Source organism: Actinomadura barringtoniae, assembly GCF_017573505.1.
Taxonomy (GTDB): domain Bacteria; phylum Actinomycetota; class Actinomycetes; order Streptosporangiales; family Streptosporangiaceae; genus Spirillospora; species Spirillospora barringtoniae.
Window position 1 is genome coordinate 173,015 of record NZ_JAGEOJ010000007.1, and the last position, 110,913, is coordinate 283,927.

111 protein-coding genes and 1 tRNA gene (2 of these 112 only partly in view) are annotated in these 110,913 nt (G+C 70.3%); 54 read left to right on the plus strand and 58 right to left on the minus strand.

Annotated elements, in window-relative coordinates:
- Window positions 1-9: the beginning of a helix-turn-helix domain-containing protein gene (locus tag J4573_RS18400; RefSeq protein ID WP_208256903.1), read on the minus strand. Its footprint begins 1,185 nt before the window's first position; 9 of the gene's 1,194 nt are visible here — the first part of the coding sequence; the start codon lies at window positions 7-9; its stop codon lies beyond the left edge, outside the window.
- A gap of 331 nt (window positions 10-340) precedes the next feature.
- Here J4573_RS18400 and J4573_RS18405 point away from each other — a divergent pair, with 331 nt between their 5' ends.
- Together J4573_RS18405 and J4573_RS18410 are read left to right on the plus strand one after the other, a co-directional pair.
- Window positions 341-559 (plus strand): hypothetical protein, encoded by a 219-nt coding sequence (locus tag J4573_RS18405; RefSeq protein WP_208256904.1) that lies wholly within the window; start codon window positions 341-343, stop codon window positions 557-559.
- A gap of 106 nt (window positions 560-665) precedes the next feature.
- The gene (locus J4573_RS18410; RefSeq protein ID WP_208257239.1) at window positions 666-830 is read left to right on the plus strand and encodes a Uma2 family endonuclease; all 165 of its coding nucleotides are present in this window, start codon (window positions 666-668) and stop codon (window positions 828-830) included.
- A 110-nt stretch (window positions 831-940) separates the two neighbouring features.
- On the opposite strand, the gene J4573_RS18415 is transcribed toward J4573_RS18410, so the two are convergent.
- Together J4573_RS18415 and J4573_RS18420 are read right to left on the minus strand one after the other, a co-directional pair.
- Window positions 941-2,263, minus strand: a complete 1,323-nt coding sequence (locus J4573_RS18415) for an MFS transporter (RefSeq protein WP_208256905.1) — start codon at window positions 2,261-2,263, stop codon at window positions 941-943.
- Entirely contained in the window at window positions 2,260-2,697 is a 438-nt protein-coding gene (locus J4573_RS18420; RefSeq protein WP_208256906.1) for a MarR family winged helix-turn-helix transcriptional regulator, read from the minus strand. The genes J4573_RS18415 and J4573_RS18420 overlap by 4 nt, the downstream gene beginning before the upstream one ends.
- Before the next feature lie 110 nt (window positions 2,698-2,807).
- Here J4573_RS18420 and J4573_RS55385 point away from each other — a divergent pair, with 110 nt between their 5' ends.
- Entirely contained in the window at window positions 2,808-2,936 is a 129-nt protein-coding gene (locus J4573_RS55385) for a hypothetical protein (protein ID WP_279575509.1), read from the plus strand.
- A gap of 143 nt (window positions 2,937-3,079) precedes the next feature.
- Window positions 3,080-3,877, plus strand: a complete 798-nt coding sequence (locus J4573_RS18425) for a VOC family protein (protein ID WP_372442853.1) — start codon at window positions 3,080-3,082, stop codon at window positions 3,875-3,877.
- Window positions 3,878-3,905: 28 nt separating this feature from the next.
- On the opposite strand, the gene J4573_RS18430 is transcribed toward J4573_RS18425, so the two are convergent.
- The gene (locus tag J4573_RS18430) at window positions 3,906-4,154 is read right to left on the minus strand and encodes a hypothetical protein (RefSeq protein ID WP_208256908.1); all 249 of its coding nucleotides are present in this window, start codon (window positions 4,152-4,154) and stop codon (window positions 3,906-3,908) included.
- 306 nt (window positions 4,155-4,460) lie between these two features.
- On the opposite strand from J4573_RS18430, the gene J4573_RS18435 reads away from it, so the two are divergent.
- Complete coding sequence (locus J4573_RS18435) at window positions 4,461-5,915, plus strand: CYTH and CHAD domain-containing protein (protein WP_243773266.1); 1,455 nt, start codon at window positions 4,461-4,463, stop codon at window positions 5,913-5,915.
- 15 nt (window positions 5,916-5,930) lie between these two features.
- Here the strand turns inward: J4573_RS18435 and J4573_RS18440 are convergent, their stop codons facing one another.
- Together J4573_RS18440 and J4573_RS18445 are read right to left on the minus strand one after the other, a co-directional pair.
- Window positions 5,931-6,848: an NUDIX hydrolase gene (locus J4573_RS18440; RefSeq protein WP_208256912.1), complete on the minus strand. Its 918-nt coding sequence runs from the start codon at window positions 6,846-6,848 to the stop codon at window positions 5,931-5,933.
- The gene (locus tag J4573_RS18445) at window positions 6,841-8,928 is read right to left on the minus strand and encodes an RNA degradosome polyphosphate kinase (protein WP_208256914.1); all 2,088 of its coding nucleotides are present in this window, start codon (window positions 8,926-8,928) and stop codon (window positions 6,841-6,843) included. Before J4573_RS18445 ends, J4573_RS18440 begins: the two co-directional genes overlap by 8 nt.
- 241 nt (window positions 8,929-9,169) lie before the next feature.
- On the opposite strand from J4573_RS18445, the gene J4573_RS18450 reads away from it, so the two are divergent.
- From J4573_RS18450 to J4573_RS18470, 5 genes are all read left to right on the plus strand, one after another.
- Window positions 9,170-9,655, plus strand: a complete 486-nt coding sequence (locus J4573_RS18450) for a phage holin family protein (protein ID WP_208256916.1) — start codon at window positions 9,170-9,172, stop codon at window positions 9,653-9,655.
- Window positions 9,652-9,942: a DUF3618 domain-containing protein gene (locus J4573_RS18455; RefSeq protein ID WP_208256918.1), complete on the plus strand. Its 291-nt coding sequence runs from the start codon at window positions 9,652-9,654 to the stop codon at window positions 9,940-9,942. The genes J4573_RS18450 and J4573_RS18455 overlap by 4 nt, the downstream gene beginning before the upstream one ends.
- 57 nt (window positions 9,943-9,999) lie before the next feature.
- Window positions 10,000-11,577, plus strand: a complete 1,578-nt coding sequence (locus tag J4573_RS18460; protein ID WP_208256920.1) for a pentapeptide repeat-containing protein — start codon at window positions 10,000-10,002, stop codon at window positions 11,575-11,577.
- 189 nt (window positions 11,578-11,766) lie between these two features.
- Window positions 11,767-12,984 (plus strand): PucR family transcriptional regulator, encoded by a 1,218-nt coding sequence (locus tag J4573_RS18465; RefSeq protein ID WP_307796689.1) that lies wholly within the window; start codon window positions 11,767-11,769, stop codon window positions 12,982-12,984.
- 64 nt (window positions 12,985-13,048) lie between these two features.
- Window positions 13,049-13,357: a hypothetical protein gene (locus tag J4573_RS18470; protein ID WP_208256922.1), complete on the plus strand. Its 309-nt coding sequence runs from the start codon at window positions 13,049-13,051 to the stop codon at window positions 13,355-13,357.
- A gap of 50 nt (window positions 13,358-13,407) precedes the next feature.
- Here the strand turns inward: J4573_RS18470 and J4573_RS18475 are convergent, their stop codons facing one another.
- From J4573_RS18475 to J4573_RS18510, 8 genes are all read right to left on the minus strand, one after another.
- Window positions 13,408-14,703 (minus strand): xylan 1,4-beta-xylosidase, encoded by a 1,296-nt coding sequence (locus J4573_RS18475; protein WP_208256924.1) that lies wholly within the window; start codon window positions 14,701-14,703, stop codon window positions 13,408-13,410.
- Window positions 14,704-14,934: 231 nt separating this feature from the next.
- Window positions 14,935-16,320 carry a sensor histidine kinase gene (locus tag J4573_RS18480; RefSeq protein ID WP_208256926.1) on the minus strand — a complete coding sequence of 462 codons (1,386 nt, stop codon included), beginning with the start codon at window positions 16,318-16,320 and terminating at the stop codon, window positions 14,935-14,937.
- Window positions 16,321-16,402: 82 nt separating this feature from the next.
- Window positions 16,403-17,113, minus strand: coding sequence for a response regulator transcription factor (locus tag J4573_RS18485; RefSeq protein WP_208256927.1), 711 nt, complete (start codon window positions 17,111-17,113; stop codon window positions 16,403-16,405).
- A 101-nt stretch (window positions 17,114-17,214) separates the two neighbouring features.
- Window positions 17,215-17,739: a DUF5666 domain-containing protein gene (locus tag J4573_RS18490; RefSeq protein WP_208256928.1), complete on the minus strand. Its 525-nt coding sequence runs from the start codon at window positions 17,737-17,739 to the stop codon at window positions 17,215-17,217.
- Between the two features lie 84 nt (window positions 17,740-17,823).
- The gene (mltG, locus tag J4573_RS18495; RefSeq protein WP_208256929.1) at window positions 17,824-20,025 is read right to left on the minus strand and encodes an endolytic transglycosylase MltG; all 2,202 of its coding nucleotides are present in this window, start codon (window positions 20,023-20,025) and stop codon (window positions 17,824-17,826) included.
- A gap of 180 nt (window positions 20,026-20,205) precedes the next feature.
- Window positions 20,206-20,445, minus strand: coding sequence for a F0F1 ATP synthase subunit B family protein (locus J4573_RS18500; RefSeq protein WP_208256930.1), 240 nt, complete (start codon window positions 20,443-20,445; stop codon window positions 20,206-20,208).
- A gap of 122 nt (window positions 20,446-20,567) precedes the next feature.
- Entirely contained in the window at window positions 20,568-23,735 is a 3,168-nt protein-coding gene (locus J4573_RS18505; protein ID WP_208256931.1) for a S41 family peptidase, read from the minus strand.
- A 42-nt stretch (window positions 23,736-23,777) separates the two neighbouring features.
- Window positions 23,778-24,653 (minus strand): alpha/beta fold hydrolase, encoded by an 876-nt coding sequence (locus J4573_RS18510; RefSeq protein ID WP_208256932.1) that lies wholly within the window; start codon window positions 24,651-24,653, stop codon window positions 23,778-23,780.
- Window positions 24,654-24,738: 85 nt separating this feature from the next.
- Between J4573_RS18510 and J4573_RS18515 the strand changes: the two genes are divergently transcribed.
- The 3 genes from J4573_RS18515 to J4573_RS18525 are packed head-to-tail and all read left to right on the plus strand — an operon-like array spanning window position 24,739 to window position 27,437.
- Window positions 24,739-25,290, plus strand: coding sequence for a CGNR zinc finger domain-containing protein (locus tag J4573_RS18515; protein WP_208256933.1), 552 nt, complete (start codon window positions 24,739-24,741; stop codon window positions 25,288-25,290).
- Between the two features lie 30 nt (window positions 25,291-25,320).
- Entirely contained in the window at window positions 25,321-25,536 is a 216-nt protein-coding gene (locus J4573_RS18520; protein ID WP_208256935.1) for a cell division protein SepF, read from the plus strand.
- Window positions 25,533-27,437, plus strand: coding sequence for a sensor histidine kinase (locus tag J4573_RS18525; RefSeq protein ID WP_208256936.1), 1,905 nt, complete (start codon window positions 25,533-25,535; stop codon window positions 27,435-27,437). The genes J4573_RS18520 and J4573_RS18525 overlap by 4 nt, the downstream gene beginning before the upstream one ends.
- On the opposite strand, the gene J4573_RS18530 is transcribed toward J4573_RS18525, so the two are convergent.
- Together J4573_RS18530 and J4573_RS18535 are read right to left on the minus strand one after the other, a co-directional pair.
- Window positions 27,363-27,968: a response regulator transcription factor gene (locus tag J4573_RS18530; RefSeq protein WP_208256939.1), complete on the minus strand. Its 606-nt coding sequence runs from the start codon at window positions 27,966-27,968 to the stop codon at window positions 27,363-27,365. The genes J4573_RS18525 and J4573_RS18530 overlap by 75 nt on opposite strands.
- Before the next feature lie 99 nt (window positions 27,969-28,067).
- On the minus strand, window positions 28,068-28,634 hold the full coding sequence (locus J4573_RS18535) for a TetR/AcrR family transcriptional regulator (protein ID WP_208256940.1): 567 nt from the start codon (window positions 28,632-28,634) through the stop codon (window positions 28,068-28,070).
- Window positions 28,635-28,715: 81 nt separating this feature from the next.
- Between J4573_RS18535 and J4573_RS18540 the strand changes: the two genes are divergently transcribed.
- From J4573_RS18540 to J4573_RS18560, 5 genes are all read left to right on the plus strand, one after another.
- Window positions 28,716-29,912: an MFS transporter gene (locus J4573_RS18540; protein ID WP_208256942.1), complete on the plus strand. Its 1,197-nt coding sequence runs from the start codon at window positions 28,716-28,718 to the stop codon at window positions 29,910-29,912.
- 18 nt (window positions 29,913-29,930) lie between these two features.
- Window positions 29,931-30,293 (plus strand): nuclear transport factor 2 family protein, encoded by a 363-nt coding sequence (locus J4573_RS18545; RefSeq protein ID WP_208256944.1) that lies wholly within the window; start codon window positions 29,931-29,933, stop codon window positions 30,291-30,293.
- Between the two features lies 1 nt (window position 30,294).
- A complete protein-coding gene (locus J4573_RS18550) occupies window positions 30,295-31,044 on the plus strand; it encodes an SDR family oxidoreductase (protein WP_208256945.1) in 750 nt (249 codons plus the stop codon).
- The gene (locus J4573_RS18555; RefSeq protein ID WP_208256947.1) at window positions 31,041-31,892 is read left to right on the plus strand and encodes an SDR family NAD(P)-dependent oxidoreductase; all 852 of its coding nucleotides are present in this window, start codon (window positions 31,041-31,043) and stop codon (window positions 31,890-31,892) included. Before J4573_RS18550 ends, J4573_RS18555 begins: the two co-directional genes overlap by 4 nt.
- A gap of 114 nt (window positions 31,893-32,006) precedes the next feature.
- Window positions 32,007-33,131 carry a cytochrome P450 gene (locus J4573_RS18560; RefSeq protein WP_208256949.1) on the plus strand — a complete coding sequence of 375 codons (1,125 nt, stop codon included), beginning with the start codon at window positions 32,007-32,009 and terminating at the stop codon, window positions 33,129-33,131.
- 69 nt (window positions 33,132-33,200) lie between these two features.
- Here J4573_RS18560 and J4573_RS18565 read toward each other — a convergent pair whose 3' ends face one another.
- The 3 genes from J4573_RS18565 to J4573_RS18575 all read right to left on the minus strand — a co-directional run bounded on the left by J4573_RS18565 (window position 33,201) and on the right by J4573_RS18575 (window position 35,575).
- Window positions 33,201-33,905, minus strand: a complete 705-nt coding sequence (locus tag J4573_RS18565; RefSeq protein WP_208256951.1) for a choice-of-anchor P family protein — start codon at window positions 33,903-33,905, stop codon at window positions 33,201-33,203.
- Between the two features lie 36 nt (window positions 33,906-33,941).
- Entirely contained in the window at window positions 33,942-34,712 is a 771-nt protein-coding gene (ldt-CoaP, locus tag J4573_RS18570; RefSeq protein WP_307796690.1) for a L,D-transpeptidase, read from the minus strand.
- Window positions 34,713-35,131: 419 nt separating this feature from the next.
- The gene (locus J4573_RS18575) at window positions 35,132-35,575 is read right to left on the minus strand and encodes a MarR family transcriptional regulator (RefSeq protein WP_307796691.1); all 444 of its coding nucleotides are present in this window, start codon (window positions 35,573-35,575) and stop codon (window positions 35,132-35,134) included.
- Between the two features lie 119 nt (window positions 35,576-35,694).
- Here J4573_RS18575 and J4573_RS18580 point away from each other — a divergent pair, with 119 nt between their 5' ends.
- Window positions 35,695-36,885 (plus strand): PP2C family protein-serine/threonine phosphatase, encoded by a 1,191-nt coding sequence (locus tag J4573_RS18580; RefSeq protein WP_243773208.1) that lies wholly within the window; start codon window positions 35,695-35,697, stop codon window positions 36,883-36,885.
- Here J4573_RS18580 and J4573_RS18585 read toward each other — a convergent pair.
- Genes J4573_RS18585 through J4573_RS18595 form a run of 3 tightly spaced genes read right to left on the minus strand, consistent with a single transcriptional unit; the run spans window position 36,869 to window position 40,126 of the window.
- On the minus strand, window positions 36,869-37,306 hold the full coding sequence (locus J4573_RS18585; RefSeq protein ID WP_208256954.1) for a response regulator: 438 nt from the start codon (window positions 37,304-37,306) through the stop codon (window positions 36,869-36,871). The two genes, J4573_RS18580 and J4573_RS18585, sit on opposite strands and share 17 nt — an antisense overlap.
- Window positions 37,299-38,936 (minus strand): sensor histidine kinase, encoded by a 1,638-nt coding sequence (locus J4573_RS18590; protein ID WP_243773209.1) that lies wholly within the window; start codon window positions 38,934-38,936, stop codon window positions 37,299-37,301. The genes J4573_RS18585 and J4573_RS18590 overlap by 8 nt, the downstream gene beginning before the upstream one ends.
- Window positions 38,933-40,126, minus strand: coding sequence for a PP2C family protein-serine/threonine phosphatase (locus tag J4573_RS18595; protein ID WP_208256955.1), 1,194 nt, complete (start codon window positions 40,124-40,126; stop codon window positions 38,933-38,935). Before J4573_RS18595 ends, J4573_RS18590 begins: the two co-directional genes overlap by 4 nt.
- A 129-nt stretch (window positions 40,127-40,255) precedes the next feature.
- On the opposite strand from J4573_RS18595, the gene J4573_RS18600 reads away from it, so the two are divergent.
- Both J4573_RS18600 and J4573_RS18605 read left to right on the plus strand, forming a co-directional pair.
- On the plus strand, window positions 40,256-40,585 hold the full coding sequence (locus J4573_RS18600; protein WP_208256956.1) for an STAS domain-containing protein: 330 nt from the start codon (window positions 40,256-40,258) through the stop codon (window positions 40,583-40,585).
- Between the two features lie 14 nt (window positions 40,586-40,599).
- Window positions 40,600-40,932, plus strand: coding sequence for a hypothetical protein (locus tag J4573_RS18605; protein ID WP_208256957.1), 333 nt, complete (start codon window positions 40,600-40,602; stop codon window positions 40,930-40,932).
- Between the two features lie 11 nt (window positions 40,933-40,943).
- Here J4573_RS18605 and J4573_RS18610 read toward each other — a convergent pair whose 3' ends face one another.
- Window positions 40,944-41,165, minus strand: a complete 222-nt coding sequence (locus tag J4573_RS18610; RefSeq protein WP_208256958.1) for a hypothetical protein — start codon at window positions 41,163-41,165, stop codon at window positions 40,944-40,946.
- Window positions 41,166-41,214: 49 nt separating this feature from the next.
- Here J4573_RS18610 and J4573_RS18615 point away from each other — a divergent pair, with 49 nt between their 5' ends.
- Window positions 41,215-41,430 carry a hypothetical protein gene (locus J4573_RS18615; RefSeq protein ID WP_208256960.1) on the plus strand — a complete coding sequence of 72 codons (216 nt, stop codon included), beginning with the start codon at window positions 41,215-41,217 and terminating at the stop codon, window positions 41,428-41,430.
- A 125-nt stretch (window positions 41,431-41,555) separates the two neighbouring features.
- Complete coding sequence (locus J4573_RS18620; protein ID WP_208256962.1) at window positions 41,556-45,899, plus strand: tetratricopeptide repeat protein; 4,344 nt, start codon at window positions 41,556-41,558, stop codon at window positions 45,897-45,899.
- Here the strand turns inward: J4573_RS18620 and J4573_RS18625 are convergent.
- Genes J4573_RS18625 through J4573_RS18660 form a run of 8 tightly spaced genes read right to left on the minus strand, consistent with a single transcriptional unit; the run spans window position 45,850 to window position 53,201 of the window.
- The gene (locus tag J4573_RS18625; protein ID WP_208256964.1) at window positions 45,850-46,782 is read right to left on the minus strand and encodes a hypothetical protein; all 933 of its coding nucleotides are present in this window, start codon (window positions 46,780-46,782) and stop codon (window positions 45,850-45,852) included. The two genes, J4573_RS18620 and J4573_RS18625, sit on opposite strands and share 50 nt — an antisense overlap.
- Window positions 46,740-47,588: a potassium channel family protein gene (locus tag J4573_RS18630; RefSeq protein ID WP_208256965.1), complete on the minus strand. Its 849-nt coding sequence runs from the start codon at window positions 47,586-47,588 to the stop codon at window positions 46,740-46,742. Before J4573_RS18630 ends, J4573_RS18625 begins: the two co-directional genes overlap by 43 nt.
- A gap of 57 nt (window positions 47,589-47,645) precedes the next feature.
- Complete coding sequence (locus J4573_RS18635; RefSeq protein WP_208256968.1) at window positions 47,646-48,833, minus strand: tetratricopeptide repeat protein; 1,188 nt, start codon at window positions 48,831-48,833, stop codon at window positions 47,646-47,648.
- Window positions 48,830-50,332 (minus strand): tetratricopeptide repeat protein, encoded by a 1,503-nt coding sequence (locus J4573_RS18640; RefSeq protein WP_208256969.1) that lies wholly within the window; start codon window positions 50,330-50,332, stop codon window positions 48,830-48,832. The genes J4573_RS18635 and J4573_RS18640 overlap by 4 nt, the downstream gene beginning before the upstream one ends.
- Window positions 50,333-50,381: 49 nt before the next feature.
- The gene (hcaB, locus tag J4573_RS18645; RefSeq protein ID WP_243773211.1) at window positions 50,382-51,152 is read right to left on the minus strand and encodes a 3-(cis-5,6-dihydroxycyclohexa-1,3-dien-1-yl)propanoate dehydrogenase; all 771 of its coding nucleotides are present in this window, start codon (window positions 51,150-51,152) and stop codon (window positions 50,382-50,384) included.
- The gene (locus J4573_RS18650) at window positions 51,152-51,349 is read right to left on the minus strand and encodes a hypothetical protein (RefSeq protein WP_208256972.1); all 198 of its coding nucleotides are present in this window, start codon (window positions 51,347-51,349) and stop codon (window positions 51,152-51,154) included. The genes hcaB and J4573_RS18650 overlap by 1 nt, the downstream gene beginning before the upstream one ends.
- Window positions 51,346-51,864 carry a 3-phenylpropionate/cinnamic acid dioxygenase subunit beta gene (locus tag J4573_RS18655; RefSeq protein ID WP_208256973.1) on the minus strand — a complete coding sequence of 173 codons (519 nt, stop codon included), beginning with the start codon at window positions 51,862-51,864 and terminating at the stop codon, window positions 51,346-51,348. Before J4573_RS18655 ends, J4573_RS18650 begins: the two co-directional genes overlap by 4 nt.
- Entirely contained in the window at window positions 51,861-53,201 is a 1,341-nt protein-coding gene (locus J4573_RS18660) for an aromatic ring-hydroxylating dioxygenase subunit alpha (protein WP_243773212.1), read from the minus strand. Before J4573_RS18660 ends, J4573_RS18655 begins: the two co-directional genes overlap by 4 nt.
- A gap of 71 nt (window positions 53,202-53,272) precedes the next feature.
- Here J4573_RS18660 and J4573_RS18665 point away from each other — a divergent pair, with 71 nt between their 5' ends.
- The 7 genes from J4573_RS18665 (at window position 53,273) to J4573_RS18695 (ending at window position 60,950) form a co-directional block, all read left to right on the plus strand.
- Entirely contained in the window at window positions 53,273-54,826 is a 1,554-nt protein-coding gene (locus J4573_RS18665) for a class I adenylate-forming enzyme family protein (RefSeq protein WP_208256974.1), read from the plus strand.
- Complete coding sequence (locus J4573_RS18670) at window positions 54,826-55,797, plus strand: LLM class flavin-dependent oxidoreductase (RefSeq protein ID WP_208256975.1); 972 nt, start codon at window positions 54,826-54,828, stop codon at window positions 55,795-55,797. The genes J4573_RS18665 and J4573_RS18670 overlap by 1 nt, the downstream gene beginning before the upstream one ends.
- A gap of 20 nt (window positions 55,798-55,817) precedes the next feature.
- Window positions 55,818-56,204, plus strand: coding sequence for a nuclear transport factor 2 family protein (locus tag J4573_RS18675; protein WP_208256977.1), 387 nt, complete (start codon window positions 55,818-55,820; stop codon window positions 56,202-56,204).
- A 68-nt stretch (window positions 56,205-56,272) separates the two neighbouring features.
- Complete coding sequence (locus J4573_RS18680; RefSeq protein WP_208256979.1) at window positions 56,273-56,701, plus strand: hypothetical protein; 429 nt, start codon at window positions 56,273-56,275, stop codon at window positions 56,699-56,701.
- 72 nt (window positions 56,702-56,773) lie between these two features.
- Window positions 56,774-57,355, plus strand: coding sequence for an RNA polymerase sigma factor (locus J4573_RS18685; protein ID WP_243773213.1), 582 nt, complete (start codon window positions 56,774-56,776; stop codon window positions 57,353-57,355).
- Window positions 57,352-58,557 (plus strand): CU044_5270 family protein, encoded by a 1,206-nt coding sequence (locus J4573_RS18690; protein WP_208256981.1) that lies wholly within the window; start codon window positions 57,352-57,354, stop codon window positions 58,555-58,557. The genes J4573_RS18685 and J4573_RS18690 overlap by 4 nt, the downstream gene beginning before the upstream one ends.
- A gap of 236 nt (window positions 58,558-58,793) precedes the next feature.
- On the plus strand, window positions 58,794-60,950 hold the full coding sequence (locus J4573_RS18695; protein WP_307796693.1) for a (Fe-S)-binding protein: 2,157 nt from the start codon (window positions 58,794-58,796) through the stop codon (window positions 60,948-60,950).
- Window positions 60,951-61,028: 78 nt separating this feature from the next.
- Here the strand turns inward: J4573_RS18695 and J4573_RS18700 are convergent, their stop codons facing one another.
- Entirely contained in the window at window positions 61,029-62,186 is a 1,158-nt protein-coding gene (locus tag J4573_RS18700) for a glycoside hydrolase family 5 protein (RefSeq protein ID WP_208256983.1), read from the minus strand.
- A gap of 201 nt (window positions 62,187-62,387) precedes the next feature.
- Here J4573_RS18700 and J4573_RS18705 point away from each other — a divergent pair, with 201 nt between their 5' ends.
- On the plus strand, window positions 62,388-63,158 hold the full coding sequence (locus J4573_RS18705; RefSeq protein WP_208256985.1) for a ZIP family metal transporter: 771 nt from the start codon (window positions 62,388-62,390) through the stop codon (window positions 63,156-63,158).
- 152 nt (window positions 63,159-63,310) lie between these two features.
- Here the strand turns inward: J4573_RS18705 and J4573_RS18710 are convergent, their stop codons facing one another.
- The 3 genes from J4573_RS18710 to dcd all read right to left on the minus strand — a co-directional run bounded on the left by J4573_RS18710 (window position 63,311) and on the right by dcd (window position 67,146).
- Entirely contained in the window at window positions 63,311-65,086 is a 1,776-nt protein-coding gene (locus J4573_RS18710; protein ID WP_208256987.1) for an ABC transporter permease/substrate binding protein, read from the minus strand.
- The gene (locus J4573_RS18715) at window positions 65,079-66,311 is read right to left on the minus strand and encodes a quaternary amine ABC transporter ATP-binding protein (RefSeq protein ID WP_307796694.1); all 1,233 of its coding nucleotides are present in this window, start codon (window positions 66,309-66,311) and stop codon (window positions 65,079-65,081) included. The genes J4573_RS18710 and J4573_RS18715 overlap by 8 nt, the downstream gene beginning before the upstream one ends.
- Before the next feature lie 214 nt (window positions 66,312-66,525).
- Window positions 66,526-67,146, minus strand: a complete 621-nt coding sequence (gene dcd, locus J4573_RS18720) for a dCTP deaminase (RefSeq protein WP_307796695.1) — start codon at window positions 67,144-67,146, stop codon at window positions 66,526-66,528.
- A 51-nt stretch (window positions 67,147-67,197) separates the two neighbouring features.
- Here dcd and J4573_RS18725 point away from each other — a divergent pair.
- The 3 genes from J4573_RS18725 (at window position 67,198) to J4573_RS18735 (ending at window position 69,281) form a co-directional block, all read left to right on the plus strand.
- A tRNA-Gly gene (locus J4573_RS18725) sits at window positions 67,198-67,271 on the plus strand.
- 180 nt (window positions 67,272-67,451) lie between these two features.
- A complete protein-coding gene (locus J4573_RS18730) occupies window positions 67,452-67,730 on the plus strand; it encodes a hypothetical protein (RefSeq protein WP_208256992.1) in 279 nt (92 codons plus the stop codon).
- Between the two features lie 993 nt (window positions 67,731-68,723).
- Window positions 68,724-69,281, plus strand: coding sequence for a dihydrofolate reductase family protein (locus J4573_RS18735; RefSeq protein ID WP_208256993.1), 558 nt, complete (start codon window positions 68,724-68,726; stop codon window positions 69,279-69,281).
- Window positions 69,282-69,304: 23 nt separating this feature from the next.
- Here the strand turns inward: J4573_RS18735 and J4573_RS18740 are convergent, their stop codons facing one another.
- Complete coding sequence (locus tag J4573_RS18740; protein ID WP_208256994.1) at window positions 69,305-69,688, minus strand: DUF5997 family protein; 384 nt, start codon at window positions 69,686-69,688, stop codon at window positions 69,305-69,307.
- A gap of 107 nt (window positions 69,689-69,795) precedes the next feature.
- Here J4573_RS18740 and J4573_RS18745 point away from each other — a divergent pair, with 107 nt between their 5' ends.
- Window positions 69,796-70,416, plus strand: a complete 621-nt coding sequence (locus tag J4573_RS18745) for a LysR family transcriptional regulator substrate-binding protein (protein ID WP_307796727.1) — start codon at window positions 69,796-69,798, stop codon at window positions 70,414-70,416.
- A gap of 115 nt (window positions 70,417-70,531) precedes the next feature.
- Window positions 70,532-70,915: a GNAT family N-acetyltransferase gene (locus J4573_RS18750; RefSeq protein ID WP_208256995.1), complete on the plus strand. Its 384-nt coding sequence runs from the start codon at window positions 70,532-70,534 to the stop codon at window positions 70,913-70,915.
- Between the two features lie 19 nt (window positions 70,916-70,934).
- Here J4573_RS18750 and J4573_RS18755 read toward each other — a convergent pair whose 3' ends face one another.
- The 4 genes from J4573_RS18755 to J4573_RS18770 all read right to left on the minus strand — a co-directional run bounded on the left by J4573_RS18755 (window position 70,935) and on the right by J4573_RS18770 (window position 74,648).
- A complete protein-coding gene (locus J4573_RS18755) occupies window positions 70,935-71,477 on the minus strand; it encodes a GNAT family N-acetyltransferase (RefSeq protein WP_208256996.1) in 543 nt (180 codons plus the stop codon).
- Between the two features lie 71 nt (window positions 71,478-71,548).
- Window positions 71,549-72,265: a hypothetical protein gene (locus J4573_RS18760; RefSeq protein ID WP_208256997.1), complete on the minus strand. Its 717-nt coding sequence runs from the start codon at window positions 72,263-72,265 to the stop codon at window positions 71,549-71,551.
- An 89-nt stretch (window positions 72,266-72,354) separates the two neighbouring features.
- Window positions 72,355-73,329 (minus strand): tryptophan--tRNA ligase, encoded by a 975-nt coding sequence (trpS, locus tag J4573_RS18765; RefSeq protein ID WP_208256999.1) that lies wholly within the window; start codon window positions 73,327-73,329, stop codon window positions 72,355-72,357.
- 170 nt (window positions 73,330-73,499) lie between these two features.
- Window positions 73,500-74,648, minus strand: coding sequence for a magnesium and cobalt transport protein CorA (locus J4573_RS18770; RefSeq protein WP_208257001.1), 1,149 nt, complete (start codon window positions 74,646-74,648; stop codon window positions 73,500-73,502).
- Window positions 74,649-74,833: 185 nt separating this feature from the next.
- Between J4573_RS18770 and J4573_RS18775 the strand changes: the two genes are divergently transcribed.
- Window positions 74,834-75,601, plus strand: coding sequence for a class I SAM-dependent methyltransferase (locus J4573_RS18775; protein ID WP_208257003.1), 768 nt, complete (start codon window positions 74,834-74,836; stop codon window positions 75,599-75,601).
- Here the strand turns inward: J4573_RS18775 and J4573_RS18780 are convergent.
- Together J4573_RS18780 and J4573_RS18785 are read right to left on the minus strand one after the other, a co-directional pair.
- The gene (locus J4573_RS18780; RefSeq protein ID WP_208257006.1) at window positions 75,575-76,171 is read right to left on the minus strand and encodes a MarR family winged helix-turn-helix transcriptional regulator; all 597 of its coding nucleotides are present in this window, start codon (window positions 76,169-76,171) and stop codon (window positions 75,575-75,577) included. The two genes, J4573_RS18775 and J4573_RS18780, sit on opposite strands and share 27 nt — an antisense overlap.
- Window positions 76,172-76,264: 93 nt before the next feature.
- Entirely contained in the window at window positions 76,265-77,290 is a 1,026-nt protein-coding gene (locus J4573_RS18785) for a sigma-70 family RNA polymerase sigma factor (protein ID WP_307796698.1), read from the minus strand.
- 117 nt (window positions 77,291-77,407) lie between these two features.
- On the opposite strand from J4573_RS18785, the gene J4573_RS18790 reads away from it, so the two are divergent.
- Genes J4573_RS18790 through J4573_RS18800 form a run of 3 tightly spaced genes read left to right on the plus strand, consistent with a single transcriptional unit; the run spans window position 77,408 to window position 80,579 of the window.
- The gene (locus J4573_RS18790) at window positions 77,408-77,986 is read left to right on the plus strand and encodes a dihydrofolate reductase family protein (protein WP_208257008.1); all 579 of its coding nucleotides are present in this window, start codon (window positions 77,408-77,410) and stop codon (window positions 77,984-77,986) included.
- Window positions 77,987-78,043: 57 nt separating this feature from the next.
- Window positions 78,044-79,243 carry a hypothetical protein gene (locus J4573_RS18795; protein WP_208257010.1) on the plus strand — a complete coding sequence of 400 codons (1,200 nt, stop codon included), beginning with the start codon at window positions 78,044-78,046 and terminating at the stop codon, window positions 79,241-79,243.
- Window positions 79,244-79,247: 4 nt separating this feature from the next.
- Entirely contained in the window at window positions 79,248-80,579 is a 1,332-nt protein-coding gene (locus J4573_RS18800) for a DUF4303 domain-containing protein (protein WP_208257012.1), read from the plus strand.
- On the opposite strand, the gene J4573_RS18805 is transcribed toward J4573_RS18800, so the two are convergent.
- Genes J4573_RS18805 through J4573_RS18815 form a run of 3 tightly spaced genes read right to left on the minus strand, consistent with a single transcriptional unit; the run spans window position 80,576 to window position 81,886 of the window.
- Window positions 80,576-81,325, minus strand: coding sequence for an IclR family transcriptional regulator (locus tag J4573_RS18805; protein ID WP_208257014.1), 750 nt, complete (start codon window positions 81,323-81,325; stop codon window positions 80,576-80,578). The two genes, J4573_RS18800 and J4573_RS18805, sit on opposite strands and share 4 nt — an antisense overlap.
- 49 nt (window positions 81,326-81,374) lie before the next feature.
- Window positions 81,375-81,692 (minus strand): hypothetical protein, encoded by a 318-nt coding sequence (locus tag J4573_RS18810; protein WP_208257016.1) that lies wholly within the window; start codon window positions 81,690-81,692, stop codon window positions 81,375-81,377.
- Window positions 81,689-81,886 (minus strand): hypothetical protein, encoded by a 198-nt coding sequence (locus tag J4573_RS18815; RefSeq protein ID WP_208257018.1) that lies wholly within the window; start codon window positions 81,884-81,886, stop codon window positions 81,689-81,691. Before J4573_RS18815 ends, J4573_RS18810 begins: the two co-directional genes overlap by 4 nt.
- 114 nt (window positions 81,887-82,000) lie before the next feature.
- Here J4573_RS18815 and J4573_RS18820 point away from each other — a divergent pair, with 114 nt between their 5' ends.
- The 4 genes from J4573_RS18820 (at window position 82,001) to J4573_RS18835 (ending at window position 84,636) form a co-directional block, all read left to right on the plus strand.
- A complete protein-coding gene (locus J4573_RS18820) occupies window positions 82,001-82,819 on the plus strand; it encodes a helix-turn-helix domain-containing protein (protein ID WP_208257020.1) in 819 nt (272 codons plus the stop codon).
- The gene (locus tag J4573_RS18825) at window positions 82,816-83,085 is read left to right on the plus strand and encodes a DUF397 domain-containing protein (RefSeq protein ID WP_208257021.1); all 270 of its coding nucleotides are present in this window, start codon (window positions 82,816-82,818) and stop codon (window positions 83,083-83,085) included. The genes J4573_RS18820 and J4573_RS18825 overlap by 4 nt, the downstream gene beginning before the upstream one ends.
- A gap of 59 nt (window positions 83,086-83,144) precedes the next feature.
- Window positions 83,145-83,930 (plus strand): hypothetical protein, encoded by a 786-nt coding sequence (locus J4573_RS18830; RefSeq protein WP_208257022.1) that lies wholly within the window; start codon window positions 83,145-83,147, stop codon window positions 83,928-83,930.
- A gap of 121 nt (window positions 83,931-84,051) precedes the next feature.
- A complete protein-coding gene (locus J4573_RS18835) occupies window positions 84,052-84,636 on the plus strand; it encodes a dihydrofolate reductase family protein (RefSeq protein ID WP_208257023.1) in 585 nt (194 codons plus the stop codon).
- Here the strand turns inward: J4573_RS18835 and J4573_RS18840 are convergent.
- On the minus strand, window positions 84,621-85,280 hold the full coding sequence (locus J4573_RS18840; RefSeq protein WP_208257024.1) for a hypothetical protein: 660 nt from the start codon (window positions 85,278-85,280) through the stop codon (window positions 84,621-84,623). The two genes, J4573_RS18835 and J4573_RS18840, sit on opposite strands and share 16 nt — an antisense overlap.
- 74 nt (window positions 85,281-85,354) lie before the next feature.
- Between J4573_RS18840 and J4573_RS18845 the strand changes: the two genes are divergently transcribed.
- Window positions 85,355-85,753: an ACT domain-containing protein gene (locus tag J4573_RS18845; RefSeq protein ID WP_208257025.1), complete on the plus strand. Its 399-nt coding sequence runs from the start codon at window positions 85,355-85,357 to the stop codon at window positions 85,751-85,753.
- Here the strand turns inward: J4573_RS18845 and J4573_RS18850 are convergent.
- Together J4573_RS18850 and J4573_RS18855 are read right to left on the minus strand one after the other, a co-directional pair.
- The gene (locus J4573_RS18850) at window positions 85,740-86,549 is read right to left on the minus strand and encodes an aminotransferase class IV family protein (protein WP_208257027.1); all 810 of its coding nucleotides are present in this window, start codon (window positions 86,547-86,549) and stop codon (window positions 85,740-85,742) included. The two genes, J4573_RS18845 and J4573_RS18850, sit on opposite strands and share 14 nt — an antisense overlap.
- Window positions 86,550-86,647: 98 nt before the next feature.
- Window positions 86,648-87,862 (minus strand): acetyl-CoA C-acetyltransferase, encoded by a 1,215-nt coding sequence (locus tag J4573_RS18855; protein ID WP_208257248.1) that lies wholly within the window; start codon window positions 87,860-87,862, stop codon window positions 86,648-86,650.
- A 92-nt stretch (window positions 87,863-87,954) separates the two neighbouring features.
- Here J4573_RS18855 and J4573_RS18860 point away from each other — a divergent pair, with 92 nt between their 5' ends.
- Window positions 87,955-89,529 (plus strand): 3-hydroxyacyl-CoA dehydrogenase, encoded by a 1,575-nt coding sequence (locus tag J4573_RS18860; RefSeq protein WP_243773215.1) that lies wholly within the window; start codon window positions 87,955-87,957, stop codon window positions 89,527-89,529.
- 14 nt (window positions 89,530-89,543) lie between these two features.
- A complete protein-coding gene (locus tag J4573_RS18865) occupies window positions 89,544-90,713 on the plus strand; it encodes an acyl-CoA dehydrogenase family protein (protein WP_208257028.1) in 1,170 nt (389 codons plus the stop codon).
- Between the two features lie 7 nt (window positions 90,714-90,720).
- Here J4573_RS18865 and J4573_RS18870 read toward each other — a convergent pair whose 3' ends face one another.
- The 3 genes from J4573_RS18870 to J4573_RS18880 are packed head-to-tail and all read right to left on the minus strand — an operon-like array spanning window position 90,721 to window position 93,973.
- On the minus strand, window positions 90,721-91,809 hold the full coding sequence (locus J4573_RS18870) for a CU044_5270 family protein (RefSeq protein ID WP_208257030.1): 1,089 nt from the start codon (window positions 91,807-91,809) through the stop codon (window positions 90,721-90,723).
- A 3-nt stretch (window positions 91,810-91,812) separates the two neighbouring features.
- Window positions 91,813-92,409 carry an RNA polymerase sigma factor gene (locus tag J4573_RS18875; protein ID WP_208257031.1) on the minus strand — a complete coding sequence of 199 codons (597 nt, stop codon included), beginning with the start codon at window positions 92,407-92,409 and terminating at the stop codon, window positions 91,813-91,815.
- 40 nt (window positions 92,410-92,449) lie between these two features.
- On the minus strand, window positions 92,450-93,973 hold the full coding sequence (locus tag J4573_RS18880; RefSeq protein WP_208257033.1) for an MFS transporter: 1,524 nt from the start codon (window positions 93,971-93,973) through the stop codon (window positions 92,450-92,452).
- A gap of 90 nt (window positions 93,974-94,063) precedes the next feature.
- On the opposite strand from J4573_RS18880, the gene J4573_RS18885 reads away from it, so the two are divergent.
- Window positions 94,064-94,789 (plus strand): TetR/AcrR family transcriptional regulator, encoded by a 726-nt coding sequence (locus tag J4573_RS18885; protein WP_208257035.1) that lies wholly within the window; start codon window positions 94,064-94,066, stop codon window positions 94,787-94,789.
- A 36-nt stretch (window positions 94,790-94,825) separates the two neighbouring features.
- Here the strand turns inward: J4573_RS18885 and J4573_RS18890 are convergent, their stop codons facing one another.
- The 7 genes from J4573_RS18890 to J4573_RS18920 form a co-directional block, all read right to left on the minus strand.
- Window positions 94,826-96,037, minus strand: a complete 1,212-nt coding sequence (locus J4573_RS18890) for a CU044_5270 family protein (protein ID WP_208257037.1) — start codon at window positions 96,035-96,037, stop codon at window positions 94,826-94,828.
- Window positions 96,030-96,635, minus strand: coding sequence for an RNA polymerase sigma factor (locus J4573_RS18895; protein ID WP_208257038.1), 606 nt, complete (start codon window positions 96,633-96,635; stop codon window positions 96,030-96,032). The genes J4573_RS18890 and J4573_RS18895 overlap by 8 nt, the downstream gene beginning before the upstream one ends.
- Window positions 96,636-96,723: 88 nt before the next feature.
- Window positions 96,724-100,032, minus strand: coding sequence for a S8 family serine peptidase (locus tag J4573_RS18900; protein ID WP_208257039.1), 3,309 nt, complete (start codon window positions 100,030-100,032; stop codon window positions 96,724-96,726).
- A 103-nt stretch (window positions 100,033-100,135) separates the two neighbouring features.
- A complete protein-coding gene (locus tag J4573_RS18905; RefSeq protein WP_208257040.1) occupies window positions 100,136-101,089 on the minus strand; it encodes a CU044_5270 family protein in 954 nt (317 codons plus the stop codon).
- The gene (locus J4573_RS18910; RefSeq protein WP_307796699.1) at window positions 101,086-101,679 is read right to left on the minus strand and encodes an RNA polymerase sigma factor; all 594 of its coding nucleotides are present in this window, start codon (window positions 101,677-101,679) and stop codon (window positions 101,086-101,088) included. The genes J4573_RS18905 and J4573_RS18910 overlap by 4 nt, the downstream gene beginning before the upstream one ends.
- Before the next feature lie 88 nt (window positions 101,680-101,767).
- A complete protein-coding gene (locus J4573_RS18915; protein ID WP_208257042.1) occupies window positions 101,768-102,724 on the minus strand; it encodes a CU044_5270 family protein in 957 nt (318 codons plus the stop codon).
- The gene (locus J4573_RS18920; RefSeq protein ID WP_307796701.1) at window positions 102,721-103,260 is read right to left on the minus strand and encodes an RNA polymerase sigma factor; all 540 of its coding nucleotides are present in this window, start codon (window positions 103,258-103,260) and stop codon (window positions 102,721-102,723) included. Before J4573_RS18920 ends, J4573_RS18915 begins: the two co-directional genes overlap by 4 nt.
- Window positions 103,261-103,618: 358 nt before the next feature.
- On the opposite strand from J4573_RS18920, the gene dnaK reads away from it, so the two are divergent.
- The 6 genes from dnaK to J4573_RS18950 form a co-directional block, all read left to right on the plus strand.
- Window positions 103,619-105,487, plus strand: a complete 1,869-nt coding sequence (gene dnaK / locus J4573_RS18925) for a molecular chaperone DnaK (protein ID WP_208257044.1) — start codon at window positions 103,619-103,621, stop codon at window positions 105,485-105,487.
- Window positions 105,484-106,140, plus strand: coding sequence for a nucleotide exchange factor GrpE (grpE, locus tag J4573_RS18930; RefSeq protein WP_208257045.1), 657 nt, complete (start codon window positions 105,484-105,486; stop codon window positions 106,138-106,140). The genes dnaK and grpE overlap by 4 nt, the downstream gene beginning before the upstream one ends.
- A 146-nt stretch (window positions 106,141-106,286) precedes the next feature.
- Window positions 106,287-107,459 carry a molecular chaperone DnaJ gene (gene dnaJ, locus J4573_RS18935; RefSeq protein ID WP_208257046.1) on the plus strand — a complete coding sequence of 391 codons (1,173 nt, stop codon included), beginning with the start codon at window positions 106,287-106,289 and terminating at the stop codon, window positions 107,457-107,459.
- 4 nt (window positions 107,460-107,463) lie between these two features.
- The gene (locus J4573_RS18940; protein WP_208257047.1) at window positions 107,464-107,913 is read left to right on the plus strand and encodes a heat shock protein transcriptional repressor HspR; all 450 of its coding nucleotides are present in this window, start codon (window positions 107,464-107,466) and stop codon (window positions 107,911-107,913) included.
- Between the two features lie 87 nt (window positions 107,914-108,000).
- On the plus strand, window positions 108,001-110,598 hold the full coding sequence (gene clpB / locus J4573_RS18945) for an ATP-dependent chaperone ClpB (protein ID WP_208257048.1): 2,598 nt from the start codon (window positions 108,001-108,003) through the stop codon (window positions 110,596-110,598).
- A 128-nt stretch (window positions 110,599-110,726) separates the two neighbouring features.
- Window positions 110,727-110,913, plus strand: the beginning of a protein-coding gene (locus J4573_RS18950) for an RNA polymerase sigma factor (RefSeq protein ID WP_208257050.1). The gene runs 389 nt beyond the window's last position; the window shows 187 of its 576 coding nt (coding positions 1-187); the start codon lies at window positions 110,727-110,729; its stop codon lies off the right edge, out of view.

Sequence of the window (110,913 nt, forward strand, 5' to 3'; positions counted from 1 at the left end):
GAACGTCATCGCCCACCCACTTCTCCCGGTCTGTCCCGGTCTGAGCGTTGCCCACACCTTGTGGACAACAAGGCAACGCTTCAACCGTAGTCGTCACTGCGCTGGTCTGGAGTTGTCAATGTTTCGACACACATTGGAGGCCACGGGTGCAGACCACCGCGCAGATAAAGGAGGAACTCCGGCGCGAGTTCCCCGGGTGGTCCATCATTCGGAGCGTGCCGGTGGGCAGGTGGTGGGCGACGCGCGGGCCGAAAGGCGACGCGCTTGTGCAGCCCGGCACGTCCTGCCTCGAAGCGGACACCCCCGAAGAGCTGCGAGCCCAGCTACGCCAGGTGGCCGGGTGAACGGTCCCCGCGACTGGCAGATCGACGTCTACGGCGACGGCGACAGCTACATCGCCGTAGACCACGAAAGCGGCGACACGGTCGGCGCCTTCGTCAACGAGGGCGGCGGCTGGTGGCGGGTCCGCATGCCCTCAGGCACCGTCCGAGGAATGTGGGTCCGCCCCGGCACCGACGAGCCCTGGCGCGAAATCGTCCACCGCATGATCGGCGCCTAAGGACCTGGAGCAGGTGCGCGGGCGGCGCCCAATGCCGTCCTCACCGCACGATGCGGTCTGAGCCCATCAGCCCTGAGGAAATGTACCGAACGTAAAGCCGGTCGAGATCGCTCCTGGCATCGTCGTGTACTCCAGCGATCACGACCCCTATGAACGCCCCATCCCCGCTGCCCTGGTCTCTCTGGTCATCGAGGTTGTGTCGCCGTCCACCAAGCGCAAGGACCGCCGAACGCAGCCGGCTCTCTACGCAGATGCCGGAATCCGGCACTAGACGGACCAGTCCGCGCCGGCGTTCGCCGTCCGCGAGCGCTGACAGCCCCGCAGCAAGGGCACGTTTAGAGTCAGGTCCGTGTGCACCGCACGCAACCCGCCTAGCCTCGCTCAGCGCGCTTCCTTCAGCCCATCTTCGACCGCATTGTCGATGGCGCGACCCTGAGAGTTGGGCGTTCGACGATGCCTTGTGGCAGCGAGGAGCGAGCGGCGTAGCCGCCGCTTGGCCAAGGTTCGGAAGCTGCTGCCGAAGTAGCGGTTCTGGCTTCGGGTCATGATCGTGCGGTCGGCTAGGACCAGGAGGAGGCCTAGGGCGCTTAGGGCGGTCATGGCTACTGCGAGCATGTGCAGGTGGTGGTCGGTGACGCGGGTGTGGAACGCGGCGGAGATGAGGGCGGACGAGGCGATCGAGCCTAGGAAGCCGAACGTGCGGAACAGGCCTGACGCGGTGCCTAGCTGGTCGGCCTGGGTGTAGAGCGCGGTCTGGTTCGCGCTGGTGGTGGTGCCCAGCGTGATGCCGAAGACCACGGTGATGGCGACGATCCAGATGGTTGGTGCGCCGGTTGTGAGCATCAGAACGCTGGCTGAGCCGGCCAGGCAGGTGATGGCTGAGATCAGGAGCGGGCCGCGGATCAGGTTGCGCTTGGAGATGGGGCGGGCGATCACGGCTGAGACTGCGCTCATGGGCAGTAGGAGCAGGCCTGCTTCCTTGGCTGACATGCCGCGCGCCACTTGGAGCCACTGGGTGAGGCCGTACAGGACCGTGTAGATGCACACGCAGGCCACGGCGAACCGCAGGTAGGTGCGCATGAGTGGCGGGTTGGTGCGCGGCAGGCGGATCTTGAGTTCCAGGCGTGTTCTTGCGGGGTCGGCTGGGATCCAGCTGTGGACCATGGCCAGGGTCGCGAGGGCGACGGGGACGTTGATGAGGAACGTCGTGCGCCAGCCCCAGGCGTCGACCAGGACGCCGCCGATCGGGAGGCCCAGGGCCGCGGTGGCGGCACCGGCGATCATGAGGCCGCCGAGGACTCCGCCTGGTGGCGCGTCCAGGCCAGCGGTTTTGGCGCGACGGCGGACGAGGAGCATCGCTGAGGGGTAGACCGCCGAGCTTCCCGTTCCGATAAGGACGCGCGCCACGATCAGGGTGGTCAGATTCTGGCTCAGCCCGCCGACGAGGCCGCCGACCAGGACGATCCACAGACCGGTGATGAAGACACGACGGGGCCCGAACGCCTCCGCCAGCTTGCCGGCTGTCGGCTGGGCGATCGCGCAGGCCACGTAAAGGGCCGTCACCAGGATCGCTGCCTGGCCGACTGAGACGTGGACCGCGGCCGCGATCGGCACCAGGGCTGTCGCGATGAGCGAGGTGTTGACCGCGTTGATCGCCGAGCCGGTGAGCAGCGGGATGACGAAGCGCCGGGGGAACGCCTTCACAGGTTCTCGGCCAGCCGTTCCACGAGTGGCACCGCCGCCATCAGGGTCTTCAACTCGGCCGACGTGAACCCGCCGACGACGAGCGCCTTCTCCAGCTGCTCGGCACGGGCGGTACGCCGTTCCGCCAGTGCACGGGCGCCTTCGGCCGTCAGCGACATCACGATCCGGCGGCCGTCGGAAGGGTCAGGGGCACGCTCCACCAGGTCCCGCTTCTCGAGGCTCGCGAGCGTCAGCCCCATCGCCTGCGGCGTGATCTGCTCGGCCCTCGCCAGGTCGCTCGTGGTGGACGAGCCCGCGCGATCAAGACGGGAGAGCGCCGACACCTCGGGCAGCGTGAGCTCGCCCGTGAGCGGCTGCCTGAGCCTCCGTACGAACAGCCCCAGGCTCGCCTGCAGTTGGGATGCGACCGCCCCCACGTCAAGGTCATCAGGCATGATGAGAAAGCTAGCTTTAACAAGTCAGCTTTTCAAGCCAGCTTTCATAGTTGGCCGAGAGATCGGGCTGATCCAGTGGGGAGGCTCTGGCCTCCGACTGGATGCCAGACATGACCGCATTGCAGGTGGCATCCCAACTGCCCGACATCGCCACGCTCCGCGACGTCTGCCGTCCCATGCGCAACGGGTCCGGCGACGAGTACTCGATCGTCTTCTCTAAGGCCAATCGTCTTCTCTAAGGCCAATCGTCTTCTCTAAGGCCAGCGGCATCATCCCGGGGGTGCGAGGCGGGGGCTTGGGCAGAGCTTGAGGGGTTTGTTGCCGGGGCGTGGGGCGGGGCTGCATAGCGTGGGCCGGATGTGGGGGGTCTGCTGTGCCTGAAGTGAATGGACATGCTCCCGGGTGGCCGTCGTGGGCGGAGCTCGCCAGTCCCGACTTTGAGGCGTCCGATAGCTTCTATTGCGGATTGTTCGGGTGGTACGCGTACACGCTGACGGTGGCCGGCATGGGCGACTACAGGGTGTTCACGCTCGGCGATGTTCAGGGCCCCGAGGTGGCCGGGATGCAGGCCCTTGCCGATGATGCCCAGCGGCCCTCATGGGCGTGCTATTTCCGGACGGATGACGTTCAGGGGACCGTTGATCTGATCAAGGCCGAGGGCGGGCACGAGCTCGTTCCGGTCACCGATGTCTCGGATCTGGGTCAGATGGCGTTGTGCGCGGACGCCCAGGGCGCGGAGTTCGCCTTGTGGAAGCCGGGCAACATGGGCGGCGCAGGGGTCGTCGACGAGCCCGCGGCGATGTGCTGGGTCGAGTTGGCCTGCCGCGACGTGGAGGAGGCACGGCGCTTCTACGGGAAGGTCTTCGGGTGGACGGCCGTGGGCCGGAATTACCACTCGTCGCTGTACACGAACTTCAAAGTCGGCGACTGGTCGGTGGCGGGCATGGTCCTCATGGACGAGCGGTGGCCGCCCCACTATCCGGCGCACTGGATCCCCTACTTCTGGGTCGAGGATTGCGATGCCTCGGCCGAAAGGGCCGTTGAGCTCGGGGGCAAGCTTCGGATTCCGCCTACGGACATCCAGCCTGGGCGGTACGCGATGATGACCGACCCGACCGGAGCCCGCCTGGCGATCATTTCTCCGGCTCCGGGTGAGGGCAGGGCCCGGCCTCCGCTGTGAAGGCGCCAATGGTGGTCTGAACCACTGGCTACAGGATGAAGGCGACCAGTAGCCACCAGCGCAGGAAGAACATCCCGATCATCCCGGCCGCGATCAGCAGCCAGGCGCGTAGAGAGACCCGCCTACGGGTCACGAATACTGCGATCACGGCGGCGATCACGCCGAGTTCGGGCATCAGCAGCGTCAGCGACAGCACCAGCAGGGCCACGCTCGCCGTCCGCCGGCGGGCCGAGCCTGCGCCTGAACGGCGCTGGGTCTCGTTCTGCGTGGGATTCAATGGCGTCCTGTCATTGGGACCTCGGGCAGGATCAGGTGCCGTCAGCGTGTGCTTGGAGATGCGGCTGCGGGCATTGATCGTGGCGGCACCGCAGCCAGCAGAGATTAGCCGACATGAAGACATGAACCGGACACCGCCGGATGGGGGCCTTGGAAGTCTCGGGTGGCACGGTCCAGTTGAGGTCCATCTGGGATGACTTCGTTCTGTAAGGACGTCTTTGTCGCGTCTGTTGTTGTTCACCTGGCCGTGCGATGCTGGCCACCAAAGCGTGCTCTCCCCGAGATCTGAGGAGTCCGCATCGTGGCCATGAACCACCTTGAGATCGAGCGCAAATACGATGCCGACGCCGACTTCGCGGTGCCTGAGATGGACGGGCTGCCGGGAGTGGCTGAGACGGAGCCCCCCAAGGTGCATCGGTTGTCGGCTACCTACTTCGACACGGAGGATCAACGGCTGGCCTCGTACGGGATCACGCTGCGACGGAGACGGGGCGGGGAAGACGCCGGGTGGCATCTGAAGATTCCTGCTGGGCCCGACTCGAGGAATGAGCTGCGGGCTCCCTTGGGGCGGGCTCAGGTCGTACCGGCGAAGTTGGCCGGGCTGGTGGCGGCGTATGTGAGGGGTGCGTCTCTGCGGCCTATTGCGGTGCTGGAGACGGTGCGGACCGAGATCCGGCTGCTCGATGATCGCGGGGTGCCGCTGGCCGAGCTGGCGGACGACCTGGTGACCGGGCGGGTCATGGGGCAGGACGGCGAGAGCTCCTGGCGCGAGGTCGAGGTCGAGCTGGGGGAGGCGGGGGGCCTGGATTTTCTTAAGGCTGCCGAGAAGCGGCTTAAGAAGGCCGGGGCTCGGCCTGCCTCATCGGGTTCCAAGCTCGGGCGGCTGCTGGGGCGGGAGCCTGACGAGGTGCGGAAGGGCGGTGACACTGCCGGGGATGCTGTCGTCGGGTATCTGGCTGAGCAGGTGGCCGCGCTTTTGCGGTACGACCCTCGGGCTCGGCTGGCGGAGTTCGATGCCGTCCATCGGATGCGGGTGGCCACGCGGAGGATCCGGAGTGCGCTGCAGAGCTATCGGGCGATCGTCGATCGCAAGCACACCGATGAGGTGCGGGCGGAGCTGAAGTGGCTCGCGGAGGAGCTCGGGGCCGTACGGGACCTTGAGGTCCTGCGGATGCACTTCACGGCTCGCCTGGAGGAAGTTGGGGAGCCAGCGGAGCAGGACTGGCTGAAGAGCATCGGGCGCCATGAGGAGGCCGCTTACCGGCGGCTGAACGTGGTTCTCAAGGAGCCGCGGTACTTCGCCTTGCTGGATGCCCTGGATGCGCTCGTGGCGGAGCCTCCGTTGACTGAGCGGGCGGAGAAGGGGGCGACCGTGGAGTTGCCCAAGCTCGTGAAGCGGTCGTGGAAGCGGCTGGTGAAAGCGCATCGGGCCGTCGCGAACGCCGAGCATGTGGAAGAAGCGCGTCATGAGATGCGCAAGTCGGCCAAGAAGGCTCGGTACGCGGCTGAGCTGGCCGTTCCTGTGCTGGGCCAGGCCGCCAAGGACGTGGCCAAGAATGCCAAGCGGGTGCAGGAGGTCCTGGGGGATTACCAGGACGGGGTGATCGCCATGGATCACCTGCGGGACGCCGCCACGAGGGTGACGGAACGGTCTGAGGCGTTCACGATCGGCGTGCTGTACGGGGTGGAGCGCTGTGAGGCGCTTCGGTCCATCAGCAAGCTGGAGGCGACCTGGGAGGAGACCTCTCCGCCGTCGTTCTAGCGGGCGTGGGTCGTTCTAGCGGGCGTGGGATGAGTGGCGTTCCAGGGCGGCGATCGTAGAGGTGTCCTCGGCTATGTGGGCTACCCAGAAGGCGCCCTTGCGGAGGCTGGGGTCGTCGGGGACCTTTTCGCCCAGGCGGCGGCAGAGGCCGGCTACCAGGTCCGAGACGATCTCGCCGTGGGTGCAGACGACGGCGGGTTCGCCCTCTTCGACCAGGCGCAGCAGGAGGTCGGTGGCGCGCTCGGGGTCGGCGTCGCCGACGGTGATGGAGCGGTCGGTGGTGATGTCGGCGCCGGTGGCTCGGGCGTACGGGAGGAGCGTCTCGATGCAGCGGGCGGTGGCTGAGGCGATCAGGCGGGTCGGGCCGTACGAGCTCAGGAGGCCGGCCAGGAGGGTCGCCTCGTTGCGGCCGCGCTCGTCCAGGGGGCGGAGCTCGTCCGGGTCCTCCCACTGGCGCTTCTCCCCCGCCGAGCCGTGCCGCAGGATGATCAGCGGCCAGGTGCGGAGGGGGCCCGCCTCGAACTCGCGCAGCAGGTCGACGTCGTGGGAGTACGAGAGGCGCCGGGCGGCGGCCGGGACGGTCAGCCACTCCAGGCGGTCGACCTCGTCGTTCGGCTCGAACGGGACGGAGTCGCCGCGGGCCGCCCAGTAGTCGACGCGCTTGGTGCCGCCCTCGCGGGCGGGGTAGGAGCTGGTCGGGAGGCGGCGGCCGAGGCGGGGCAGGACGCCGGTCTCCTCCTCGACCTCGCGTACGGCGGCGCGGAGCACGTGCTCGCCCACCTTCAGCTTGCCCTTGGGGAACGACCAGTCGTCGTACTTGGGCCGGTGGATCAGCGCGACCTGCGGCCCCGCGGTCCCCGGCTCGTCGCCGTCCCGCCACAGGACTGCGCCCGCGGCCCTCACATCGGCGTCGCCCCGCGAGGGGTCAGCCATCGACGGTCCTCCAACGGCGGCTCTTGACCAGGTGGGTCTGGATGTCCAGCAGCGGCTCGTCGGTCATGTGGGAACGGCGCGTCCACAGGCCGTCCTCGCCGGCCAGCCACCAGGCCTGGGTGCCGTCGTCCATGGCCTTGTCCATCAGCTGGATCAGGTCGGCGCGGTGGGCCCGCTCGCGGACCCTGACGAGGGCCTCCACGCGGCGGTCGAGGTTGCGGTGCATGAGGTCGGCGCTGCCGATCCACACCTCGGGCTCGCCGGCGTTCTCGAACGCGAAGACCCGCGAGTGCTCCAGGAAACGGCCGAGGACGCTGCGGACGCGGATCGTCTCGGAGAGGCCGGGAACGCCGGGGCGGAGCGCGCAGATGCCGCGTACCCAGATGTCCACGGGCACACCGGCGCGCGAGGCCTGGTAGAGGGCGTCGATGACGACCTCGTCGACCAGCGAGTTGCACTTGATGCGGATCCGGGCCGGGCGGCCGGCGCGCTGGTTCTCGATCTCGCGCTCGATGCGCAGGACGAGGCCGGAGCGCAGGCTGTGCGGGGCGACCAGAAGACGGCTGTAGGAGTTCTGCCGGGAGTAGCCGGTCAGGTGGTTGAACAGGACGCTGACGTCCTCGCCGACGTCGGGGTCGGCGGTGAAAAGCCCGAAGTCCTCGTACAGGCGCGCGGTCTTCGGGTGGTAGTTGCCGGTGCCGATGTGGCAGTAGCGGCGCAGGGTGCCGTCGCGTTCCTGCCGTACGACCAGGGCGAGCTTGCAGTGCGTCTTCAGGCCCACGAAGCCGTAGACGACGTGGCAGCCGGCCTTCTCCAGCTCGCGCGCCCAGGCGATGTTGGCGCGCTCGTCGAACCTGGCCTTCAGCTCGACCACGACGACGACCTGCTTGCCCTCCTCGGCCGCGTTGATCAGCGCGGTCACGATCGGCGAGTCGCCGCTCGTCCGGTAGAGGGTCTGCTTGATCGCCAGCACGCGCGGGTCGACCGCCGCGTCCTCGATGAAGCGCTGGACGGTCGTGGTGAACGAGTCGTAGGGGTGGTGGACGAGGACGTCCCGCTCACGGATGGCCGCGAAGATGTTCGCGTCCTCCGGGAGCGCCTCCTTGGAGGGAACGAAAGGGGAGTACTTGAGCTCCGGGCGGTCCAGGTCGGCGATGGCCGACAGGCCCGCCAGGTCCAGGGGGCCGTCGACCTTGTAGATCTGGCCCTCGTCGATGTTGAGCTCGGTGGTGAGCAGGTCCAGCACCTCGCCGGAGATCGAGCCCTCGACCTCCAGCCGGACGACCGGGCCGAAGCGGCGGCGCAGCAGCTCGCGTTCCAGCGCCTGCAGCAGGCCCTCGCTGATGTCGTCGTCGATCTCCAGGTCCTGGTTGCGGGTGACCCGGAACGCGTGGTGCTCCACGACCTCCATGCCGACGAACAGCTGGCCGAGGTGGGCGGCGATGACGTCCTCGAGCGGGGTGAAGCGGTTGGGCGAGGCCGGGATGAACCGCGGCAGCACCGGCGGCACCTTGACGCGGGCGAACATCGTGGCGTCGGTCTCGGGGTCGCGCACTATCACCGCGAGGTTGAGCGAGAGCCCCGAGATGTAGGGGAACGGGTGCGCGGAGTCCACGACCAGCGGGGTCAGCACCGGGTAGATCCGGTCGCGGAACAGGCGGCGCATCTCCGCCTGCTCGGTGTCGGCGAGCTGGTCCCAGCGGAGGATCTCGATGCCCTCCTTGTCGAGCGCCGGGAGGACGTCGTCGCGGAAGGAGGCGGCGTGCCTCAGCATGAGCTCGCGGGCGACGGTGGCGGTGCGTTCCAGAACCTCGCGGGGCTGGCGGCCGCTGGCGGACTGAACGGCGAGGCCGGTCGCCATGCGGCGGGTCAGCCCGGCGACCCGCACCATGAAGAACTCGTCGAGGTTGCTCGCGAAGATCGACAGGAACCTGACGCGCTCCAGCAGCGGCAGCTTCGGGTCCTCTGCGAGTTCCAGGACACGCTGGTTGAAACGGAGCCAGCTCTCCTCGCGGTCCAGGAAGCGGTCGTCGGGCAGCGGCTCCTCATTGAGGGGGATATGTCCTGGATTGACGCTCATGGTGGTAATAGTCCCTGGCCAAGATGAACAGCAGTCGAACGGGCATGTTTCGATCTCTGTCAGATGAACCGATCATGCCCAGCAGTGCCGAAGATCATTCGGCGGCCTCGCGCGTCGGAACAGTCCCATTCTCCCCCATCATCCGGGACCTCACTCACCCCCGTCGTTAGGCATCGCGAACAGCGGGCATGGGAGATGTTTCACAAGAAGTCCCACACGACGCAGGGGCGGAGGAGGACCGATGACCGAGCGACTCTCCGGCGATCTCGCCGGCGCGCCGACGTCGGAGCTCGTCAAGCAACTGAGCGAACAGAGCGCACGGCTGGTGCGCGAGGAGATGCGCCTCGCCCAGCTGGAGCTGAAGCAGAAGGGCGGCCGTGCCGCCAAGGGGGCCAAGCTGTACGGCGGGGCCGGAGTGACCGCGCTGTACGGCGGGGGCGCCCTGGTGGCGGCGATCGTCGCCGCGCTGGCCCTGGCCCTGCCCACCTGGGCCGCCGCGATCATCGTGAGCGCCGTGCTCTTCGTGGTGGCGGCCGTACTGGCTCAGCGGGGCAAGAAGGAGATGGCCCTGGCCACGCCGCCCAAGCCCGAGCAGTCGGCCGAGAGCGTGCGCGCCGACGTTCAGGAGATCAAGGAAGAAGTGAAGTCCAAGGGCGGCAGCACCAAGGCCAAGGACGGGGTCAAGGACGAGGCCACAGCGAAGGCCAAGGGCGGGAGCGTGCGGTGACCAGCGAGGACAGGGAGATCCGGGCCCAGGAGGAACGGATCGAGCAGGCGCGCGAGGAACTGGGCGAGACCGTCGCCGAGCTGTCCTCGCGCGCCGACATCAAGGCCCGGGCCAAGGAGAAGACCACCGAGATCGGTGAACGGGCGCGGGACGCGACCCCCGACGTCGCGATCAAGGCGGCTCAGGAGGCGCGCCGGCGGCCGAGAGTGGTCGCCGGGTTCGCGGCCGCCGCGGCGGGACTGATGGCCGGCCGTTACATTCTGCGACGGAAACAAGCCAGAAAGTAACAGTTGTCCGACCGGGAGGGACTCACGACCGGGGCGACACCGGGGTACAACCAGAGCGTGACCCCTCGCCAGCACCTCAGCAGCCAGCATCACAGGCCGACCCTCATCGAAGTGTCGTGGCCGCGCTGCTCGGTCGTGTACGGATGCACGGGCCGGGCGATGGAGCCCTTCAAGGGCTGCGCCGCCCACCTGCGCCCCGAGGAGCTGAGCCGGGTCACCCGGGCCCTGCGGCCGGGCGCCGACCTGGACCTGCGCGGCGTCACCGTCCCGGCCGACCTGCTCGCCGCCCTGCTGGACGCGGTCACCGGCCCCGACCGGCGCCCCCACCTGGGCCGTACGCGCTTCGACGGGGCCGTCCTGCCGCCGAAATCCTCACTGCGCGGGGCATGCTTCGAGGGCGACTCCTCGTTCGACGGAACGTGCTTCATGGGCAGCGTCTCGTTCTTCGACGTGCGGTTCCTCGGCCACGTCTCGTTCCGCGGGGTGCGCTTCGCGGGCAACGCCTCCTTCCACGGGGCGCGCTTCCAGCGGCACGCGTCCCTGGACGAGACCGTCTTCGCGGGTGACGCGCTGTTCAGCGAGGCCCGCTGGGGCGCGGACGCCTCGTTCGCCCGCGCGGTGTTCTTCGGTGCCGCCGCTTTCGATCGTGCCGACTTCGGCCGCGACGCCGAGCTGCAGGCCGCCTGTTTCGGCGGCGCGGTGTCGTTCCGGCGGGTGCGGGTCTCGCGCCATGCCCGGTTCGAACGCGCACGCTTCCGGCACGACCTGTGGCTGGGCCCGATGGCGGTCGGCGGGCGGCTCTGCCTGACCGACGTCGTCGCGCACGGCGGGCTGCGCGTCCACGCGGCGGCGCGCCACGTGACCGCCCGCGGCGCGACCGTACGGGGTGCGGCCGAGTTCCGGCTGCGCCGCGCCGAGCTCGATCTGGAGGGACTCGAGGTCGAGGGGCCGATGACCATCCGCACCCTCGCCCAGCCGATCCCGGGCGTACGCGAGCCCGAGACCACTGACGGCGAGGCCACCACGGTACGGCTGGTGTCGCTCCACCACACGACCGCCGCGTCGCTGGAGCTGGAGGACGTGGACCTCACCCGCTGCCGCTTCCTCGGCCTGGAGCTGCGCCAGGCCGACCGGCTGAGGCTCAGCGGCTGCTGTACGTTCTCCACCTCGGCCGGTAGCCGCTGGCGCCGCGGCGGGCGCGGCGGGCGGGCGATCCTCGCCGAGGACGCCGAGGACGCCGAGGATGTGGCCCCCGGGAGCGACGACCGGGAGCGGGCCCGCGAGCTCGCGGTGCTCTACCAGCGGCTGGCGTTCGCGACCGACGGCGGCCTGAGCAGGGACTTCCGCTACTGCGCGCTGGAGATCCGGCGCCGCACCGAAGAAGACCAGTGGCGTCGCCTGCTCCTCCAGCTCGCCTGGTTGACCTGCGGCTACGGGCAGCGCGCGGGCCGTACGGTCGCCTCGATGGCCGTCCTGGCCGTGATCGTGGGCGGCTTGATCGTCTACGGCGGGGTGTCGCTGCCCGGCCGCATGCACCGGCCGGTGACCGTTCATCCGCACGGCCGCCAGCACCGCGCGGCCAACCGCCATCCCGGCAGCCCGAACCCCACGCCGTCCCACGGCCACGAGCGGTAACGAGCGGCCGCGGTCAGGGATCACCGGCGGTCACCAGGGACCTACGCGTACCGTCGCGTACTTTTGTGACGAAGGTGACAACCGGGTCCCCGGAAACTGTCCGAAGTTCTCTTCAGGGTCACAGGGCGCCGGAGGAATCCTGAACCGTCGCGTCCGGCCGCCGGAGCCGGATGCCACAGGGAGGTCCGCGTGGGCGAGCCGACCGTATCGGCCATCATGAACCGGCCACTCGCCGACGTACCGGCGGAACTGGCCGACCCGCTCCGTCCCCACCTCGAGAAGGTCGCGGCCGAGATGGTCCGCGAGATCAAGGCGCTGGTCCCCGAGTACGCCAGGCCCACCGACAGCCCGTACGGCCAGCGGATGCAGTGGGCGGTCGAGCAGACCGTGACGCACTTCGTGGCGGCGTTCGGGCGCACGGACATGGAGTGGGGCACGGTCACAGAGATCTTCGAGGGCATCGGCAGCTACGAGGCGCGCAAGGGGCGCAGCCTGGACGGGCTGCAGACCGCGATCCGGGTGAGCGGCCAGGTCGCCTGCCGCCGGTTCATCAAGTCGGCCCAGAAAGAAGAATGGTCGCTGCAGACGCTCGGCCAGATCACCGAGTCGCTGTTCGTCTTCCTGGAGAAGATCGCGGGAGCCGCGGCGCGCGGCTTCGCGTCCGCGCAGGAGCGCCTGGCCACCGAGCGCGAACGGTTCCGCTGGCGGCTGCGCGACCTGCTCGTCGAGGACCCGCCCGCCAGCCACGAGGCGATCGTCGACCTGGCCCGTTCGGCCCGCTGGGAGCCGCCGCGCACGATGGCGGTCGTCGCCGTGCGGCCGCCCGAGGACCACGGCGCCCCGGTGCTGCCGCCCGCCGTGCTGGCCGACTGGCACGGTCCCGTCCCCTACCTGATCGTCCCCGACCCCGAGGGACCCGGCCGGGACGGGCTGATCGCCTCGCTCGTGCGCAACTGCAAGGCGGCGGTCGGGCCGACCGTACCGATGACCCGCGGGGCGCTGTCGCTGCGCTGGGCGGCCCGTGCGCTCTCGTTGGTCGAACGCGGCGTGCTCCCGGCCAAGGAGCCGGTCCGCTGCCTGGACCAGCTGCCCACGCTGGTGTCGGCGATGAGCGAGGAACTGATCGACGTCGCGCTGCGCGGCCGGCTGGCGCCGCTGATGGACCTGCCGCCGCACCGCCGCGAGCCGCTCGCCCGCACGCTCCTCACCTACATGGAGTCGCGCGACAACGCGGTAGCGGCGGCCGACCGGCTGCTGGTCCACGAGCAGACCGTGCGCTACCGGATCCGCCGCCTGGAGGAACTGCTCGGAGACGTGCTGTACGACCCCGAACACCGCATCGAGTTGTTGCTCATGCTGCACACCTGGGTCAATTTCGATCAGCTCTCGGAGGCCTCCGAACGGTGAGTCAATGATCCGTTCAAGGGGCAGCAGGTCTCAAATGTCAGACCTGTGGGTAATCATTCGCGGTATGAGCAGAGACAACCATTCGGGGTTGCGTTGCCCGCACTGCCAGGCGGCTCTCACGCTCGTTCCTGCCGCCCCCGGCAAGGCCTCCACGGCCACCGCCCCCGCGCCGATATCGCTCGTTCTGCGTGACGAGCAGTCGCCTCCGCCCGTCGCCGAGGTCCTGGCCGACTACGCGAGCCGCGTCCGCGACGGCACGACCGCTGCACGCGGCGCCGCCAAGGTCCGCGCCAGCCTCGACCGCGCCCGCCAGAAGGAGACCACGCGCCGCGCCACCCAGCGCGCCGCCCGCCAAGGCTTCCGCACCGCCTGACGCTCCGTCCCCTGCCCCTCAACCCCACGCCTGACCCTCAATCAGGGGGGCTACCAGCTGACCCAGCGGATCTCGTAGGGGCCCAGGTCCAGCGGGGTGCCGTTGATGGTGGAACGGGCGGGCTCGGCGCTGGTGTTGACGGCGAGCAGCTGCTGCTTCTGTGCGAGGGTCAGTACGGCCGGGTCGGACGATGTCGCCTGCACGAGGGGTGTTCCGGGCGGGAACCAGCGGGTGAAGTTCTGCAGCATCGTGAGCGTGGGCGTGCCGTTGTTCCCGGCCGCCGTCCCCGACCACAGGCAGCCGACGCAGTCCGCCTGGGTCGTGCTCTGCGGGCTCCAGTAGAACGCCGCCGAGGCCCCTGAACGGATGAACTGGATCAGGGCGGCGGCCTGCACGGCTCCCAGGCGCTGATCGGTCCAGGTGACGCCTTCCGGCTGGACGTACCACTCCGCCCACCAGATGGGCAGCTTGCTCTGCGTGCGCAGCCATTGCGTGACCGCGCCGAACTTGGCGAGCGCGGAGAACTCGTTCAGCTTCACGCCCGTCTGGTCCGGCAGTGAGCTGCCGTCCACCACCAGGAAGTCCGCGCCGACCTTGTTCTTGAGCCAGTACTCCACCGAGGAGAGGGCGCGGGGATCGACACTTCCCCAGGTTCCGCTGACCTGGCTGGTGGGACCTTGGCCGACGGCGTTACTGCTCATCGGAACGTACGGGCCGCCCACCTGGGCGCGCGGGTTGGCCTTCTTCACCGCCGTGTAGACCTTGTTGTAGAGGGTCGTGTAGGCGGTGTAGTCCCAGCGGCCCTGGTCGAAGAAGCCCTTGAACTCGTTCCAGACCATGAAGTAGCGCACGTCCGGGTAGCGGCGGGCGACCTGCGCCGAGAGGGCCGCGAAGTCGTCGTAGTGGGCGGCCGTGGGAGCGGTCTCGATCTTGGCCCAGTCGGTGGTCCCGGTGCCCCCGCCCTTCATCCAGTCGGGCGCGCAGCACAGCGTGATGACCGGGACGCCCTTGGTCTGGCGGATCAGCTGGACGCGCTTGTCGAGCGTGCCGAAGTCATAGCGGCCGGGCGCGGGCTCGGGATTGTCGGCGCCCCAGCCCATGATCGCCTGGTTCTGCGCGACCGGCTGGGCCGCGACGGCCGCCCGTTGCGCGGCGGCGCCCGAGGAGTCGGGAACGGTGTTCTGCGTGTGCGTGAAGCCCCAGGCAGGGCCGCTTCCGCCGCCCCCGACCGCGGCTCCGGCGCCCTTGGTGCCCGTCGTCGGGGACGAGCTGGAGTCGGAGCCGGCGAACGTGACGACGGCCGGAACGGCGATCAGGACCAGGCCTATGGCGACCGCAATGGCCACCAGCAGCCTTTTACGGCCCCCGCCGCCAGTCGGGACGCCTGGCCTACCGCCTGTCGTGACGTTCGGCGTGACGCCCGCTGAGAACGGCTGCGCACGCTTTTCTTCGATACCCACGAAGACCCCCTGTGACGCCACGGAGAGTGCCGGGGCGACATTTGCAGAGTGAACAGCGGGTCTGGCATGGCGATGGGGCAGCCCTGGGATTTTCCCGGCAGATTTTGGAACGAGCCATCAAGCCGTGAAGGGCTCACCCTCCGAAGCGGAATCGGGAATCGTCACCCGTACGGTCGTTCCGGCGCCCGGCTCGGAGAGAAGGTCGGCCCGTCCGCCGTGCGCGGCGGCGATCGCCGCGACGATCGGAAGTCCGAGGCCCGCCCCGCTCTCGCGGTTGTCACCGCGATGGAAGCGTTCGAAGGCCTGAGCGGCGTCCTGCGGGCCCATGCCCGGCCCGCGGTCGGTCACCTCGATCACCACGCCCTGCGGGGCGCGTGCGACCCGTACGCGGGCCGCCGTGCCCGCCGGGGTGTGGACGCGGACGTTGGCGAGCAGGTTGGCCAGCACCTGCCGGATCCGCGCCTCGTCCACGACCGCGACCAGCGTCTCGGGGGCTTCCAGCTCCCACGGGCGGTCGGGCTCGACGGCCATGGCGTCGGCCACCGCGTCGCGGGCGAGCGCGGCCAGGTCGGCCGAGGCGGGCTCCAGCGCGGAGCCGCGGTCCAGCCGGGCCAGCTCCAGCAGGTCGCCGACGATCCGGCTCATCCGCTGCGCCTCGTCCTCGATGCGGCGCATCGCGTCCGGCAGCTCGTCGGGGCCGAGTGCGCCGTGCCGGTAGAGCTCGGCGTAGCCCTGGATGGTGGTGAGCGGGGTGCGCAGCTCGTGCGAGGCGTCCGCGGCGAACTCCCGTACCCGCGCCTCGGACCGGCTGCGCGCCCAGAACGCCTGCTCGATCCGGTCCAGCATCACGTTGATCGCGGCGGCCAGCCGCGGCACCTCACCGCGCCGCCCAGGTTCGGGCATGCGCGCCCGCAGGTCGCCGCCGGTCGCGATCGACTGGGCGGTCGCCGCCATGTGGCTGAGCGGCCGCAGCCCGCTCTGGATCAGTTTGCGGCCGAGCAGCGCCAGCAGGGCGATCAGCGCCGCCGCGGTGGCGAGCTCGGCGATGACCAGGTTGCGGACCTCGGAGTTGATCTCGTTCAGCGGGGTGGCGACCACGACCACGCCGCCGTTGCGGGTGCGCCCGTACCGCGCCACCGCACGCTGCCCCGCCAGGGTGAACGGCTTGGAGTTGGCCGCGCGCTCCTGGAGGCCGGCGAGCCCGAGCGCCTTGACGGCGGCGACCGCCCGCCTCGGGTCGGGCTGGTCGTCGCTGCGTACCCGCACCTGACCGTCGGGGGTCACCTGGAGGACGATGAACGCCACGGGGGCGATCCCCTCCGCCGGGGTGCCGGGCTGCTGGGTCAGCCTGATGACGGCGCGATCCCGGCCGGCGACCAGCTGGGCGTCCACCCGGTCCATGAGGTAGTTGTGCAGGAAGAACGCGCTCACCAGGCCGGTGATCACCAGCCCGGCGAGCGTCACCGCCAGCAGCCCGGTCATGAGCCGGGCGTTCAGCGTCATCCTGGGCCCCCGCGGGAACGGGGGTTGCTGCGAGGGGTCCTGCGGAGCTGCCTGGTGAGGCGAACTCATGCCCGGAGCGCGCTCATGCTCGGAGCGCGTAGCCCACGCCGCGCCGGGTGTGGATGAGCGGCGGCCCGAGCGGATCGAGCTTGCGCCGCAGGTAACTGATGTAGGTCTCCACCACCTGGCCGTTGCCGTGGTGCTCCCAGCCCCACACGCTCTCCAGCAGCTGGGCGCGCGTGAGCACCCGGCCCGCGTTGCGCATGAGGTAGGCCAGCAGCCGGAACTCGGTGGGCGACAGCTCCACCTCGACGCCCGCGCGCCGTACCGTCCAGCGTTCCTCGTCCAGCTCCAGGTCGGCGACCCGCAGCACCCCGTCGGACCCGGCCGCCGCGCCCGCCGGGGCCGACGAGCGCGGCTCGATCCGGCGCAGCACGGCGCGGACGCGGGCCACCAGGGCGTCGATGGAGAACGGCTTGGTCACGTAGTCGTCGCCGCCCAGCGTGAGGCCGGTGACGGTGTCGGACGGGGTGTCCCGCGCGGTCAGGAAGATCACCGGGACCTCGTCGCCGGAGGCGCGGAGCCGCCGGCAGACCTCGAAGCCGTCCAGGTCGGGCAGCATCACGTCGAGCAGGATCAGCTCGGGGCGGCGCTCCCTGGCCTCGCGCAGCGCCTCGGCACCGGTGGCCGCGAGGACCGGTTCGAAGCCGTGGAAGCGCAGCGCCACCTCGATGAGGTCGCGAATATTGGCCTCGTCGTCGACGACGAGTACCCGCCGCACATCCTGGCTCATCGGCTCCTCGCCGGGTCCGTAATCCTCTGCGGACTCGACGTTACTGTAACCGCCCGTAGAGGTCTGCCACCCCGAGCCGGATTCGATCAGCTCCGCCTCGCTCAGCTGTGACTCGGGGTGGGCGTCGCCTTCGGCCGCTGCTTCTGCCGGTTCGGGTCGGGGACCCTGACCAGCTTGGCCGTGCGGGTGGCCCCACTCTGCTCGCCCCACACCATCACCTTGTCCCCGTTCGCCAGGTCCGTCGTCGCCGACTTGGCACGGTTCTTGCGCACCTTGGTGTCACCCGTGGTGGTCCACTGCCAGGTGGCGCCGTCCTCGCTGCGCACGGTCAGGACGTTGCCCGAACGCCCGGTGACCTGGCCGCGCTGCCACGCTACCTGCAGAAACTTGCCGTTGCGCTGCACGGTCATCTCGCCGTGCAGGCCGCGGGCCGAGCCGCGCAGGCCGTGCCGCCAGCCGTGCCCGCCCTTGTTTCCCTTGTCGCCCTTGCCGTGCGGCGAGGCCGTCGAGGAGCTGGACGGGCTGGGCGACGGATTGGCCGCCGCGGGAACCGCTATGTACAGGCCGAGGCCCGCCAGACCGGCGACGCCGACCGCGGCCACTCCCGTCTTCGCGTTGAGTTTCATGGCGTACAGCAAACTCCGCGCCGCTGGCAATCCACCCGGCTCACACTGGGAGAACACTGGGAAGGCCCTGAGCCGGCGAGCGGTTCAGTCATCGCCGCGCAGGTTCCGGTTGAGCTCGTCGCGGAAGCTCAGGAACTCGTCCTCGCTGTCGGTGAACCGCGTGATCCGGTGCTTCGGGTCGGTCGCGACGAACCACAGCCAGTCGCCGTGCGCGGGCTTCATGGCGGCCCGCAGGGCGGGCAGGCCGGGGTTGGCAATCGGCCCGGCCGGCAGCCCCGCGACCCGGTAGGTGTTGTACGGCGAGGCGACCTTGGTGTCGTTCTCGGTGACGTGCAGCGTGCGGCGGCCCTGCGCGTACAGGACGGTCGTGTCCAGCTCCAGGCGCTTGTGCTCGGTCAGCCGGTTGTCGATCACGCGGGCGATCTTCGGGTAGTCGGAGTCCCGGCCGCCCTCGGCCTGCGCCAGGCTCGCGAGCACCACGGTGTCGCGCGCCCTGGGCGACTTGGGCAGCCCGATCCCGGCGGCGACCTGGCGGAACTTGATCACCATCGCGTCCAGCAGCGAATGCGCGGTGGCACCCGGCTCGATGTCGTAGGTGGCGGGGAAGAGGAACCCCTCCAGCGTCCCGGCGGCGTACGGCGGCAGCCGCAACTGCTCGGGATGCGCGGCGACGGCGCGGAAGTCGGCGAGCGGGATCTTGGTCTTGCGGGCCAGCAGGGCCAGCGTCTCGTCCAGCCGCAGCCCCTCGGGAACCGTGACCCTGGACTGGATCTTGTTCTTGGGGTCGAGCAGCAGGCCCATGGCGTCGGCGGCGGGCAGTTGCTTGCGGAGCCGGTACGAGCCGGGGTGCAGCACCTTGCCCTTGGGCCCGTCGGCGGCGTCCACGAACGCGTCGACGCTGGCCACCACGCCGCCGCGGCGCAGCGTCTCGCCGATCTCGGTGAGCGACGACCCGGCCGTGATCTTGACGACGGTGGCCGAGCCGCCCGAGCCGGAGTAGTCGTTCGGCGTCAGCAGGATCTTCGCGCCGCCCGCCAGCAGCAGCACCCACACGCCCGCGACGCCGCCGATCAGCAGCTTGCGCGGCACCCTCGCGGTGAGCCGCGACACCCATCCCTCGGACACCGGCGTCTCCTCCGCCCAGGTCACACCCAGGTCCGCCAGGCTCGCGGTGACCTCCGCGGGCGCCGCCGGGCCTGCCTGGGGCACGGTCTCGGGGGGCGTTGGTGATTCGCCGGGGGCAGCGGTGGCCGCGACGTTCGCTGAACGCGGCTTCATCGTCCAGCGGGCGGCGACGCCGAAGGCGAGCAGCGCGACCAGCAGCGACCCCGCGTACAGCGTGGCCATGCCGTCCGGCAGGCGCAGCATGACCAGCAGCACCGACAGCGCGGCCCCGATGCCGATCAGCACGAGCGGTCGCGGGATCCGCACACGCACTCTCGGAACGGAAATCCGCGGTTTGGTGACCGCCGCGACCGGCTGCGGCGTCGCAGGCACGGGCTCCGGAGCGGGCGCGGGGGCCGGTCGGTCGGCGGCTCCGATCGGCACGCTCTTCAGCAGCGGATCCGGCGCGTCCGGAACGAGCCGGACCATCGCCTCGGGCCAGGCCTGCTGCGCGTCGTTCAGCACCTCGCCGGGCGGCGCGGAGATCGTCTCGACGCCCGTCAGGCCGCGCGCCTTGAGGTCTTCGAAGAAGGAACGCTGGTCCTCGACCGCGGTGATGCCGAGCACGCGCCGTTCCCCCTCCTCGCCGACGCCCGCCGTGATCAGGACGCGGTCGTTGTCGCGCGACACCGACCTAGCGACGACGAGCGTGGGAAAGGCCGGCTCCGGCCCGGTCTCACGCCGGTGGAACTCCTCGGCGTAGGTGCGCAGCGCCGACGCTACGACCGCCAGGTGCTCGCCGGACGCGACGCCGGCACCCAGCGAATCGACGAGATCACGGATGTCGTCGGCATCGGGAGCGTTCACCAGCGCCGCCGCCGACGCGGCCGCGATCAGCCGCCCGCCCTTCAGGCCCGACTCCAGCCAGGCGGGCTCGTAGGCGCTCTTGCGCAGCTTGGGCGCGCGCAGCTTGATGCGATGCAGACCCGAGTCCCATGTCACGGTGCGATGGCCGTTGCGGTGGTCCTTGCGGTCGGGGCTGCGGCGGCCGAACGAGGCGCCGCACAGTTCGTCGGCCTCGGCGGACATCAGCGCCTCGGCGAGAACCCGCATCCCGGACGCGAGCAGTGCGGGCTCGCCGACGTCGACGCGCCGCGCGAGCCACCAGTCCGAGTCCGTCATGAACAGCGGTTTCTCCAAGCCGAAAGATCTCAACGAGGGAAGAGGTACCCGGATCGGCGCGCTCCGCGCAGGAAGATCATTTCAAGTAAGGGTCAAGAACCGTGAACGCCCGGCACCGGACACGCGACGGGGCACGCGGACGCTCCCGCGTGCCCCGCTTCGATACGCGACCGGCTCGACTCAGTGCTGCTGCCAGTCCTGGCCCTGCTCGCGGGCCTGGTCGCCCTGCTCACGGGCCTGGTCACCCATGTTCTCGCCCGACTCGCGCGCCTGGTCGGCCATTTCCTCGCCGCTCTCGCGCGCCTGGTCGGAGCCGCCGCTCAGCCGCTCGCGCGCCTGGTCGACGGTGTCCGACGCCTTCTCCTTGGCCTGGTTGGCGGCGTCGCCCGCCTTGTCCTTGGCCTGGTCGAAGATGCCCATGATCGATGTTCCCCCTCATACATCGGTACATCGGTACGCCATGTGGTGCACCAGCACGGATGTGCCAAAAGGTGTCCTACCCGGCGTCACCTTGTTTCCAGGCCTATGAACCGAAGATCTTGCTATGCGGTTGTTTGGGGTCTGTTTGGCCGATGTGGCGGGTGCTGTTCGAGCAGCTCGAGGGCCGTTTCGATGGCCTTCTCCAGCTGCGTGTCATGCCCCGCGGCGTAGTCCTGCGGCGCGATGTCGACCTCGATGTCGGGGTCGGTCCCGTAGTTCTCCAGCCGCCAGCCGACGTCGTCGAACGCGAAGGAGAACTCCGGCTGCGTGGTCAGCGTCAGGTCGGCGAGCCGGTGCCGCGGCAGGATCCCGACCACCCCGCCCCACGTGCGCCGGCCGATGAGCGGGCCGAGCTTCAGCCGCTTGAACGAGTGGGCGAAGACGTCGCCGTCCGAGCCCGTGAACTCATTGATGAGCCCGACCAGCGGCCCGGCGGGCGACTGCGGCAGGTAGGGCGTCGGCACGCCCCAGCGCGGATGGTCGAAGCCGAGCCTGGGCCGTGCGAGCTTCTCCAGCAGCAGGCTCGACACGTGCCCGCCGCCGTTGAACCGCGCGTCCACGATGAGCGCGTCGCAGTCGTACTGCGTAAGGTAGCCGCGGTGGAACTCGGCGAACCCGGTGGCCTTCATGTCGGGGATGTGCAGGTAGCCGACCCGCCCGCCGGTCCGTTCGCACACCAGCCGCCGGTTGCCGCTCACCCAGTCGCGGTAGCGCCCCGGCCGTTCGTTGCGTACGGCCCGGACGGTGACGCGCGTCGGCGCGCGGTCGCCTCGCTGCAACGTGAGCTCGACCTCCTGCCCGACCTGGTTGACCAGGTGCTCCTGCGGATCGGAGAGCCCGAGCCCGACCGGCTGGCCGTTCACCGCGAGCACCGCGTCGCCGGGCAGCACGTCGATGCCGGGAACGTTCAGCGGTGAGGTCGCGAGCGCGTCCCACGGGTCCCCGTGCACGATGCTCTCGATCACGTAGCGACCGGTCTCCAGGTCGATCGACCAGTCCACGCCGAGGTGCGCCTGCGGGTAGATGGTCTGCGGCCGGTACGCGCCGCCGCGCTCGTACGCGTGCGAGGTGCCCAGCTCACCCTGCATCTCCCACAGCAGGTCGGAGAACTCGCTGCGGGTGCTGACCCGGTCGACCAGCGGCAGATAGCGCTCATACACCCCGTGCCAGTCCAGCCCGGACATGTCCTCGCTCCAGAAGTGCTCCAGCTGCAGCCGCCAGGCCTCCCGGAACATCTGCCGCCACTCGCTCTCCGGGCTGATCGACACCTTCACCCGGGACAGGTCGATCCAGCCGCTCGCCCGACCCGGCCGGTCGCCGTCCGGCAGGTCCTTGCCGGCCGCCGCGACCCGGATCCTGCGGTCCGCGCGGTAGACCAGCGTCGTCTCGTCCCGCGCCAGCCAGAAGTCGTTGATGTTGCTGGCCAGCTGCTTGTGCTTCTGGTCCTTGAAGTCGTACGCGAGCAGCGCGCTGCTCAGCAGGGTCTCGCCGCGCACGCCCTCGATCGGCTGGTACGACAGCAGCACCCGGGCGGTCCCGCGCACCCCGGCGACCCGCGCGTACCGCGCCTCCGGAACGGGGAACGCGACCACCCGCCGGTCGATCCCGTTGAACTCGATCTCCACCGTGGTCGTCTCGCCCCGATCGACGTCCTTGCCCTCGGGCGGGGCGAGGAACGGCGAGGGCACATCGGCCCGGAGTGCGACCGCGTACGGGAGCGTGCCGAGCGGGAAGCCCATCTCGAACTGCAGCGAGTCGGAGATCGGATTGAAGACCCGGGCGCCGATGAAATAGAGCAGCTCGCCGTTCGGGTCGAAGGACGGCCGCCGGTCGCGCAGCACCGGCTCCAGCAGGATCCGCGACTCGCGCGTCGCGACCCGGCACACCTTGATGGCGGTCGTCTGCGCGGTGTCGGGACAGGTGTAGGCGAGCCAGCGGCCGTCCGGTGACCAGGCCGGGTCCTCGATGGCGCCGAACGGGCTGGCGTCCAGCCGGATCGCGGGCGCGGCGGGGTCGGCGGCGTGCACCAGGAGCAGCTCGTTGCGGTGGTTGGTCAGCGCCACCTGGTCGCTGGTGCCGGGCGCGACGGCGAGTGAGGTGACGCGGCCCGTGTCGGCCTCGAACTCGGCCGGCGCCCGTTCGCCGTCGGCGGTGAGCAGCACGAGCCGTTCGCGCGCGCCGTCGTCGCTCGCCGCGGCGATCAGGCGGCACCGGTCGTTCAGCCAGGTGAGCAGCCGGTAGCGGACGCCGGTCGGGGCGCCGTGCCGCCGCACGGGACCGGCCCAGTTCCCGAACGTGAAGGCCTTGCCCCGCGTGGTGATCGCGAGCCCGGTGCCGTCGGGGCTCGGCGTCACGCTGTCGAGGTATTCGGCGGCGTCGGCGAACCGCCTGTGCCGCTGCGCCCGCGACGATCCCAGCCGGATGTCGATCCGGCGGGATCCGGCCGAGGCGTCGTCCGAGGCGCCGTCCGCCGGGTCGAGCAGGAAGATGTCGCCGCCCGCGTGGTAGACCAGCCGCCGCCCGTCGCTCGCCAGGTTGCGCGCGTAGAAGTCCTCGTGGTCGGTGTGCCGTCGCAGGTCCTCGCCGCCGACCGTGCACGAGTAGACGTTGCCGACGCCCTCGTGGTCGGAGAGGAAGAAGATCCGGTCGCCGATCCAGCAGGGCGCCGCGATGTTGCCGTCCAGGCGCGGCAGCCGCTCGAAGCTGCCCTCCCCGCTGCGGTCGATCCACAGGTAGCCGGTCGTGCCGCCGCGGTAGCGCTTCCATCGGGCCGGGTCGGCGGTGTTGCGGCCTAGCACGACGCCGCCGTCCGGGCCGTACGAGACGGAGTTGGCCGGGCCGTACGGCAGCCGTTCGGGCGGCGCGTGCCCCTCCGCGCCGACCCGGTGCAGCCAGCGCATGGTGGCGAACGGCTGCCCGGCGTCGCCCGCGTAGACGACCATGCCGTCCGGGTCCCAGCCGACGACGCGGCATCCGGCGCCCTGGTAGGTGAGACGCCGCGCGGCGCCGCCCGACAGCGGCATCACGTAGACCTCGTCCGGGCCCTCTTCGCTGCCGACGAACGCCACCTGGGACGCGTCCGGGGAGATCCGCGGATGCCCGACCTCGGCCGGGGTGGCGGTCAGCCGCCAGGCGCGCCCGCCCTCGACCGGGACGAGCCAGAGATCGTCGTCGGAGACGAAGACCACGAGCTCGTCCAAGATCGCCGGATACCGCATGTACTCAGGCACATGAGGAGTTCTTCCCCGGTCGCGGCCAGTAATCGCCCCTGGTCAGACCCAAGAACGGTCGAGGAAATCGGCGATCAGCGGTGCGATCTCGGCGAGGTTCTCCTCCAGGGCGAAGTGGCCGGTGGGAAACACGTGCAGCTCAGCGTCCGGAAGGTCGCGCAGGTAGGCGCGGGCACCTGGCTCGGGGAAGAACAGGTCGTTACTCCCCCAGGTGATCAGCGTCGGCGGCGCGTACTCGCGCAGCCAGGCCTGCCACTTGCCGTACTGCCCAACGTTGGAGTGGTAGTCGAACGCCAGGTCCACCTGGGCCTCCTTGCGTCCAGGGAGGTCGAGGAAGTGCTGGTCGAGCGTCCATCCGTCCGGCGCGATGGTCTCCGGGTCGCTCGTTCCGCCCTCGTACTGGCCGCGCGTGCCCTGCAGGGTGAGCAGGCCGCGGATGGTGTCCTCGGCGCCCGGGTGCTCTTGACGCAGGGCCACGAAGTCCCGCGCACCCTGCGAAAGGCCTTCCTCGTAGGCGTTTCCGTTCTGCACGACCAGGCCCGCGATCCACTCGGGGTGCCGCAGCGCCAGCCGGAAGCCCACCGGCGCGCCGAAGTCGAAGAGGTAGGCGACGAACCGTTCCACGCCGAGTTCGCGCACGAATCCCTCGGTGATGTCGGCGAGCCGGTCGAACGAGTAGGTGAAGCCCTCGGGCGCCTCGGTGTGCCCGAAGCCGGGGTAGTCGGGGGCGATCAGCCGGTAGCGGGCGCCCAGCACGTCGATCAGCCGCCGGAACTGGTGCGACGCGGACGGGAAGCCGTGCAGGAGCAGCAGGACCGGGGCCTCGTCCACCACCGGCACCGACTCGCGATAGAAGACCCGCACCCCGTCGACCTCGACGAAGCGATGAACGGTGCGTGCGACCAGGGGGAACGTCATCTTCACATGCCTTTCAACGGCTTTGATGCATTAGTTCTAGCGTTCGCATCCTAATGCGTCAACCCAGTGAGTTAGAATTAGTTCCATGAGCGAACCGCTGATCGGCGAGCCCCTGGCCCTCGACCTGGTCAACACCCGCCACGCCGAGGGCGACCATCTCGACACCCCAGCGGCCCTGCGTTCCTGGCTCCAGCTCCAGGCCGAACGCCTCCCCGAGCCCGTCCCCGGCTCGCTCACCGACGCCGATCTAGAGGCCGTGCAAGCCGTACGGCAGCACACCGCGACCGCCCTCGGCCACGCCCGCAACGGTGAAGCGCCACCCGCCGCCGCGCTCCGCGCGCTCGCCGAAGCACAGGCCGCCGCACCCGCCGTACGCGAGCTGACCTGGGACGGCGCGAAGGTCGCCGCCGCGCCGCGCAGGTCAGGCCCGTACGGCAGCCGCCTGGCCGCGCACCTCGCGGAGGCCGCCGCCGACCTGCTCACCGACCCGAGGCTCGGCCAGGTCCGCGCCTGCGAGGCCGACGACTGCGTGATGCTCTTCCTGCCCGCGCACCCCCGCCGCCGCTGGTGCTCGGCCGCCCGCTGCGGCAACCGCGCCCGCGTCGCCCGCTACTACGAACGCCACAAGGACTCTTGACGATCACGCCGTCTCAGGGAGACTGGTCCGGTGGTCAAGACCCTGCACCCCCGCAGCTACAACGACGTGTTCTACGTCGGGCACTTCTTCCGCAGGGGCATCGCGGTGCTGATGGACCTCTCCGAGATGAGCGACAAGGACGCGACGCCCCTGGTGGACTTCGCCGCCGGCCTCATCATCGGGCGGGGCGGCGCGATGGAACGCGTGACGCCCAAGGTCTTCCTGCTGATCCCCGAGGCCAGTTGAGCGGTTACGCCCGGAGCGCCGAGGACCTTCCTCCCCGGATCGCGCGCGGCATGCTGTGGACCGCGCTCGGCCTGCTGCTCCTCGTCCGCCTGCTCGTCTGGACGGACGACGGGGTGCCCCCGGAGTCGATGGCGCTCACGGCGGCGCCCTATCCGCCGCTGATCCTCATCCTGATGCGGCGGTGGCGCGCCCGTCCCCGGGTCCGGTACGGGGCGCTGGTCGCGCTGGCGGCGCTGTCGTTGCTGCCGTTCGCCGTGATCGGGACGGGCTGGGAGTGGCTGCCTTGGCCGGTCGCGGCGGGGGTGCTGTGCGTGCTCCCGATCCGGGCGGCGTTGCCCCTGTTCACGGCGATCCTCATCGCCACGGGTGCCGGGGGCGTCCTGGCGGGTGAGGCGGCCGACGCCTGGCACTGGCGGGTGTCGGCCACCGGGATCGACTCACTGATCGTCTTCAGCCTGTACGCGCTCGCCGCGATGGTGACCGACCTGCACGCCGCCCACGATGAGCAGGCCCGGCTGGCGACGCTCCGGGAACGGCTGCGGGTGGACGGCGAACTGCGCGCGACGGTGGACGCCGACCTGCGGGACATCGCCGGTACGCTACGGCGCGCCGCGCAGCGGGCCGCGAGCGCCGAGCCGGGCCTCGCACGCGACGGCCTTCGCGAGGCCACCGCCACCGCCCGCCGGGCCCTCGCCGGCATCCGCGCCACGGCGAGCGGCTACCGGGCCGCCGTGCCGCTCGCGTCGACGCCGATCCGATCGCCCCGGCTCGCGCGCCTGATCCTGCTCGCCGTGCTGCTCCTGCAGGCGGAGAAGGCCGTGACGCGCGTCTGGGTCGTCCCCCGCGACCGCCCGCTGCTGTTTCTCGTGATCCCGGCCCTGACCGGCGCGATCGTGCTGTTCATGCGGCCACCATCGCCATGGCGCGTCGCGCTGATCGCGCTGCTGGTCGTGCCGCTCGCATGGCCCGGCGCCGTGCTCGCCGAGCCACTGGCCGGGGTGTACCAGTTCTGGGGCTTCCTGATCGGTGCCGCGCTGGTCGGGATGCGCCCGCCGTGGTCCTGGGCGGTCGTGGCGGGCGTGTTCGGCCTGACCATCCTGTTGTTCTTCTTCCCGCCCCCCGTACCGAGCCTGCCGGGAGCCGCGGCGAACCTGATCTCCGAGATCATCCTGGCGTGGGTGGTGTACACCCTGACCCGGCTGGCGGACCTGGTGGTGCTGCTCCGGCGTGCCCGGGACGACCTGGCGCGGGCGGCGGTGACCGCCGAACGCACCCGGATCGGCCGCGACCTGCACGACGTGCTCGGGTTCAGCCTGTCGGCGGTCGCGCTGCGGGGCGAACTCGCCGCCACACTGGTGGAGCACGATCCGGAGCGAGCGCGGAGCGAGGTCGCCACGCTCATCGAGCTGGTGGAACGTTCCCGATCCGAGCTCGGCTCGATCACCAGCGGCCGGATCCGCTTGCTGCTGAGCCGCGAGGTCGACTCGGCGCTGGAGGTGCTGGCAGCGGCGGGCGTCGACGCGGACGCGCGGGTGGAGACCGGTGCGCTCCCGGTCGCCGTCGACACCGCGCTGGCGGCCATGCTGCGGGAGAGCGTGACCAACGTGCTGCGGCACAGCGACGCGCGGACCTGCGCCATCACGATCACCCGCGGGCCCGGCGGGGTCGTACGGCTGTCGGTGGTGAACGATGGTGCCGCCTCGGCGGGGGTTCCCCGGCTCGGATCGGGGCTGAAGGGGCTCGCGGAACGGAGTGGCGGGCGGCTCAGCGCCGGGCCGCGGCCGGGTGGGCGCTTCGAGGTGGTGGCGGAGTTCGACGGGCCCGCCTCAGATCCAGCCGGCCTCGGTGGCGATGCGGATGGCGTCGACCCGGTTGCGGGCGTCCAGCTTGGTGACCGCTGACGCGAGGTAGTTGCGGACGGTCCCGTACGTCAGGAAGAGCCGTTCGGCCACCTCCAGCGGCTGCGCGCCGGTGGCCGACAGCCGCAGCACCTCGGTCTCGCGCTGGGTGAGCGGGCTCGGCGGCGCCTGGAGCGCGGTCAGCGCGAGGGCAGGGTCGACCACCTGGCCGCCGCCCGCGACCGTGCGGATGGCCTCGACCAGGTCGGCAGGCCGGATGTCCTTCGGCACGAACCCCGCGACCCCCGCGTCCAGCGCCCGCCTCAGCTGCCCCGGCTTGCTCAGCGCGGTGAGGATGAGGACGCGGCACGACGGCAGCCGCTCGCGCAGCGCGCCGGCCGCCGTGATCCCGTCCAGCTCGGGCAGGTCAATGTCGATCACCGCGACGTCGGGGCGTTCGCGTTCGGCGGCGGGCACGATCTGGGCGCCGGACGCGACCTGCGCGACGACCTCGATGCCGTCCTCCAGGCTCAGCAGCTCGACCAGCGCCTCGCGCAGGAGGTGCATGTCCTCCGCGATCAGCACCCTGGTCATGGACCTCATGATCGCTCACGGATGTGCGAAATGCATATGACGCTCATGACAGCGGCACTGTGAGGCCGCGCCCCGGACCATCGATGATCTTCATATGACTCAGGGTGTGCGGGCGACGGCGACCACGGCGTCGGTGAGCGCGGCGGCGTACGCGTCGGTGAGCTTGCTCGTGTCCAGCAGCAGCGCGTACCACATCGGGCCGAAGACCAGGTCTATCAGCAGGTCGTCGCTCGGGTGGGACACCTCGCCGCGTTCGCGCGCGTGGCCGAGGATCTCGCGGACGGCGTCGCGGCGGTGGCTGATGAGGCGTTCGTTCAGCAGCGCCGTGAAGCTCTCGTCCTGGAGTGCCTCGGCCGCCAGGGCACGGTTCAGCACGCCGTTGATGCCGCGCTGGCCGGCGAAGGTCTCCTCGAGGAGGGCGAGGAGGTCTTCGCGCAGGTCGCCGGTGTCGGGTGTCGGCAGCCTGGTCTTGGCGAACGTCGCCAGGGCGTCCAGGATCACCTCGCCCTTGCCTGCGTAGCGGCGGTAGATCGCCTGCTTGGAGACGCCGCTGCGCGCGGCGATGCCCTCCATGCTCACGCCCTTGTAACCCTGCTCCTCGATCAGCTGGAGCGTGGCCTGGCGGATCGCGTCGTCGACGGCGGGATCGCGGGGTCGTCCGGTCATGCGACAGCAGACTACTTGACATACGCACCGTTCCGTATTGTAATTGCAATACGCACCGCACCGTATTGGAAGGAGGATGTCGTGCGAACCTCGTCCACTCCCGCGCTCCTGGCGCTGTCGCTCGGCTACTTCAGCCTGGGCACCGCGTCGCTGGCCGTCATCGGGCTGAGCGCGCCGATCGGCGCCGACCTGCATGTTCAAGCGGCCACGGTCGGCACGCTGGTCACCGTCTTCGCGCTGGTCTTCGCGATCGCCGCGCCGGTCGCCGCGATCGCGCTCGGCCGGATGTGCCGCAAGCGGCTGCTGCTCCTCGGGCTCGCGCTGATGATCGTCGGCGGGGTCGGTAGCGCCGTCGCGCCGAGCTTCGGGCTCCTCACCGCGGCCCGCGTCGTGGCCGGGCTCGGCGCGGCGATCTACGGGCCGGCCGCCTCGGCCGCCGGGTCGCTGATCGTTCCGCCCGAACGGCGGCCGCGGGCACTCGCCACGGTCTTCGCCGGGATGACCGCCGCGACCGTGCTCGGCGTCCCGGTGGCATCCTCGGTCGGCGGCGCGGTCGGCTGGCGCTGGGCGATGGCCGGTGTCGTCGCCCTCACGGCGGTCGCGATGGGGATGCTGGCCTGGCTGCTGCCGCCCATCGAGCCGGGCCCCGCGCCGACCGCCCGCGTCTTCCGCGACGTGCTGCGCACCCCGGGCACGCTGCCGATGGTGTCGACCACGCTGCTGGTGCTCGCCGCGCAGTTCACCGTGTACGGCGTCGCCGGCGCCTACCTGGCCGAACGGTTCGGTGCGTCGCAGACGATGGTGTCGCTCGTGCTGTTCGTCTTCGGCGCCATCGGGATGGCGGGCAACGCCACCAGCGCCCGGATGTTCGAGCGGCTCGGCGGCGCCCGCACCATCCTCATCACGCTGGCCGGGCTCGCCGTGACGTTCGCCGCGCTGACCGCCACGCCCGGAACGCTCGGGCTCGGCATCGCGATCTTCGCCTTCTGGGCGTTCTTCAGCGCGACGTTCATGTCGCCGCAGCAGGCGCGACTGGTCGAACTGCTCCCCGAGCAGCGCGGCATCCTGCTGGCGCTGAACGCCTCGGCCCTCTACCTGGGCATGAGCCTCGGCAGCCTGATCGGCAGCGGCCTGCTCCCCGGCCTCGGCGCCCGCTGGCTCTCCGCCCTCGCGTTCATCCCCCTCGCGCTCGCCTTCGCGGCGCACGCGGCCTCCGACCGGCACGGCCGCCGGTCCGCCGAGACCGCGCCCCAAGTCCCCGCACTCACCACCAACTGAGCTGAAAGGCCCTTTGACATGTCACAGCTGATCCGCGACTACATCGAGACCGTCTGGAACCAGGGCCGCACGCAGGAGGCGGGCCGCTTCCTCGCCGAGAACCTGATCCAGCACAACCCGAACCTGCCGGACGGCCGCAAGCCGCTCGTCGAGTTCATCGACGGCTTCCGTGTGCAGCTTCCCGAGGCCCGCTTCGAGATCCGCAGGCTCGCCGCCGACGGCGACCTGGTCTTCATCCACAGCCTGTTCACGGCGCAGCCCGGGCACCGGGGCGTCGCGGTGGTCGACATCTTCCGCATCGAGGACGGTCTGATCGCCGAGCACTGGGACCTGCGCGAGGACGTTCCCGAGTCCACCGCCAGCGGCAACGAGGTGGTCTGACATGGTCATGGCTCTTGAGGGCAAGGTCGCCATCGTCACCGGCGCCGCCACCGGGCTCGGCGCGGCCATCGCGGTCGAGCTGGCGGCACGGGGAGCCTCGGTCGTCGTCAACCACCTCCCCGAGCAGGCCGAGCAGGCCGCCGAGGTCGTCGCCCGCGCCAACGAGGCGAGCGGCGGCGGCAAGGCGGTCGCGGCCGTCGCCGACATCGGTGACACCGAGCAGCTCGGCTCGCTCTTCGAAACGGCGACGGCGCGGTTCGGCGGCGTGGACATCCTCGTCAACAACGCCGTGCTGCCCGTGCTGAAGCCGATGGCCGAGGTCACCGAGGAGGAGTTCGACCGCAGCTTCCGGGTGAACGCCCGGGCACCGTTCTTCGCGATGCAGCTCGCCGCGCGGCACCTGCGCGACGGCGGCCGCGTCGTCAACATCTCCTCGCACACGACCGGGCTGTTCTTCCCGCGCTACGGCCTGTACGACGGCGCCAAGGGCGCGCTGGAGCAGTTCTCCCGGGTCTTCTCCAAGGAGATCGGCGAGCGCGGCATCACGGTCAACGTCGTGTCGCCCGGCCCGACCGACACCCCCGAGTTCCGCACGCGCCCGGCGGACTTCATCGCGAGCCTGGAGAAGATGACCGCGATGGGGCGCATCGGGCAGCCGGAAGAAATCGTCAAGGTGGTCGCCTTCCTCGCCTCCCCGGAGGCGAGCTGGGTGACCGGCCAGAACATCCGCGTCAACGGAGGCGTCGTATGACCCCTGCTCCGACCCCTGTTTCCGAGCAGACCATCCTCATCACCGGCGCGACCGACGGGCTCGGGCGCGGTCTGGCCAGGACGCTGGCCGCGCAGGGTGCGGCACTGATCCTGCACGGCCGGAACGAGGCCAAGGGCGCGGCGCTGCTCGCCGAGTTGCGGGACGAGACCGGCAACGACCGGCTGTCGTTCGAGCGGGCCGACTTCGCCTCGCTCGCCGAGATCCGCGACCTGGGCGAACGCGTCGCGGCGCGCGACCGGCTCGACGTGCTGGTCAACAACGCCGGCATGGGCGTCGAGCTGGCCAGGCAGGACAGCGCGGACGGGCTGGAGCTGACGTTCCAGGTCGACTACCTGGCCACCTACGTCCTGAGCGGCATGCTCACCCCGCTGCTCGCCCGGTCCGCGCCGGCGCGCGTGGTCAACGTCAGCTCCGCCGGGCAGGCGCCGCTGGACTTCGACGACGTGATGCTGGAGCGCGGCTGGGACGGCGTGCAGGCGTACTGCCAGGCCAAGCTCGCGCAGATCATGCTCACCGTGGAGCACGCCGAGGTGCTGCGCGGCGCGGGCGTCACGGTGAACGCGCTGCACCCGGCGTCGTACATGCCCACCAAGATCGTCACGCAGCTCTTCTCGGTGCAGAGCACGCTGGAGGAGGGCGTGGAGAACACCGCGCGGCTGGTGACCGATCCCGGCCTGGCCGGCGTCACCGGCGTGTACTTCAACCGGTCGCGGGAGGCACGCGCGAACAACCAGGCCTACGACGCCAAGGCCCGCGCCCGCCTGCTGGAGCTCAGCGAACGCCTCACCGGCGTCGCGTTCCCGCGCGGCTCCTTGACCGCCGGGTAAACGGAAAGTTTCCTCCGCGTTCCATGGTGTTCCGGAGAGGATTGAACGATCATTGGTGAGGCCTGGCATGGACGGGCCTCACCAATGGTGCGGGGGCGGACGGAAGGACACCGCGTGAGCGCCGACGACCGCGACCCGTTGCCGGAGATCACGCTGCCGAGCGGCGACACCATGCGGGCCGCCTCCCGCTACGCCGACGTGCGGCAGGTGCTCGCCGACCCGCGCTTCAGCCGTCGGCTGCGTCGCTCGGACCCGCGGATGGCGCGCGGCGCCGACGTCAGCGACGACCAGTACTCCCTGCTCAACATGGACCCGCCGCGGCACACCCGGCTCCGCAGGATCGCGGCGGCGGCGTTCACCCCGCGCCGGGTCGAGAGCTGGCGGCCGCGCGTCGCCGCCATCGCCGCGGAGCTCGCGGCGGACATGGCGGCTGCGGGACCGTCCGCGGATCTGGTCGGCGCGTTCGCGTTCCCGTTGCCGGTCCGCGTCATCTGCGAGCTGCTCGGCGTGCCCGAACGCGATCGCGAGCAGTTCCGGCGCTGGTCGGACGCCGCGCTCACGATCTCCACCGCCGACGGTGCCCAGCGGCTGGCGGCGGCCCGCGAGTTCCGGCAGTACGTGACCGCGCTGCTCGCCGCGCGGCGGGCGGCGCCGGGCGACGCGCTGATCGACGCCCTGCTGGACGCGCAGGACGAGGACGGCGCGGTGTTCAGCAAGGACGAGCTGGTCAGCCTGACCGTCACGCTGATCGCCGCCGGGCACGAGACGACCGCGAACCTGATCGGCGCGGGCGTGTTCACACTGCTCAGCGAGAATTCGGCAGGCTCGTCACCCGCGCCCATGAGCGACGGCGTGGTCGAGGAGCTCCTGCGCCACGACAATCCGGCCACGTACGCGATGCCGCGTGTGGCGACCGAGGACGTCGATCTGCCGTCAGGGCGGGTCCGGGCGGGCGAAACCGTACTGCCGCTGCTGACCGCCGCGAACCGCGACCCGGACGCCTACCCGGCGCCCGACCGCTTCGATCCCGCGCGTGCCGGGGCCGTGCCGCATCTCTCGTTCGGCCATGGCCCGCACTTCTGCCTGGGCGCCGGGCTCGCGCGCCTGGAGGCGGGGGTCGCGCTGACCGCGCTCTTCACCGCGATGCCCGGCCTGGAGCTGGCCGTCGCACCCGAGGACGTGCCGTGGCGCAGCGGCGGGCTGATCGCCGGGCCGAAGAGCCTGCCCGTGCGCTGGTAGATCCGCGGAACGAATGCGAAACGGGCCGGTGGAGGTCTCCACCGGCCCGTTCCAGGGTCGTTCAGTCGTTCAGCCGGTGACCGGCAGGTTGCTCTTCACCGGGACCGGCGCGGGCGCCTCGACGGCGGAACCGGCCGCCGCCGCGGGCTTGCCGCAGGTCGCGGACGCGACCCGGATCGCCTCGGTCTTGCCGGCGAGCGGCAGGTCGACCGCCAGGGCCGTCACCCGCAGCCGCCCGTCGGGCAGGCGCTCCTGCTTGTTGAGCGTCACCGCGACGGTCCCGAGGCCGCCGGGCAGGCGGACCGGGATCGAGCTGTTCGGCGCCGGGGAGGCGTCCAGGGCGGTGCCGGCGATGGCCGCGCCCGCGAGGCGGGCGGTGCCGGTCGCGCCGGTGCAGGTCGCCGAGATCGCCTCGGCGGCCAGCGCGGCCTCGGGAACGCGCAGCCTGGCGATGTGCGAGTGCGCCTGGTCGGCGGCGGCCTTGACGTCCAGCGCGGACGCCGTCAGCAGGCCGGTGCTGCCCTCGCGCAGCAGGCTCTTGCTGACCGGGGCCGTGGACGACGAGGCGACCGCGGGCACTGGCGAGATCGCGACCGGGCCGATGACGGCGAGGCCGAACGCCGAGCCGATCGGGTCGGCGGCCTTGGCGGTCGCGGGCCTCGGGGCCGCGCTGGCGGAGCCCGCGGGCATGATCGCGGCGGGCAGGAGACCGGCCGCGACGGCGATCAGGCACGCCCTTCTCGCCGCGCCTCCGGTGAGCCTCTTGTTGCGCATGTGTGTCTCCGTTCGCTTATGGGCGGCTGAGCTGAGTCAGCCGGTGATGAGCACCAGGGACCCCAAGGGCACCCTGGCCAGTTGCTTGAGCGCCCCCTCCGGCACCCGCACGCAGCCGTGGGTGACGGCCTTCCCGAAGACCGAACGGTCCGGCCAGCCGTGCAGGGCGACCGTGCCCGGACCCCCGCCGAAGCTGTCGAGCGTCGCCGAGTGCGTGCCGAGCGGCAGGACCAGCCGCCCGCCGTCCTGCTTGAGCATGGCGAGCACGAACGTGCGCCCGGCAGGCGTCGGCGTCTTCGGGCCGCCGACCGCCACCTTCCAATGGCCGACGGGACGGCCCGCGTGCAGCAGCGTGAGCATCCGCCTGCCGACGTCGACCTTGACCAGGTACGACGTGTGCGCCCGCTGAAGGCCCTTGCTCTTGGTCGAGATCCAGCCGCTCGCGGCGTTCGGGCGGCTCGGGAGCAGCACGTGCGCCCAGTCACCGCTTTCGGCCACCACCGGAACCCAGGTCGCGCCCCCCAATTGGCTTGTGGGCAAGGTCGCGAACGCCTTGCCGCCCGGGCGGTCCAGAACCGGCACCGGCGCGGCGGGATGGACGACCAGCCCGCCGTTGTCCCCCGCCGGCCCTTGGTCGGCCGGCGCGCCTTTGACGGTCGTGAAGGTGGTGGAATCGGAAAGCCGGTCCGCTGGCCTGGAAACGGCGGCATGACCGCTCGCCCCCTGCGAACAGGCGGCCATCAGCGGCGATGCCATGGAGAGTGCCGCGGGCAGGGCCAGGGACAAAAGGGCCTTGCCCTTACGCACTGAAGCCTCCAGGGGTGCATGCAGTTCCCTTTTTTGAGAGCAGGGGAACGGCATTTACGGTCACCATGCGCAGGATGCTAGCCACAGAACACTGGGCACGTGGCCATACTCGGTAAATGACGAAGATTCTTTGCCGCATGACAAGTATCCATCACGGGCAATGTCCATTATTTGTTGTATTGATGGGATATTAAGAATGCCTCTACCGTTTTCCCGGCGGGTGAGAGGCCGAGTCCGGTCGTCGCGCCGCTGATCGCGCGGTCGCCGGTCTGGGGTCCGGCGAGGGCGCCCCCACCTGCGCGTTCGACGTACCCTGGGCAATTCGGAGGGTTACATTTGCCGTACGGCAACCAGCGTTGACGGGAGCGGGATTGGCGTCGACGACGGAGGCTTTGCCCCGGCCGGGGCGAGGGATGGCCTCAGGCGGGGAGAGAGAACGGGTTGTCGGGCGCCTCCGCGCCGGCGCCCGCGTCCGCGCCGCCCGGCGAGGCCGCCTCGCCGAACTGGCTGAGCCCCCACAACAGGGCCGCCTGCGCCGGGGCCGACATCGACTCCAGCACCTGCGCCAGGTCCTGGCGGCGGCGCACCTTGAGCCGGTCGAGCAGCGACTGCCCGTCCGGGGACAGGCGGATCGTGACCTCGCGCCGGTCCTTGCCCGGGTCGCGCAGCAGCAGGCCCGCCGCCTCCAGCCGGTCGCAGAGGCGGCTCGCCGAGGAGACCAGCGCCCCCATCTCGGCCGCCAGGTGGCTGACGTTCATCGGGCCGCGCTCGAGGATGAACAACACCCGAAGCTGGGTAGCGGGCACCGGAACGTCCGAACCGTTGTGCGCACGCGACCAGACCTCGACCAGGCGCTCGGCCACCTCGTCAAGGGCAGCAGCCGATTCCGCAGCTCCTTGCCCCGGCGTCACGCCCATGAGTCCAACTGTTACACACCGCGTTCGCTCAGGCATCCGAGCCCCCCGGACAGATGGGACCCCCGTTGACCGCCGACCCCCTCCAGGAGCTGGAGCACGCCATCTGGAACGCCCAGCCGCACGAGCTGATCCAGACGGCCACCGACCACGTCAAGGACGCGCTGGACGTGGTCGACGTCGAGATCCTCCTCGCCGACTACCGCCAGGCCTACCTGGTGCCGGTGCGCCAGGAGGTCGAGCCCGTACGGCTGGACAACACCCCCGTAGGGCACGCGTTCGCCGCCCAGCAGGACGTGCACGAGCGGCAGCCGCCGCGCCTCGGCGGCGACTTCCACCTGCTGCACGTGCCGCTCACGGTGCACGGCGACCGGCTCGGCGTGCTGACCGTTCAGCTGGACGCGGCGCCGACCACGCGGCAGCGCACCGGCCTCGCCACGGCGGCGAACGTGCTGAGCCGCGCCCTGAAGATCGCCGACCAGCACACCGACCTCTACCGCCAGGTCCGCCGCCGCTCGCGCCTCACACTCGCCGCCGAGATGCAGTGGGAGCTGCTGCCCGGCCGCGCCTGCTCCACCGACGAGTTCCACCTCGCCGGGCAGCTGGAGCCCGCGTACGCCGTGTGGGGCGACAACTTCGACTGGTCGGTGTCGGCCGACCGCCTCACGCTGACGGTGACGAACGGGATGGGCACCGGCACCGAGGCCGCCTCGCTCACGCACCTGGCGATCAGCGCGATCCGCAACGCCCGCCGTTCGGGCGCCGACATCGTCGACCAGGCGGCGCTCGCCGACCAGACCGTCTACGCCCACCACCGCGGCACCAGGCACCTGGCCACCCTGCTGCTGGAGTTCGACCTGGCGACCGGGCGCGTACGGACGGTCGACGCCGGATCGCCGCACATGTACCGGATGCGCGGCAACGTCACCGAGATGGTCGCCTTCGAGGCGCAGCTGCCGCTCGGGATGTTCGGGGACGCCCGCTACACGACCGAGGAGTTCCAGGTCGAGCCCGGCGACCGCCTGGTGGTCGTGAGCGACGGCGTCCACACCGCGGAGTCGCCGGTCGGCGAGGTCTACGGCGCCGTCGCCCTGCTGCAGACGCTGCGCGAGACCCGCCTGCAGAACCCCTCCGAGGCGGTGCGCACGTTCATCCGCCACTTCATCGACTACCACGAGGGCGGCGAGCCGCTCGACGACGCCGTGGTGGTCTGCCTGGACTGGACCGGCAAGCGACCGCCGCTCAGCGAGGAAGCTTGACGACGGTCACGAAGAAGTCGTCGATCTGCCGCACCACCTGGATGAACTGGTCGAAGTCGACGGGCTTGGTGACGTAGGCGTTCGCGTGCAGGTTGTAGCTGCGCAGGATGTCCTCGTCGGCCTCGGAGGTGGTGAGGACGACGACCGGGACGCTGCGCAGCTCCGCGTCGCCCTTGATCTCCTCCAGCACCTCCCTGCCGTCCTTGCGGGGCAGGTTGAGGTCCAGCAGGATCAGGTCGGGCCGCGGGCTGTCGGCGTACTTGTCCTCGCGGCGCAGAAACGCCATCGCCTGCTCGCCGTCGTTGACGACGTGCAGGTTGTTCTTCACCTTGTTGTGCTCGAACGCCTCGGTGGTGAGGAGCACGTCGCCCGGGTCGTCCTCGACCAGCAGGACCTCGATGGGGCGGGGGGTCTCAATCATCGGCGTTCTCTCCTGCCGGAATCGTCCAGCGTACGGTCGTGCCGTTCTCGGTGGCCTTGCCTGTGTCCGCGTCCGTTTCCGTGCCCGTGTCCAGCCAGATGGTTCCTCCGTGGTGTTCGACGATCTTTCTGCAGAGCGCGAGCCCGATCCCGGTGCCGCCGTACTCGTCGCGCGGGTGCAGGCGCTGGAAGATCAGGAAGACGCGGTCGGCGTGCCGGGGCTCGATCCCGATGCCGTTGTCGGCACAGGAGAACTCCCAGGTGTTCTCCACCCGCCGGACGCCGATGTGGATGCGGGGCGCCTCGTCCTCGCGGCGGAACTTCATGGCGTTGCCGACGAGGTTCTGGAAGAGCTGGGTCAGCTGGGTACGGTCGCCCGCGACGGTCGGCAGCTCGTCGGCCGTCACCTGCGCGCCGGTCTCCTCGGCGCGCGCCGAGAGGTTGTCGAGGGCCTGGTCCAGTACGGAGCGCAGGTCGATCGCCTCCTCCGGGCGCGACATCCGGCCGACGCGGGAGAAGCTGAGCAGGTCGTTGATCAGCGCCTGCATCCGCTTGGCGCCGTCGACCGCGAAGTCGATGTACTGCTTGCCGCGCTCGTCGAGCTGGTCGCCGTAGCGGCGTTCGAGCATCTGGCAGAAGCTCGCCACCTTGCGCAGCGGCTCCTGCAGGTCGTGGCTGGCGACGTAGGCGAACTGCTCAAGCTCGGCGTTCGAGCGGCGCAGCTCGCCCGCCTGCTCGTCCAGCAGCCGGATGGCCTCCGAGCTGGTCTGCCACTCCGCGAGGATGCGCTCGCGCATCGCGTCGATGATGGCCGCGAGCTCCACTATCTCGGCGGCGCCGGTGACCTGGAGCGGATGGTCGAAGTCGCCCTGCGACACCGCGCGGACGCTGTCGGACAGCTCGCCGACGGGCCGCACCACCGTGCGGCGGAACAGCACGACCAGCGCTATCGCGGCGAGGACCACGGCGGCCAGGGCCAGCCCGACCGACCAGTAGGTGTCGATCGCCCGCTGCTTGAGGTCGCGTGAGAACTTCCCGTGGAGCGTGACGAGCTGACCGCGCAGCGCGGAGCTGGCCGTCCAGGAGTCGGCGAGCAGGCGGTCTCCCTGCTGCTCCATGGCCGGATCGATCGTGCCGTTCTCCGGCCGGTCCGTCACGAGCCGTTCGGCGAAGCCCGCCCGCCAGGCCTGCGAGGCGCCCTCGAAGCGGTTCAGCTGGTCCAGGGCCGGCCGCGAGCCGGGAACGTCGTTCAGCAGGTCGCGCAGGCCCTCGACCGACGACGCCTGCTGCCGTACGGCGGCACGGTAGCGGGCGAGGTCGGCCGCGTCGCCGGTGGTGGCGTACGCGCGCGCCGCGGTGTCCTCGCCGCGCAGCGCCTCACCGAACTGGTAGTGGCGCAGGATCGCCGGATCGACCCGGTCGACGAGCGTCTGCCGCGCGGTCCCGGTCCGCATGAGGGCCGTCGTGGCCTGCACGATCGCGCCCGCCAGGACCAGCGCCAGCACGACCGCGCCCACCCGGTAGATCTGGCCGAGCCGCAGCCGCGCCAGGCCCGAGGCCTTCGGACGGTCCTTCCCGAGGACCAGGGCGGGCGGGGTCTCGGTCTCGGCCGTCGCCCCCTTCGAACTCAACGGCCGTCGCCCCGGCTCATCAGCAGGACGGCCAAGTCGTCCGACAAGACCCCGCCGTTCAGCCGTTCGGCCTCCGAGATCAGCCCGTCGATCAGCCCGAAGCCGTGGTCGCCGCGTCCCCGCGCCACCTCCGCCAGGCTCACCAGTCCCTCCAGGTCCAGCCTCTCGTTCCCGTCGCCGATACATCCCTCGATCAATCCGTCGGTGTAGAGCATCAACGCCCAGGACTCGCCGAGCTCGATGCGGCACGTCGGCCACTCGCACTCGGGCAGCAGCCCGAGCCCCGGGCCGCTCGGCTCGTCCGGGAACACGTGCACCCCGGACGAGTCGAAGAACAGCGGCCGCGGATGGCCGGCGCGGTAGACCTCGGCGCTGCGCCGGTCGGGGGCGATGGTCAGCATGCAGAGCGTCGTGAAGATCTCCTCCGACCATCGTTCGTGCCGCAGCACCGCGTCCAGCGTGCCGAGCAGCGTCTCGCCGCCCAGCCCCGCCAGGACCAGCGTGCGCCACGCCATGCGCAGCCGTACGCCGAGCGACGCCTCGTCGGCGCCGTGCCCGCTGACGTCGCCGATCACCATGTGGACCGAGCCGTCGCCGGTCTCCACCGTGTCGTAGAAGTCGCCGCCCAGCAACGCGCGAGCCCGGCCCGGCCGGTAGCGCGCGTGGTGGCGCAACGTCACGTCGTTCAGGATCGGCACGGGCAGCAGGCCGCGTTCGAGGCGGGAGTTCTCGCGGCTGACGGCGCGCGCCTCGACGAGCTGCTTCTCCGACTCGTCCGCGCGCTTGCGCTCGATCGCGTACCGGATCGCGCGGGTGAGCAGGGCACCGTCGACGTCCTGCTTGACCAGGTAGTCCTGCGCTCCGGCGCTGACCACCGCGACGCCCAGCTGAACGTCGGAGAGACCGGTCAGCACCAGCACGGCGGTGCCGGGAGCCTTCGCCAGGACCTGCCGCAGCGTGTCCAGCCCCTGGGCGTCCGGCAGCGCGAGGTCCACCAGGATGCACTGCACCTTGGCGTCGAAGAGCTCCAGCGCCTCGCGCAGGGTCCGGGCCAGCGTGATGCTGACAGCCGGCTCGGACTCCCTGAGCAGTTCCTCGACGAGGAACGCGTCGCCGGGATCGTCCTCGACCAGGAGCACCCGCAGGGGCTCGGTCCCGACCAGCCCGCCGTGGCTGTTGACCGCGGTCACCGCGTCGCCGCTCTCATCCGCGAAAACTGGTCCATACGTTGCTTGTCATGGGGCAAATATTAGAGCGGGAGAGCGATTACAGGCAGTGACTCCGGGAACGAGATCGGTGAGCGAAGGGGGCACGCCGAAATGCGCACAGAAGCGTTCCGAACCGAACCCGAAGCCGACGGCTCCGAGCAGTGGCAGGTCGTCGAGATGGCCGGCGAGCTCGACATCGCCCAGGCCGGCAGCCTGCGCCGCACCATCGACTCGTCCCTGACCCGCCAGGCCCGGCCGCGGCTCGCGCTGGACCTCGGCGACGTCACGTTCTGCGACTCCTACGGCCTGTCCGTCCTGGTCTACACGGCCAAGAAGGTGCGCGAACGCGACGGCGACATCGTCCTCGCCGCGACCTCCCGCCAGGTCCGCTCGCTCATCAAGCGCTGCGGCCTGGAGTCCCTGCTACCGCTCCCCATCTGACCCAAGGAGCACTCATGCAGACCCTGCGTGCAGGCGCGAGCGGCCCGCTCTGGCGACGGCGCCGCGAGGCCGACGACCTCTACCAGGCGTGGGAGATCCGGCTGTGGAGCCGCGTGCTGCTCGTCGTCGCCGGCGTCGGCACGTCCATCCTGCTCGTGGACGTCTTCGTCGACTACCTGTCCGGGAGCGCCTTCGCCTTCACCTCGCTCCTGGTCGTGCTGCTCTACATCACCGCGATGTTCAACCACACGTGGGCGCGGCAGGAGCAGCTCGCGCACAGCCAGGACAAGCTGCAGACGATGTTCATGGCCTTCGTCGGCCCTGAAGAGCAGCAGCTCCCGGACTGAGTCTCGCGCGTCTAGCTCTCGCGCGCGGCGCGGCGCCGCAGGTGCAGCAGCGTGGCCAGCCACAGCAAGGTCGCCTGCCCGCCGAGGAACACCCCGAGCGCCGCGAGCCAGCTGGGCGAGTGATCCGTATCCGCCTCAACGTCCTCGGCGGGCCGCAGCATCGTCCCGGGCGTCCACGCCGGAGCCGGTGCCTGCGCGGGCGGTGGGGCGACCGGCACTGACCCTGGCGACATGGGCACCGACGTCGGTACGGGCGGCATCGGAGCCTGAGGACTCGGCGCCATGGGCGAGGGCTGTGCGGGCGCGGAGGGCGTCATCGCGGGCCGGGTGGCGGTGGGCACCGGCCAGGGCTCACTACGCGCGTACGCCCAGGGCACGCCAAGGACCGGCACCAGCCCCACCATGGCCAGCGCGAACGGCTTCCCCAGCCCGATCCCCCGCACCCCGCCACGAGATCACGGATCACCACCCGACTTCAAAGACTCCACCCAAGGGTGATTCGCCCCGCTGACCGATACTTGTCGGTTCCTGTAAACGGCAGATGGGGCCGAAATCCGTCGTTACCGTGTGCCTCAGGCTCGAAGGCCACAGTGGCATCCCCGAGGCACGGAGGCGGCGGGCCGATGGACATTGACGGCGCGCGGGCGGTGACCGTCCGCGGCGGTGACGGTACGGCCGGGTCCGGTTTTCTTGTCGCGCACCGGCTGGTCTTGACCGCGTCCCGGCTGTGCCGGACGGGTGTGCCCGCGCCCGTCGTCTTCGCGCAGGAGGGCTCCGCGGTTCCCTATGCCTGCGAGATGATCTGGGCCGGGGGCGACGACGGCGCGGCGCTGTTGTGGGTGAACGATCAGGCGTGGCCGCTGGCCGTTCCGCGGACCGCTCGCTGGGGGCGGGCGACCGGGCATGGCGGGGGCTTGGCGTGCCGGGTTCTTCTGCCCGGCTCTGTCGTCGAGGTGAGGCTCAGCCCGTTCCGGGCTGCCGGCGGCAAGGTACTGCGGGCGGTGCTTGAGGACGTGGACGAGGTGGAGGCGACGGGCGGCGTCGTGCTGCTGGACGACCTGGTCGTCGGGGTCGTGGTCGGTACGGGACCGGACCACGTGCTGCAGGTCGTGGCCGCCGGGGATCTCATCGAGGACGAGTCGTTCGGTCGTTGTGTGCAGCGGGCGAGCCGGCTGCGTCCCGTTGGTGAGTCCGTGGAGCTCGCGGCCGTGCTGCAGCCTTGGGGCGCGCTCCTGCCTCCGCGTACGCCGGGCGATCTTCTGCATCCCGAGCACGAGGTGGTCGGATTCCAAGGGCGGGGCGAGCAGCTCGACGAGCTTGTGGCCTGGTGCGATACGCCTGCTCCTGCGGCCGCGCGGCTCGTGGTCGGCGGGCGCGGGGAAGGGAAGACGCGGTTCGGGCGTGAGCTCGTCGCGCGGATGCGCGGGCGAGGGTGGCTCGGCGGATTCGTCGCCGACATGGATGTGGGTGCGTGGGCCGAGGCGTTGGCCTCGGTCGCTCATCCGGTGGTGCTGGTCGTCGACGATGCCGAGGTACGGGACGGACTGGGCGAGCTGGTCGACCTGGTCATGACCCGGCCACCGGGGTCGCCCGTACGGCTGCTGCTGCTCGCGGGGAGCCAGGGGTTGTGGTGGGAACGGCTCGTGGATCACTCGCCGGAGACGGCGGCGGCGTTCGAGGAGCCCATTCTGGAGCTGCCCGCGCCGGACGACGACCTCGCCGCACGGGCCGTCGTGGATCTCGGGACCGCGCTCGATCGGCTGCCGAGCCTCCCGGAGTCGGTGCTGCCCGCGCTCCTGGCGGGGAAGGCCGAGGCCGAGACCGTTCTGCAGTACGAACGTGCCCGCTGGGATCAGGGGGCGGAGGTGTGCGGGGTCGCGGCCGACCTGGTGAGCGCGGCCGTCGCGATCACGCATCTGTGCGCGCCGACGTCCACGCGCGCCGAGGCCGTCCTGTCATGCCTGCCCGGTCTCGCCGAGGCGGAGAACCTGCCCGCGCGGCAGCGGCTCGTTCATTGGCTGGACGAGGTCTCCACCCAACCCGGACCGGGCTGGGGGCGCGCGGCCTGGGGACGGATCCTGCCGAACCACCTGGCCGATCACCTCGTGGCCCGGCTGCTGGCAGAGGACGTCCTGGACGGAACGGTGCTGAGCGAGCTGGCGCGGGTTCTCCGGCCCGGCGAGGCACCTCGGGCGTTCGCGATCCTGCGTGAGGCGGCTGCGGACCACCTCGATCGGATCGCCGGGATGATCACGGCCAGGCCTGCGCTGTTCGGACCGATCGCGGGTGACGCGGCGCTGGGCGAGGTGGCGAACGCGCCGGAGCTGGACTTCGCGGTGGTGTCGGAGCTCGCGCGGTCCGTTCCGCTGTCGCCGGGTCGAGGCGGGGAGCTCGCCGCCGCGCTGCACGGGCGGGTGGTCTCCGAACTGAGAAATTCGGGCGAGCAGGAGGATCCGGCGGCCGAGGGCGGGCTCGCGGACGCGCTCGTCGGGCGGGCGCGCAGCCTCGCCGCCATCGGTCAGCTGGGCCGGGCCATCGAGTGCGCGACCGAGGCGGCGGCCCTCTACCGGCGGCGTGCCGAAGAGGGACCGGTGCCCAGCCTGCTCCTGCGGGTGGCCGTGCTGCTCGACCTGGCGCACTGGCAGAACGGGGCGGACGCGACCGCGGCGGCCCGCGAGGCGGCCGGGATCCTGCGGGCCGAGAGCGCCGCGAACCCGCAGGTCCATTTGCCCAAGCTCGCCGAGGCGTTGCTGCGGCTGGCCGCGTGTGAGGGTCCGGAACGTTCACAGGACGCCGTCACGGCCGCGAAGGACGCGGTCGAGATCTACCAGGGGCTCTGCACGCGGGACGCGGGCACGTTCCTTCCCGACCTCGTCGCCGCGCAGGAAGCGCTGATGCGCCACCTCGACCGCGCCATGCTGCCGGACAGGGCGCTGGCGGCGGCCGAGGAGGTCGTTCGGGGCCTTGAAGCCCTGGAACGGACTCGGCCGGTCGCGTTCCGAGCTCGATATGCAGCTGAGCTTGACGCGTTGGCCGAACGGCACGCACGTCTCGGGCGGTTCGGGAAGGCCCTCGCCGCCAGCCAGTCGGCGCTCGACGTTCACCGGCAGCTGGCGGCCGACCATCCGGCGACCCGCCTGACGCATCTGGTCGACGCGCTCCAGCGGCTGAGCGACCGGCTGGCCGACGCGGGCCTGTTCGACCAGGCGCAGCGTGCCGCCGCCGAGGCCGTGGACTGGTGCCGGGTCGCGACGGGCCTGGACGACCTGCTGCGGCAGGCGCGGCTGGCGCACGCGCTGGACTCGCTGGCGGTCTGCCTGGACGGGTTCGGGCGCCGGGCGCTCGCGCGTCCCGCGGCTGAGGAGGCCGTGGCGATCTACCGGGAGCTGGCCGAAAGCGATCCCGCGTACCGTGCCGGGCTCGCCGCCGCCCTGACCAACCTCGGGACGAGCCTCGGCGTCGGCGAGGAGACCCTCGCCGTGTCGGAGGAGGCCGCGCGCCTCTTCCATGAGCTGGCCAGCCGCGATCCCGCGTACCGGGCCGATCTCGGGGTCGCGCTGGTCAACCTCGCGGTCGGCCTGGGCGAGTACGGCAGCCACTCCCGCGCCATGCCCACCGCCGAGGCCGCGATCACCCACCTGACCGGGCTCACCGACCCGCTCCCGCTGTCGGCGGCCTACCTCGTTCTGGCACGTCAATGCCTGGCGCTGGAGCTGCGCGGCAAGGCCCTCACCGCGGCGACCGAGTCCGTCCGGCTGCTCGACCCGAACCCGACCCCCTCACCGGCTCTCGCGGCGACCCTGTCCTGCCACGCAGAGTGCCTCGCCACGAACGGGCATCTGGAAGAGGCGCGCATGGAGGCCGCGCGCGCCGTGAAACTCCTCCGGCGGCTGGTCGAGTCGCGTACACCCGGGCAACACCGCGCCGCGCTGGCGGACACGTTGATCACCCTCGCCGACTGCGAGGCCCGCCAGGGGATGGCCGAACGGGCGGTCGCGATGGTGGAGGAGGCGGTCTCGATCCGGCGCGAGCAGGCCTGGGAGGACCCGGGCGCTCACCAGGGTCCGCTCGCCGTCACTCTCGTCAGGCTGGCGCTGCACCACGAGGACGCCGGGCACATGGAACAGGCCGACGCGGTGGCGGCCGACGCGACCGCGCACGCCAACGGCCTGAACGGGCCACGGGCGGCCGACGATCGGCGCAAGGTCGCGGAGGGGCTGGGCGAGTACGCGCTGGGCCTGGCCAGGGACGGCTACGACCAGGCCCTGCAGTACGCCGAGAACGCGGTTCAGCTGCTGTCCGGCCCGCAGGCCGGTTCTCCACTCGATCGGGCGGAGGCGCGCATGAATCTGATCGAGTGCCTGTACGACCTGCGCCGCAGACCGGAGATCCGGCGGCACGGGATCGAGCTGGTCGCCCACTGCGCGGACGCCGCCGAGGACGAGGCCGTACCGGATCGCCTCGCCCTCGCCCGCCGGCTCGGTGCGCTGTCGCTTCGCCTGCACGAGGTGCGCGCCCACGACGCGTGCTCCAAGGTCGCGACGCTGGCGATCAAGGCGTACAACGACCTGACCGACCGCGAACGCGAGCGTGACTCGGCGTACCTGGACCTGGCCGAGACCTTGCGCGTGGCCGCCGTCGCGCTGGCCAAACGCAATCACACCAGGGAGAGCGTCATCCGGAGCGAGGAGATGGTGTCGGCGTACGAGGCGCTCATCCAGCTCCAGGGCGAACACCACCGCCCCCGCCTGGTCGCCGCCCTGGAAGAAGTCGCGAACGCCCAGGTCATGGGGCCGTCCAAGCTGAGGCTCCGCAGGCAGGCGCGCGCCCTCCAGACGGGTGCACTCCAGGCGGGCGCGACCAACGGAGCGGCCGCCGCGCCTACCGAGACGGCTACGGAGACGTCTACAGGGACGGCTACGGGGACAGGGTCTGCTCCGCGTTCACCAGCAGGTCCTCGTACGTGATGATCTCGATGCGGGACAGGTGGCTGTTGTAGGTGCGGAACGTCTCCGCGATGAGCCCGGCCACCTTCATCCCGCGTCCGGCCGCCGCGTCCTTGAGCGCGGCGCTCACCTCGCGGCCCAGATGGCGGGGGTGGCCGATCACGATGGTGGTGAACGCGCGGTGGCAGTCGATCGTGAGCCTGCGTGACACCTCGGTGCCGGTCCGGTCGAGCTCGCGCAGCGTGTCCGCCGCTACCGCGACGGCGTCCTGCACCTCGGCGCCGACCCTGACCTGCCGGTCGTTCACCAGGACGAGGTCGGGAACGTTCGCCTCGCACAGCTTCACGATATGCAGCACGTTGTCGTAGCGCCGCACCGGAAGGTCGAGCGCGTGGAACCGGGCCCGCAACTCCGGCACCACGTACCGGCCACCGAAGACCCACCACTCCTCGTACAGCAGGTCGTAGAGGTCCTCGGCCCGCACGTCGGGCTCCTTGAGCCGGCGTTCCAGCCGCATCAGCCCGTCCCGCCGGCGCCGCTGCTCGATGAGGCTGGAGAGCTCCCCGGCCTCCTTGAGGTCGGCCAGCGCGTCCACGATGTCGGGAACGTTGCGCAGCGCCGCGAAGACGGTCCGCAGCGTTCCGGGGTCGCCTTCGCCGAGGCCTGCGAGCAGGGGTTCCAAGGGGTCCTGGCCACCGCTGCCGGGGGTCCGCCGTGTCGTGCTCTGCCGGCGCAGCGCCGCGTCCAGCCGTGCGATCTCGGCGGCCTCGGCCGACCAGGCAGGCCTGCCATAGGCGACCGGCGGCCGGGCACCGCTGCCGAGCGAGATACCTCGCTCGGACTTCACTCCGGGCCGGATCGTCAGCCGTCCTGAGCCCGCCCATCGGAACCGACTCTGTTCCACACCGCGCAGGCTAGCCCTTTGCCCTGGTCTGCACCCCTTTGTTGCATGTACGGGCCTAGGACGTCCTCGGTCTGCTCCCGTGCCTGAGTCGGCAGGGCCACCTGCCCGACCGGCGAATCGCCTCGCAGGCGGCGGAGTTCGGCGCGGATCTCCTCCAGCTCGCCGAGCAGCCGCGCCTCGGCCTGGTCGGTCGCCGAGATCCGCGCGGTGAGCCAGGACACCACGTTCGCCGTGACCACACCGATCAGCACCAGGCCGCCGACCATGAGCGCGGAGGCGACGAGCCGCCCGGTGCCCGTGGTCGGGTAGCGATCGCCGTAACCGACCGTCGTGATCGTGGCGACCGCCCACCACAGGGCGTCGCCGTAGCCGTGGATGTTGGCCGTCGGGCTGCGGCGTTCGGCGTCCAGCATCGCCAGCGCGCAGATGCCGAGCAGCGCGGAGACCAGGACGGTGACGCACGCGGCGAAGTGCCCTTGCAGCCGTCCCTCCGTACGGGCGATGACGAAGAAGACGCGCATCGCGCGGAGCGGGCGCAGCATCGGCACCGCGACCATGACCAGCTCGAACCAGCGGTCGCGGACGAACCGCCGGCGGTGCTCGGCCAGGCACAGGCGGCCCGCGTAGTCGGCGGCGAACAGCAGCCAGGTCGCGCGGTCGACCAGCATGCAGACCGTCCGCCAGTCCGCGGCCAGGCGCGGGTCGAGGATCGGCCAGGCGTAGGCGACCAGGAAGAGCAGCGCGGCCACGACCAGGGGGATTTCGGTCCGCCTTTCCCAGGCGTCCAGGCGAGCTTGGTTGCGCACAGTGACAGATTATGGACCTGTCCACTACTCACCGTAGTGAGAATTCCATGGCCTGGGTCAGAGGAGTTTGCGGCGGCGCAGGTAGGCGGCGAGGTCGTCGTACTGGCCGTCGCCGTTGGCGAACATCGCCACGTTGCGCGCGGTCTCCAGCCACGGGCCGGTGGACGGGCGCAGCTCGCCGAGCGCCTTGGTGAAGTCCTTCTGCTCCATCATGCGGACGGTGCCCGAGGTGATCGAGTCGTGCATCGCGTACTCGGCGGCGCTCTCGCACAGGTGCTCCAGGTCAGCGCCGGACCAGTGCTCGGTCGCGGCCACCAGGGCGTCGAGGTCGATGCGCGCGATCGGGCGTTCGCGCAGGTGGTACTGCAGGATCGAGGCGCGGGCCGGGGCGTCGGGCGGCAGCACGAGCATGGTCCGGTCCAGGCGTCCCGGGCGCTGCAGCGCCGGATCGACGTCCCAGGGCGCGTTGGTGGCGGCGAGCACGAAGATGCCGTCGTTGTCGCCCTCCATGCCGTCCAGCTCGGCCAGCAGCTGGTTGATCGCGGTGCGCATGCCGGTGGAGGTGGTCTTGGAACGCTTGAGCGCGAGGGCGTCCACCTCGTCGAGGAAGACCACGCACGGAGCGTTGCGCCGCGCGGTCAGGAACAGCTCGTGCAGGTTGCGTTCGGTGCCGCCGACCCACATGTCCAGGACGTCGGCGAGCGAGACCGACAGGAACTTGGCCTCCAGCTCACCGGCGACCGCGCGGGCGAGGAACGTCTTCCCGCATCCGGGCGGACCGTAAAGCAGGAGGCCGCCGCGCAGGCTCTTGCCGTAGAGGCCGCGCAGCTCCGGGTTGCGGAGGGGCGCCAGGAACGCCAGGTCGAGGCGCTTCTTCACGTCGACCATGCCGCCCACGTCCGCGAGCTTCACCTTCGGGCGTTCGACGTCGAAGATCCGGTCGTCCTCGCCGGCGACCGGCTCGGGTCGTTCGTCCGCCGGGACGGTGAAGCGCGGCGGGACGATGTCCGACAGCTCCTCCTCGTACGCGGCCAGCGGGTCGGCCGGAGTGAGCGCGCTCGTCATGAGCCGGCGGGCCGAGGCGTTGTCCGGCTCCCGCTGCAGCGCGGCGGCGATCTGCGTCACGGCCTCGTCCGTACGGCCCGCGTTCACGAGCAGCTGGGCCAGGTGCAGGCGCAGCGGTACGTCGTCGGGCTGCGCCTCGACGGCCTTGGCCAGGCTCGCGATCACGGCGTCGTCGGTCATGCGCTTCCTCTCACCCGCCGCACCACGCGGAAGATCGTCCACCAGAGCTGGAGCGGCACGAAGAACATCACCGCCACGATCGGGACCGCCACGGCATCGTCCAGCACGCCCGACGACGGCGAGATCGCGAACAGCAGCACGTAGCCGCCGCACACCAGCGCGCCCACGGCGCACAGCCGCGAGCCGTACTCGGGGAAGCGCTGCCAGAGCTCGCCGAGCGGGTTGGACCGGCGCCGCAGCACGTACCGCCCGTACGCCACCAGCGCCGCGAAGGCCGGCAGGCCGATCAGGGCCCGCTCGCCCCAGCCGACCGTGTCCGGCTCGATCGCCGGGATGAACACGACCACGAAGGCCAGCACGGCGGCGCGGTACAGCCAGAACTGCACGAGCTTGGTCCAGCCGGTCTGCGCGCTCGGGTCGGCCTGGTCGATCGGCGCGCTCGGACGGCCGGGCCGCCGGGCGGCCCGCCATTCCACGATCTTGATGACGACGACCCCCACCAGCAGGGACGCGAACGGCGCGGAGAAGATCGTCACTGCGGGCCTGGGCGGCATCGCCCCGTGCCGCGGCAGCAAGGCCGCGGACCCGATGCCGCATCCCAAGGCCACCAGCAGGAACACGCCGGTCATCCACACCCGTACGGCGAAGCGCGGGCGGCTGCGCAACCAGTCGAGCGCGACGGGCTGCAGGGCCGGGGGCAGCGCCCGCCAGGCCCGCCACAGCCACCAGCCACCGACCGCGACCACCGCCGCCGCCGCGATGGGCCAGGCGGCCACGAACGTCCCGAACATGAGGACGATCGCGGAGATGAGGACCGACAGCATCGTGAGGTTCAGGGCGCCGAACATCACGCGTTCGGCGTGATCCATGCCGGCGACGCCGGTGGGGTCGGCCGCGGCCGCCGCGCGGAAGTGGCGCAGCGCGCTGACCGGCCTGTCGGCTCGCATGTGGATGCGGCCGAGGTTCTCCAGCGCGCCGGAGTGCTGCGGGTCGATGCGGAGCGCGTGGCGGTACGACAGCTGCGCGCCGATCGTGTTGCCCTTGGCCTGGCGCAGGATGCCCTGGATGTAGTGCGGCTCGGCGTTGTCCGGAGCGAGCGCGATGGCCAGCTTGCAGGCCGCGAAGGCCGCCTTGCGCTGGCCCGGCTCGCCGATCAGGGCGATCGCGAGCGCGATCTGCCCCTGCCAGGTGTCGGGCGCCAGCCGTACTGCCTCCCGTGCCGCCTCGGCGGCCTCCTTGCCGCGTTCCGCCCGTACGAGCGCCAGGGCGCGCAGCCGGTGCGCGTGCTCGCAGTCGGGATCGGCCGCGACCGCCCTGTCGGCGGCGGCGAGCATGGACTCGTGATCGCCCAGCCGGCTGAGGCATTCGGCCAGCAGGCAGAGGGCGTCCGCGTCCGCCGGGTCGTCGGCCACGATCGCGGCGGCCAGCTCACTGGCCCGGTCCGTACGGCCGACCTCCAGCAACGTCCGCGCGCGGCGCAGCCGACCGTCGATCTCCACGCCGGAACCATATAGGCAGGTCATGACGAATGGTCATGGTTGGCGAACGTTAACGAACGCCTATCCCGCCGTCCGAGTGAACGATCGTTCCGGTGATGCCGCGGGCGCGTTCGGAGGCGAGGAAGACGTAGCTTCCGGCATGGTCGTCGCCGGTGAGGGCGACGTGCAGGGGCGTGCGGTTCTTGAGGTCTTCTGCGCGGTTAGGGGTGTCGCCTAGGTGCTGGTCGTTCAGGCCTAGGCTCGACGGGCCCGTGAGTTCGGTGCCGAGGGTTCCGCCGGGGGCGACCCCGTTCACCCTTACGTGGGGAGCGAGTTCGTGGGCGAGCGAGACGACGCAGCCGCGCACGGCGAATTTCGAGGCGACGTAGAGGATTCCGCCGCGTCCGGGATAGAAGCCTGAGGTGGAGACGGTCAGGACTACCGATCCCTGTGCTCGGCGCAGTTCGGGGAGTGCGGCCTTGACGGTCGTCAGCTGGCTCAGGACGTTGACGCGGAACGTCTCGTCGAACGCGTCGTTCATGGTGGCCGGGTCGAGGGCGTCCAGACCCCGGTAGAAGTCGAAGATCCCGACGCAGTTGATGAGGATGTCGAGGCCGCCGTAGGCGTCACGGGTCGTGGCGACGGCGGCCTCGGCGATGGCCAGGTCCGTGGCGTCGCCTTGGGTGAACGGGACGTCGTCGGGGAGGCGTTCGCATTTGGCGGCGTCCAGCTCAAGCGCCGCGACCTGTGCACCCTCTGCTTTGAAGGCGTCCAGGACGGCGCGGCCGATGCCCGAGCCCGCGCCGACGACCAGTGCGCGCTTGCCGTCTAGCCAGCCCATCAATCGTTGCCGTGGGGGTCGGTGAGCAGGCGGGAGAACAGGTCGTGGTCCTGCCAGGTGAGGGCCTCCAACTCCAGGGGGCACAGGAGGATCTCGCGGCCGGAGCGGGGCGCGCGGATGCGGAGGCGGACGCCGTTGCGGGTCTGGACGCGTTCGACCTCGACCTCAGCGAACTCGTTCGCGATGGTGATGGTCATAGGAACACCGCCAAGTTCTGAGTGCGGAGTACGGACTCGTCCACCGTGATCTCACGGCGGGCCAGGAGGTGGCCGTTGCGGCCGTTCGCGGTGCGGCGCAGGAGGTCGGAACGGCCCGCCGACACCAGGCTGGGCTCGCGGGTGTCGCCGCGGCTGCGGAAGAGCAGGATGTACGACTCGACGCGAAGCTCTTCGGCGTTCTCGCGGAACGTACGGACGTTGGAGATGTGGCGGCGCGTCCGGGAGGGCGGGTCCTCGGTCCAGGCGTGCTCGGTCGCGAAGCGCTCGACCCGCTTGCGCAGGGAGTAAAGGTCCTCGTCGAAGTGGCCCATGTCGGCGAGGGAGTCGAAACCCGCTCCGCGCGCGGTCGTCACCCGCACGGGCATGACATAGCGGATGTCGTCGGCGAGAAGGCCCAGCCAGCCGTCGAAGTCCTGGTCGTCCAGGAGGGCTGCCTCCTCGACCAGGAATTGATGCGCGGCCTGATGGTCGGGGTCGGTGTAGGGAAGCGTCACAGCAGCACTTCCTTAGAAGCGATCGCGTCGCTCCACATCGACAGCCAGTGGCGCTGGTTGAACTCGCCGAACCCCTGGTAGGCGACACCGGGGCCGGAGAAGTCCGCCAGCGGCGGCTTGAGGGGCTTGTCGGAGGAGGTCAGGCCCATCCGGCTGTTGAGGTTGAGGCGCCGCGCCATGGTCCCGGCCGCCATGTCGGTGATCGACACCCAGTTCTCGACGTCGTCCTGCTCGAACATCCCGGAGCTGCCGAAGCACATGATGTAGGCCTTGTAGGAGTCGCGCTTGAACGACTCGGGCGCGGCGGCGTCGACCGCGAACCACGACAGCACCTCGGTCTCGTTCGCCGACACCGGCTGCCACTGCCGCAGTGAGATGAACGGGACGACCGTTCCGGCATCGTCGATCTTCGGCCAGTTGTGCACGAGGCTGAGGTTGGGGAAGAGCGTCGCCGCCGACACCATGAAGCCGTCGTCCTCGACGAGCGCGTGCTGCGCCGGCGTCCAGCGGGCCCGCATCCGTTCGATCATCTCGGCGGGATAGCCGACGTAGGCGAGCTTGCCGTCGAGGTCTCCCGGCGGGAGTTTGTAGGTGGTTCCGGCGCCCGGACCGGCGGTGTAGAGCGCGCCCTCTTTGCGCTTGCTGGCCTTGGGCTCGCGGAACAGCCCGATGTCGACGACGCTCGCGTGGGTGTGAGGCGTGTGGTAGCTGTCCCCGGCGAAGTTCTCCGCGCCGATCTTCCAGTTCGCCTTGACCCGCCAGCGCTGCGGGCCGCGCAACTCCAGCCCGGCCTCGCTCTGGTTGGCGTAGAGGTCGAGGTAGAAGGCGAAGTCGCCGAGGTAGTCGCGGAGCGGGGGCGCGTCCGGGTCGAGGCTGACGAAGATGAGGCCCTGGTGGATGCCCAGGGAGGGCGCCGGGAGCAAGGTCTGGCCCTGCTTGGCGAAGCCGTCCTCGCCTCCGTAGGCGTCCATGTGGAACGGCAGGCCGACCAGCGTCCCGTCGTTGCGGTAGGTCCAGGCGTGGTACGGGCAGCGGAAGTGCGAGGCGTTGCCCATCTCCGCCCGGCAGACCTGCATGCCGCGGTGCAGGCACATGTTGAACATCGCGCGCACCTGCCCGTCCTCGTCGCGGGCCACGATGAACGAGTCGGCGAGTACCCGGCGGACCACGTAGTCGCCGGGCTCGGGGATCTCCGACTCGTGCGCGAGGAAGACCCACGACCGGGCGAACAGCCGGTCCCGTTCCAGGGCGAAGATCTCCGGGTCGTTGTAGACGTGCGCGGGGATCATTCCGCGCCTGACGTCGGCGACGAGCGCGGTCAGCTCGGCGGGATCCATGCCCGGAGTCTGTCCTACAGAAATCATTTCTGCAATGATGCGATTTCAGCCGGGCGAAAGGGGCAAAACGGATGCAGAGCTGGATCCATGTGCTCGAGTGGCGAGCGACCGTGCACCCCGACGTGCCCGCTCTGATCGACGACCGCGGCACCCGGCTCACCTACCGCGAGCTGCTGGAGACCCTGGAGCGACGGGCCGGCGGCTGGCATGAGCGCGGCGTACGCCCCGGCGATGTGGTGGCCCTGGTCGGCAAGAACAGCGCCGACTTCCTGGTGAACGCGTTCGCCCTCATGAGGGCCGGAGCGATCCCCGCGTTCATCAACTGGCGCCTCGCACCCCGCGAGGTGACCGAGCTCTTCGCCCTCCTGGAGCCGGTGGCCGTGGCCGCCGACGCCGAGTTCGTCCCGTTGCTGGACGAGGCGGCCCCGGGCCTGCAGCCCCGCGTTCTCCTGGCCGCCGACGACGTCGGCGCGGCGGGCCCGGCGAACATGGCCAGCGCGACGAGGTGGGTCGGCGCGCTGGAGGCCGAGCCGCCGGAACGGCCCGAACTGCCGGGCGACGCGGTGATGACGCTCGTGCACACCAGCGGCACGACCGGGCGGCCGAAGGCGATCCCGCTGCGGCACGGGGCGCTGATCCAGAGCGTCGCCGCGTTCGCCATCGAGATCGGCGACCAGGTGGCCGGGTCGCGGCACCTGCAGATCATGCCGCTCTTCCACCTGGGCGGGTTCGGGCAGGCGATGCAGGTGATGCTGACCGCCGGTTCGCTGTACGTGCACACCTCGTTCGGCCCGAGCGACGTGGTGGACGCGATCGAGCGCGACCGGCTGGAGTTCTTCACCGCCGGGCCTTCGCTGGTGGACATGCTGGTCGCCGAGGTGCGGCGCCGGGGCGGCGGCGCGGACCTGAGCAGCCTGGTGGAGATCGCGTACGGCTCGGCTCCGATCACCCCGGCGTCGCTGCGGCGGGCGCTGGAGACGTTCGAGGGCTGCCGGTTCCGGCAGATCTACGGCAACACCGAGAGCCAGAGCATGATCAGCCTGCTGGCGCCCGAGGACCACCGGCCCGAGCTGCCCGAGCTGGCGAGCGCGGGGCGCGTCGCGTTCGGCTGGGAGGTCAAGATCGTCGACGCCAAGGGCGAGGAGGTGGCCGTCGGAGAGCCCGGCGAGCTGCTGATCCGCGGGGAGTGCCTGTTCTCCGGCTACTGGCGCGACGAGGAGGCGACCCGCGAGGCGTTCGCGGACGGCGGCTGGTACCGCACCGGCGACATCGCCCGGCTGACCCCGGGCCGCTACCTCTATATCCTCGACCGCGCCAAGGACATGATCATCAGCGGCGGGGAGAACATCTACCCGGCCGAGGTCGAGGCCGTGCTCGCCGCCCATCCCTCGGTCCGGGACGTCGCGGTGATCGGGCGGCCGGACGCGACGTGGGGCGAGGCCGTGCACGCCGTGATCATCCCGGCGGAGGCCGACGAGGCCGACGCCGCGGAGATCACGAGCTGGTGCCGCGAACGGCTGGCCGGGTTCAAGATCCCTAAGAGCTTCGAGTTCGTCGAGGCGCTGCCGCGCACGACCACCGGCAAGGTCCTCAAGCGCGAGCTGCGCGCGCGGGCGAGGGCGTGATGAGCGGCGCGGCGAGCGGTCCGCTCGGGCTGTCGATCGCCTCGCACAGCGGCCTGCCGCCCGCGCGCATCGGTGAGCTGGCAGGGATGGCCGAACGGGCCGGGTTCTCGACGGTGTTCGTGGCCGAGGGGCACGGCGACGCGCTCGCGCTCTGCCCTCCGGTGATCGCGGCGACCTCGCGCGTCGAGGTGGGCACGGCCATCGTGAACGCGGCGCTCCGCCCTCCCGTCCTGGCGGCCAAGACCGCGGCCGTCCTCGACGACGCGTCCGGCGGCCGGTTCGCGCTCGGCCTCGGCGTCGGCAACACCGTCATGAACGACCGTTTCGGCCTCACCCCTCCGCCGCCGCTCGCCGCCACCGAGGACTACGTCGCCGTCGTCCGCGCCGTTCTGGCGGGCGAGGAGCACAAGGGCGAGATCTTCCGGTCGGCGCGGATCCCGCTCGACCGGCCGCCCGTACGGCCCGACATGCCGATCCACCTCGCCGCGCTAGGCCCGCGCATGCTGGCGCTGGCCGGGCGGATCGCCGACGGCGTGATCCTCAACCTTATGTCGCCGGCCCAGGCCGCGGAGGCCACCGCCATCGTGCGCGCGGCCGCCGCCGAGGCCGGGCGCAGGGATACCCCTCGCATCCTCTGCGTCGTCCACTGCTGCTTGTCCGAGGACGAGGAGGCCGCCGCCGAGGCCGCGCGGGCCGTCGTGCCCCGTTACGTCATGCATCCCGCCACCGACCGTCTCTTCAATGCGGACCTCGGCGAGGCACGGAGCGCGGTGCTCGCCGGGGACCGCACGGCCGCAGCCCGCCACGTACCGCAGAAGGTCGCCGATGCCTTCGTCGCCCGAGGTGACGCCGCCGCCTGCTCGGCCCGCATCGCCGAGTACCGCGCGGCCGGCGTCGACCTGCCCGTCGTCTTCCCGATGCCGGTCTCCGGCACCTGGGACATCCCCCGCTCGATTTCCGGACTCGCCTGATCCTCCCGGGAGAGATTCACATGCACGACCAGCTCATCGACCGTTTCTTCGCCGCGCTCGAGGCCGGCGACATCGACACCGTCCGTTCCATCTACGCCCCCGACGCCGTCATCTGGCACAACGACGACCTGGTCGAGCAGGCCGTCGAGGACAACCTGAAGGTGCTCACCGGCCTGCACCGCGTCGTGTCCGGCCTGCACTACGAGGTCGTCCGCCGCGCGCCGCTGGACGACGGCGTGCTCCAGCAGCACGTCCTGCACGGCGTCCTGCCGAACGGGAAGGAGATCGAGCTGCACTGTGCGATGTACGTCCAGGTGCGCGGCGACCACATCACCCGGATCGACGAATACCTGGACTCCGCGCAGCGCACCGCCATCCGCACCGCCCGGGAGGCCGTCCAGACCTGAGCCGACAAGCCGGGGCGCAGACCAGAGCTGCGCAGGCCCGAGCTGTGCAGACCTGACAAGCTGGGCTTATGTCACGTCATGGGGAGAAGGTCGGGGTGCTGGGGGCGGCGTTCCGCTGCGCCGAGTGCGGCGAGATCGCCGGCGTGCTGAGACTCACCCCGGCCGGGCAGCCGGTCGACATGGGCCCTCCCCTGGGACGCACGACCCACGAGGCCGACGGCGTCTCGCTCGACCTCTTCGGCGGTACTTCCTGGCACCGCCTGGAGGGCGAGGCGTTCGGGCGCCTGCGGGCCCTGATCGAGACGGACGCGCCGGACGGGCCGGACGCGCTCGAGATCCGGCGCGTCCACTGGGAGCTCGCGCCGTTCCTGTGCCGCGAGTGCGGTGACGTCTACTGCTGGACGGACTGGAAACCGTCCGTGACCTTCGACGACGGGTTCTACGACGAGACCAGGGGGACCTGCCCGCGCGGCCACCGGCAGACCATCGACGATTGACCGGTAACGATGGCCGCCTCCGGACCACTTCCTGGTGACGGAAGAGCACGGGACGGAACGGAGGTGCGGGCGATGGCCGACGAGGCCGGGGAGTCCGAGGACGCGCGCCGCTTCACGGCGATCTATGACGCCTGCCGGCAGCGGGTGTGGGCCTATGCGGTCAGCAGGGCCGGGCGTCAGGTCGCCGACGAGGTGGTGAGCGAGACCTTCGCGGTGGCCTGGCGGCGGCTCGGCGATGTGCCCGACCCCGCGTTGCCGTGGCTGCTCGGGGTCGCCCGCAACGTGTTGCGCGACAACTTCCGGGCCGAGGCCCGGCGCGAGTCGTTCGCCGCCGAGCTGCGCCGCTGGGGCCAGCGCTCCGAGCGCGACGTGGCCGAGGACGTGGCCGAACGTCTCGCGGTGCTGCGCGCGATGGCCGCCCTGGACGAGGACGACCGGGAGATCCTGATCCTGGTCGCCTGGCAGGGCCTGGCCCCGCGCGACGCCGCCAAGGTGGTCGGCTGCAGCCCCGCGGCCCTCCGCGTACGGCTGCACCGCGCCCGCAAACGCCTGGTCCGCGCCGTGGAAGAGGACGGTGGCGCGGCAGGGGACGTGGTGGACGGTTCCGGTGCCGTTCGGGCTCGTGTGGGGATCAGCGCTAAGGAGATGTCATGAACGGCGATGTGCTGCGTACGGTCGCGGAGGCCAGGCCGGACGAGCTCGACCCGGGCGTTCCGGTGGACGCGGCCACGCGGGAGCGGGAACTCACGCGGGCGATGGCAGGCGCGCCACGGGCAGCGGGTGCTGCGGGCTTGGTGCGTGGTCCGGCCCGGCGGCGGCGCGTTGGGCCGGCTTGGGGCATGAGCCTCGGCCTGCTGGGCGCCGCGGCCGCGGTCGCCGTCGGAGTGGCGACGACCTCGGGCGGCGGGGACGGGTCGGGTCATGGCAAGCGGCCCGTTCCGCCGAGCGCGGGCGGCGAGATCCAGGCGCAGCCGATGAGCGCCCGTACGGTCCTGCTGTCGGCCGCCACCAGCGCGGAGAAGCAGTCGAACGCGGTGGGCGGCGCGTTCTGGCACCAGACGACCGTCCAGCGCGACTACTCGCCGGTGGGCAAGGGCCCGGGCGCGTACGTGATCGTGAGCACGCAGCGGGCCGAGGGATGGGCGCCGGCCACGACCGGCCCCAAGGCCAGGCAGTGGTCGCGCCAGCAGAATCTCGGCTCCGGTCCGGCGACCGCCAAGGACAAGGCCGCCTGGGCACGGGCGGGCTCGCCGTCGAAGTTCGAGGTCTCGTTCCCCTCCTCTCCCAAGGGCGGGAAGCTGAAGAACGCGACGCTCAACGCGGCCCCGGGCAAGGTGGAGATCAGCAGCAGCGCGTTGCCGGACGGCGACAAGATCTTCTGGCTGGGCCGGAACGTGACCATGAAGGACCTGCGGGGGCTGCCGACCACGCCGAAGCAGCTGAAGGCGTCCCTGCTGAAGTGGTACGGCGGGCACGACACCGAGTCCGACAGCATCCCGATGGCCTCCGACGACTGGCTGCAGCGGGTGGCCGGCGGGATGATCACCGACATGCCGATCACGCCGCAGGTGCGGGCCGCCGCGTTCCGGATGCTGGCGGGCCTGGACTCGGTCAAGGCGGTCGGGCCGGTGAAGGACGCGGAGGGCCGGACCGGCACCGCGCTGGTCTCGGTCGAGAAGACCCGGAACGGCGTGCTGGAGCACCGGCTGATCATCGACGAGGCCAAGGGCGTGGCGCTCGGCAGCGAGGTGGTGATCCTCAAGCCGGGCGGCGTGAACGCGCTGCTCCCGGCCGGGACGCGGCTGCAGTCGACCTCGATCGTCGGCACGGACTGGACCGACGCGCCGCCGAACTAGCGGCGCCGATGTAACTGCGCCGATGTAACTGCGGCCTTGTGACCAGGGCGTTCCCTTCGGGGGGCGCCCTGGTCGGCGTTGGCGGTTCCCGTGGTTGAGCGCGAGGTGTGGCGGGCATCGCTCTGCGTATATGTGACGCATAAGCTACTGCCGAGTAGTATTCGGGCCCCGGATGAAGTGCGGTCTGTCGCGAGCCCTACTCTGACAGCCAACGCCCGTACCAGGAGGACGGCACAGTGTTCTTGATCACGTTGTTGGTTGGGCTCGCCGGAGCGGCGGTCGCGTTGGCGCTCGCCGGCCGGCGAGTGCTGTTCCTGTGGAATCTCTTCAAGAGCGGCCAGCCCGACCCGGACCGGGTCCTGCAGGTCAAGCGCGACCCGAAGGCCGACGTCGAAGGCCAGGTCGTCGAGGTCATGGGGCAGAAGAAGCTGCTCAAGTGGACCGTCGCCGGACTCGCGCACGCCGCCGTCATGTGGGCGTTCATCCTGCTCGCCACCGTCTACCTGGAGGCGGCGGTCGCGCTGCTCTTCGGGCTCGACAAGCACATCCCGGGCCTCCAGACGTGGGGGCCGATCGGGTTCGTCCAGGACACCATCGCGATCCTGTGCTTCCTCGGCCTCATCGTCTTCTCGGTCATCCGGATCAAGAACTCGCCGAAGAAGCTCGACCGCAAGTCGCGGTTCAAGGGCTCGCACACCGGCGGCGCCTGGCTGATCCTCTTCATGATCTTCAACGTCATCTGGACGATGTTCTTCTTCCGGGGCGTCGAATGGGCCAGCGGCAACCTCGACTACGGCAAGGGCGCGTACTTCTCCTACCTGGTCGGCCAGCTCTTCAAGGGCATGAGCCACGACACCCTCGAGGTGCTGGAGTCGATCGGCCTGCTGCTGCACATCGGTGTGGCGCTGGCCTTCCTGGTGATCGTCGTCAACTCCAAGCACCTGCACATCTTCATCGCGCCGCTGAACGTCATGTTCAAGCGCCGCCCGGACGGCCTGGGCGCCGCCCAGCCGATGATGAGCAACGGCAAGCCCCTCGACTTCGAGGAGGCCGACCCGGACGAGGACACCTTCGGCCGCGGCAAGATCGAGGACTTCACCTGGAAGGGCCTCCTCGACATGGCCACCTGCACCGAGTGCGGGCGTTGCCAGTCGCAGTGCCCCGCCTGGAACACCGGCAAGCCGCTGTCGCCGAAGATGGTCATCCTGGAGCTGCGCGACCACGCGTTCCACAAGGCGCCCTACATCCTGGCTTCCGAGGAGGAGCGCGAGAAGTTCACCGACGAGCAGAAGCTCGCCATGGAGGTGGACAAGGAGCTCGTCGGCGAGAACGGCGTCATCCACCCCGACGTGCTCTGGTCGTGCACCAACTGCGGCGCCTGCGTCGAGCAGTGCCCGGTCGACATCGAGCACATCGACCACATCCTCGACATGCGCCGCTTCCAGGTGATGATCGAGTCCTCGTTCCCGAGCGAGGCCGGCGTCATGCTGAAGAACCTCGAGAACAAGGGCAACCCGTGGGGCATGTCCGAGATGAAGCGCCTCGAGTGGATCGCGGAGCTCGACTTCGAGGTCGAGGTCGTCGACGAGAAGATGCCCGAGGACATGGAGTACCTCTTCTGGGTCGGCTGCGCCGGCGCCCTGGAGGACCGGGCCAAGAAGACCACCAAGGCGGTCGCGGAGCTCCTCCACATCGCGGGCGTGAAGTTCGGCGTGCTCGGCCCGATGGAGGCCTGCACCGGTGACCCGGCGCGGCGCCTCGGCATGGAGTTCGTCTTCCAGATGCTCGGCCAGCAGAACGTCGAGACGCTGAACGACGCGGGCGTGAAGAAGATCGTGGCGACCTGCCCGCACTGCTTCAACACGCTGGCGAACGAGTACCCGCAGATCGGCGGCCAGTACGAGGTCGTTCACCACACGCAGCTGCTGGCGCACCTGGTCGACGAGGGCAAGCTCACCCCGGTCACCCCGATCGAGGAGAACATCACCTACCACGACCCGTGCTTCCTGGGCCGCCACAACAAGGTCTACAAGCAGCCCCGCGACATCATGGCCAAGGTGCCCGGCGTGAAGACGCAGGAGATGCACCGGCACAAGGACCGCGGCTTCTGCTGTGGCGCCGGTGGCGCGCGGATGTGGATGGAAGAGCGCATCGGCAAGCGCATCAACACCGAGCGCGTGGACGAGGCGCTGGAGACCAACCCCGACACCGTCTCCACCGCGTGCCCGTTCTGCCTGGTGATGCTGGGCGACGCCATCAACGAGAAGAAGAACTCGGGCGAGGCCAAGGAGACGCTGGAAGTCGTGGACGTCTCCCAGCTGCTCATCCGTTCCATCAAGGGCGACGGGTCCACGGGGACCGAGCCCGAGAAGGAGCCGGTCGCCGCTGAGTAGGGCGCATTAGCCAAGGGGAACGCCCCGGGTCGGTCGTGATGACCGCCCGGGGCGTTCTTTTGGTCGGGGGTTGCGGGGCTACTTCACCCAGCCCGCCCAGGGCTTCCAGCTGTCGTCGTCCTTGTTGACCATCGAGAACGTGCCGCCGTCGGAGTACTCCCACCAGGAGTAGCCCAGGCCCTTGGACTTGTAGAGGGCGACCTTGTCCTTGATGTAGGCGTCGTGGCCTGACGCCCCGCCGCCGATGCCGAACTCACCGATCCATACGGGGAGCTTCACGGCCTTGGCCATGTCCAGGTGGACCTGGAGGTGCTTGGCCATGTTGGCCTTACCGGAGGAGGCGGTGTAGCCGGTGTCCCCGTCCGAGGGGTTCGGGGAGGTGCCGATGCCGTTGGAGTCGAAGCCCAGCCCCTTGTTGCCGCTGTAGTAGTCGTGGATGGACCACAGCAGGTTGGTGCGCTTGGTGGGCTTGAACGAGGAGGTGAAGGCGCTCGCCGGGACCTTCGCGTCTCCATAGGTCGGCTCGATGGCGATGTTGGTCGAGGCGTCCTTGGCCCGGATCGCGTTCACGATTTTGGTGTAGTCGGCCAGGACGCTCTTGTGGTTGACCGGCCAGCGGTACGGCTCGTTCACCGGGTCGTACGCGGCCAGGGCCGGGTTCTTGCCGAAGCGGGTCGCGAGCTGCTGGAGGAACGGAAGGCCGTTCTTGGCGACCGCGCCCATGCCGTCGGTGGTCTGCGCCCACTTGGGAACGCGGCCCTGCCCCTCGGGCTGTCCGTAGAGGTGCACGCAGTCGAGGACGACGTACAGTCCTGCGGACTTGGCGCGGGCGAGGGCGGTGGAGAGGGTCTTGAAGGCCGTCTCGTTCCACTTGCCCTTGCTCGGCTCGAAGTCGTCCCAGAAGAGGACCATCCGTATGCCGGTGAAGCCCTTGGCCTTGATTGCCGTGTACGTGGCCTGGCCCCAGGTGTCGGAGCTGCCTGCGTCCCAGACCGGCTGCAGGTTGGGGCCGTTCAGCTTGAGCGCCTTGCCGTCGGAACGGACGAACGCCTCGGTGGTCGTGGCGTGCAGCTTCGTGAGCGCCGCGGCGGCGGCCTTCTGCTGAGCGGTGCTGTGGGCGGTGCTCTGGGCGGTGCTCTGGGCGCCGCTGAGGGAGCCGCTGGAGGACGTTCCGCAGGCCGTGACGGCTCCGGCGGAACCGGCGAGAAGCGCCGTCGCTATAAAGGTTCTGGCCATTCGATGCATGGGGGTTGGTCCCTTCGAGGCCTCTGTTTTCAAGATCGCGAAGTGGGACGCTACTCGGATGATCAAGGGGTGGGTGGAGCGGGTCGAGAGGATCGTTATCGCTTCGTTGCACGGAGGTCCGGCGGCGCGCCGACACGCCCCCTTGGGGCGAATGTGGGGGTGCGCTGCCCGCTCACCTGGTAGGACCTGATCATGGCCGTGGTCCTCGCAGTGGTGTCGTGCGTGATGACGCTGGTCGGCGGCGTCGTCGCGATGCGCGTGCGCGACCGCCGCCACCTCGTGCTGGGCCTGGTCGGCGGGCTGATCCTCGGCATCGCCGCGTTCGACCTCGTTCCGGAGTCGCTGGAGCTGTCGTCCGCGCATCTGCTGGGCGTGCCCGCGCCGATGGTCGGCTTCGCGCTGGGGTTCCTGCTGCTGCACGTGATCGAGCAGGCCACCGCGATCCACCAGGCGCACGAGGCGGAGTACGGCCCGCATGAGCACCCGCACAGCCCCGGCCACCACCATCACGGTCACGGCACCGCCGAGCAGGGCAAGGTCGGCATCGTCGCCGCGTCCGCGCTGGTCGGGCACAGCTTCATCGACGGGCTGAGCATCGGGCTCGGCTTCCAGTCGGGCACGACCGTCGGCGTCTTCGTGGCGATGGCCGTGATCGCGCACGACTTCGCGGACGGCTTCAACACGTTCACCGCCGCGTCTTTGGACCGTACCGACCGCGCGCCCGCCGTCATGCTCGCCGCCGACGCCCTGGCCCCGATCGCCGGAGCGCTGGTCACGCTGTTCGTGGCGGTACCGCAGGCGGCGCTCGGTCCCTACCTGGGCTTCTTCGCGGGCGTACTGCTCTACCTGGCGGCGGCCGAGATCCTGCCCGAGGCGCACAGCCGCCACCCCCGCGTACTGACGCTGTGCGCGACCGGCTTCGGCGTCATCGCCGTCATGCTCATCGTCGGCGCCTCCGGATAGCTCCGCGCGTCCACCTCCGCGCGTCCACCTCCGCGCGTCCACCTCCGCGCGTCTACCTCCGCGCACGTCCGGATGGGTAACGAAGAGGGCCGCCCCGGCGTTATGCGGGACGGCCCTCGACGACAGGGCGAGCGATCAGGCGGTCGGCCGGATCAGCCCGTGATCTTCTTGAGGTAGTCGGGGTTCGCCTTGACCCACTCGTCGACGCCCTTCTCCTCGTTGCCCTTGTACTTGTTCATGACCAGGTCCTCGAGCGGGAAGAGCTGCTGGTCGGTCATCGAGAACTTCGACAGCCACTTGGTGACCTCGGGGAAGTCCTTCTTGAACCCCTTGCGGCCGAGCATGTCGAGCTTCTCGTTCGCCCCGAAGGCGCCCTTCGGGTCGGCGAGCGGCTTGATCGGGTACTTGGTGTAGGCCCAGTGCGGCTTCCACAGCGCGACCACGACCGGCTGCTTGGTCTGCGTGGCGCGGTTGATGGAGGCCAGCATCGTCGCCGTGCTGCTGGTGACGTGCTTCCAGCCGCCGTCCTTCAGCCCGTAGTCGGGCATCACCTTGTCATTGATGATCTTGGTCTCGCCGGCGCCCGGCTCGATCCCGGTGATCTGCTTCTTGTAGCGGTCGGGGTCCTTCATCAGGTCCTCGACCGAGTTCGCCGGGTCGTCCTTGAGCACGGCCAGCTGCATGCTGGTCTTGTCGTACCAGTAGCCGAGCCGCTCAAGGTCGCTCTTGTACTTGTTGTAGTACTGGGCGTGCGTGACCGGGAGCCAGGCGTCCAGGAACAGGTCGACGTTGCCGCCGCCCAGGCCCGCGAACAGCGGCCCCGGGTCCACCTGCTGGAGGTTCACCTTGTAGCCCTTGTCCTCCAGGGCCCTCTTCCACAGGAACGTGGCGGCGACGTCCTCGTCCCAGTTGATGTAGCCGATCGTGATCGGCTTGCCCTTGCCGCCGCTGCCGCCGTCGTTGACGTTGATCGCGCCCGTGACGATGGCGAGGATCGCCAGCACTCCCACGGCGGGGAACGCCAGCGCCCGCTGCGGACGCCAGCTGAGCACCGCGGACGCGCCTTCACCCGCGGCGTTCTGCTCGGCGCGGCGACGCGCGGCCGGGGCGAACCGCTGCCCGAGGGCACCGGTCATCCGGTCCAGGATGATCGCCATGATGACCACGGCCAGGCCGGACACCACGCCCTCACCGGTCTGCGCGTTGCTGATCGCCGCGTAGACCTCCTGGCCGAGGCCGGGGGCGCCGACCATGCCCGCGATGACGACCATCGAGAGCGACAGCATGATGACCTGGTTGACACCGGTCATGATCGTGGGGAGCGCGAGCGGGAGCTGCACGCCGGTCAGGACCCGGCGCGGGGGCGTGCCGAACGCCTCGGCGGCCTCCACCATCTCGGTGTCGACCTGCTGGATGCCGTGCTGGGTCATCCGTACGCCGGGCGGGAGCGAGAAGATCAGCGTGGCGATCACGCCGGGCGTGACGCCGACCGCGAAGAACGTGACGGCCGGGACCAGGTAGACGAAGGCGGGCATCGTCTGCATGAAGTCCAGCACCGGCCGGATCACGGCGGCGAACCTCGGCCGTCTGGCCGCCGCCACCCCCGTGGGAATGGCGATCGCCAGCGCGACCACCGCCGACACCAGGACCAGCGCCAGGCTGATCATGGTGTTCTCCCACTGACCGAGCGAGTCGATCAGCAGCAGCCCGGCGAACGTCAGCACGCCGGCCGCGAGGCCGCGCAGCCACCAGCACAGGACGGCGATCAGGATCGCCATCACGATCATCGGCGGCGCGGCCAGCCAGTCGCTCAGGTGACCGACGACCGAGTTGATGATCGTCTTGATGAACGAGAAGAACGGATCCCAATGCTTGGTCATCCAGTTGACCGCGGAATCCACCCATTTGGCGAGGGGAATCTCAGGCATCGGCCAGCACCTCCTCGTCGTCGATGGGCGGGTTCTCGCCGGTGGTGCCCGACCCGTTCCCCAGCGCCGCCAGCAGCGTGACCCGGGGGATCACGCCGAGCATGCGCCCGGACTCGTCGGCCACCACGACCGGCAGCGGGCTCTCGGCGACCGGCGTGAACAGGTCGGCCACGAGCGTGTCGGGGCTGACCGGCTCCAGGTCGGTCATCAGCAGCCCGTCCAGTGACGTGGCTCCGTCCCGTACCGCCTTGGCCGCCGCATCAGCGGACACGGCGCCCAGCAGCTTGCGATCGCGCGAGACCACGAAAGCCCCGGACGTCTGAGCCTCCCGCATGACCTTCACGGCGGCCCGCGGGCCGCCCGTCGCCTCGACGACCGACGTCGCCTTCTCCATGACCGAGCTCGCCGTCAGCACCCTGGAACGATCCACGTCGGCCACGAACTCGGCCACGTAGTCGTTCGCCGGGTCCATCAGGATCTCTTCGGCCGTGCCGATCTGCATGATCCGGCCGTCCCGGAGCATCGCGATCCGGTCGCCCAGCCGCATCGCCTCGTTGAGGTCGTGCGTGATGAAGACGATCGTCTTGCCCAGATCGTTCTGGAGCTCCAGCAACAGCTCCTGCATCTCCCGCCGGATGAGCGGGTCCAAGGCGCTGAACGCCTCGTCCATCAGCAGGATGTCGGTGCCGGCCACAAGCGCGCGGGCAATGCCCACCCGCTGCTGCATGCCGCCCGACAGTTCGCTCGGGAAACGTTCTTCCCAGCCCTCAAGTCCCACGAGCTTCAGGAACTCACGGGCCTTGGTCAGCCGTTCCTCCTTCGGAACGTCCTGAATCTCAAGTGCATATGCGGCGTTGTCCAGCACGGTCCGGTGCGGGAACAACGCGAAGTGCTGGAACACCATGCTGACCTTCTGCTGGCGAACCTCCAGCAGGGCCTTGCCGCTCAGCTTCGTGATATCGGTGCCGTCCAGCTCGATCGAGCCCGAGGTGGGCTCGAGCAGGCCGTTCAGCATGCGAATCAACGTCGACTTACCAGACCCCGAGAGGCCCATCACGACGAAGATCTCACCCTGCTCGACCTCGAACGACACATCGACGACCGCCGGCATGACCCCGATGGCCCGCACTTCCTTGGCCGACGCACCGGCCTGAAGTTTTCGCTGAGCCTCGCCCGTCTTCCGGCCGAACAACTTGTAGACGCTTTGCGCGCGCAGTATGGACACGGTCTCCTTTCGGGTTCCACGTACACAACGTGCGCGCGGAAACATCGTCGGTCCCTGTCCACGTTCAGCAGTGACGTACTTCACCTAAAGAAGCCGTCAACCAAACGCAAACGGTCTGCGTCAGCCGAAGTTACCTGCGTTCACCAGATGTTTCATCTTTTGGTGATCCGCGTCACTCACCGTGATCACAGAGCCCGACGCCGAATACCCGCAGTCACACCTTCGTGCGATGGAAGTTCAGGAAAGACCTCGACGGCGTAGGTCCACGCTGGTCCTGATACCGCGACCCGTACTTCGCCGACCCGTACGGGTACTCCGCCGGCGAGCTGGTCCGGAACAGGCACATCTGCCCGATCTTCATCCCCGGCCACAGCTTGATCGGCAAGGTGGCGACGTTGGAAAGCTCCAGCGTTACGTGCCCGTTGAACCCCGGGTCGATCCACCCCGCCGTCGAGTGCGTGAGCAGCCCCAGCCGCCCCAGCGAACTCTTCCCTTCCAACCTCGCCGCCAAATCATCGGGCAGCGCGAACACCTCATAAGTAGAGGCCAGCACGAACTCCCCGGGATGCAGCACGAACGCCTCGTCCGCCTCCACCTCCACCAGCCGCGTCAGATCGCTCTGCTCGACAGCAGGATCGATGTGCGGATACTTGTGGTTCTCGAAGACCCGGAAGTACCGGTCAAGCCTCACGTCCACACTGGACGGCTGGACCATGCTCGGCTCGAGCGGGTCGATCTTCACCCGCCCGGACTCGAGCTCGGACCTGATGTCGCGATCGGAGAGCAGCACGTCAGAAACGCTACCGCCTCCCCACCCACCCCGCGTCCCGCCCACGCGGTAACGCCGATCCGGTACGATGTCCGAACGACCGCTCAGAGCGGCCGCGCGAGTGTAGTTCAATGGCAGAACTCCAGCTTCCCAAGCTGGTAGCGCGGGTTCGATTCCCGTCACTCGCTCCACCAAGAAGGCCAGGCCAGGGACAAGCCCCCCAACCTGGGCCGTTTTCGTTCTCAGCGTCTCTACCCCCGCGTGCAATGAGACGGCCAGAACCCGTCCGTCGCTAAGTGCAGGTCTCGTCGGGGCCGGGGGAAGAACAAGCGGCTACGCGGCTAGCCGGACGACCATGGATACTGAGCCGCATGGTGAAGGACACGGCCACCGATGCGAGTCTGCCGCACACCAGATGGGCTCTGGTCAGCTACCGCGACTCCGATGAGTTCCTGAACGACGAGACGCCCATCACCAGGGAGCAGCTCACCCAGGTCTGGACCTTTTTCGATCATGGTGACGATGAGTGGATGCAGCGTGGCTGCTACCCGGTCACCTCAGGCAACTGGCCCCGTCTGCAAGAAATCCTGCGCTGCGGCCCGCCCCAGCCTGGACTCAGCTACTTCGTCGAGGCCTTCGCCGCCGGCTAACCAATGCAGGCCCCGGCACACCAATCAGCTCAACCGCGTACTTCGAGGGCGGGCTACTACTTGGAAGTCAAGGGTTCGTAGTCGTCCAAGGACAGGTGGAACTCAGCACCGCGTTGCGAGGGCTGCCACCCTCTGCTCAGCCCGAGGTCGATCGCAGCTGCCACCGTACGCGGGAGAACTTTGCCAGCGGGCTCGTGGAGCAGGTTGCCCGGGTGAGCACAAGGAAGGGTGACCACAAGCCGAGCCCCTGATGGTTCGACGCGTTCCACCACGAAGGTCAGTGGAGTCCAGCCCATGCTCTGACAGTACGTCGGGCGACCACGCACCTTCCATCGGTACTCGATCGAATCGACCGTGATCCGTCGTGTCCCCTTCTTGGCCAGCGTCAACGGGTCTCCAGCACCTCTTCGATTCCTTCCCCTTACCGTACGCGGCTCGGCCCTCAACCGTCCTGGGGGGCTCGTGGCGGGATCTGCCCACCGAGGGTGGGCATGTCCATGAACAGGGTCGCGACCGCTAGGAGATTGATCAATGAACCCGTCGCTCGGCCACGCAGACCTCGGTGACGGGCCAGTCGCAGCGTGGTCACTGCCGCCGGGGCGACGGTGGTCAGGGCACTGGCGACTCCGGGAGAGTATTCGCGCCAGCGCACCACCGGGAGCAGTAGGGCCGCGTGGGAGGCCAGGTAGAAACGGTGGGTGGTCGTACCACCGAAGCGATCTGAAGCCCACTGGGGAAAGCGCGGGAACTCCTCCACGCAGTGCAGCCACACGGCAGCGGTGAGGGGAAGATAGCGGCGGTCGCGGCACATGGACGTACCTCCTCGCGAGGGCGGATCAGCCAGATAGCGATGGCGCGGAGCCCGATGAGTTTCGAGGGGACCGGCGGTCTGAACGTGTGTGAGTGACCGACCACTGAGCACGAATGGTGGACGCGGGCTTACGGCTGTGCCGGGGGCGTCCCGGCGCGTGAGGAAGCACACGGAGGCATAGGATGCGGAAGCTGATTCTGGGGTTTTACGTCTCGCTGGACGGTAAGAGCGCGGACGGGGACAACGGCATCCGGGACGTCATGATGAGCATCGACGACCCGGAGCAGGAGAAGTACTTCGTCGAGCGGCTGTGGGACGCCGGGGAGTTCATCATGGGCCGCAACACCTGGGAGATCCTGGCCGGGTTCTGGCCGACCTCCGACCACCCGTCGGCCAAGGCGATGAACGAGATCCCCAAGGTGGTGTTCTCCCGCACGCTCAAGAGCGCCGATGAGTGGCCCGAGACCCGCATCGCAGGTGGCGACACGGCAGAGGAGATCGCCAAGCTCAAGGCCGAGCCCGGCAAGGCCCTCTGTGCCGTGGGCGGCACCGCGTTCATGCACTCGCTGATCAAGCTCGGCGTGGTCGACGAGTACCGGCTGTGGGTGCTGCCCGCCGTCACCGGCAAGGGCGCGCCGCTGTTCCCCGAGCTGGACCAGGCCGTGAACCTGCGCCTGGTGAAGAGCACGGCCTTCCCGTCCGGGATCCTCGAACTGATCTACGAGCCGGCCGGCAGGTAGAACGCACCGGGCCCGTTCGGGAGTCAGGCCTTGGCGCGCTGCTCTTTGAGGCGGAGCTCCTCTTTGCGGACTTCGGCCTGGATGGCTTGCTCGCGTTCCAGCCAGTCGGGGTTTTCGGCCTTCAGGGACTCGATCTCGGCCGTGGTGAGGGGGCCCGTGATGCCGGCGCGGGCCAGGCCTGAGGCGGAGACGCGGAGCTTGGCGGCGATGATCTGGCGGGGGTGCGGGCCCTCGCGGCGCAGGTCGGCGAGCCACGCGGGCGGGTTGGCCTGGAGCGCGTTCAGCTCGTCGCGGGAGACCGGGCCCTCCTGGAACTCGGCGGGCGCTGCCGACAGCAGGATCCCCAGCTTCTTGGCCGCGGTCACGGGCTTCATGGTCTGCGGGGTCTTGCCCTTGGACGAGCTCATGACCTCAAGGGTAGCTAGGAACCGGCCATGGCTAGGCTGAGGAGGTGACCAATGGTGAGTTCCGGCTGGCCTACGTACCAGGGGTAACGCCCGGGAAATGGGCTGGGGTGTGGGCCGAGCGAGTGCGGGAAGTGCCGCTTCAGCTGGTGCAGACGCCCGCCGCCGAGGTCGTTCCCCTGCTGCGGGACGGCGGTGTGGACGCGGCGTTCGTACGCCTGCCCGTCGACCGCGAGGCCCTCCACGTGATCCCGCTGTACGTGGAGGCGACCGTGGTGGTCGTGCCGAAGGATCATGTGGTCGCCGCAGCGGAGGAGATCGAGCTCGCCGACCTCGCCGACGAGGACGTGTTCGAGCCGTTCGACGAGGTCCTGGTCTGGGACGCCCGCCCCGGACAGCCTGCCTTCACTCGCCCTGAGGACACCGCCGCCGCGATCGAGCTGGTGGCGTCGGGGACCGGTGTCCTCCTGCTCCCGCAGTCTCTGGCCCGCCTGCACCACCGCACAGACCTCACCTATCGCGCTGTGACCGACGCCCCTCAATCGCAGATCGGCCTGGCCTGGCTCGACGTCGAGACGACCGACCTCATGGAGGAACTGATCGGCATCGTCCGCGGCCGTACACCCAACAGCACCCGCGGCCGCAACCCCCAGCAACAGCCCGCCCGCAAAAAGCCACAGCAACAGCGCCCCACCCCCAAACGCCGCCGCCAACCCCGCCGCCGCCCCTGACATGGGAAGCGACGCCGCGCGTAGCCGTTTCCAGGTCACGTTGAGGCGGACTGATCTGCCCCCGGCAGGCGTACGCGAGGTCGTCCCTAGTGATGCCCCCGCCCTGGGCCCGCTCATGTGGAATGCCTACCGAGGGACCCCAGACGAGGAGGACGCAGGTAGCCCCGAAGGTGCCGCACGCGAGGTACTACTCACGCTGAACGGCGAGTACGGGACCTTTCTGCCTGACGCGTCGTTCCTCATCGAGGACGGCGGCCGCCCCGTGGCCGCGGCGCTGGTCACGATCGACCGCGGTCTTCCACTCCTCGCGTTCCTCTTCACCGCGCAGTCGCATGGAGGGCGAGGGCTCGGGCGCACGCTGGTCGAGGCGGTCATGCACGCGCTGGCCCTTCAGGGACACGACACGCTGACCCTCGCAGTGACCCGGCGCAATCACCGTGCGCGGCATCTCTACAAGAGCCTCGGCTTCACCGAGGCTCCCGTGCCTGACAGCACGTGATCAGCCTTTCGTCCGTCGGCTAGCCCTTGGGGAGGGGCTTCCAGTCCTGAGCCAAGAGCCCTAGCACCACCTCGTCAAGGAATTCGCCCAACACCCAAGCCGAGGAGCGCAGGACGCCCTCGCGGACGAAGCCGTTGCGCTCGGCGGAACGCAGCATCGCGTAGTTGTCCGCGAGCGTCTCGATCTGCAGACGCTGCAATCCGCGTACGACAAAGCCGTAGTGGCACAGGACCGCGACCACATCGGTGCCGTAGCCCTTGCCACGGCAGGACGGCAGCAGCCCCAGGCCGATGTGCGCGGCCCGGTTGTGGTTGTCGATGCCCCACAACGTCGCGGTCCCCACCAGCGCGCCGCCGTCCAGCTCGACCACGGAGAACGGGACCTTGCCCTCCGCCGAGTCGTCCACCACGAGCCGCGAGTCCTTCGAGCCCGGCGAGATCGGCCGCCAGGGACCGCCTTCGGCGCGCGAGGAGTTCACCACGTCGTCGTAGAGCTCGGTCCGCAGGACCGGAATGTCTTCCTCATGCCGAGCCCTCAGCGCGACTTTGCTGCCTGTAAGCATGCGAAATTCCTATCCGACCCTCCTGGCCTGCGCCAACCGAGATACCGAGTGGTCCCAATGGGGCTCGGTGCTCAGCGGCGGGCGGTGAACATGGCGTAGATGGTGGCGCCTACTGCTACGGGGCCGGTCAGGAGGTAGGCGATCCCGCTGACTAGGGCGAGTCTTTGTGCGACCGCCAGGAGAGACACCAAGGCGAAGGGCGCCACGGCCAAGGCCACGTTCTTGTGGCCCGTGAAGCCCAGCATTAGCGGCGCAGAGGCCAGGGCCAGGCCGGATGCCAGGGCTACTACGCGGCCCACGGCCTGGCCGTGCAGGGCCTCGTGGGTCGGCTCGAAGACCAGGGCTACGTTGAGCCCGCCTATGAGCAGGTAGGTACCGGCGACCATGACCACGGTGAACGCCGCGACGGTGACCGGGATGATCGGCGTTCCTGGGACGAGGACCGCGCGTACGGCCACTGCTGTGGCGACCGGGACCAGGATCACGCAGGGATAGAGGGCCACGTCGCGGGCGTAGGTTCCCGGCAGGACCAGCAGTACGGGGATCAGGGCCGTAGCGAGGATGGCGAGGGCGGGGCCGCGTTCACCTGCCAGCTGGAGCAGCAGCGCGCCGACGGCCACGACCAGGCAGCCCAGGTAGACGACCACGCGGTCAGACTGCAGGGGATGCGCGGCGGTCGGGCCGGGCTGACTGAACCAGCCGTACGTGCCGACAAGGAACATCCCGCCGCCCACCAGCACGGCGACACAGGCGAGGACGGTCATCGAGCGCTTCGCTGTCGTCTGCACATCCCGGCTTCCTGGTGGGCGACCGGTGTTCGGGCTGGGCTTCTTGTCAGTGTGAGTGACGGTTCTGCGGGTGGCTAGGCTCCCGCCGGTCAGGCGGGGAGGAGGCCTAGGGCGGCTTTGGCTTGTTGGACTTTGGTGGTGGCCAGGTTGCGGGCTTGGGCGGCGCCGGATTGAAGGGCTGCTTGGACTTGGGCGGGGTTGGCTGCCAGGTGGAGGTAGCGGGTTCGTACGGGGGTGAGGGTGGCTATTACGGCGTCGGACACTGCGGTTTTCAGGTCTGAGTAGCGGGTGAAGCGGGGGGCTAGGTCTTGGGGCTTGTCGCCGGTGCAGGCGGCGAGGATGTCCAGGAGGTTGGAGACTCCGGGCTTGGTGGTGGGGTCGTAGGCCACTTCGGTGCCGGCGTCGGTTACGGCGCGCATTACCTTGCGGCGGAGGACGTCGGGCTCGTCCAGGAGGCGGAGGGTGCCGGCGGGGGACGCGGCGGACTTGCTCATCTTGGAGTGGGGGTTCGTCAGGTCCATGATGCGGGCGGCTACGGGTGGGTTGACGGCGCGGGGGATGGTGAAGGTTTCGCCGTAGCGGGTGTTGAAACGCTGGGCGATGGTGCGGGCGAGTTCTACGTGTTGGGTTTGGTCTTCGCCGACCGGGATTTCGGAGGCGTCGTAGAGGAGGATGTCGGCGGCCATGAGGATGGGGTAGGTCAGGAGGGACATCCGGACTTGTTGCTGGCGGCCGGACTTCTCCTTGAACTGGATCATGCGCTGCGCTTCGCCGTAGCCGGTGGCGCATTCGAGGAGGTAGTGGAGTTCGGTGTGCTCGGGAACGTGGGACTGGACCAGGAAGAGACATCGGTCCGGGTCGACGCCCGCGGCCAGGAGGAGGGTCGCGAATTCGAGGGTTCGGCGGCGTACGTCGGCGGGGTCGTGGTGCAGGGTGAGGGCGTGCAGGTCGGAGATGAACGCCACGGTGTCGGTCTGGTCGCTGACGATCGGGGCGATCGCGCCCACGTAGTTGCCCAGGTGCAGGTCACCGGACGGGGTGAAGCCTGTGAGTCGGCGTGCCATGGTCGGCTCCTTCGGAGGGTCGGGGGCCGCCCTCGGAGATGCCGGTTCACACGCGAAACGGCCGCCCTGAGGGGGCGGCCGCGGGTGTCGTGAGACGCGGATGAACGGTGCCGCCCGTTAGGGGCGCCACCAGCTTGAAGAGGTCATCCGCATGTCTTCGAATGTAGCACTTAGAGCCAGTTACGGCGTTTGAAGATCAGATAGAGCGTTCCGCAGACCAGGGCCATGAGCAGCACGGCGAACGGGTAGCCGGCCATCCAGTGGAGCTCGGGCATGTGGTCGAAGTTCATGCCGTAGATCGTGCCGATGAGGGTCGGGGCGAAGAGGATGGCGGCCCAGGCGGAGATCTTCTTGACCTCTTCGTTCTGGGCGTTGCTGGCCTGGGCGAGATTCTTCATCTCCTCGTTCTGCGCCTGGCCGACCAGGGTGGCGTTGACCGTGAGGATGTCCTGGAGGTTCTGCCGGAAGCCGTCGACGCGTTCGACGACGATGGTGGCGTGGTCGGCGACGTCGCGCAGGTAGCGGCGGAGCTCGTCGTCGATGCCGTACTTCTCGAAGCCGGCGAACAGGCCCTCGACCGTGGTCGCGAGGGGGCGGGTGGCGCGCTGGAAGTCGATCACTTCGCGGGACAGCTCGTAGATCCGGCGCGAGACCTTGGGCTCGCCGCGGAACACCTCGATCTCGATCTCGTCGATGTCGTTCTGCAGGCCCGCGACGACTGGCGCGTAGCCGTCCACGACCGCGTCCATGATCGCGTAGAGGACTGCCTCGGGGCCGCGCGAGAGCAGTTCGGGTGACGCTTCCAGGCGGCGGCGTACGCGCGACAAGTCGGGCGCCTCGCTGTGCCGTACGGTCAGCACGAAGTCCTTGCCGACGAAGACGTGCAGCTCGCCGAACTCGACCTCCTCGATCTCGTCCACGTAGCGGGCCGCGCGCAAGACGACGAAGAGGGTGTCCCCGTAGCGTTCGAGCTTCGGGCGCTGGTGGGCGACGATCGCGTCCTCCAGCGCCAGTTCGTGCAGCCCGAACTCGTCCGCCAGCGACATCAGCTGGGTTTCCGAGGGCCGGTAGAGGCCGATCCACGCCATGCCGCCGGGCGTCTCGCGCAGGGTCTGGAACGTCTCGGCCAGGGTCGCCGGAGAGCCCTGCCGAACGCCCTTCACGTAGACGGCGGCGTCCACCACGCTCTCGCCCACCGGCCGTTCGACTTCCTCGGCCCGCGGGTCCATGGAACGTTCCGGAGCCTCCTCGTCAACCCGGTTGGACCGCCCCGATACCCGCTTCAGCGGACGCAGTGCACGCCCACGCAAATCCGCCATCGGTCACCTCCCAGGCCTCCAAGCAGCACTTTCTGGTCATCTTCCCCCTGAATCTTGACCCACCCCTCATTCGCCAACCTGAACTCGGGATGCATATGCGGCTAGATCTGGGCGGCGAAGGGCCTGATTGCGGGTTCCCTAAGGTTGCGCGAGTGGCTGATTCGACTGATCGCGAACGACTGAGGGTGACCTTCAACGAGGCGGCCGAGCTTTATGACCGGGCGCGGCCTGGCTATCCGGCCGAGATGTTCGATGACCTGGCGTCGCTGGCCGGGGCCGGCCCGGGGTGCCGGGTGCTGGAGCTCGGTCCCGGGACGGGGCAGGCGACGGTGCCGTTGGCCGAACGCGGCTGCCACATCACGGCGGTCGAGCTCGGGGCCGAAATGGCACGGGTCGCCCGCCGCAACCTCGCGCGGTTCGAGCACGTGGAGGTGGTGACGTCGGCGTTCGAGGACTGGACGCTGCCCGCCGAGCCGTTCGACGTGGTGGTGTCGGCGACCGCGTTCAACTGGATCGATCCGGTCGTACGGGTGACCAAGGCCGCCGATGCGCTGCGGGACGGCGGCGTTCTGGCGACCATCGCCACGCACCACGCCGCAGGTGGCAGCGAAGCGCTCTTCGCCGAGATCCAGGAGTGTTACGAACGGTTCGATCCGTCGACCCCGCCGGGATTGCGGCTGCGGCCGGCGGCGCAGATCCCGCAGGACGCCGAGGAGATCGACCGCTCAAGCCGCTTCGGACCTGCGGTTTTCCGCCGGTACGAGCGGGACCTGGCCTACTCGACCGCGGACTACCTGGACGTTCTGCGCACCTACTCCAACCACCGGCTGATGACGCCGGAGGCCCTCGACGGCCTGCTGGGATGCATCAGCGGCTTGATCGATCGGCGGAACGGCGGCCGGATCGTCAAGCGCTACCTCACCGAGCTACGCCTCGCCCACCGCATCGCCTGACGAAGACTCCAAAGGCTCCCCCGCGTGGAGGTGCTGGTGGAGGGTGGTCAGGATGTCGTCCAGCGCCGCGAGCTGCTCGTCGCTGAGCGGGGCGGCGAAGTGGTCCCTGATCGCGCGGGCGTGCGGGGCGGTCGCGGTGCGGAAGGCCGCGGCGCCCTGCGAGGTGAGGACGACCTCGGCGCCGCGGTTGTCGTTCGGCGGGTTCTCACGGCCGACCAGACCGCGCTTGTCCATGCGGCCGATGTGGTGGGACAGGCGGCTGCGTTCCCAGTCCATGGCCGCCGCGAGCGCGGACGAGCGCAGGCGGCGGCCCGGAGCCTCCCACAGGGTCAGCAGAACGCGATAGTCGGCAGGCGAGAGCCCGGTGTCCTCGGCAAGCCGCGCTCCCAGCAGGCGTTTCAGCTCGTCGGTGGTGTCGACCAGCGAACGCCAGACCGCCAGCTGCGCCGACGTCAGCCGCGCCCGCTCGGCCACCGCACGCCCGCGCTCGGCCTCCGCACGCCCGCGCTGGGCCTCCGCACGCCCCGCGTCCGGCTGCCTCGGCTCCGGATGTCCTGTTTCGGCGTTCATTGTGATCACCCCCCGCCATGAAATCTGTTCGCGATCGGGCGGGGATCCGGAATCGATCAGTTCGCGGACGCGGCGAAGGCCGACGCGGGAAGGTCACTGCGAAGGTGGAAGCGATCTGGGCAGGTCGAACCAGGGCAGCATGTCGTTGTCGAAGCGGGTCATCGCGCTGATGCGGTCGCCGGCCAGGGTGATGACGATGAGGCCGGTGCCGTGGCGGATGCCGGTCGGCGTGCGCACGTACGTGCCGAACGCGGGCTGGCCGTTAGCTCGCGTGCGGGTCAGGGTGTACGTGCGGCCCGCGCCGAACAGGCCGGCGCAGAAGCGGGCGACGAGGTCGCGGCCCACGTACTCCAGCGCGATCGGCGGCATCGACATGAAGACGTCGTCGGTCAGGAGGGCCACCACCGCGTCGATGTCGCCGCCCTCGTACGCCCGGACGAAGCTCTCGACGAGAGCGTCTTCGGTAGGCGATCCAGGGGAAGGCGGCGCGAGGTGCTCGGTGCCGGTACCGGTGCCGGTGCGTTGCAGGCTGGAACGGGCGCGCTTGAGGGCGCTGTTCACCGAGTCGAGCGTCGTGCCGAGCATGTCGGCCACCTCGGCGGCGTGGAAGCCGAGCACGTCGCGCAGCACGAGCACCGCGATCTGGCGCGGCGGCAGGAGCTGAAGGGCCGTGATGAACGCCAGCGAAATTGACTCGGTCTGCTCATAACGCGCCTCAGGACTTAGCGGCGCAACGAGCGAATCCGGAATGGGCTCAAGCCAGGCCACTTCGCCAAGGCGAGTGGGCTCTGGCGGTACGACGTTGGGGATGTCCCACTCTTTGGCGGGGCGACGGGCGGCCGTGCGCAGGGCGTTAAGGCATCTGTTGGTGGCGATGCGGTAGAGCCACGTCCTGATAGAGGCGCGTTCCTGGAAGCCGCCCAACCCCTGCCAGGCAGCCAACATGGTGTCCTGGAGGGCGTCCTCCGCGTCTTGGACGGAGCCGAGCATGCGGTAGCAGTGCACCTGCAGCTCGCGACGGTACGGCTCGGTCAGTTGCTGGAACGCATCGCCGTCCCCGGCCCGCGCCCGGGACATCAGGTCACCGGTCATCATCACCTTCGCCTCACCCCTCTCCACGCAGCTCCATCGTGTACGGACACCGGCCTCCCCTGGAACTGGGCGGTCGACGAACGCCCAGTTTCACAACGCCGCGGTCTCTACCTCAGCGACATCCGCTCGAGAGGAGAGACGGCCATGGGAAAGCTCATCATCAGCGAGAACGTCACGCTCGATGGGGTCACGCAGGATCCGACCGGTGAGGAGGGGCTCGGGCACGGCAGCTGGTTCTTCGACATCAGCGACAAGGACCGCGAGGCGTGGACGAAGGTCGAGCTCGCGGAGGCGATGGCCGCCGAGGCACTGCTGCTGGGCCGCCGTACGGACGAATGGTTCGCCACGCGATGGCTGGCCCGGACCGGCGAGTGGGCGGACAGGCTGAACGGCATGCCCAAGTACGTCGTGTCCTCGACGATCGACGAGCCCAGGTGGGGCCACGGAACGGTCATCAGCGGCGACGTGGCCAAGGAGGTCTCCAAGCTGAAGGAACAGCTGGACGGCGACCTGGTCGTCTATGCCAGCCTGCCGCTCGTCCACACGCTGATGGAGAACGACCTCGTCGACGAGCTGCGGCTCACGGTCTACCCGGTCGTGCTCGGCTCAGGCAACCGCCTCTTCGGGGAAGCCGGCCGCAAGGCGACGATGCGCCTGACCAACACCCAGCCCCTCGGGGACAGCCTCGTCCACCTCACCTACAAGACCGTTCCGAACGCATAGGAGCGCATTGGGGAACGTCTGCGACGGGAGGGCCCACGTTGTCCTAGGTTGTTTCGCATGGTCGATGGCCCTCCCCTCGCAGACCTCGCAGAGCTCATCCAGAAAGACCGCCTCGAACCTGCGGAGCCCGCACGCATAGGCAAGTACGACGTGCTGATCGAGCACAACTTCGTCGGCGTCTTCGTGTACCAGATCCGCGGGGACCGGGTGCTGATGTTCCACGCGGGCAAGGGCTACCGCGAGGACGTCGCGGTAGCCCTTCTGGACGCGGTGGACGACATCGCGGACACCGACGACCTGGGTTCGATCGTCCGGCTGCGCCCCATCGACGTCCCGGGTTTCGCGCTGGACAGGGCGGCCCTGCTCGGCCCGGGGCACACCGGCTTCTTCAAGGACTCGCCCCTGAAAGAGCGGGGATTGCAGGTCATCCCGGTGCATCGTTCCGAGGCCATCGACGGTGAGGAGTACGAGGCGTTCTGGCCCGGCATCATCGGCAAGAACCTCGCGCTCCGGCACCACCACTGGGATCGTGAGCCGACGCCCAGGGCCGATGTAAGGCGCCTGGACGGCGGCATGGGCGGCCTGTACAGGAAGAACAGCCGCAGCCGCAGAAGCTCGAAGCCCGCCCTGGCAAAGGCGCGGAGCGTCCTGGAACGGGATCTGCCGGGCATGCCGAACGGCGTCCGCGTGTCGGTGAAGGACATGCGCGGCCACGACCTGCACCTGAACCGCGAATTTGATCGTCTCCGCGGCACCCTCACCCTTCAGGTTCAAGGCAAGCCGGCCGAGCCCCTCAAGGTGGACATCCCCCGGCATTCGGCCTGGGCGGTGTTCGGACCCCTCTTCAGGGGTGAAGACTTCGACCCTGACGCCCTGAATGCGCAGTGGCCGCCCGAGCACATGCTGATGATGCGTGTGGGCGACAAGGAGCGCCGACGCTACGACAGCGACGAGCGCCCGGCCTCACTGGAGGAATGCCTGCGCTGGCTGGACGCCCTCGCTCCCACCGACGGCAACTACCTGGTCTTCGTAGGACGTTCGGAGGGCGTCGTACAGATGCGCTGGGAAGGCCCGGACAAGCCCAAGCTCTGGTTGGAAACTCCTGAGCCCGCCCACCGGCACTCCCGGGGCCGGTACGTGACGACCGACGAGGCCGCGACGATGATCCGGACCCTGGCGCGCGAGAACCGCGTGGCCGTGGACGACCTGGGCGACCTGGAGACCACTCCATGGAACGCCGATTCCGAGGAGGAGTAGCCGGTTGGACTGGGCGGCGTTCGAGGACGAGCTGGTGGCGGGCGTCGTCGCGAAGGTGACGGAACGCGCGGGCCAAGCCAGCGGCCTGTACGCCGCCGTGCTGGGCGAGATCTACGCCGAGACCGACGGCTTGATCCGGCTGCCGATGCTCGGCGCCAACTCCGAGGAGGAGCTGGCGGGCGACGAAGACCTGCGCTGGAGCCTGCCCGACTGGGACACCGTCTGGGAGTCATGGCTCCCTGAGGACCGCTGGTCGCAGTGGGAGCGGGCGCTGACCGACGAGGCGGGGCGAAGCACGACGCGACACTGGGAGCGCACGTTCACCAAGTACCTGAACGTGCTCACCCGGGTGTGCAAGCGCGCCCGCAAGGACCTGCGGACGACCGGCGTGACCGACCGAGAATTCGTCGTGGTCGTGCTGACCAACGACCAGGACGAAGAGAGGCTCCTGCGCCGCGTGCTGGGCGTCCGAGAGCTGTACCGGCTGTTTCCGGCCTACGACCGGGCGGCGGCCTGGATCGCCGAGGTCGAGGCCCAGGCGCCCGCGGACCGCGCACCCATCTACGTGCGGGCGCTCGACGACTGGGACGGCCCGCTCGGTCGCGAGAACGCCCAGAAAGCATTGCGCGAGCTCGGCCCGGCCGCGCTCCCGGCCCTCACCGAGCTGCTGTCGCAGGGCCCGGACCGCTGGCGGGCGGCGAAACTGATCGCTGACATCGGCTGCGCCTCCGACGAGGTGATCGAGGCGCTCACCCGCGCGCTGAAGGACACCACCGGGCCCGACGAGTCCTGGGTCGCGGTCGCCCTGTCCCGCCTGGGCCGCCTCGATGTGGTGCTGGCCGACTCCGCGCTCTCCGGCGGAACGGTCGTCTCGGCCGTGGCCGCGCCGTACCGAAGCTTCCGCGATCACGCGGCCGCGCCGCCGCCGCTGGACTACGGCCCGCTGGAACGGTTCCTGACCGGCCACCCGCGGCAGAACGACGCCGTGGCCGAGGAGCTGCGCCCGGGTTCCGGCTACTGCACGATCCGCGCCGAGGAGGTCGGGGCGGCGATCGACGCACTGCGTTCGCCGCATCCGGTGACCCGCCGGCACGCCGCGAGCGTTCTCGGTGAACGCTCGCTCGGCAAAGCCGTGGGCCGGCAGGTCACTCCGCACCTCTCCACGACCGCCGTCGACGACCCGGACGCCACGGTTCGGCGCCTGGCGATTCTGTCCTTGCAGTACTGGAAACAGGACGCCCGGCACTGCGCCGACGCCGGCCGCCGCGCGCTCCACGATCCAGAGCCCGACGTACGCGCCGCCGCACAACGCTGGCTGGACTCCCTGAGCACTTAAGAGCGGTCGGGCGTGAGCCCTGCTCGCAGCGCCAGACGTTCGGCCTCCTCATGGAGATGGGCCGCGACCGCCTGGACTCGTTCGGCGGGAAGGCGGGAGAGGGGAGCCGAGACCGCCAGCGCCGCCACCGGACGCCCGCGCAGGCCCGGGACCGCGACCGCCACCGACGCCACACCGTCCTCGCTCTCCTCCTCGTTGACGGCGTAGCCGCGTTCGCGAACGCGGTCCAGCTCGGCCAGCAGGGCCGCAGGATCGGTGATCGAACGTTCCGTCTCGCCCGGCAGCGGGCGGTCCGCCGGGAAGAGGGCCTCCACCTCACTCCGCGACAGCGCCGCGAGCAGCGCCTTGCCCGAGGCTGTGCAGTTGGCCGCGAGCGTCGTTCCCGTACGAGCGGCGACCCTCAGCGACTTGGGGCTCTCCACCGCGTCCAGATACCGGACGGACGCGCCCTCCAGGCCGACCAGGTGGACGGTCTCCCCGGCCCACTCCGCCAGTTCCTCCAGCACGGGACGGGCGTGCAGCCGGATGTCCATGTTGCGTACGGCCGCGAGCCCGATCTCCACGAGCATCGGGCCGGCAACGTAGACCTTGGAGTCCGGTTCCTGCCGTACGAAGCCGTGATAGGCGAGCATCGCCAGCAGCCGGTGCGCGGTCGAGTGGGCCACGCCCAGGAACTCGCGCGCGTCCGAGAGCCGCACCTTCTCGTGCTCGCGGAAGAGCGTCAGCAAGCGGAGGGCGTTGTCCACAGACGCGATCGGATACGCGGGTTCTTTCTGCACACCAGAACAATAGGGCTCAACGCCTCGCCGCCAGCGCGGCCGAGACCCACGGTTCAAGAAGAGCGCTCAACTCCTCGGCCGCCCGTTCGCCGTCCGAGCACGGCGCCAGCCACGATCCGGTGGAGGAGATGAAGACCCGCTGCGATGGGCCGCGCACCACCATCACCGACTCTCCGAGCCAGGTCAGGTGCTCGGAGTAGATGCGAAGCAGGGGCGGATTCTGCCCGTACCGCCGCTCGGTGCACCAGCCGTCGCGCCGCAGCACGCGCCCGAGCCGGTTCAACTGGTGACGGGCGACCAGGACGTCCCAACGCGAGTCGAGCGGCGCGATCATCGCCGCCCCTTCTGCCTGAGGAGCGCCGCGCGCAGCTGCTGGGAGCTGTCGGCGTCGAGCGCGTCCACCTCATGGATCTTGTCCATCGGCAACGGGCCGCGCAGCGCCCACCAGCGCCGCCGATCACTGACGATGAACCGCCAGCCCTGGAAGTCGGCCCGGAGCCGTTCCAGGTCATGAGCATCCGCATCCATGTGAATACCGTCACAGGCGAGGACTACGCTCAGAAAGCGCCCCATCGCGCCCCGCAACGCACCCAATTCAAGATCGACCGAACCTCTCGATCAGGTACGACCCCGGGAGCCCCCATGCCCGCACGTTCCGAGCCCTATGACGCCCCCGCGATCATCACGTTCGCCAAGGAACTGACGGCATGGCGGGAGAACGTGGGCCTGAGCAAGAAGGAGCTCGGCGACGCGCTCGGCTACGCCGACTCCTACATCGGCCAGATCGAGCACTGCAAGAACATCCCCTCAGAGGAGTTCGCAGAGGCCCTCGACACCTTCTTCAAGACCAACGGCCTGTTCCACCGCCTCTGGCAACGCATCGTCGAGACCCGCCACGCAGTCTCCCTGCCACCTGGCTTCCCAGAGTTCCTGAAGCGCGAGAAGCGCGCCATCTTCAGCAAGTACTTCTGCCTGACGCTGGTGAGTGGCATGTTCCAGACGGAGGACTATGCGCGAGCGGTTATGGAAGCGAGAGACAAGCACAGCGCAGATGAATTCATCGCTAAGCGGATGGAGCGTCAGTCCATTCTTACTAGCGACAGCCCTCCTCAGGTCCTTCTGACGCTCGATGAACGGGTCCTGCGCGAGGTGATCGGGAGCCGGGACGTCCAGCGAAGGCAGCTCCAATCCCTGTTGGAGGCAAGCGAGCTGCCGAACGTCGCAATTGACGTGGTGCCGCAGGGCCGGGGTTACTACCCAGGTTTGACCGGCAGTCTCACGATCCTGAGTTTCAGCGATGGCGCGAATGTCGCCTACACCGAGTCACAAGGCGTGGGGACTCTCATCGAACTGCCCTCCCTTGTGACGGGTTACATCATGCGTTATGAACTGATCAAGGGCTGCGCGCATCCCGTCAGTGACTCGCGGACTGTTATCAGGGCCGTGATGGAGGAGCTATGAGCAGGTTGGACCTGTCCGCTGTTGAGTGGCGCAAGAGCAGCCACAGCGGCGATGAAGGTGGCGAGTGCGTTGAGGTCTCCGCTGCCGAGTGGCGCAAGAGCAGTCGCAGTGACGACCATGGCGGCGAGTGTGTTGAGGTCGCCGATCTGGCTTCTGTCGTCGCGCTGCGGGACTCCAAGGATCCGGGCGGGGCGATGCTGATCGTGGGGGCTGCGGGTTGGAGGGAGCTCGTTCGGGCAGTTAAGGCCAGGGAGTACGAGGCCTGACTGATCAGTCGGCACGGGTTAGGTTCAACGAGTAGGTCTTGTCGGCACCGGGGTGGGAGATGTTGACCCAAGGCGAGGCCACCACGGTGGTGGCGCTGCTGGAAGGGCTCGCCGCGCATCATCCGGAGGACGCCCTGAGTTCGGCGGCTCTGCGGGTCGCGGCTGCCTTGCGGGAACGGACGGGGTGGGAAGTGGATCCGGAGTCCGGCCGGTTCCCCGGCATCGATCCCGGCTCTGAGCCCGAGGCCGGTGTGCTCACCGCGGCCGCGGTCCGGCGCGAGGACGGTGACGCCCGCGACCTTGCCGCCGAGGAGCGCGACCGCGCCGCCGAGCAGCGCGACGCACATGCCGAGACGCGGGACGCTCAGGCGTCGGAGGTGGCAAGGCTCACCGACGAGGCCGGTGAACGGGCGTTCGAGCTGCTGCGCCTGGCCGAGCTGCGCGATGAGGCCGCAGCCGACTCCGACTCCGACTCCGACGAAAGGCAAGCACGGAACGGAAGGCAGGACCGCGAAAGCAACGCCGAGGATCGCGCGGCGCTGCGGGAGTTCCTGGCGGCGACGCGGGGCGAGCGGGCGGCGACGCGGCAGGATCGGGACGCCGGCACCAGGGATCGGGCGGCTGCGGCCCGCGACCGGGACGCCGCGGAGCAGGACCGGGAGTACGCGCAGGCCGACCTTGACCAGGGCGTCATCGACATCGAGGAGCTGACCGCGCGGCTGCGTCGGGCCAAGGAGCGCGGCGCGCAGGTCATCGCGCAGTCCGAGCAGCGGATACGGCAGGCCGAGGAGGTCATCGCACGGTCTCTGCATCGCGTTCGGTCCGCGGACCCGGACCAGCGTTGAGCGCCCCGCCGGGCGGCCGCTGGTGAACGTCCTTTCGCGTCGCTGTCGATTCCGCGAGTGCTCCTTCGTGTAGGGGGTGAGTGGGCCGCATCAGGGCGGCCCGAACGAAGGGAGCGGGTCGATGCGTTCGATCACGGCCACGATGTTCGTCACCCTCGATGGAGTCGTTCAGGGGCTCGGCCGCCCGGACGAGGACACCAGCGGCGGCTTCACCCACGGGGGCTGGGGGCCGCGGTACACCGACGAGGTGCTGGGCCGCGAGATGGCCAAGGGGATGGCCAAGCCGGGCGACATGCTGTTCGGCCGCCGGACCTGGGAGGACTTCATCGGAGCGTGGGCGCACGCGACCGACGGCAACCCGTTCACCGCGCACATGAACGCGGCGACGAAGTACGTCGTGTCGAGGACGCTGAAGGACGCGGACGCCTGGCAGAACTCGATCCTGCTGGGCGGCGACGCCGAGGAGCAGGTCGCCGAGCTCAAGGCGCAGCCGGGCGGCGACCTGTCGATCAACGGCAGCGCGTCGCTGGTCAACAGCCTGCACGCGGCCGGGCTGATCGACCGCTACACGCTGCTGATCCACCCGCTGACCCTGGGCGGCGGCAAGCGGCTGTTCGAGGGCCCCGCCTCGCTCACCGAGTTCGACCTCACCGGGAGCGTCACCACCCCCAAGGGCGTGATCATCGCCCACTACTCCCGCCGCTGAGGGAGGGCCGATCTCAGGTGCTGGCCGGCCGGTCCGGCCAGCACCGCCATCGCCGCCTCCTGGCGGCGGTGCAGGGCCTCGACCTGCACGCGCAGACGGCGAACGCGCGCACGCATGCGCAGACGACCCGCCCAGGGATGCCAGAGCGCCTGGAGGAGGAGCTGCGTGGCCGCCTCGCGGTAGTCGTCGCACGCCGCCATGAGCGCGTCGCGGTCCGCCTCGTCCAGGACACCGCCGAGCCGCCGGTCGACGCGGACGATGACCTCGCACTGAAGCGCGCGTTCCTCGCCGCCTCCGGCGAAGTCCAGGGCCCTGCGCGGCACCCCGGCCGACAGCGCCGCCACGGTCAGTCCCTCGAACGCCTCACGCAGCGCGCGTTCGGCGTCGGTGCCGTCCTCCAGCAGCGCCGCGACGCCGAACTCGCCCGTGGCGCGCAGCCGCCTGCCGCCGAGGTAGGAGATGGAGCGCTCGTCCGCGACCGCGATGTCGCGCACTCCGTCCCGTGCCGCCGCGACGCGATGAAGCTGCTGATGAACGTCGGCGCGCAGGCGGCGCCGCTCATGGCTCCGTGACAGGTAGGCGGTCACCGCGGCGCCGATGACACCGCCGGCGGTCGTGTAGGCCAGGCCGAGCAACGCGGGCATTCGGTGCACCCTCCGGGGGGAAAGATCACGCCAGCCTACGATCGCGGGCGGCCGGAACGGGGAACATCGTGATCATGGCGACTGGGGAGACCGATCTCGGGCGGCTGCTGGCCGGGCTCGATCCGGAGCTGCACGACGGCGAGTACGTCTTCGCGACCCTGCGGGCGCGGACGCTGCCCGTGGGCGTGGAGCCGGTGATGACGTTCGAGGAGGACGAGGGGCGCACCCTGGTCCTGCCGCGCGAGCAGGCCGAACGGGCCGGGCTCGACGCCACCTTTTCCTCGGCGTGGATCACGTTGCGGATCCACTCGTCGCTGGAGGCGGTCGGGATGATGGCGGCCATCGCCACGGCCCTGGCGAACGCCGGGATCAGCTGCAACGCGATCTCGGCGTTCTACCACGACCACATCTTCGTTCCGTGCGAGCGGGCGGACGAGGCCGTCGCCCTGCTGCGCGGCCTCACGGAGAAGTGAGGGGCTCCTCGCCGTAGGCGCGGTGGAACAGGTCCACGAACTCGGGCGCGTCCGGAAGCGGCTCGGTGGCGATGCGGCTGACCGCGATGCCCGGGGTCCAGGAGTTGAGGACCACGGCGCCCGAGAGCGCGGGCAGGTCGGCGATCGTGACCTTGCGAACGGTCTGCGGAACGCCCAGGCGGTCGAGTCGGCGGCGCACGATCTGCTGGGTGACGCCGTCCAGCATCTCGGCCTCGGGCCACACGACCTGGGAGCCGTCCCAGAACGCCAGGTTCCAGATCGACGCCTCGCTCAGCCTGCCCCGGCGGTCGAGGAAGGCCGCGTCGTCGAAGCCCTGCGCCACGGCCTCACGCAGGTAGTACGTCTTGGCCACCTCGCCGACGTGCTTCACCGCCGGGACGACCCGTTCGTACTCGACGGCCGCCAGCGCGAGCGGGCCCTGCGGGCCGGACGCGGGCGGCCGGGTGCGGACCAGGACGCTGAGCTCGGCGCCCTTGTCGGCGGTGAACTCGCCGATCGGGGAGAAGATCGTGGCCGTCAGCGAGGCGTCGGCCGGGGCCGGCTCCAGGGCCGTACGGAGGTAAGAGCGCACCTGGTCGTCGGGCAGCGCGACGCCGAAGAGCTTCAGGGAGGCCACTCGGAGACGTTCCAGGTGCAGGTCCAGGCCGCGGACCCGGCCGCCGCGCACCTGCATCGCGGTGAAGTGCGCGTAGCCCGCGAACGCGAGCGGCGCCAGATCCCCGGCGGTCGCGGCGTCGCCGTTCAGCTGAGCGACGAAAGACGTCTCGGTGTCCATGGAAGCCCCCCATATACAAAGCGTGCGCCATCAAGCCGCACGAGCAATAGTTGCATATGCAATATTGCCGCATGCATTCATTTCGGGCAAGTGCGAGGTCAGGGCGCCACGCGTTCGAAGACGGCGGCCAAGCCCTGGCCTCCCCCGATGCACATCGTCTCCAGGCCATAGCGGGCCTCGCGGCGGTCCATCTCCCGGGCGAGCGTGGCCAGGATGCGGCCGCCGGTGGCGCCGACCGGGTGGCCCAGGGAGATGCCGGAACCGTTGACGTTCGTACGGTCCCAGTCGGCGTCCTTGAAGCTCCACTCCCGGGTGACGGCTAGCGCCTGGGCGGCGAAGGCCTCGTTCAGCTCGATGAGGTCGATGTCCGACAGGTCCAGCCCGGCTGCCTGCAGAGCGCGGGCGGTGGCCGGAACGGGGCCGATGCCCATCGTGCGAGGCGGAACGCCTGCGCGCGCCCACGAGACCAGCCGTACGAGCGGACGCAGGCCCAGCTCGGCGGCACGTTCGGGAGTCGTCACCGCGCACACCGCGGCGGCGTCGTTCTGGCCGCTGGCGTTCCCGGCCGTCACGGTCGCCTCGGGGTCGCCCTTGCCGAGCACGGGCTTCAGCTTGGCGAGGCCTTCGAGCGTGGTGTCGGGGCGCGGGTGCTCGTCGGTGTCCACGACGGTGTCGCCCTTACGGGACCGCACGGTGACGGGAACGATCTCGTCGGCGAAGCGGCCCTCGCGCTGGGCGGCCACGGCCCGCAGGTGCGACCGCACGGCGAGCTCGTCCTGCTCGACGCGGCCGATGCCGTACTCGCGGCGCAGGTTCTCGGCGGTCTCCAGCATGCCGCCGGGCACCGGGTGCCGGAAGCCGCCCGCGGTCACGCGGCCGCGGGCGAGCGCGTCGTGCAGCTCCAGCCCGGCGCCGCGAATCCCCCAGCGCGCCTCGGTCGTGTAGAACGGCGCGGAGCTCATGCTTTCCACGCCGCCCGCGAGGATCAGATCGCTCACCTCGGTCTGGATCTGCATCGCCGCGTCGAGCACGGCCTGAAGACCCGAGCCGCAGCGCCGGTCGACCTGGACGCCGCCGACCTCGACCGGGAGCCCGGCGTCCAGCGCGGCGACCCGGCCGATCGCGGGGGCGTCGGAGTTGGGGTTGCACTGGCCGAGGATCACCTCGTCGATCGCCTCGCCGGGCAGCCCGGTGCGTTCCACCAGGGCCTTGATCACTCCGGCGGCCAGGTCCACCGGCGGCACCGCCTTGAACACGCCGCCGAACCGGCCGATCGGGGTGCGCAACGGCTCACAGATCACGGCTTCCCGCAGACCAGGCACTGGCTGACTCCTCACGCTCGCAGGCTACGTTCGCTATACGACCACATCACGGCATGAATATATTTCTAGAACGACCTTCTAGAATGAGTGAGAACGAGAGGACGGCCATGGAGCGCTGGGCGGAGCGGGTCCATACGGTGCGGGTGATCGGGACCGGCGTGATGGGGCGCGGGATCGCCCAGCTCGCGGCGGCCGCCGGGATCACCGTGGAGCTGGCCGACGCCCGGCCCGAGGCGATCGACCAGGCGATCGACTACATCGGCGGAATGTACGACAAGCTCGCCTCCAAGGGCCGGATGACGGCCGAGGACGCGACCGCCGCCAAGGGGCGGCTCCGGCCGCTGGCCGACCCGCTGGCCCCGGCCGCCGGCGTCGACCTGGTGATCGAGGCCGTACGCGAGGACCTGGAGACCAAGCGCGAGCTGTTCACCGCGTTGGAGAAGGTCGTCGGCGCGGACACCGTGCTGGCGACCAACACCAGCTCGCTGTCGGTCACCTCGATCGGCGCCACGCTCGCCGACCCGAGCCGCCTCGCCGGGCTGCACTTCTTCAACCCCGTCCCGCTGATGCGGCTGGTCGAGGTGATCGCCGGAGCGCGCACCACGCCGTGGATCCCGGACGCGCTGATCGACCTCGTACGGCGGCTCGGGCATCAGCCGGTGCGCGCGCCCGACACTCCCGGCTTCCTGGTCAACCACGCCGGGCGCGGCCTGCCGACCGAGGCGCTGCAGATCCTGGCCGAGGGCATCGCCGAGCCGGTCGACATCGACCGCATCGCGCGCGACGTCCTCGGCCTCAAGATGGGCCCGTTCGAGCTGATGGACCTGACCGGGCTGGACGTGTCGCACCCCGTCCTCGAAACGGTCTGGTCCGGCTTCTACGACGAGCCGCGCCTGCGCCCCTCCCACATCACCCGCACCCGCATGGAGGCCGGGCTTCTCGGCCGCAAGACCGGCGCGGGCTTCTACAGCTACACCGGCGGCGCCAAGCAAGAGCCGCCCGAGCCCGAAGCGCCCGCCGCCGAACCCCGCCCGATCTGGGTGGACGTCAACGCCCAGCCCGACGTCCGCGACTCCCTCTACGGCCTGCTCGAAGCGAGCGGCGTCGAGGTCGAGCGCGACACCTGGCCGTCCGACCAGGCCATCGTGCTGGTCGCCGCGTACGGCACGGCGGTCGTCGCGCACGCGGGCGCCTACGCGCTCCCCCTGGAGCGCACATTCGGCATCGACCCGCTCGGCGGCTTCGCGTCCCGCCTCACCCTCGCCGTGCATCCCGGCGCCGACCCCGGTGCGGGCCGTGCAGCCCTCGCCGCCCTCGCCCGAACGGGCCGCCCGGTGACCGTCGTGCGCGACGCCCCGGGAACGGTCGCGCAGCGGCTCCTCGCCTCGATCGTCAACGTCTCGTGCGGCATCGCCGAGCAGCACCTCGCCCGCCCCGAGGACATCGACACCGCCGTACGGCTCGGGCTCGGCTACCCGCGCGGCCCGCTGGAGTGGGGCGACCACGCCGGGGCGACGACCGTGCTGACCATCCTGTCCGGACTGGCCGACGCCACCGGCGACCCGCGCTACCGGCCGAGCCAGTGGCTGGCCGAACGGGCCGAGCTCGGCCTCCCGCTGACCGCCACCGGCACCACGCCCGCCGCCCTCTACCGCTAAGGAACGGACCCGTCATGGATCTGGAACTGAACGAGACGCAGACCGCCTTCATGAAGATGGCGGCGGAGTTCGTCGACGCGGAGATCGTGCCGAACGTGCGCGACTGGGACCGCCGCGAGGAGGTCGACCTCGGCATCGTGCGACGGCTCGGCGAGCTGGGCTTCCTCGCGCTCGGCATCCCCGAGGAGTACGGCGGCGTCGAGTGCGACATGATCGGCTACACCACCGTGATCGAGGAGCTGGGGCGCGGCGACTCGTCGGTGCGCGGAATCGTGTCGGTGTCGCTCGGGCTGGTGTCCAAGTCGATCGCCGCGTACGGCACGGAGGAGCAGAAGCGGCACTGGCTCCCGCGGCTGACCGCCGGTGAGGCGCTCGCCTGCTTCGCGCTCACCGAGCCGGGGACGGGGTCGGACGCCGGTTCGCTCATCACGCGCGCGCGCCGCGACGGCGACGACTGGGTGATCAGCGGTCAGAAGATGTTCATCACCAACGGCACCTGGGCGAAGGTCGCGCTGGTCTTCGCCCGTACGAGCGACGACGGCGGCCGCGGCGTCACCGCGTTCCTGGTGCCGACCGACGCGCCCGGCTTCACCGCCAACACCATCCACGGCAAGCTCGGCCTGCGCGGCCAGGCCACCGCCGAGCTGGTGCTGGAGGACGTCCGCGTGCCCGACTCGGCGCGGCTCGGCGAGATCGGCAAGGGCCTGGGCATCGCGCTCGGCGCGCTCACCAAGGGCCGCATCTCGGTGGCCGCCGGCGCGACCGGGCTCGCGCAGGGCGCGCTGAACGCCGCCGTGAAGTACGCGGGCGAACGCGAGCAGTTCGGCCGCCCGATCGCCGCGTTCCAGCTCGTCCAGGAACTGCTCGCCGACTCGGCCGTCGAGGTCGAGGCGGCGCGGCTGCTCACCTGGCGGGCCGCGTCGATGGCCGACCGCGGCGCGCCCCGGCAGGAACTCGCCACCGCCGCCTCGATGGCCAAGTACCACGCCAGCGAGACGGCGGTGAAGGTGTCCAACAACGCGCTGCAGGTCTTCGGCGGCTACGGCTACACCGACGAGACCCCGGTCGGGAAGTACGTGCGCGACGCCCGCGTGCTCACCCTCTACGAGGGCACCAGCCAGATGCAGAAGCTCATCATCGGCCGCGCGCTCACGGGCGTCGACGCACTCACCCCGGACCGTTAACCCAGCGCTAGCCGACCTTGCCGAGCTTGTAGCGGGGGACGGTGTCGGTCCAGCCGCGTGAGATGACCGCCGTGTAGTAGGTCACGTCTCCGGGCTTGCCGCCCCGCAGCCACGCCTTGCCCGGCTGAACGAGGACGTCGCGTTCGGCGAGCAGCCGCCCGGTCGCCGGGTCGAGCACGAGCTGCTCGTCGTGCACGTGGCCGCTCTCGGCGGTGACGCGGTGGGCGATCGCGGTGCCCTTGCGGCCGAGCGGGTCGGTGACCGTTCCGGCGACGCGCAGCTTCGGGTCGGTGGCGAGGACCCGGTACAGCGCGCCGAGGACCTTCGGGGAGACCGGAGCCGAGCCGAGCTTCTGCGCATTGGAGAAGAGCCATTCCACCGAGTCGATCGGCCCTCCCGTCCGCGCCTGCGCCTGCCGCAGCTTCTGGTCGAAGAAGCGGCGCAACGCGTCCGGGGTGTCGGGGAGCTCGCGGACGTTGATGGCGGGCACGCCTTCCCAGTCCGCGAGCCGGAACGCCTCGCCGCCCTTCACCTTGACCTTCGTCCAGGGGGTGGGACCACGGTCCCCGGGCGGTGTCGTCGCGGGACGTCCGTTCCTGTCGAAGGACTTCGGGCCGTCCTTGGGGGCCGGACCGAGGTCCTTGCTGCGGACGCGGCGCTCGGCGATCCACGCGTGCTTGCCCGGCCCCTCGTCCCAGAGCCCGGTCTCGTTGATCGTTTCGAAGGCCCGGTCACCGACGCCCATGTTCATGCGTTCCTGGGTCACGACCGACCAGTACCTGCCGTGCGTCGCGGGCGCCTGCTCGATCCTCGTCGCGGCCGACAGCAGGACCGAACGCGCGCTCACGGGCTGCGCCGCCTGATGATCGGGCGCGCGGGGCGTCGTGCCGGACGACATCGCGACGGCGACCGCGGTCACGGCGGCGACCGAGCCCGCGGCCAGCACGGGCGCGGTGATGCTCCAGCGCGGGATCGAGAACCTGCGCGTGCGCCGCCCGCTTTCGATCTCGCGTTCCAGGCGCGCGCGGCCTTCCGCCACCGAACATTCCGACGGCCGCTCGTCGAGCAGCGTGCCGATCATCCGCATCTCGTCCATCAGTCAGTCCAGTCCTTCGGTGTCGAGGGCGGCGCGCAGCTTGCGGCGCGCGCGGTTGAGGCGGGAGCCGACCGTGCCGTACGGGATGTCCAGAGCGACGGCGATCTCCTCGTGGCCGAGGTCGCCGAGCGCCACGAGCAGCACGACGTCGCGTTCCTTGGCCGACAGCCCGGCGAGGGCGCGGGCCAGCTGGGGCTGCATCCCTTCGGCGGTCACCCAGGTCACGACGCGTTCCTCATGGCCCGCGTCGGAACGGTCGGCGCCGACGCGGGCGAGCGCCTGGTAGCGGCGCGTCTCGGCGCGGCGGTGCTGCGCGACGAGCTTGGTGGCGATGCCGAAGAGCCACGGACGCAGCTCGCCGCGTTCGGGATCGAAGCGTCCGCGCCGCCGGAACGCGACCAGGAAGGTCTCGGCGGTCACGTCGTCGGCCGGCTGCGGGCCGAGCCGACCGGCCACGTAGCGGTAGACGGCCGCGTGGTAGCGGTCGTAGACCTCGGTGAAGCGGTCGGGGTCGCGTATGGACGCCGCGATGAGCCGCTTGCCGTCGTCCGCCGCGTTGTCGGCGGCGGCGGGCGGCGGCGCATCCGCGAGGTGGGTCATGGCGGAAACCCTCCAGGGTGGGGTGACCTGCTGTCACCTCCTACTCCGCCGCAACCTCCGTCTCCTTTCGCTCTGACGGCACATCGTTCTGCGCGGGCGGGCGGTAGTGGCGGAAGAAGAGGGCCGCGAAGCCCGCGACCGCGAACGTCACGGCGGCGATGCTGAACGAGGCGAGCGACATGGCGTGCACGAAGGAGTCGCGGGCGGCGTGCGCGAGCCCCGCGTCGCCGAGCCCGAGCGCCTCGCCGAGCGAGTGGCGTGCGGCGGCGGGAGCGCCGTCCGGGAGGTCGCGCGCGTAGAGGGCCGACAGGACGCTGCCGACGACCGCGACGCCGAGCGCGTTCCCGAGCTCCTGGCCCGAGTCGTTCACGGCCGAGCCGATGCCCGCGTCCTCGCGCGGCACCGCGCCCATCAGCATGTTGTACGCGGGGAGCGTGCCGAGACCCGCGCCGAACGCGAGCACGACCAGGCCGCCGACGACCGTGAGGTAGCCGTCGCCCGGTTCGACGACGCCGATCAGCGCGAACCCGGCGGCGGTGACGGCGGTGCCGAGCGCGATCGTCCAGCGGCTGCCGATCCTGGCGTCCACCTTTACGCACAGCCCGTTGCCCACCCCGGCGGCCACGGCGACCGGGAGCATCGCCAGCCCGGCCTCCAGCGGGTTGAAGCCGAGGACCAGCTGAAGGAATTGGGTGAGCATGAACAGCACCCCGGCGAGCGTGAAGTTGGACAGCGCGATCACGACGGCGGCGCCGCCGAACGCGCGCTTGCGGAGCAGCCCCAGGTCGAGCATCGGCTCGGGGTTGCGGTGCTGCCAGGCGACGAACGAGCCGAGCGCGGCGGCGGCGACCGTCAGCCCGCCGAGCGTGCGTACGCCGGTCCAGCCGTGCTCGGGGCCGGAGATGATCGACCAGATCAGCGCGGACATGCCGAGCGTGGACAGCAGCGCGCCGAGCAGGTCGGGGCGGCGGCGCGGCCCGCGCGACTCGGGGACCAGCGTGATGAGGCCGATCACCGCGACGGCGGCGACGGGCACGTTCACCAGGAATGCCGAGCCCCACCAGAAGTGCTGGAGCAGGAAGCCGCCGATCGTGGGCCCGGCGGCGATCGCGACGATCGATGCGGTGCCCCAGATCGCGAACGCCTTGGCCCGTTCCTCCGGGGCGAAGACCTGAGCCATGATCGACAGCGTTCCGGGCATGAGCAGGGCGCCGCCGATGCCCATCACCGCGCGCATCGCGGCGAGCATGCCGGGGCCGTCGGCGAACGCGGCCAGCAGCGAGCCGCCGCCGAAGAGCGCGAAGCCGATCAGCATCGCGCGGCGCCGCCCGTACCGGTCGCCGAGGCTGCCGGCGGTGAGCAGCAGGCCCGCGAACAGCAGCGAGTAGGCGTCGATCACCCACTGGACGTCGGACGTGCTCGCGTTCAGGTCCTTCAGCAGCGACGGGATCGCGACGTTGAGGATCGTGTTGTCCATCACGACCACGAACACGCTGAGGCTGAGCACGGCGAGGATCTGCCAGCGGCGTGGATGGCCTTGCGGCCGGGGTTCGGGGGATTCCATCGGAGATCACTCCTCGTACAGTGTTCGAGCTATCTCGCACACTGTACGAGCCAAATCGCACGGTGTTCAAGTCCCGGTACTCTGTACGACATGGCACAACGAGCGGCGTCGGTATGGACCAGGCCCCCGCGGGCCAAGCGCGAGCAGCCCACGCTCGACCGCGACCAGATCGTCGACGCGGCCATGGAACTCCTGGACGCCGAGGGCCTCGACGGGCTCAGCATGCGGCGCCTCGGCACCAAGCTGAACTCGGGCGCCACCACGGTCTACTGGCACGTGGCGAACAAGGACGAACTGCTGGAGCTGGCCCTGGACCGGGCGATGGCCGAGGTGACCGTGCCCGCGCCGGACGAGGAGGGCTGGCGGGCCGCCGCCACCGGCTTCGCGCACAGCCTCCGCACGATGATCCACCGCCACCCGTGGACGGTCACGCTGTTCGGCAGCGCCCCGATGATCGGCCCGAACTCGACGCGGATGGTCGACCGGCTGCTCACGCTCTTCGGACCGGCGGGCGCGGGCGCGGGCTTCTCGGGGCTCGGCCTGGAGTACGCGTGGTCGCTGCTGAACGACTGGGTCGTCGGCGCCGCCGGCAGCGAGGCCATCTGGAAGCAGGCCAACCCGGACTTCACCTGGGAGGAGTGGGTCGAGGCGTCCGCGTCCTACATGGAGCAGACCACCAGGACCAACCCGCAGGTCGTCGAGCACCAGCGCGAGGTGTGGGCGTCCAGCAACTGGGAGCAGGTCCTGGACGAGAAGTTCGCGTTCGGCCTGGACTGCCTCCTGGACGGCCTCGCCGCCCGCCTCCCCGGGAGGTAGTGGGGAGACGGGCGGCGGCCTCGTGGATGGCTGAGGTCAGTCGTGGTGCGGGGTCTCGTTCGTCCAGCCCGCGCTCAGCACGATGTCCTGGTTGAGGATGTTGCCCGGCTTCATGCCCTTCATCGAGCCACCGGCGCGGACGACGACCTCCTGGCCCGCGAGGATCCGGTACGTGCCGGGCTCCAGGATCAGCTGGTAGTCGAAGACCGTCCCGCTGCCCTCCTGCATCGTGCCTTGGGCGGCGAGACCGATGCCCGTACGGCCGCTGGCGTCCTTCACCGTGCCGATCGACCGTACGTCCGGCATCTTGGCGAGCAGGCGGAAGACCGTCGCCCGCGCCTGCGGGGAGGCCGGCTGCTCGGTGAGGAAGTCGAAGCCGCTCATCAGATCGTTGGCTGCGCCGAGCGGCTTCCTGCCCTTGGGGCTGTTGGGGAACAGCAGCTTCTTCATCCCCTCCGGATCGTTGGCGAGCTTCTCCCGCTCCTCCCACGTGAGCTCCGCGAACGAGCACTTGCCGGTCGCGCCGACGGGCGCCTTGGGGTCGGCGCACATCTTCGCGATCTCGGCGGCCGCCTTCCGCTTCTTCGCCGGCGTGGTCGTCTCGCTCTGCCAGCCCCCGGGACCCACCCCGTAGGTGCCGCCCGACTTGGTGCTGAGCGTCGCCCAGTGATCGTTCGACCAGGCCCTGAACGTGGTCGGCGACCCGTCCTTGCGCCACGCGGCGACGTCCGCCGGAGTGAGCGGCCGCGCGCCACGGTCGCGCGCGTACAGAACGTCCGGGTCCTTGTCCGAGCGCGACTTCCAGTCGTCCCAGAAGTCGCTGTAGCCGAGCACGCTGTAGCTGCCGCCGCCCTTGCGCGCCTTGACCTGGTACGCCTGGCCGTCGTACCGCTTGACCCGCCAGAACCGGCCCACCGGCTCCTTGGCCGCGTGCTCGGCGGCGGCGAGCAGGATCCGTTCCGCGGGCAGCTCGGTGGCCCGCGGGTTCGCGCCGGGCGGAGACTTGACCGCGCCGCCGCCTCCCCCGACCGTGGCGATCGCGACCGCCGCTGCGGCCGCGGCGGCGACCATGCCGAGGCCGATTCCGATCCGCAGCCGCGGCAGGCCTCTCCGCTCGCGCTTCGCGCGCCGGGCGGCCATCTCGTCGCCGTTCATCAGGCGGTCCAGCCCGGCGCGGCCGGCCTGGGTCACCTCCGCCGACGGCCCGCCTTCGTCGAGCAGCTCGGCGGCCATCATGACCTCATCCATGGGACTTCCCCTCGTGCGCATGTGTGGGATCGGTCCCGCCCAATGCCTCCCGCAGCTTCTTTCGAGCCCGGTTCATCCGGGATCCGACGGTGCCGCCGGGGATCTCCAGCGCCTGCGCGACCTCGGTGTAGCCCAGGCCGCCCAGCGCGACGAGCAGGAGAACGTCGCGGTCGCCGTCGGGGAGCGCGGCAAGCGCGCCGGCCAGCTGCGGCCGGATGCCCTCCGCGGTCACCTTGGCGGCGACGACGTCCTCGTGCCCGCCCGCCGGGCCGTCGGCGCCGACGCGGGAGAGCGCCGCGTACCGGCGGCTCTCGTCGCGCCGGTGCTGACCGACCAGGTTCGTGGCGATCCCGTACAGCCACGGCCGCACCGCGCCGCGCGCCGGGTCGAACCGGTCGCGCCTGCGGAACGCGGCGTAGAACGTCTCGGCCGCGATGTCGTCGGCGACGTCGCGGCCGAGACGCGCGGCCACATAGCGGTAGATCTCGGCGAAGTACCTGTCGTAGATCTCGGCGAATCGATCGGGCTCATGCCAGGAACGCTCGATCACCGCGGCGTCGTCGTCGTGCGTGGAGACGACGCCGGGGGGAGCGGTCATCCGTGGCTCCATGTCATGTCCGGCCCTTCTGAGGCGAATGGCGGTCACCTCTACTCAGTCCGGGCGCCCGATCTTCTTCACGGACCGATCATCGAACCAGATACGCCCTGATGATCCGCTGGTCGATCGCGCTGCCGCCCGCGTCCTGGGCGGCGACGCGCACGGACACGTACTGCCCCTTCACCGGAGCCGGCATCGGCGCCGAGAAGCGGCCGCCGCCGAGGGCCTTGACCGCCACGGCACCCCAGGTCTTGCCGTCGTCCACGGACGTCCACAACCTGAGCCCGGTGACCTTGGCCGTGCCGCTGCCCGCCACGCGCGCGACCGAGAAGACCGCGGGCTTGCCGGACGGCTGGTTGCGCAGGTCGAGGCCGAGGTCGTAGTCCACCGACAGCAGCGGGACCGGCGTCGCGCCGAGGCCCGCCGGGGCGGGCGTACGGAACGACCACGTGGTCGAGCTCCGCACCGACGTCGAGGTGAACTTCGAGGCGTCCACGTCGTACTTCAGCCGGAACGTCCTGGCCTTCTGCGGAACGTTGAAACGCCAGGTCGGCCGGACGCCGGAACCGACCTGCTTGCCGTCGGCCGTGAGGACGACCTTTCGGCTGAGCAGGTCGTCGCTGGTGTCGTTGAAGTAGCCGCAGTCGAACCCGTCCGTGCGCGCCTGCAGATCGACGATGCTGTACTGCAGCACGCCGCGGCTGCGGGTGGTCGGCAGCGGCTGGCAGCCGCTCGGCGAGGACGCCTTGACCGAGTACGGGCCGGGCCGGAGCACCTGCCGTCCCCAGGTCTGCGTGACGGTCTTGCCCGCCTTGTAGTCGACGAACGGCAGCTGGTCGACCCAGGGAGCGAGCGCCTTGGGGAACGCCTCATCCAGCCACATGACGCCCTTGTGCGCCGACAGGTAGTCGGTGCGCACCGACCCCGCCGGGACATCGGGAGCCGACGACTCGTAGTCGAACATGCCGTCCGGAGTGACCGCGTACTTCTTCTCGCCGACAGCCTTGGTCGTGTCGCCGTTGAACGCCGCGAACCGCTGCTGGATGCGGGCGAACTTCGCGCGGTCCGCAGGGGTCACCGTGTGCACGGGATTCGCCGGGAGGCGGTCGCCCAGCGGCTCGACCAGGTTGTACAGCTCGCCCGGCGCGGACAGCTCGAAGAGCCCGTACGGGTGGAACGCACCCGTCGTCGCGGGCCCGCTCGGCTGGACGTAGACCTTCTCCTTGCCGGGGTTCCAGGTGTAGACGCCCTCACCCCAGATCGCCTGGCGGTTGAGGCGCGCGTAGTCGACACCGGCCATGAGCGTCGTCGCCTTCCGGTCGGCGACCCTGGCCCCGGCCTCCTTGGCGTTGGCCGCGTCGAGCGTCACCGTCGTGTCCTTGTCGACCACGACCTCGGGAGAGCCGGTCAGCGCCGAACGGCGCGCGTCCGGGTTGTCGTCGTAGACCGTGCCGAGGACGCTGTAGCGCCCGGCGGGCACGCGAATCGTGCCGGGAGCGTCCACAGCCTGTGCATAGACGGCGACGTCGGAAAGGTTGACCACAGTCGCGGACGCGCTCATCTTCCCGTCGGCCGTACCTGGCAACGGCGTCGCCTTGAGCGTGAGGTCGAAGCTGGGCGGCTCGACGTAGAACGACACGGGCGTACGCGAGGTCGCCCTGCCCGCCTTGGCGACCACCTCGGCCGTGTAGAGCCCGGGCTTGGACGCGAGCTTGGCCGCGTCCACCTTCAGGGCGGTGGAAACGTTTCCGCCCGCCGGGACGGTCAGCTGCGAGGCCGACAGTGCCGCGGCCCCCGCCGTCGTACGCCCCTGCCGGTCGATGACCCGCACCGACAGCGCCAGCTTCACGGCCGTCTTGGAAGACGTTCCCCAGCCGAGCCTGGTCGTCAGCGGCGCGTATTTCGGATAGGAGGCCGTCCCGAGATGGGGCGCGGCCTGATGCGAGATCACCGTTCCCTTGATGGCCGCCGCGACGTCCAGACGGCCCGCCCCCACCTCGAACGCGTCACCCTTCACCCGGGCCGCCGAGCCGACGATCGCGGCCTTGAGCTGCGGCCCCTTCCACGCCGGATGCTGCTGCGCGAGCAGCGCGACCGCGCCCGCGACGTGCGGCGTGGCCATCGACGTGCCCGACGCCGCCGTGTAGCGCGCGTTCACCGGGTCGCCCATCTGGGTGCCCTTGGCCCGCGCCGCGACGATGTTCACCCCGGGCGCGACGATCTCGGGCTTGGCCGCGTACCGTCCGGCTCGCGGCCCCCGGCTGGAGAAGCCGGCCAGCCGATCCTGCCCGTCCACAGCCCCGACCGTCAGGGCCGCGTCCGCCGAACCCGGCGAGTCGATCGACGAGATCGCCCCGTCGTTGCCCGCCGCCGTCACGAACAGCGTGCCGTGCTGCGCCGAGAGCTTGTTCAGCGCCGTCGACAGCGGATCGGTCCCATCGCTCGGCATCCCGCCGAGGCTCATGTTGACGACCCTGGCCCGCGTCGCCGCCCACTCCATGCCCGCGATCACACTGGAGTCGTCGCCCTCACCGTTGTCGTCGAGCACCTTCCCGACCAGCAGATTCGCACCAGGCGCGACACCCTTTCTTTCTCCACCCGCCGCAGCCCCGGTCCCCGCGATCGTCGCGGCGACATGCGTCCCATGCCCGAACCGATCGACGACGTCCTTAGCCTTCGAGAAGTTCTTGGTCTCCCCGATCCGCCCCTTCAGATCCGGATGAGTCGCGTCGACCCCGGTGTCCAGCACCGCGACCTTGACGCCCTTGCCCGTCACCCCGGCCCGCCAGGCCGCCGGAGCCCCGATCTGCCCCAGATTCCGATCCAGCTTCACCGCGGTCGCCTTGACCTTGCGATCCAGCCACACGTGCCGCACGCCCCGCTGCCCGAGCACCGACGCGAGCCGTACGGCCTGCCCCCGAGGCTGCCGCGCCGCGACCGCACCGATGCTCGGCAGGTCACGCGTCTCCCGCACCGTCGCGGCCAGCGCCCGCGCGCCCGCCTCCCGCTGAACGATCAGCGGCAGCTCCTTCGCGTGCGCGTCGTCGTACCCCTGCGAGATCAGCGTCGTCACATCGAACAGAGCCGGGTCAATGATCTTCCCGACCCGCGACGCCATGTCCGCCGGCGTCACCACCACGTGCCCGTCCGGCCGGATCGCCTTGCTGAAGAGCTTGTTCGACCGCCCCTTCCCCGGCGTGACCGACACCAGCGGCGGCCGCCCCTTCACCGTCCGCACCTTCACCACGTCGCCGGTCAGCAACGTCACCGTCCACGACCTGCCGACCGGCAACCCCGCCGCAGCCGTGGCCGCCCCCGCCACCTGCGACGGAATCGCGACCACGCCTCCGGCAACGACCAGCCCGAGCAACGCCCGGCCCGTTCTCCCACGTCTCATTCGGACTCCTCTGCTTTCACTGCCGCCACTAGTGATCACCCGCAACAGCGATTCGCCTTCACGCAGAGAACTCCAAGATCACCCCGCCTTCTTACAGCCGGCCTCAGGAGGCGGCGGGAACGCGGGGCCGCTCGTCGGTCCAGCCGACCTCCAGATAGACGTTCGAGTAGTAGGTCCTGCCCCTCGCGTCTCTCGCCGTTTCGCTGAGGAGCTGCGAGGTCGCCGGATCGACCACGACCCGGTTCTGCCCGGCCTTGCCGAATCGCAGCTCGTTGCCCTCCCTGCCTCGCTCGTCCCGGACGACGCCGCCGCTCTTGACACCGGGCCTGGACGCCAGGGCACGGAAGGCGGCGGCACGCGCCGCGGGCGGAGCGGGCGCCTGGGCCAGCATCTGGGTCAGGAGGCCGTCGGTGAAGGACTGGACATCGGTCTCACGCCACTTGGGAGAGATCTTGGAAGCGATCCCGTGCGCCCACGTCACGATGCCCCGCGGGGTCGTCGGGAGGGACCGCAGCTCGGCGAGCGTGAAGCCCTGGTCGGAGATCTCGAACGGCCGGGGGGACCGGAGCGGCCCGGAGAGCCACGCCTGGCCCGCCGCGCTGCCGGTCAGATTCCTCATCCCCTGCCGGTAGACGCCGTCCTTTCCGTACCAGCTGACGTTGAGCTGGGCGCCCGCGATGTTGGTGCGGATCGCGCTCACCCGCCAGTAGGCGCCGTCGGTGGCCGGACGCCGTTCGGCGGAGGTCGCGGCCGCCAGCAGCACCTGCCGCGCCGTCGCGTACGCGATCGGCTGCGGACCGGCCGACGGAGCGCCCGTACGCGGACTCGGATGGCCGGGCTCTTCGGGGGTGACGGGACCGGCCTGGGTGAAGACCATGACGGCTGCGGCGCCCATGGCGGCGACGCCGACGACCGGGCCAAGGCGGAGGCGCAGGTGGGGGCGGCGGCGGGGTGGTGGTGCGTCCTCGGTCAGGCGGGCGCGGGCTGCGGCTACTGCGTGCGGGGTCGGGGCGGGTGGGTCGCCGAAGAGGTCGCGGAGTTCGGTCAGTTCGTTCATCGGGCCAGCTCCTCTGCGGTCAGGGGGTTGGTCCCGCCCAGTGCCTCGCGCAGCTTCTTGCGAGCCCGGTTGAACCGCGAGCAGACCGTGCCGTAAGGGAGGTCCAGGGCCTGGGCGACCTCGTCATAGGTCAGCTCGCCCAGGACCACCAGCAGGAGTACGTCGCGCTGCTTGGCAGGGAGGGCTGCGACTGCTTGTGCCAGCGGGCCCCTGACCTCCTGCTGGGCACTCACCCGCGTGGCGATCCGGTCCTGGTCGTCCTCGGGGCCGCCATCGGCAGGCAGGCGGCCGAGCGCGCGGAACCTGCGCATCTCGTCGCGGCGGTGGCGGCCGATCAGGTTGGTGGCGATGCCGTACAGCCAGGGACGCGCGTTCTCACGGGTCAGGTCGTAGCTCCGGCGGCGCCGGAACGCGATGTGGAACGTCTCGGCGGCGAGGTCGTCGGCGACGTGGGTGTCGAGGCGGCGGGCCACGTAGCGGTGGATCTCCGTGAAGTAGGCGTCGAAGATCGCACCGAACCGTTCGGGCTCATGCCAGGACCGTTCGATGACCGAGGCGTCGCGCGCGGCGACGTCGGGGGGAGCGGTCACGCGTGGCTCCTTCAAAGAGGCCTCATCCATCGGCGTGGACAGATTTCACCCCTTGTTGCCCGCATGCCGCTCCCCCCTTCCCTTTCGATCAGGGGGCCTGGGGGATGTGCGGCTTCTCGTTCGTCCAGCCCACGTCGAGGTAGGTCATCGTGCTCGACTTGTCGCCCGTGGTGGTCTCCTCCAGGAGCACCGACGTGGCGGGGTCGACGAGGTAGCGCATGCCTCCGAACTGGATCTCGCGGCCGGAACGGCCCCTCGAGTCCTTGCGCACGCCTCCGAGCTTGACGTCCGGGCGCTCCGCCAGGGCCCGGAACGCGGCGGCACGGGTCTTCGGCTGGGCGGGCGCCTCGACGAGGAGGCTGAGCAGAAGCCCGCCGGCGAAGGCATCGACGTCCTTCGACCGCCCGCTCTCGATGACGCCCTTGGCGACACCGTCGGCCCACTTCTTCAACCCGGCGGGATCTTGAGGCAGGCTGCGGAGCTGCGCCAGGGTGAAGGTCTGGTCCTCGATCTCGAACGGCCGGGACATCTTCTCGGGCTTGCCGAGGAACGCCCGGCCCGTCTTGGCCCCGGCCAGGTACCGAGACCCCGACTGGTACGTGCCGTCCTTGCCGTACCAGTTGACCGTGAGCTGGCTGATGATGCGGCTGCCGGGCACCTTGATCACATGGATCTCGCTGACCCTCCAGTAGCCGCCATCGGTGAGCGGCCGTCGTTCGGCGGAGGTCGCGGCGGCCAGCAGCACCTGCCGGGCCGTCGAGTAGGCGGCCGGCTGGGGGCCGGTCGGCGAGCCGCTCGCGCCCGGCCGGTCGGGCCCCTTCTCCGGGCCGACGACGCCGCCGTAGGCGAAGGCGACCGCGGCGGCCGTGCCCAGGGCGGCGGTCACGAGGAGCTGGGGGCGGCCGACGATCCGGCGGCGGCTGCGTCGTCCGGGGGAGGCGGCCAGGGCACGGATCAGGTCGCGTTCACGGCGGGACGGGTCGGGCTCGGGGTCCAGGGTGCTCGGGCGGGCGCTCGCGAGCCGGTCCATGACGTCGCGGGTCATCGGGTGACCTTTCGTTCTGCACGCGCACGCGAGGGCGGCGCCGGGGGCTGGGTGGACAGGGCGTGGGCGAGGCGGCGGCGGGCCCGGTGCAGGCGTACGAAGAACGTGGCCTTGGAGCAGCCGAGGACCTTGGCGGCCTCGCCGGGCGACAGGCCCTGCCAGGCGATCAAGGTGAGGACCTCGCGGTCGTTGTCGGAGAGCTGGGCGAGGGCGCCGAGCATCTCGGCGCGGTCGGCGACGTCGTCGCCCACGTCGCCGGTCGCGGTGGTGGTCCAGGTGCGCAGCTCGGCGGCGAGGGACTCGCGGCGGACCTGGGCGCGGTAGGACTCGCGGACGATGTTGCGGGCGATGCCGAGCAGCCAGGGCAGCGGCTCGTCCGGCAGGTCGCGGATGCGCAGCCAGGCGACGCAGAACGTCTCGCTGGCGACCTCCTCGGCGAGCTGCCCGCCCGCCCGGCTCACGGCGTAGGCGTACACGCGCGGGTAGTGCGCGTCGTACACCTCCGTGAACCGGGCCATGTGATCGGGATCAGTCACGAACCGAACCCTTTCGTCTGGGGGGTTGGGCCTTCATCTGAGGAGTGATCGCCGGGTCCCTGTTCTTACACCCCCGGCTCCGACTTGGGGCGGAAGAGATCGCCCGGAGGCTCCTCCCTGAGATCGAAAACGGCCCTGAGAAGAGGCCAGGAGGGAACGGGAATGCTCCGCTCATTCGTCCTGTTGTAGAGGGCAGCAGCAAAGTTGAGTCGGGTACGCTCAAGTCATTTGACAACTTGATCCGCCCAAGGCAACCTTGCTTGAACGAGACTCAGCCGGCCCGCCCTGCAGGGGGCTGACAGCGGCGGGCCGGGTCGCCGATAGAAGAACAGCCAAGGCAAGACGGAGGACGAGAGACATGGCACGAGCGGTCGGCATCGACCTCGGGACGACCAACTCGGTCGTCGCGATCCTTGAGGGTGGCGAGCCCACCGTCATCGCCAACGCGGAGGGGTCGCGGACCACGCCGTCCGTCGTCGCCTTCGCCAAGAACGGCGAGGTCCTGGTCGGCGAGGTGGCCAAGCGCCAGGCGGTGACCAACGTCGACCGGACGATCCGTTCGGTCAAGCGCGAGATGGGCACCGACTGGAAGACCACCGTCGACGGCAAGGACTTCACCCCGCAGCAGATCAGCGCGTTCGTGCTGCAGAAGCTGAAGAGGGACGCCGAGTCCTACCTGGGCGAGACGGTGACCGACGCGGTCATCACCGTTCCGGCCTACTTCTCCGACCACCAGCGCCAGGCCACCAAGGAGGCCGGACAGATCGCGGGCCTGAACGTCCTGCGCATCATCAACGAGCCGACCTCGGCGGCGCTGGCCTACCACCTGGAGAAGGAGAACGAGGCCACCATCCTGGTCTTCGACCTGGGTGGCGGTACGTTCGACGTCTCCCTGCTGGAGGTGGGCGACGGCGTGGTCGAGGTGAAGGCCACCAGCGGTGACAACCACCTGGGCGGCGACGACTGGGACCAGAAGGTCGTCGACTGGCTGGTCGAGAAGTTCAAGAACGCCAACGGCGTGGACCTCTCCAAGGACAAGATGGCCCTCCAGCGCCTGCGCGAGGCCGCGGAGAAGGCCAAGATCGAGCTGTCCAGCTCGTCCGAGACGCAGATCAACCTGCCCTACATCACGGCGTCGTCCGAGGGCCCGCTGCACCTTGACGAGAAGCTCACCCGCTCGGAGTTCCAGCGGCTCACCGCCGACCTCCTCGAGCGCACCAAGGCTCCGTTCCACAACGTCCTCAAGGACGCCGGCATCGGCGTGAGCGGCATCGACCAGGTCGTCCTGGTCGGCGGCTCGACCCGCATGCCCGCCGTCTCCGAGCTCGTCAAGGAGCTGACCGACGGCAAGGAGCCCAACAAGGGCGTCAACCCCGACGAGGTCGTCGCGATCGGCGCCTCGCTGCAGGCCGGTGTCCTGAAGGGCGAGGTCAAGGACGTCCTCCTGCTGGACGTGACCCCGCTGAGCCTGGGCATCGAGACCAAGGGCGGCATCTTCACCAAGATCATCGAGCGCAACACCACGATCCCGACCAAGCGGTCGGAGACCTTCACGACGGCCGACGACAACCAGCCGTCGGTGGAGATCCAGGTCTACCAGGGTGAGCGCGAGATCGCCGCGTACAACAAGAAGCTCGGCACCTTCCAGCTGACCGGCCTCCCGCCGGCGCCGCGCGGCGTGCCGCAGATCGAGGTCACCTTCGACATCGACGCCAACGGCATCGTCAACGTCAGTGCCAAGGACCAGGGCACCGGCAAGGAGCAGTCGATGGTCATCACGGGCGGGTCGGCCCTGCCCAAGGACGACATCGACAAGATGATGCGCGAGGCCGAGGAGTACGCCGAGGACGACCGCAAGCGCAAGGAGGAGGCCGAGGTCCGCAACCAGGCCGACACCCTCGCCTACTCCACCGAGAAGTTCCTGCGGGAGAACGACGAGAAGATCCCCGCGGAGCTGAAGACCGAGGTCCAGGAAGCGCTCGACGAGGTCAAGAAGAACCTCGAGGGCACCGACGTGGACGCGATCAAGGGCAGCGCCGAGAAGCTGGCCCAGGTCAGCCAGAAGATGGGCGCCGCGATGTACGCCCAGAACCCGGAAGGCGCCGCGGGCGCCGACGGTGACGCCGGCCCGACGGCCGACGCCCAGGGCGGCGACCAGGCGCAGGACGACGAAGTCGTCGACGCCGAGATCGTGGACGACGACAAGCCGAAGGGCGGTGCCGCGTGAGTCGTCCCAACGAGGGCGAGGAGCGCGACGGTCCGGTGATCCGGGACAACCGGCGGATCGACCCCAAGACGGGCGAGGTCCGGTCCCCTGCCGCGGGCGCGGCGGGGGCCGGGGCCGCCGGCAAGGCGGGGGCCGCGGGCGCCGAGTCCGCGGCGGAAGAGACGCCGGCGATGGACGAGGAGGCCGTGGCGCTGAAGACCCAGCTCGCCGAACGGACCGCGGACCTGCAGCGGCTGCAGGCCGAGTACGCCAACTACCGCAAGCGGGTGGAGCGCGATAAGGGCACCATTCGCGAGCACGCGGTCGGCGGCGTCCTCAACGAGCTGCTGCCGATCCTCGACGACATCGGCCGGGCGCGCGACCACGACGAGCTGACCGGCGGCTTCAAGTCGGTCGGCGAGGCCCTGGAGGCCACCGTGGGCAAGCTCGGCCTGGAGAAGTACGGGGAGAAGGGCGAGCCCTTCGACCCGACCGTGCACGAGGCGCTCATGCACTCGTACTCGCCGGATGTGAGCGAGACGAGCGTGGTGGACGTCCTCCAGCCCGGCTACCGCATCGGGGAGCGGGTCCTGCGGCCCGCCCGCGTCGCGGTCGCCGAACCCGGCCCGGACGCCGACGAGAGCGGCGACGGTCAGGGCGACGAGAACGAGTGATCCCGGTCCGGGTGGTCCCGGCCACCCCGCCGGGATCACCCGGACCAGTGAAGCGTTGACTTGGTCAGAAGAGTCGTCGACTTGTTTGCAAGAGTCGTCAGAGCCGTGACAGCACAGAACGTGGCATCAGCAGAGAGCGGGGCGCCGTGAGCACCAAGGACTACCTGGAGAAGGACTACTACAAGGTCCTCGGTGTCTCTAAGACCGCCTCGCAGGATGAGATCAAGAAGTCGTACCGGAAGCTGGCGCGCAAGTACCACCCGGACGCCAACCCCAACGACCGCGACGCCGAGGACCGCTTCAAGGAGGTCTCCGAGGCCTACGACGTCCTCGCCGACGACAAGCGGCGCAAGGAGTACGACACCATGCGGTCGATGCCCGGCGGGTTCCGCGGGCAGCAGGGCGGCGGCTTCGGCTTCGACCTGGGCGACCTGTTCGGCCAGGGCGGCACCGCCGGCGGCGGGACCGCGGGCGGCGCCGGCGAGAAGATCGGCGACATCTTCGGCGGCCTGTTCAACCGCGGCGGCGGCACCCGTACGACCGGCACCCGGCGCGCGCGGCGCGGCTCCGACGTCGAGACCGATGTGACGCTGTCGTTCGGCCGCGCGATGAACGGCGTGACCGTGCCGATCAAGCTGACCAGCGAGGCGGCCTGTCCGAGCTGCCGCGGCACCGGCGCCAAGGCCGGTACCGTGCCGCGCGTCTGCCCCAACTGCGAGGGCACCGGGCACGAGACCCGCAACCTGGGCAACTTCGGCTTCCAGGAGCCGTGCCACGAGTGCCACGGCCGCGGGCTCGTCGTCGACGACCCGTGCCCCACCTGCCACGGCAGCGGCCGCGCGACCGGCACCCGGACCATTCAGGCCCGGATCCCGGCGGGCGTCGCCGACGGGCAGAAGATCCGCCTCAAGGGCAAGGGCGCGCCCGGCGAGAACGGCGGCCCCTCCGGCGACCTCTACGTCAACATCAAGGTGCTCCCGCACAAGGTGTTCGGGCGCAGCGGCGACAACCTCACGCTGAACGTGCCGGTCACCTTCCCCGAGGCCGCGCTCGGCGGCGAGATCCGGGTGCCGACCTTCCAGGGGCAGCCGGTGACGCTGCGCCTGCCCGAGGGCACGCCGAACGGCCGGACGCTGCGCGTCAAGGGCCGCGGCGCGACCCGGCGCGACGGCTCCAAGGGGGACATGCTCGTCACCATCGAGGTGCAGGTCCCGCAGAAGCTCGACGACACCACGCGCGAGGCGCTCGAGGCGATGCGCACCGCGGGCGGCGGCGACGACCTGCGCAGCGAACTGCTCCAGCAGGCGAGAGAGGAATGAGGTCATGGACCCGTTCGGCGACGACACCCCGGTCTATGTGATCTCGGTGGCGGCGCAGCTGTCCGGCCTTCACCCGCAGACCCTGCGCACCTACGACCGGATGGGGCTGGTCTCCCCCGGCCGCACCGCCGGGCGGGGCCGCCGCTACTCGATGCGCGACATCGTGCTGCTGCGCGAGATCCAGCGGCTCTCCCAGGAGGAGGGCATCAACCTCACCGGCATCAAGCACATCCTGGAATTGCAGCGCGACAACGTACGGCTGCGCGACGAGGTGGCCAAGGCGCACGCGGCGCTGGAGGACCTGGCGAACGAGCTGGAGTCGACCCGCGCCGTCGCGGCGCGCCTCGCCCAGCAGCGGCGGCGCGGCGAGCCGAGCGGCACGCCCGGCGCCGACCTGGTCCCGATCCGGCAGACCGGCGTGGTGATCTGGCACGAGCGCCACACCTCCGACTGACACACCCAAAAGACGACTGACATCACCCAGAGAACGAGACTTACCGGCACCCGCCCAGTGGACTGAGACTTGAGGGGGCGAAAGAACGTGGACAACAAGCTGACCTTGAAGAGCAGGGAAGCCCTGACCGTCGCGATCCGGCAGGCCGCGGCCGAAGGCAATCCCCAGGTCGAGACGGCCCACCTGCTGGCGGCGCTGCTGGACATTCCCGAAGGCACCGCGGTGCCGCTGCTGAAGACCGTCGGCGCCAACCCGAAGACGATCAAGAACGCGGTCGAGGAGCAGCTGGAGCGGCTGCCCAAGGCCACCGGGTCGACGGTGCCCGAGCCGCGGCTGTCCGGCCAGCTGCAGCGCGTGATCAACACCGCGCAGCACCGGGCCGAGGAGCTGGAGGACGAGTACGTCTCGACCGAGCACCTGCTGGTGGGCCTCGCGGCCGACGGCGGGCCGGTCACCGACCTGCTCAAGAACGCGGGCGCGAGCCCCGAGGCCCTGCTCGCGGCGTTCAAGGAGGTGCGCGGCAGCTCCCGGATCACCAGCGAGACGCCCGAGGACACCTTCCGGGCGCTGGAGAAGTACGGCGTCGACCTGACCGCGGCGGCGCGGGAGGACAAGCTCGATCCCGTGGTCGGGCGCGACGACGAGATCCGCCGCGTGATCCAGGTGCTGGCCCGGCGCACCAAGAACAACCCGGTGCTGATCGGTGAGCCCGGCGTCGGTAAGACCGCCATCGTCGAGGGACTCGCCCGCCGGATCGCCGGGGCCGACGTGCCCGAGTCCCTGCTGGGCAAGCGGCTCATCTCGCTCGACCTCGGCTCCATGGTGGCGGGCGCGAAGTACCGCGGCGAGTTCGAAGAGCGCCTGAAGGCCGTGCTCAAGGAGATCAAGGAGAGCGACGGCCAGATCATCACGTTCATCGACGAGCTGCACACCGTCGTCGGGGCGGGCGCGGGCGAGGGCGCGATGGACGCCGGCAACATGCTGAAGCCCATGCTGGCCCGCGGCGAGCTGCGCATGATCGGCGCCACCACGCTGGACGAGTACCGCGAGCGCATCGAGAAGGACGCCGCGCTGGAGCGGCGCTTCCAGCAGGTGTACATCAGCGAGCCCAGCGTCGAGCAGACCGTCGCCATCCTGCGCGGGCTGAAGAGCCGCTACCAGGCGCACCACAAGGTGCAGATCGCCGACAGTGCGCTGATCACGGCGGCCACGCTGTCCGACCGCTACATCACCGCCCGGTTCCTGCCGGACAAGGCCATCGACCTGATGGACGAGGCGGCGTCGCGGCGCCGGATGGAGATCGACTCCCGGCCCACCGTGGTCGACGACCTGCAGCGCGAGGTCGACCGGCTCCGGACCGAGGAGATCCAGCTGGAGGCCGAGAAGGACGACGAGTCGCAGCGCCGCCTGGAGGCCCTCCACAAGGAGAAGGCCGACAAGGAGGAGCGGCTGAACGCCCTGGTCGGCCGCTGGCGGCAGGAGAAGGCCGGCCTCAACCTGGTCGGTGAGCTGACCGGGCAGCTCGACCGGTTGCGCGACGAGTCCGAACGGGCGCAGCGCGAGGGCGACCTGGAGACTTCGGCCAGGCTCACCTACGGCGAGATCCCCGCGCTGGAGAAGGAGATCGCGGAGGCGTCCGAGCGTGCCGAGGAACGCGAGGCCATGATCAAGGAGAAGGTCGGCCCGGACGACGTCGCCGAGGTCGTCGCGTCCTGGACCGGCATCCCGGCCGGACGCCTGCTCGAGGGTGAGACCGCCAAGCTGCTGCGCATGGAGGAGGAGCTCGGCAAGCGGCTGATCGGCCAGCAGACCGCGGTCGGCATCGTGTCCGACGCCGTCCGCCGCGCCCGCGCCGGGGTCTCCGACCCGGACCGGCCGACCGGCTCGTTCATGTTCCTCGGCCCGACCGGCGTCGGCAAGACCGAGCTGGCCAAGGCGCTGGCGGACTTCCTGTTCGACGACGAGCGCGCGATCACCCGCATCGACATGAGCGAGTACTCCGAGAAGCACTCGGTGGCCCGCCTGGTCGGCGCGCCTCCCGGCTACGTCGGCTACGAGGAGGGCGGCCAGCTCACCGAGGCCGTGCGGCGCCGTCCCTACTCGGTCGTGCTGCTGGACGAGGTGGAGAAGGCCCATCCCGAGGTCTTCGACATCCTGCTCCAGGTCCTCGACGACGGGCGGCTCACCGACGGCCAGGGCCGCACGGTCGACTTCCGCAACACGATCCTGATCCTGACCTCCAACATCGGTTCGCAGTTCCTCGTCGACCCGACGCTGGAGAACGGGGCCAAGCGGACGGCGGTCATGGAGGCGGTGCGGACCTCGTTCAAGCCCGAGTTCCTGAACCGGCTCGACGACGTGATCCTTTTCGACGCGCTCACGACCGACGAGCTCACCCGGATCGTCGATCTGCAGGTCGACAAGCTGGCCGAGCGGCTCGCCGACCGGCGGCTCACGCTGGAGGTCACCGAGGCCGCGCGCGAATGGCTCGCGCTCACCGGCTACGACCCGCTGTACGGGGCGCGGCCGCTGCGCCGCCTGGTGCAGACCGCGATCGGCGACCAGCTCGCGCGCGAGCTGCTGTCGGGCGAGATCCGCGACGGAGACGCCGTGGTCGTCGAGCTCGACGAGGCGTCCGACTCGCTCACCGTCGGCACCGGCAAGGGCCTGACGCTCACCAAGTAGTCCTTCGATCGGAGAACGTGCCGGGGCACTCCGCCCCGGCACGTTTTCGTATGCCCTGTAAGAAGGGGTGGCGATCTCGGGGTTACCGGGTGACGAGTTCATCAAGGGACCCGAGAGGAGGTGGTGGCGTGCGCGGCGAGAACAGCGAGCCGGAAGACGACGTCGAACGCTTCACGGCCATCTACCGGCGCCACCACGGCAAAGTGCTCGGCTACGCACTGACCCATGACCGGCGGGGCGCGGCCGAGGACATCGTGAACGAGACGTTCCTGACCGCCTGGCGCAAGCTCGACCAGGTACCGGCGGACGACGCAC

What these genes read in the sequence shown, in the direction of transcription:
- J4573_RS18825 (WP_208257021.1), top strand. Translation starts at nt 82,816, where the DNA reads ATGAGCAGGTTGGACCTGTCCGCTGTTGAGTGGCGCAAGAGCAGCCAC.
- J4573_RS18710 (WP_208256987.1), bottom strand. Translation starts at nt 65,086, where the DNA reads ATGCCTGAGATTCCCCTCGCCAAATGGGTGGATTCCGCGGTCAACTGG.
- J4573_RS18840 (WP_208257024.1), bottom strand. Translation starts at nt 85,280, where the DNA reads ATGCCCGCGTTGCTCGGCCTGGCCTACACGACCGCCGGCGGTGTCATC.
- J4573_RS18605 (WP_208256957.1), top strand. Translation starts at nt 40,600, where the DNA reads ATGCAGACCCTGCGTGCAGGCGCGAGCGGCCCGCTCTGGCGACGGCGC.
- J4573_RS18885 (WP_208257035.1), top strand. Translation starts at nt 94,064, where the DNA reads ATGGCACAACGAGCGGCGTCGGTATGGACCAGGCCCCCGCGGGCCAAG.
- J4573_RS18480 (WP_208256926.1), bottom strand. Translation starts at nt 16,320, where the DNA reads ATGACGCTGAACGCCCGGCTCATGACCGGGCTGCTGGCGGTGACGCTC.
- J4573_RS18670 (WP_208256975.1), top strand. Translation starts at nt 54,826, where the DNA reads ATGAGCGGCGCGGCGAGCGGTCCGCTCGGGCTGTCGATCGCCTCGCAC.
- J4573_RS18795 (WP_208257010.1), top strand. Translation starts at nt 78,044, where the DNA reads ATGGTCGATGGCCCTCCCCTCGCAGACCTCGCAGAGCTCATCCAGAAA.
- J4573_RS18490 (WP_208256928.1), bottom strand. Translation starts at nt 17,739, where the DNA reads ATGAAACTCAACGCGAAGACGGGAGTGGCCGCGGTCGGCGTCGCCGGT.
- J4573_RS18685 (WP_243773213.1), top strand. Translation starts at nt 56,774, where the DNA reads ATGGCCGACGAGGCCGGGGAGTCCGAGGACGCGCGCCGCTTCACGGCG.
- J4573_RS18680 (WP_208256979.1), top strand. Translation starts at nt 56,273, where the DNA reads ATGTCACGTCATGGGGAGAAGGTCGGGGTGCTGGGGGCGGCGTTCCGC.
- J4573_RS18740 (WP_208256994.1), bottom strand. Translation starts at nt 69,688, where the DNA reads ATGAGCTCGTCCAAGGGCAAGACCCCGCAGACCATGAAGCCCGTGACC.
- J4573_RS18550 (WP_208256945.1), top strand. Translation starts at nt 30,295, where the DNA reads ATGGTCATGGCTCTTGAGGGCAAGGTCGCCATCGTCACCGGCGCCGCC.
- J4573_RS18890 (WP_208257037.1), bottom strand. Translation starts at nt 96,037, where the DNA reads ATGGATGAGGTCATGATGGCCGCCGAGCTGCTCGACGAAGGCGGGCCG.
- hcaB (WP_243773211.1), bottom strand. Translation starts at nt 51,152, where the DNA reads ATGGGCTGGCTAGACGGCAAGCGCGCACTGGTCGTCGGCGCGGGCTCG.
- J4573_RS18690 (WP_208256981.1), top strand. Translation starts at nt 57,352, where the DNA reads ATGAACGGCGATGTGCTGCGTACGGTCGCGGAGGCCAGGCCGGACGAG.
- J4573_RS18815 (WP_208257018.1), bottom strand. Translation starts at nt 81,886, where the DNA reads ATGGATGCGGATGCTCATGACCTGGAACGGCTCCGGGCCGACTTCCAG.
- J4573_RS18470 (WP_208256922.1), top strand. Translation starts at nt 13,049, where the DNA reads ATGAGCAGAGACAACCATTCGGGGTTGCGTTGCCCGCACTGCCAGGCG.
- J4573_RS18620 (WP_208256962.1), top strand. Translation starts at nt 41,556, where the DNA reads ATGGACATTGACGGCGCGCGGGCGGTGACCGTCCGCGGCGGTGACGGT.
- J4573_RS18865 (WP_208257028.1), top strand. Translation starts at nt 89,544, where the DNA reads ATGGATCTGGAACTGAACGAGACGCAGACCGCCTTCATGAAGATGGCG.
- J4573_RS18665 (WP_208256974.1), top strand. Translation starts at nt 53,273, where the DNA reads ATGCAGAGCTGGATCCATGTGCTCGAGTGGCGAGCGACCGTGCACCCC.
- J4573_RS18830 (WP_208257022.1), top strand. Translation starts at nt 83,145, where the DNA reads ATGTTGACCCAAGGCGAGGCCACCACGGTGGTGGCGCTGCTGGAAGGG.
- J4573_RS18870 (WP_208257030.1), bottom strand. Translation starts at nt 91,809, where the DNA reads ATGGACGAGATGCGGATGATCGGCACGCTGCTCGACGAGCGGCCGTCG.
- J4573_RS18900 (WP_208257039.1), bottom strand. Translation starts at nt 100,032, where the DNA reads ATGAGACGTGGGAGAACGGGCCGGGCGTTGCTCGGGCTGGTCGTTGCC.
- J4573_RS18730 (WP_208256992.1), top strand. Translation starts at nt 67,452, where the DNA reads ATGGTGAAGGACACGGCCACCGATGCGAGTCTGCCGCACACCAGATGG.
- J4573_RS18880 (WP_208257033.1), bottom strand. Translation starts at nt 93,973, where the DNA reads ATGGAATCCCCCGAACCCCGGCCGCAAGGCCATCCACGCCGCTGGCAG.
- J4573_RS18565 (WP_208256951.1), bottom strand. Translation starts at nt 33,905, where the DNA reads ATGCGCAACAAGAGGCTCACCGGAGGCGCGGCGAGAAGGGCGTGCCTG.
- J4573_RS18440 (WP_208256912.1), bottom strand. Translation starts at nt 6,848, where the DNA reads ATGGCTGACCCCTCGCGGGGCGACGCCGATGTGAGGGCCGCGGGCGCA.
- J4573_RS18700 (WP_208256983.1), bottom strand. Translation starts at nt 62,186, where the DNA reads ATGGCCAGAACCTTTATAGCGACGGCGCTTCTCGCCGGTTCCGCCGGA.
- J4573_RS18660 (WP_243773212.1), bottom strand. Translation starts at nt 53,201, where the DNA reads ATGGATCCCGCCGAGCTGACCGCGCTCGTCGCCGACGTCAGGCGCGGA.
- J4573_RS18860 (WP_243773215.1), top strand. Translation starts at nt 87,955, where the DNA reads ATGAGTGAGAACGAGAGGACGGCCATGGAGCGCTGGGCGGAGCGGGTC.
- J4573_RS18545 (WP_208256944.1), top strand. Translation starts at nt 29,931, where the DNA reads ATGTCACAGCTGATCCGCGACTACATCGAGACCGTCTGGAACCAGGGC.
- J4573_RS18820 (WP_208257020.1), top strand. Translation starts at nt 82,001, where the DNA reads ATGCCCGCACGTTCCGAGCCCTATGACGCCCCCGCGATCATCACGTTC.
- J4573_RS18555 (WP_208256947.1), top strand. Translation starts at nt 31,041, where the DNA reads ATGACCCCTGCTCCGACCCCTGTTTCCGAGCAGACCATCCTCATCACC.
- J4573_RS18780 (WP_208257006.1), bottom strand. Translation starts at nt 76,171, where the DNA reads ATGAACGCCGAAACAGGACATCCGGAGCCGAGGCAGCCGGACGCGGGG.
- J4573_RS18750 (WP_208256995.1), top strand. Translation starts at nt 70,532, where the DNA reads ATGTGGAATGCCTACCGAGGGACCCCAGACGAGGAGGACGCAGGTAGC.
- J4573_RS55385 (WP_279575509.1), top strand. Translation starts at nt 2,808, where the DNA reads ATGACCGCATTGCAGGTGGCATCCCAACTGCCCGACATCGCCACGCTC.
- J4573_RS18875 (WP_208257031.1), bottom strand. Translation starts at nt 92,409, where the DNA reads ATGACCCACCTCGCGGATGCGCCGCCGCCCGCCGCCGCCGACAACGCG.
- J4573_RS18610 (WP_208256958.1), bottom strand. Translation starts at nt 41,165, where the DNA reads ATGTCGCCAGGGTCAGTGCCGGTCGCCCCACCGCCCGCGCAGGCACCG.
- J4573_RS18940 (WP_208257047.1), top strand. Translation starts at nt 107,464, where the DNA reads ATGGACCCGTTCGGCGACGACACCCCGGTCTATGTGATCTCGGTGGCG.
- J4573_RS18755 (WP_208256996.1), bottom strand. Translation starts at nt 71,477, where the DNA reads ATGCTTACAGGCAGCAAAGTCGCGCTGAGGGCTCGGCATGAGGAAGAC.
- J4573_RS18770 (WP_208257001.1), bottom strand. Translation starts at nt 74,648, where the DNA reads ATGGCGGATTTGCGTGGGCGTGCACTGCGTCCGCTGAAGCGGGTATCG.
- J4573_RS18445 (WP_208256914.1), bottom strand. Translation starts at nt 8,928, where the DNA reads ATGAGCGTCAATCCAGGACATATCCCCCTCAATGAGGAGCCGCTGCCC.
- J4573_RS18845 (WP_208257025.1), top strand. Translation starts at nt 85,355, where the DNA reads ATGGCGACTGGGGAGACCGATCTCGGGCGGCTGCTGGCCGGGCTCGAT.
- J4573_RS18895 (WP_208257038.1), bottom strand. Translation starts at nt 96,635, where the DNA reads ATGACCGCTCCCCCCGGCGTCGTCTCCACGCACGACGACGACGCCGCG.
- trpS (WP_208256999.1), bottom strand. Translation starts at nt 73,329, where the DNA reads ATGGCACGCCGACTCACAGGCTTCACCCCGTCCGGTGACCTGCACCTG.
- J4573_RS18790 (WP_208257008.1), top strand. Translation starts at nt 77,408, where the DNA reads ATGGGAAAGCTCATCATCAGCGAGAACGTCACGCTCGATGGGGTCACG.
- J4573_RS18450 (WP_208256916.1), top strand. Translation starts at nt 9,170, where the DNA reads ATGACCGAGCGACTCTCCGGCGATCTCGCCGGCGCGCCGACGTCGGAG.
- J4573_RS18810 (WP_208257016.1), bottom strand. Translation starts at nt 81,692, where the DNA reads ATGATCGCGCCGCTCGACTCGCGTTGGGACGTCCTGGTCGCCCGTCAC.
- J4573_RS18835 (WP_208257023.1), top strand. Translation starts at nt 84,052, where the DNA reads ATGCGTTCGATCACGGCCACGATGTTCGTCACCCTCGATGGAGTCGTT.
- J4573_RS18850 (WP_208257027.1), bottom strand. Translation starts at nt 86,549, where the DNA reads ATGGACACCGAGACGTCTTTCGTCGCTCAGCTGAACGGCGACGCCGCG.
- J4573_RS18615 (WP_208256960.1), top strand. Translation starts at nt 41,215, where the DNA reads ATGGGCGAGGGCTGTGCGGGCGCGGAGGGCGTCATCGCGGGCCGGGTG.
- J4573_RS18650 (WP_208256972.1), bottom strand. Translation starts at nt 51,349, where the DNA reads ATGACCATCACCATCGCGAACGAGTTCGCTGAGGTCGAGGTCGAACGC.
- J4573_RS18510 (WP_208256932.1), bottom strand. Translation starts at nt 24,653, where the DNA reads ATGACGTTCCCCCTGGTCGCACGCACCGTTCATCGCTTCGTCGAGGTC.
- J4573_RS18515 (WP_208256933.1), top strand. Translation starts at nt 24,739, where the DNA reads ATGAGCGAACCGCTGATCGGCGAGCCCCTGGCCCTCGACCTGGTCAAC.
- J4573_RS18735 (WP_208256993.1), top strand. Translation starts at nt 68,724, where the DNA reads ATGCGGAAGCTGATTCTGGGGTTTTACGTCTCGCTGGACGGTAAGAGC.
- J4573_RS18585 (WP_208256954.1), bottom strand. Translation starts at nt 37,306, where the DNA reads ATGATTGAGACCCCCCGCCCCATCGAGGTCCTGCTGGTCGAGGACGAC.
- J4573_RS18675 (WP_208256977.1), top strand. Translation starts at nt 55,818, where the DNA reads ATGCACGACCAGCTCATCGACCGTTTCTTCGCCGCGCTCGAGGCCGGC.
- J4573_RS18905 (WP_208257040.1), bottom strand. Translation starts at nt 101,089, where the DNA reads ATGAACGAACTGACCGAACTCCGCGACCTCTTCGGCGACCCACCCGCC.
- J4573_RS18530 (WP_208256939.1), bottom strand. Translation starts at nt 27,968, where the DNA reads ATGACCAGGGTGCTGATCGCGGAGGACATGCACCTCCTGCGCGAGGCG.
- J4573_RS18635 (WP_208256968.1), bottom strand. Translation starts at nt 48,833, where the DNA reads ATGACCGACGACGCCGTGATCGCGAGCCTGGCCAAGGCCGTCGAGGCG.
- mltG (WP_208256929.1), bottom strand. Translation starts at nt 20,025, where the DNA reads ATGACGGACTCGGACTGGTGGCTCGCGCGGCGCGTCGACGTCGGCGAG.
- J4573_RS18420 (WP_208256906.1), bottom strand. Translation starts at nt 2,697, where the DNA reads ATGCCTGATGACCTTGACGTGGGGGCGGTCGCATCCCAACTGCAGGCG.
- J4573_RS18915 (WP_208257042.1), bottom strand. Translation starts at nt 102,724, where the DNA reads ATGACCCGCGACGTCATGGACCGGCTCGCGAGCGCCCGCCCGAGCACC.
- J4573_RS18485 (WP_208256927.1), bottom strand. Translation starts at nt 17,113, where the DNA reads ATGAGCCAGGATGTGCGGCGGGTACTCGTCGTCGACGACGAGGCCAAT.
- J4573_RS18500 (WP_208256930.1), bottom strand. Translation starts at nt 20,445, where the DNA reads ATGGGCATCTTCGACCAGGCCAAGGACAAGGCGGGCGACGCCGCCAAC.
- dnaK (WP_208257044.1), top strand. Translation starts at nt 103,619, where the DNA reads ATGGCACGAGCGGTCGGCATCGACCTCGGGACGACCAACTCGGTCGTC.
- J4573_RS18705 (WP_208256985.1), top strand. Translation starts at nt 62,388, where the DNA reads ATGGCCGTGGTCCTCGCAGTGGTGTCGTGCGTGATGACGCTGGTCGGC.
- J4573_RS18535 (WP_208256940.1), bottom strand. Translation starts at nt 28,634, where the DNA reads ATGACCGGACGACCCCGCGATCCCGCCGTCGACGACGCGATCCGCCAG.
- J4573_RS18600 (WP_208256956.1), top strand. Translation starts at nt 40,256, where the DNA reads ATGCGCACAGAAGCGTTCCGAACCGAACCCGAAGCCGACGGCTCCGAG.
- J4573_RS18435 (WP_243773266.1), top strand. Translation starts at nt 4,461, where the DNA reads ATGAACCACCTTGAGATCGAGCGCAAATACGATGCCGACGCCGACTTC.